Annotated in this window: 103 protein-coding genes and 3 pseudogenes; 53 read left to right on the top strand and 53 right to left on the bottom strand. The window is 63.4% G+C overall.

The annotated features are described in order from the left end of the window. Window positions 1-253: 253 nt before the first annotated feature. Complete coding sequence (locus EN885_RS11810) at window positions 254-940, bottom strand: pseudouridine synthase (RefSeq protein ID WP_245493075.1); 687 nt, start codon at window positions 938-940, stop codon at window positions 254-256. 110 nt (window positions 941-1,050) lie between these two features. Then, window positions 1,051-1,725 (bottom strand): GntR family transcriptional regulator, encoded by a 675-nt coding sequence (locus EN885_RS11815; RefSeq protein WP_245493064.1) that lies wholly within the window; start codon window positions 1,723-1,725, stop codon window positions 1,051-1,053. A gap of 110 nt (window positions 1,726-1,835) precedes the next feature. On the opposite strand from EN885_RS11815, the pseudogene EN885_RS34180 reads away from it, so the two are divergent. The 3 genes and pseudogenes from EN885_RS34180 to EN885_RS11825 form a co-directional block, all read left to right on the top strand. After that, a pseudogene (locus tag EN885_RS34180) lies at window positions 1,836-2,276 on the top strand (FAD-dependent oxidoreductase); the annotation flags it as partial. 104 nt (window positions 2,277-2,380) lie between these two features. Further along, on the top strand, window positions 2,381-2,737 hold the full coding sequence (locus tag EN885_RS34185; RefSeq protein ID WP_245329735.1) for an FAD-dependent oxidoreductase: 357 nt from the start codon (window positions 2,381-2,383) through the stop codon (window positions 2,735-2,737). 187 nt (window positions 2,738-2,924) lie between these two features. After that, window positions 2,925-3,161, top strand: a complete 237-nt coding sequence (locus EN885_RS11825) for a hypothetical protein (protein WP_245493065.1) — start codon at window positions 2,925-2,927, stop codon at window positions 3,159-3,161. A 21-nt stretch (window positions 3,162-3,182) separates the two neighbouring features. Here EN885_RS11825 and EN885_RS11830 read toward each other — a convergent pair whose 3' ends face one another. After that, on the bottom strand, window positions 3,183-3,404 hold the full coding sequence (locus EN885_RS11830; protein ID WP_128243135.1) for a hypothetical protein: 222 nt from the start codon (window positions 3,402-3,404) through the stop codon (window positions 3,183-3,185). Window positions 3,405-3,703: 299 nt separating this feature from the next. On the opposite strand from EN885_RS11830, the gene EN885_RS11835 reads away from it, so the two are divergent. The 3 genes and pseudogenes from EN885_RS11835 (at window position 3,704) to EN885_RS11845 (ending at window position 5,766) form a co-directional block, all read left to right on the top strand. After that, the gene (locus tag EN885_RS11835) at window positions 3,704-3,982 is read left to right on the top strand and encodes a metal-sensing transcriptional repressor (protein WP_128243134.1); all 279 of its coding nucleotides are present in this window, start codon (window positions 3,704-3,706) and stop codon (window positions 3,980-3,982) included. A gap of 35 nt (window positions 3,983-4,017) precedes the next feature. After that, window positions 4,018-4,956 (top strand): annotated as a pseudogene (locus EN885_RS11840) (cation diffusion facilitator family transporter); the annotation flags it as partial. 99 nt (window positions 4,957-5,055) lie between these two features. After that, window positions 5,056-5,766, top strand: coding sequence for a sulfite exporter TauE/SafE family protein (locus EN885_RS11845; RefSeq protein WP_128243133.1), 711 nt, complete (start codon window positions 5,056-5,058; stop codon window positions 5,764-5,766). 187 nt (window positions 5,767-5,953) lie between these two features. Here the strand turns inward: EN885_RS11845 and gcvA are convergent, their stop codons facing one another. Continuing rightward, window positions 5,954-6,895 carry a transcriptional regulator GcvA gene (gcvA, locus tag EN885_RS11850; protein ID WP_128243132.1) on the bottom strand — a complete coding sequence of 314 codons (942 nt, stop codon included), beginning with the start codon at window positions 6,893-6,895 and terminating at the stop codon, window positions 5,954-5,956. A 127-nt stretch (window positions 6,896-7,022) separates the two neighbouring features. On the opposite strand from gcvA, the gene EN885_RS11855 reads away from it, so the two are divergent. Next, complete coding sequence (locus EN885_RS11855) at window positions 7,023-7,727, top strand: SDR family oxidoreductase (RefSeq protein ID WP_128243131.1); 705 nt, start codon at window positions 7,023-7,025, stop codon at window positions 7,725-7,727. A 69-nt stretch (window positions 7,728-7,796) separates the two neighbouring features. Here the strand turns inward: EN885_RS11855 and EN885_RS11860 are convergent, their stop codons facing one another. Next, the gene (locus EN885_RS11860) at window positions 7,797-8,222 is read right to left on the bottom strand and encodes a helix-turn-helix domain-containing protein (RefSeq protein WP_128243130.1); all 426 of its coding nucleotides are present in this window, start codon (window positions 8,220-8,222) and stop codon (window positions 7,797-7,799) included. A gap of 65 nt (window positions 8,223-8,287) precedes the next feature. Here EN885_RS11860 and EN885_RS11865 point away from each other — a divergent pair, with 65 nt between their 5' ends. Continuing rightward, window positions 8,288-9,025: a cation transporter gene (locus EN885_RS11865; protein ID WP_128243129.1), complete on the top strand. Its 738-nt coding sequence runs from the start codon at window positions 8,288-8,290 to the stop codon at window positions 9,023-9,025. Window positions 9,026-9,107: 82 nt separating this feature from the next. Here the strand turns inward: EN885_RS11865 and EN885_RS11870 are convergent, their stop codons facing one another. Beyond that, window positions 9,108-9,473 carry a VOC family protein gene (locus EN885_RS11870; RefSeq protein ID WP_127293740.1) on the bottom strand — a complete coding sequence of 122 codons (366 nt, stop codon included), beginning with the start codon at window positions 9,471-9,473 and terminating at the stop codon, window positions 9,108-9,110. Window positions 9,474-9,621: 148 nt separating this feature from the next. Between EN885_RS11870 and EN885_RS11875 the strand changes: the two genes are divergently transcribed. The 4 genes from EN885_RS11875 (at window position 9,622) to EN885_RS11890 (ending at window position 12,213) form a co-directional block, all read left to right on the top strand. Further along, window positions 9,622-9,933 carry a hypothetical protein gene (locus tag EN885_RS11875; protein ID WP_128243128.1) on the top strand — a complete coding sequence of 104 codons (312 nt, stop codon included), beginning with the start codon at window positions 9,622-9,624 and terminating at the stop codon, window positions 9,931-9,933. A gap of 10 nt (window positions 9,934-9,943) precedes the next feature. Beyond that, on the top strand, window positions 9,944-10,834 hold the full coding sequence (locus tag EN885_RS11880) for a sigma-70 family RNA polymerase sigma factor (protein ID WP_164897827.1): 891 nt from the start codon (window positions 9,944-9,946) through the stop codon (window positions 10,832-10,834). 247 nt (window positions 10,835-11,081) lie between these two features. Then, on the top strand, window positions 11,082-11,672 hold the full coding sequence (locus tag EN885_RS11885) for an ankyrin repeat domain-containing protein (RefSeq protein ID WP_126107406.1): 591 nt from the start codon (window positions 11,082-11,084) through the stop codon (window positions 11,670-11,672). Window positions 11,673-11,679: 7 nt separating this feature from the next. Further along, window positions 11,680-12,213, top strand: a complete 534-nt coding sequence (locus EN885_RS11890; protein ID WP_281035137.1) for a YHS domain-containing (seleno)protein — start codon at window positions 11,680-11,682, stop codon at window positions 12,211-12,213. Window positions 12,214-12,224: 11 nt separating this feature from the next. Here the strand turns inward: EN885_RS11890 and EN885_RS11895 are convergent, their stop codons facing one another. Further along, window positions 12,225-14,420 (bottom strand): tetratricopeptide repeat protein, encoded by a 2,196-nt coding sequence (locus tag EN885_RS11895; RefSeq protein ID WP_128243125.1) that lies wholly within the window; start codon window positions 14,418-14,420, stop codon window positions 12,225-12,227. Window positions 14,421-14,675: 255 nt separating this feature from the next. Between EN885_RS11895 and EN885_RS11900 the strand changes: the two genes are divergently transcribed. Next, entirely contained in the window at window positions 14,676-14,900 is a 225-nt protein-coding gene (locus EN885_RS11900) for a hypothetical protein (RefSeq protein WP_126105634.1), read from the top strand. A 242-nt stretch (window positions 14,901-15,142) separates the two neighbouring features. On the opposite strand, the gene EN885_RS11905 is transcribed toward EN885_RS11900, so the two are convergent. The 3 genes from EN885_RS11905 to EN885_RS11915 form a co-directional block, all read right to left on the bottom strand. Further along, window positions 15,143-16,300 carry a mandelate racemase/muconate lactonizing enzyme family protein gene (locus EN885_RS11905; RefSeq protein ID WP_126105635.1) on the bottom strand — a complete coding sequence of 386 codons (1,158 nt, stop codon included), beginning with the start codon at window positions 16,298-16,300 and terminating at the stop codon, window positions 15,143-15,145. A gap of 127 nt (window positions 16,301-16,427) precedes the next feature. Further along, window positions 16,428-17,363 (bottom strand): LysR family transcriptional regulator, encoded by a 936-nt coding sequence (locus EN885_RS11910; protein ID WP_128243124.1) that lies wholly within the window; start codon window positions 17,361-17,363, stop codon window positions 16,428-16,430. Between the two features lie 69 nt (window positions 17,364-17,432). Then, window positions 17,433-18,326, bottom strand: a complete 894-nt coding sequence (locus EN885_RS11915) for a LysR family transcriptional regulator (protein WP_126105637.1) — start codon at window positions 18,324-18,326, stop codon at window positions 17,433-17,435. A gap of 91 nt (window positions 18,327-18,417) precedes the next feature. On the opposite strand from EN885_RS11915, the gene EN885_RS11920 reads away from it, so the two are divergent. The 3 genes from EN885_RS11920 to EN885_RS11930 are packed head-to-tail and all read left to right on the top strand — an operon-like array spanning window position 18,418 to window position 20,841. Beyond that, a complete protein-coding gene (locus EN885_RS11920; protein ID WP_128243123.1) occupies window positions 18,418-19,203 on the top strand; it encodes an SDR family oxidoreductase in 786 nt (261 codons plus the stop codon). Between the two features lie 10 nt (window positions 19,204-19,213). Further along, on the top strand, window positions 19,214-19,918 hold the full coding sequence (locus EN885_RS11925) for a ribonuclease activity regulator RraA (protein WP_126105639.1): 705 nt from the start codon (window positions 19,214-19,216) through the stop codon (window positions 19,916-19,918). Further along, the gene (locus EN885_RS11930) at window positions 19,915-20,841 is read left to right on the top strand and encodes a dihydrodipicolinate synthase family protein (protein WP_128243122.1); all 927 of its coding nucleotides are present in this window, start codon (window positions 19,915-19,917) and stop codon (window positions 20,839-20,841) included. Before EN885_RS11925 ends, EN885_RS11930 begins: the two co-directional genes overlap by 4 nt. 61 nt (window positions 20,842-20,902) lie before the next feature. On the opposite strand, the gene lhgO is transcribed toward EN885_RS11930, so the two are convergent. From lhgO to EN885_RS11970, 8 genes are all read right to left on the bottom strand, one after another. Further along, window positions 20,903-22,102, bottom strand: a complete 1,200-nt coding sequence (lhgO, locus tag EN885_RS11935; RefSeq protein WP_128243121.1) for an L-2-hydroxyglutarate oxidase — start codon at window positions 22,100-22,102, stop codon at window positions 20,903-20,905. Between the two features lie 14 nt (window positions 22,103-22,116). Then, window positions 22,117-23,625, bottom strand: coding sequence for a tripartite tricarboxylate transporter permease (locus EN885_RS11940; RefSeq protein WP_127293720.1), 1,509 nt, complete (start codon window positions 23,623-23,625; stop codon window positions 22,117-22,119). Window positions 23,626-23,650: 25 nt separating this feature from the next. After that, the gene (locus tag EN885_RS11945; RefSeq protein WP_128243120.1) at window positions 23,651-24,118 is read right to left on the bottom strand and encodes a tripartite tricarboxylate transporter TctB family protein; all 468 of its coding nucleotides are present in this window, start codon (window positions 24,116-24,118) and stop codon (window positions 23,651-23,653) included. A 58-nt stretch (window positions 24,119-24,176) separates the two neighbouring features. Then, the gene (locus tag EN885_RS11950) at window positions 24,177-25,154 is read right to left on the bottom strand and encodes a tripartite tricarboxylate transporter substrate binding protein (RefSeq protein WP_128243119.1); all 978 of its coding nucleotides are present in this window, start codon (window positions 25,152-25,154) and stop codon (window positions 24,177-24,179) included. A 79-nt stretch (window positions 25,155-25,233) separates the two neighbouring features. Then, a complete protein-coding gene (locus EN885_RS11955) occupies window positions 25,234-26,406 on the bottom strand; it encodes a mandelate racemase/muconate lactonizing enzyme family protein (RefSeq protein WP_128243118.1) in 1,173 nt (390 codons plus the stop codon). Between the two features lie 25 nt (window positions 26,407-26,431). Then, window positions 26,432-27,109 carry a GntR family transcriptional regulator gene (locus tag EN885_RS11960; RefSeq protein ID WP_128243117.1) on the bottom strand — a complete coding sequence of 226 codons (678 nt, stop codon included), beginning with the start codon at window positions 27,107-27,109 and terminating at the stop codon, window positions 26,432-26,434. Next, a complete protein-coding gene (locus tag EN885_RS11965) occupies window positions 27,106-28,224 on the bottom strand; it encodes an Ldh family oxidoreductase (RefSeq protein WP_128243116.1) in 1,119 nt (372 codons plus the stop codon). Before EN885_RS11965 ends, EN885_RS11960 begins: the two co-directional genes overlap by 4 nt. An 843-nt stretch (window positions 28,225-29,067) precedes the next feature. After that, window positions 29,068-30,786: an adenylate/guanylate cyclase domain-containing protein gene (locus tag EN885_RS11970; protein ID WP_128243115.1), complete on the bottom strand. Its 1,719-nt coding sequence runs from the start codon at window positions 30,784-30,786 to the stop codon at window positions 29,068-29,070. Between the two features lie 362 nt (window positions 30,787-31,148). Here EN885_RS11970 and EN885_RS11975 point away from each other — a divergent pair, with 362 nt between their 5' ends. The 5 genes from EN885_RS11975 to EN885_RS11995 all read left to right on the top strand — a co-directional run bounded on the left by EN885_RS11975 (window position 31,149) and on the right by EN885_RS11995 (window position 37,608). Further along, on the top strand, window positions 31,149-31,808 hold the full coding sequence (locus EN885_RS11975) for a L,D-transpeptidase (protein WP_128243114.1): 660 nt from the start codon (window positions 31,149-31,151) through the stop codon (window positions 31,806-31,808). A gap of 10 nt (window positions 31,809-31,818) precedes the next feature. After that, entirely contained in the window at window positions 31,819-32,331 is a 513-nt protein-coding gene (locus tag EN885_RS11980; RefSeq protein ID WP_027155108.1) for an OmpA family protein, read from the top strand. Window positions 32,332-32,650: 319 nt separating this feature from the next. Next, the gene (locus EN885_RS11985) at window positions 32,651-33,748 is read left to right on the top strand and encodes a branched-chain amino acid ABC transporter substrate-binding protein (RefSeq protein WP_128243113.1); all 1,098 of its coding nucleotides are present in this window, start codon (window positions 32,651-32,653) and stop codon (window positions 33,746-33,748) included. 209 nt (window positions 33,749-33,957) lie between these two features. Then, window positions 33,958-35,055: a branched-chain amino acid ABC transporter substrate-binding protein gene (locus tag EN885_RS11990; RefSeq protein ID WP_245493076.1), complete on the top strand. Its 1,098-nt coding sequence runs from the start codon at window positions 33,958-33,960 to the stop codon at window positions 35,053-35,055. An 84-nt stretch (window positions 35,056-35,139) separates the two neighbouring features. Continuing rightward, window positions 35,140-37,608, top strand: coding sequence for an adenylate/guanylate cyclase domain-containing protein (locus EN885_RS11995; RefSeq protein WP_127204165.1), 2,469 nt, complete (start codon window positions 35,140-35,142; stop codon window positions 37,606-37,608). 726 nt (window positions 37,609-38,334) lie between these two features. Here EN885_RS11995 and EN885_RS12000 read toward each other — a convergent pair. Further along, on the bottom strand, window positions 38,335-39,492 hold the full coding sequence (locus tag EN885_RS12000) for a sulfite oxidase (RefSeq protein WP_128243112.1): 1,158 nt from the start codon (window positions 39,490-39,492) through the stop codon (window positions 38,335-38,337). 538 nt (window positions 39,493-40,030) lie between these two features. Between EN885_RS12000 and EN885_RS12005 the strand changes: the two genes are divergently transcribed. Both EN885_RS12005 and EN885_RS12010 read left to right on the top strand, forming a co-directional pair. Then, complete coding sequence (locus EN885_RS12005; RefSeq protein ID WP_126105651.1) at window positions 40,031-40,663, top strand: DUF1326 domain-containing protein; 633 nt, start codon at window positions 40,031-40,033, stop codon at window positions 40,661-40,663. A 9-nt stretch (window positions 40,664-40,672) separates the two neighbouring features. Continuing rightward, window positions 40,673-41,548 carry a DUF2182 domain-containing protein gene (locus EN885_RS12010; protein WP_128243111.1) on the top strand — a complete coding sequence of 292 codons (876 nt, stop codon included), beginning with the start codon at window positions 40,673-40,675 and terminating at the stop codon, window positions 41,546-41,548. Between the two features lie 83 nt (window positions 41,549-41,631). Here the strand turns inward: EN885_RS12010 and dinB are convergent, their stop codons facing one another. From dinB to EN885_RS12025, 3 genes are all read right to left on the bottom strand, one after another. Then, complete coding sequence (gene dinB / locus EN885_RS12015; RefSeq protein WP_128243110.1) at window positions 41,632-42,873, bottom strand: DNA polymerase IV; 1,242 nt, start codon at window positions 42,871-42,873, stop codon at window positions 41,632-41,634. A 395-nt stretch (window positions 42,874-43,268) separates the two neighbouring features. Next, the gene (locus tag EN885_RS12020; protein WP_128243109.1) at window positions 43,269-43,727 is read right to left on the bottom strand and encodes a GNAT family N-acetyltransferase; all 459 of its coding nucleotides are present in this window, start codon (window positions 43,725-43,727) and stop codon (window positions 43,269-43,271) included. A gap of 82 nt (window positions 43,728-43,809) precedes the next feature. After that, window positions 43,810-44,178, bottom strand: a complete 369-nt coding sequence (locus EN885_RS12025) for a hypothetical protein (RefSeq protein ID WP_128243108.1) — start codon at window positions 44,176-44,178, stop codon at window positions 43,810-43,812. Between the two features lie 218 nt (window positions 44,179-44,396). Here EN885_RS12025 and EN885_RS12030 point away from each other — a divergent pair, with 218 nt between their 5' ends. Continuing rightward, window positions 44,397-44,699 (top strand): hypothetical protein, encoded by a 303-nt coding sequence (locus tag EN885_RS12030; RefSeq protein WP_128243107.1) that lies wholly within the window; start codon window positions 44,397-44,399, stop codon window positions 44,697-44,699. 225 nt (window positions 44,700-44,924) lie between these two features. Here EN885_RS12030 and EN885_RS12035 read toward each other — a convergent pair whose 3' ends face one another. Beyond that, window positions 44,925-45,620, bottom strand: a complete 696-nt coding sequence (locus EN885_RS12035) for a helix-turn-helix transcriptional regulator (RefSeq protein ID WP_164547156.1) — start codon at window positions 45,618-45,620, stop codon at window positions 44,925-44,927. Between the two features lie 76 nt (window positions 45,621-45,696). On the opposite strand from EN885_RS12035, the gene EN885_RS12040 reads away from it, so the two are divergent. The 4 genes from EN885_RS12040 (at window position 45,697) to EN885_RS34190 (ending at window position 47,944) form a co-directional block, all read left to right on the top strand. Further along, window positions 45,697-46,005: a hypothetical protein gene (locus tag EN885_RS12040; protein ID WP_245493067.1), complete on the top strand. Its 309-nt coding sequence runs from the start codon at window positions 45,697-45,699 to the stop codon at window positions 46,003-46,005. 72 nt (window positions 46,006-46,077) lie between these two features. Then, window positions 46,078-46,770: a GcrA cell cycle regulator gene (locus tag EN885_RS12045; RefSeq protein ID WP_128243105.1), complete on the top strand. Its 693-nt coding sequence runs from the start codon at window positions 46,078-46,080 to the stop codon at window positions 46,768-46,770. Between the two features lie 100 nt (window positions 46,771-46,870). Continuing rightward, window positions 46,871-47,479 carry a DUF6456 domain-containing protein gene (locus tag EN885_RS12050; protein ID WP_128243104.1) on the top strand — a complete coding sequence of 203 codons (609 nt, stop codon included), beginning with the start codon at window positions 46,871-46,873 and terminating at the stop codon, window positions 47,477-47,479. Between the two features lie 198 nt (window positions 47,480-47,677). Next, window positions 47,678-47,944, top strand: coding sequence for a DUF2285 domain-containing protein (locus EN885_RS34190; RefSeq protein ID WP_126105658.1), 267 nt, complete (start codon window positions 47,678-47,680; stop codon window positions 47,942-47,944). A 327-nt stretch (window positions 47,945-48,271) separates the two neighbouring features. On the opposite strand, the gene EN885_RS34665 is transcribed toward EN885_RS34190, so the two are convergent. Then, window positions 48,272-48,868 (bottom strand): CatB-related O-acetyltransferase, encoded by a 597-nt coding sequence (locus EN885_RS34665; RefSeq protein WP_128243103.1) that lies wholly within the window; start codon window positions 48,866-48,868, stop codon window positions 48,272-48,274. Window positions 48,869-49,151: 283 nt separating this feature from the next. Further along, window positions 49,152-49,718, bottom strand: a complete 567-nt coding sequence (efp, locus tag EN885_RS12065; protein ID WP_095482799.1) for an elongation factor P — start codon at window positions 49,716-49,718, stop codon at window positions 49,152-49,154. A gap of 129 nt (window positions 49,719-49,847) precedes the next feature. On the opposite strand from efp, the gene epmA reads away from it, so the two are divergent. Next, complete coding sequence (gene epmA, locus EN885_RS12070) at window positions 49,848-50,891, top strand: EF-P lysine aminoacylase EpmA (protein ID WP_128243102.1); 1,044 nt, start codon at window positions 49,848-49,850, stop codon at window positions 50,889-50,891. Window positions 50,892-50,894: 3 nt separating this feature from the next. Here epmA and EN885_RS12075 read toward each other — a convergent pair whose 3' ends face one another. Then, complete coding sequence (locus EN885_RS12075) at window positions 50,895-51,263, bottom strand: DUF559 domain-containing protein (RefSeq protein ID WP_128243101.1); 369 nt, start codon at window positions 51,261-51,263, stop codon at window positions 50,895-50,897. Window positions 51,264-51,449: 186 nt separating this feature from the next. Next, window positions 51,450-52,046, bottom strand: coding sequence for a DUF922 domain-containing protein (locus tag EN885_RS12085; protein ID WP_128243100.1), 597 nt, complete (start codon window positions 52,044-52,046; stop codon window positions 51,450-51,452). A 238-nt stretch (window positions 52,047-52,284) separates the two neighbouring features. Here EN885_RS12085 and msuE point away from each other — a divergent pair, with 238 nt between their 5' ends. The 5 genes from msuE (at window position 52,285) to EN885_RS12110 (ending at window position 56,978) form a co-directional block, all read left to right on the top strand. After that, entirely contained in the window at window positions 52,285-52,842 is a 558-nt protein-coding gene (gene msuE / locus EN885_RS12090; RefSeq protein WP_128243099.1) for an FMN reductase, read from the top strand. A 48-nt stretch (window positions 52,843-52,890) separates the two neighbouring features. After that, on the top strand, window positions 52,891-54,255 hold the full coding sequence (locus EN885_RS12095; protein WP_128243098.1) for an LLM class flavin-dependent oxidoreductase: 1,365 nt from the start codon (window positions 52,891-52,893) through the stop codon (window positions 54,253-54,255). 25 nt (window positions 54,256-54,280) lie between these two features. Continuing rightward, a complete protein-coding gene (locus EN885_RS12100) occupies window positions 54,281-55,129 on the top strand; it encodes an ABC transporter permease (RefSeq protein ID WP_128243097.1) in 849 nt (282 codons plus the stop codon). Window positions 55,130-55,201: 72 nt separating this feature from the next. After that, complete coding sequence (locus EN885_RS12105) at window positions 55,202-56,200, top strand: ABC transporter substrate-binding protein (protein WP_128243096.1); 999 nt, start codon at window positions 55,202-55,204, stop codon at window positions 56,198-56,200. A 16-nt stretch (window positions 56,201-56,216) separates the two neighbouring features. After that, on the top strand, window positions 56,217-56,978 hold the full coding sequence (locus EN885_RS12110; RefSeq protein ID WP_128335181.1) for an ABC transporter ATP-binding protein: 762 nt from the start codon (window positions 56,217-56,219) through the stop codon (window positions 56,976-56,978). A 34-nt stretch (window positions 56,979-57,012) separates the two neighbouring features. On the opposite strand, the gene EN885_RS12115 is transcribed toward EN885_RS12110, so the two are convergent. The 3 genes from EN885_RS12115 to EN885_RS12125 form a co-directional block, all read right to left on the bottom strand. Further along, the gene (locus EN885_RS12115) at window positions 57,013-58,980 is read right to left on the bottom strand and encodes an acyltransferase family protein (RefSeq protein WP_128243094.1); all 1,968 of its coding nucleotides are present in this window, start codon (window positions 58,978-58,980) and stop codon (window positions 57,013-57,015) included. Between the two features lie 282 nt (window positions 58,981-59,262). Then, window positions 59,263-59,625: an SPW repeat protein gene (locus tag EN885_RS12120; RefSeq protein ID WP_095482788.1), complete on the bottom strand. Its 363-nt coding sequence runs from the start codon at window positions 59,623-59,625 to the stop codon at window positions 59,263-59,265. Between the two features lie 251 nt (window positions 59,626-59,876). Continuing rightward, a complete protein-coding gene (locus tag EN885_RS12125; protein ID WP_095482787.1) occupies window positions 59,877-60,098 on the bottom strand; it encodes an alkylphosphonate utilization protein in 222 nt (73 codons plus the stop codon). A gap of 144 nt (window positions 60,099-60,242) precedes the next feature. Between EN885_RS12125 and EN885_RS12130 the strand changes: the two genes are divergently transcribed. Then, entirely contained in the window at window positions 60,243-60,596 is a 354-nt protein-coding gene (locus EN885_RS12130; RefSeq protein WP_128243093.1) for a cupin domain-containing protein, read from the top strand. A gap of 156 nt (window positions 60,597-60,752) precedes the next feature. On the opposite strand, the gene EN885_RS12135 is transcribed toward EN885_RS12130, so the two are convergent. After that, window positions 60,753-60,983, bottom strand: a complete 231-nt coding sequence (locus tag EN885_RS12135) for a hypothetical protein (protein WP_128243092.1) — start codon at window positions 60,981-60,983, stop codon at window positions 60,753-60,755. Window positions 60,984-61,242: 259 nt separating this feature from the next. After that, window positions 61,243-61,500: a hypothetical protein gene (locus tag EN885_RS12140; RefSeq protein ID WP_095482785.1), complete on the bottom strand. Its 258-nt coding sequence runs from the start codon at window positions 61,498-61,500 to the stop codon at window positions 61,243-61,245. A 313-nt stretch (window positions 61,501-61,813) separates the two neighbouring features. Here EN885_RS12140 and EN885_RS12145 point away from each other — a divergent pair, with 313 nt between their 5' ends. After that, window positions 61,814-62,779, top strand: a complete 966-nt coding sequence (locus EN885_RS12145; RefSeq protein WP_128243091.1) for a hypothetical protein — start codon at window positions 61,814-61,816, stop codon at window positions 62,777-62,779. Here the strand turns inward: EN885_RS12145 and EN885_RS12150 are convergent. The 8 genes from EN885_RS12150 to EN885_RS34200 all read right to left on the bottom strand — a co-directional run bounded on the left by EN885_RS12150 (window position 62,764) and on the right by EN885_RS34200 (window position 71,437). Next, complete coding sequence (locus EN885_RS12150) at window positions 62,764-63,693, bottom strand: phosphatidate cytidylyltransferase (protein WP_095482782.1); 930 nt, start codon at window positions 63,691-63,693, stop codon at window positions 62,764-62,766. The genes EN885_RS12145 and EN885_RS12150 overlap by 16 nt on opposite strands. 22 nt (window positions 63,694-63,715) lie before the next feature. After that, window positions 63,716-64,423 carry a lysophospholipid acyltransferase family protein gene (locus tag EN885_RS12155; RefSeq protein ID WP_128243090.1) on the bottom strand — a complete coding sequence of 236 codons (708 nt, stop codon included), beginning with the start codon at window positions 64,421-64,423 and terminating at the stop codon, window positions 63,716-63,718. Between the two features lie 8 nt (window positions 64,424-64,431). After that, window positions 64,432-64,866 carry a hypothetical protein gene (locus EN885_RS12160; protein ID WP_128243089.1) on the bottom strand — a complete coding sequence of 145 codons (435 nt, stop codon included), beginning with the start codon at window positions 64,864-64,866 and terminating at the stop codon, window positions 64,432-64,434. Then, window positions 64,863-66,203 carry a phosphatase PAP2/dual specificity phosphatase family protein gene (locus tag EN885_RS12165; RefSeq protein ID WP_128243088.1) on the bottom strand — a complete coding sequence of 447 codons (1,341 nt, stop codon included), beginning with the start codon at window positions 66,201-66,203 and terminating at the stop codon, window positions 64,863-64,865. The genes EN885_RS12160 and EN885_RS12165 overlap by 4 nt, the downstream gene beginning before the upstream one ends. Window positions 66,204-66,205: 2 nt before the next feature. After that, window positions 66,206-67,996, bottom strand: coding sequence for a bifunctional alpha/beta hydrolase/class I SAM-dependent methyltransferase (locus EN885_RS12170; protein WP_128243087.1), 1,791 nt, complete (start codon window positions 67,994-67,996; stop codon window positions 66,206-66,208). A 29-nt stretch (window positions 67,997-68,025) separates the two neighbouring features. After that, on the bottom strand, window positions 68,026-68,628 hold the full coding sequence (locus EN885_RS12175; protein ID WP_128243086.1) for a CDP-alcohol phosphatidyltransferase family protein: 603 nt from the start codon (window positions 68,626-68,628) through the stop codon (window positions 68,026-68,028). A 268-nt stretch (window positions 68,629-68,896) separates the two neighbouring features. Then, window positions 68,897-69,730 (bottom strand): alpha/beta hydrolase, encoded by an 834-nt coding sequence (locus EN885_RS12180; RefSeq protein ID WP_128243085.1) that lies wholly within the window; start codon window positions 69,728-69,730, stop codon window positions 68,897-68,899. Window positions 69,731-69,880: 150 nt separating this feature from the next. Continuing rightward, entirely contained in the window at window positions 69,881-71,437 is a 1,557-nt protein-coding gene (locus tag EN885_RS34200; protein WP_245493068.1) for an alpha/beta hydrolase, read from the bottom strand. 247 nt (window positions 71,438-71,684) lie between these two features. Here EN885_RS34200 and EN885_RS12190 point away from each other — a divergent pair, with 247 nt between their 5' ends. The 8 genes from EN885_RS12190 (at window position 71,685) to EN885_RS12225 (ending at window position 79,748) form a co-directional block, all read left to right on the top strand. Then, window positions 71,685-72,674 (top strand): sugar phosphate isomerase/epimerase family protein, encoded by a 990-nt coding sequence (locus EN885_RS12190; protein WP_128243084.1) that lies wholly within the window; start codon window positions 71,685-71,687, stop codon window positions 72,672-72,674. Window positions 72,675-72,718: 44 nt separating this feature from the next. Next, window positions 72,719-73,777 carry a substrate-binding domain-containing protein gene (locus tag EN885_RS12195; protein WP_128243083.1) on the top strand — a complete coding sequence of 353 codons (1,059 nt, stop codon included), beginning with the start codon at window positions 72,719-72,721 and terminating at the stop codon, window positions 73,775-73,777. Between the two features lie 69 nt (window positions 73,778-73,846). Next, window positions 73,847-75,373 carry a sugar ABC transporter ATP-binding protein gene (locus EN885_RS12200; RefSeq protein WP_128243082.1) on the top strand — a complete coding sequence of 509 codons (1,527 nt, stop codon included), beginning with the start codon at window positions 73,847-73,849 and terminating at the stop codon, window positions 75,371-75,373. Window positions 75,374-75,389: 16 nt separating this feature from the next. Beyond that, on the top strand, window positions 75,390-76,367 hold the full coding sequence (locus tag EN885_RS12205) for an ABC transporter permease (protein ID WP_164897828.1): 978 nt from the start codon (window positions 75,390-75,392) through the stop codon (window positions 76,365-76,367). After that, window positions 76,364-77,239, top strand: coding sequence for a MurR/RpiR family transcriptional regulator (locus EN885_RS12210; protein WP_127204189.1), 876 nt, complete (start codon window positions 76,364-76,366; stop codon window positions 77,237-77,239). The genes EN885_RS12205 and EN885_RS12210 overlap by 4 nt, the downstream gene beginning before the upstream one ends. Then, window positions 77,236-78,132, top strand: coding sequence for a ribokinase (locus tag EN885_RS12215; protein ID WP_128243081.1), 897 nt, complete (start codon window positions 77,236-77,238; stop codon window positions 78,130-78,132). The genes EN885_RS12210 and EN885_RS12215 overlap by 4 nt, the downstream gene beginning before the upstream one ends. Before the next feature lie 255 nt (window positions 78,133-78,387). Further along, complete coding sequence (locus tag EN885_RS12220; protein ID WP_095482771.1) at window positions 78,388-78,705, top strand: hypothetical protein; 318 nt, start codon at window positions 78,388-78,390, stop codon at window positions 78,703-78,705. Between the two features lie 821 nt (window positions 78,706-79,526). Then, on the top strand, window positions 79,527-79,748 hold the full coding sequence (locus tag EN885_RS12225) for an EF-hand domain-containing protein (protein WP_245465630.1): 222 nt from the start codon (window positions 79,527-79,529) through the stop codon (window positions 79,746-79,748). A gap of 38 nt (window positions 79,749-79,786) precedes the next feature. Here the strand turns inward: EN885_RS12225 and EN885_RS12230 are convergent, their stop codons facing one another. After that, complete coding sequence (locus EN885_RS12230; RefSeq protein ID WP_095482770.1) at window positions 79,787-80,323, bottom strand: Hsp20/alpha crystallin family protein; 537 nt, start codon at window positions 80,321-80,323, stop codon at window positions 79,787-79,789. A 55-nt stretch (window positions 80,324-80,378) separates the two neighbouring features. Then, the gene (locus tag EN885_RS12235) at window positions 80,379-80,840 is read right to left on the bottom strand and encodes an Hsp20 family protein (RefSeq protein WP_128243080.1); all 462 of its coding nucleotides are present in this window, start codon (window positions 80,838-80,840) and stop codon (window positions 80,379-80,381) included. A 231-nt stretch (window positions 80,841-81,071) separates the two neighbouring features. Here EN885_RS12235 and EN885_RS12240 point away from each other — a divergent pair, with 231 nt between their 5' ends. The 3 genes from EN885_RS12240 to EN885_RS12250 all read left to right on the top strand — a co-directional run bounded on the left by EN885_RS12240 (window position 81,072) and on the right by EN885_RS12250 (window position 82,929). Further along, window positions 81,072-81,290, top strand: coding sequence for a hypothetical protein (locus EN885_RS12240; protein WP_164759062.1), 219 nt, complete (start codon window positions 81,072-81,074; stop codon window positions 81,288-81,290). A 155-nt stretch (window positions 81,291-81,445) separates the two neighbouring features. Then, complete coding sequence (locus EN885_RS12245; RefSeq protein ID WP_095482768.1) at window positions 81,446-81,703, top strand: DUF982 domain-containing protein; 258 nt, start codon at window positions 81,446-81,448, stop codon at window positions 81,701-81,703. Between the two features lie 548 nt (window positions 81,704-82,251). Then, window positions 82,252-82,929 (top strand): outer membrane protein, encoded by a 678-nt coding sequence (locus EN885_RS12250; RefSeq protein WP_158302496.1) that lies wholly within the window; start codon window positions 82,252-82,254, stop codon window positions 82,927-82,929. Window positions 82,930-83,122: 193 nt separating this feature from the next. Here EN885_RS12250 and EN885_RS12255 read toward each other — a convergent pair. Beyond that, a pseudogene (locus tag EN885_RS12255) lies at window positions 83,123-83,360 on the bottom strand (protein usg). Window positions 83,361-83,715: 355 nt separating this feature from the next. On the opposite strand from EN885_RS12255, the gene EN885_RS12260 reads away from it, so the two are divergent. The 5 genes from EN885_RS12260 (at window position 83,716) to EN885_RS12280 (ending at window position 86,799) form a co-directional block, all read left to right on the top strand. Further along, entirely contained in the window at window positions 83,716-84,030 is a 315-nt protein-coding gene (locus EN885_RS12260) for a co-chaperone GroES (RefSeq protein WP_095482859.1), read from the top strand. 58 nt (window positions 84,031-84,088) lie between these two features. Continuing rightward, complete coding sequence (gene groL / locus EN885_RS12265; RefSeq protein WP_127293650.1) at window positions 84,089-85,720, top strand: chaperonin GroEL; 1,632 nt, start codon at window positions 84,089-84,091, stop codon at window positions 85,718-85,720. Window positions 85,721-85,746: 26 nt separating this feature from the next. After that, entirely contained in the window at window positions 85,747-86,037 is a 291-nt protein-coding gene (locus EN885_RS12270) for a hypothetical protein (RefSeq protein WP_127293648.1), read from the top strand. Further along, window positions 86,015-86,389, top strand: a complete 375-nt coding sequence (locus tag EN885_RS12275; RefSeq protein ID WP_128243079.1) for a hypothetical protein — start codon at window positions 86,015-86,017, stop codon at window positions 86,387-86,389. Before EN885_RS12270 ends, EN885_RS12275 begins: the two co-directional genes overlap by 23 nt. A 110-nt stretch (window positions 86,390-86,499) precedes the next feature. After that, window positions 86,500-86,799, top strand: a complete 300-nt coding sequence (locus tag EN885_RS12280; protein ID WP_245493069.1) for a DUF982 domain-containing protein — start codon at window positions 86,500-86,502, stop codon at window positions 86,797-86,799. On the opposite strand, the gene EN885_RS12285 is transcribed toward EN885_RS12280, so the two are convergent. From EN885_RS12285 to EN885_RS12320, 7 genes are all read right to left on the bottom strand, one after another. Further along, window positions 86,796-87,293, bottom strand: coding sequence for an N-acetyltransferase (locus tag EN885_RS12285; protein WP_128243078.1), 498 nt, complete (start codon window positions 87,291-87,293; stop codon window positions 86,796-86,798). The genes EN885_RS12280 and EN885_RS12285 overlap by 4 nt on opposite strands. Window positions 87,294-87,340: 47 nt before the next feature. Further along, entirely contained in the window at window positions 87,341-88,357 is a 1,017-nt protein-coding gene (locus tag EN885_RS12290; protein WP_126105693.1) for an ABC transporter permease, read from the bottom strand. Beyond that, window positions 88,354-89,946 carry a sugar ABC transporter ATP-binding protein gene (locus EN885_RS12295; protein ID WP_128243077.1) on the bottom strand — a complete coding sequence of 531 codons (1,593 nt, stop codon included), beginning with the start codon at window positions 89,944-89,946 and terminating at the stop codon, window positions 88,354-88,356. The genes EN885_RS12290 and EN885_RS12295 overlap by 4 nt, the downstream gene beginning before the upstream one ends. Before the next feature lie 246 nt (window positions 89,947-90,192). Then, window positions 90,193-91,143, bottom strand: a complete 951-nt coding sequence (locus EN885_RS12305; protein WP_126105695.1) for a substrate-binding domain-containing protein — start codon at window positions 91,141-91,143, stop codon at window positions 90,193-90,195. 238 nt (window positions 91,144-91,381) lie between these two features. Beyond that, window positions 91,382-92,941: a winged helix-turn-helix domain-containing protein gene (locus tag EN885_RS12310; RefSeq protein WP_164897829.1), complete on the bottom strand. Its 1,560-nt coding sequence runs from the start codon at window positions 92,939-92,941 to the stop codon at window positions 91,382-91,384. A gap of 64 nt (window positions 92,942-93,005) precedes the next feature. Further along, window positions 93,006-93,236 carry a hypothetical protein gene (locus EN885_RS12315; RefSeq protein ID WP_095482758.1) on the bottom strand — a complete coding sequence of 77 codons (231 nt, stop codon included), beginning with the start codon at window positions 93,234-93,236 and terminating at the stop codon, window positions 93,006-93,008. After that, the gene (locus tag EN885_RS12320; protein WP_095482757.1) at window positions 93,220-93,948 is read right to left on the bottom strand and encodes a gamma-glutamylcyclotransferase; all 729 of its coding nucleotides are present in this window, start codon (window positions 93,946-93,948) and stop codon (window positions 93,220-93,222) included. Before EN885_RS12320 ends, EN885_RS12315 begins: the two co-directional genes overlap by 17 nt. A gap of 249 nt (window positions 93,949-94,197) precedes the next feature. On the opposite strand from EN885_RS12320, the gene EN885_RS12325 reads away from it, so the two are divergent. Next, complete coding sequence (locus tag EN885_RS12325; protein WP_095482756.1) at window positions 94,198-95,619, top strand: LuxR C-terminal-related transcriptional regulator; 1,422 nt, start codon at window positions 94,198-94,200, stop codon at window positions 95,617-95,619. Between the two features lie 45 nt (window positions 95,620-95,664). On the opposite strand, the gene EN885_RS12330 is transcribed toward EN885_RS12325, so the two are convergent. The 3 genes from EN885_RS12330 to EN885_RS33855 form a co-directional block, all read right to left on the bottom strand. After that, the gene (locus EN885_RS12330) at window positions 95,665-96,552 is read right to left on the bottom strand and encodes a DMT family transporter (protein WP_126105698.1); all 888 of its coding nucleotides are present in this window, start codon (window positions 96,550-96,552) and stop codon (window positions 95,665-95,667) included. 72 nt (window positions 96,553-96,624) lie between these two features. Next, a complete protein-coding gene (locus tag EN885_RS12335; RefSeq protein WP_245493070.1) occupies window positions 96,625-97,509 on the bottom strand; it encodes a hypothetical protein in 885 nt (294 codons plus the stop codon). 225 nt (window positions 97,510-97,734) lie between these two features. Further along, window positions 97,735-98,241, bottom strand: a 507-nt coding sequence (locus EN885_RS33855; protein ID WP_206616821.1) for a hypothetical protein, incomplete at its 5' end; no start/stop codon positions are given.

Consider the following 98,241-nt stretch of genomic DNA (forward strand, 5'->3'; position numbering starts at 1 on the left):
GCATACTGGCCGCCTGCGCTTACAATCTGCGCACCATGATTGGCGTCCTCTATCCACCCGATGAGAGGCGGACATGAGGGAGGAGTGCGTCCACAATCCGGCAGGATGGCTGCCTAAACCGACAAAGGCCTCGCAAGGGCCGCGGAAAACCGCTCTGCCGGCCTTCAAAAAGGCCCCCACTGACCACCGAAATCCACTTCGCTCCCCGTGCAAAGCCCTCACAAGGGGAGAAGGAAGAGCGAGGCGTCTTCGCTCAGCCCTGAAACAGCGCCAGCTCTTCGGCGGTAAGGTGGCGGGCCTTGCCCTTGGCAAGCTCGCCGAGCTGCAAGGGGCCGATCGCCACCCGCACGAGGTGGAGCACCTCCACGTCATGCGCCCCGAGCAGCCGGCGGATATGGCGGTTGCGGCCCTCGTCAAGGGTGATTTCCAGCCAGGCGGTGCTGGTGCCGCTGCGCAGAACATCGATCGACCGCGCCGTCAAAAGCTCGCCATCGACCGTCGCGCCGGCACGCAACCGCGCCAGCATGGCCTCGTCGGGCAGGGCGCCGATCTGCACGTGATAGATCTTGGCGACGTGCGAGGCGGGGTCGAGCAGGCGCTGCGCGAAACGCGTGTCGTTGGTCATCAAAAGCAGGCCTTCGCTGGCCTTGTCGAGGCGGCCGACCGGCGACACGAAGGGCAGGTCGAGTTCTGCCAGGCAGTCATAGACGGTGCCGCGGTCCTGCGGGTCGTCGCGGGTGGTGACCAGGCCGCGCGGCTTGTTGATCATCAGATAGACCTTGCGCTCGGCGACGACGCGGCTGCCGTCGACCTCGATGCGGTCGCGGCCGGGATCGACGCGCATCGAGCCGTTGCGCACGATCTTGCCGGCGACCCGGACGCGGCCTTCGGCGACCAGGATCTCGGCCTGCTTGCGCGAGCACAGACCGAGTTTCGACAGCGCGCGGCAAAGGCTGACGCCGGGGGGATTTGCTCGGGGACGACTGGCGCCAGGCGAGGGGCGTGGCCGGCCGGTACTCGGTTGTGGCGGCTTACGTCGTTCCGGCAAGGTCAGGACTTTCCCGCTAGCCCATCTCCAGCCTTGGCAAGCGTTTCCATGCCTTCGCTGAGGTGCTTTCGCAAGACGCGGACGGCCGCCTCGGCATCGCGGTGGCGGCAGGTGGTCAACAGGTCGCGGTGCTCCGCCTGCGAGCGGCTGCGATAGTTGAGGTTGGACAGGAGAACGCGAACGTAGCGATCGGCCGCATTGTGGTGGGCTTCGATGAGGCCAAGAAGACGGGCGTTGCCGCAGGCGCTGTAAAGGGCGAGGTGAAAGGCACGGTTCAGCGTTCCCCAGCGGCCGACATTCGGCTCGGCGTCGATCTGGTTGAGCACATAGCCGGCCTCGTCGAGCTTCTCCTTGCCGAGGTTCGGCACCGAGAGCCGCAGCGCTTCGCTTTCGAGCAGTGCGCGGACCGCAAAGATCTCCCGGATCTCGGCAGCGTCCATCCTGGCGACATGCGCCCCCTTGGTCGGATGGATCGAAACGATGCCTTCGGCTTCGAGCTGGCGAAGCGCATCGCGAACCGGCATGCGGCTGAAGCCGAAGCGCTCGGCAAGATCGTCCTGACGCAGTGGCGTGCCGGCCGTCAGACTGCCGTCGGCGATCGATTCGCGCAGCACATTCGCCACCTGCTCGGCCACCGTCAGCGGTTTCTGCATCAAGCCCTCGCCAAGTCCGCTCACTCGATTCTCCTTGTCACTTGGACCCTGCCTAACAGAAAGCAGCTTGTCTGGATATCTGGATACTCGTATACGAGTATCCAGATATCCATATATCCGCCGGGGGAAACTCCATGTCGCTCGCATCGGGCCGCTCAGCCAAGCAACCGGGCTCCTACAACAGACCGGTCGACGCCGTCGTCATCGGCGGTGGCATCGCCGGTTGCACGCTGGCCTGGGAGCTGGCGTCCAGAGGCGTCAAAACGGTCGTTCTCGAACAGGCGGTGATTGCCACCGAATCGTCGGGACGCAATACCGGCACCTTGCTCAGCGGCCCGCAGACGCAAGTGGTCGAGATGCTCGACGCCTGCGCGGCGATCTATGAGGAGCTTTCGCAAGGAGCGGTGCCCTTCGAGTTCTCGGCGATAGGTCACCTGCTCATCTCGGAAGACGAGGCCAGCTTCGAGGCGGCCGGCACTGTCGCCGATCGCTACCGGGCCGCCGGTGTCGCCATGGAGAAGGTCACCGGCGCGGAGCTCGCGCGGGACCATCCGCGCATCGGCTTCAAGGTGGCGGGCGGCTATCACGTCGGCCGCGCCTGGACGCTGGAGCCGATGGGGGCGACGCATGCCTTCAGCGGGACGACCAGCCGGCCGTCGAGGCCATCTGCCTCAATCCGATGCGTGGCGGCGATGCGCGGCTCGGCGCATCGGTCCAGCCGGCTTTTCGCGACTTGGTTCGCAACACCGATATGGCGAGCCGGATCGCCAGCCGCACGCTGCGCATGCTGCCCGGTCTTGGCTCGCCGCGGGTGAGCAACGTCTATCCCGGCAACCGGCCGATGCTCTCCGACGGTCTGCCGGTTGCCGGCAAGACTGCCATCGAAGGCCTGTTCGTGCATGGCGGCATGGGTTCGATCGGCATGCATGCCGCGCCGGCGACGGCGCGCTGGCTGGTGGACGCGGTGCTTTCCGGCGATGGCAACCCGACGCAGCAATGGCTGCGCCCAGACCGCTTTCCCGGCTGGGGGCGATGAGTGCCTGCCGTCATTGCGACGGCACCTCTTCAATAGATTCACCTGTGACTTTCATCCCCTTGAGAAGAAACAGGATTTCAATGCCGGCATTGCGGGACCGCGCCCCCTCTGTCCGGCAGGACAGAGGGGGCGTCGTAGAGCATCAGCCTTAGCGAGCAGGCCTTGACGCGACTGATGGTGTTCCGTCTTGACCACATGCGGCGCGACGCCGCTGATGTCGTGGATCATGGGACAGCCAGGCCGGCGCACCTTGCTGCGCGGCTTCCGCTCCGTCTGCCATCCGCTGTGCTCGACCAAATTCCTGGCGCTCTATCGCATGGACACTCTCTCCGTGGCCGAGCGCCAGGCGCATTTGCAACGCGTCACGAAAGCGGCCGCCAGTCTCGGACGCGCCGCTTTCCTGGCCTCCGACGTGCCTGGCTGATCGCCAGGGGTGCCACGATCGTCAATTCGCCCTGGGGTCGTCCAGCATCTCGACAACGAAAGACGCGGCAATCAGGTCGTCGGCATCGAGGCGTAGGGAGCCTTCACTTCCTCCCATGACGGCGGCGACCTTCTGAAAGGTTTTCATCTCGTGCTCGGTGATCCGGGCGCTCCGCATCCTGGCTTTGAGATCAGCGACGCGCAGCCCCAATGTGTGGGACGTTCCAATTTCTCGGTTCGACATGACAACATGCTCCTCCCCAACCCATGCTCTTGCCTCCCCACCGATATTCGCCCGTCGCCAAGTTTGCCTAAATATGAGGCACGGCGAATACAGCGCCCCGAACGCGTGGTGCGAGGGAAGGTTCCAGCGCGACATGGTCACGAAATAATACGGGCCGGCCGGTCCGACAGGCTAACCGCAAGAGGGTGGCAGGTCGCTGGACGGGCCGGTGGTTTTCTTCGATCAGTGGGAAGCCTCACCGGCAAGGTGGGCTCAAAAAAGATTGACCGTATCCCCCTGGGGAGGATAGGAACGCAGGCATGTCCGAAGGCATCCACCGTTCGCATCCCGATATCGTGAAGCGTCTGAAGCGCGCGCAAGGCCACCTTTCGGCGGTGCTGGCCATGTTCGAGGCGCATCGTCCTTGCGTTGATCTGGCGCAGCAGCTTCATGCCGTGGAAAGCGCCATCAGCAGCGCAAAGCGCGAACTGATCCACGATCATATCGAGCATTGCCTGAGCGATACTGCGGAAACGGGCACCGCGGAAGCGGGCGGCAACTCGCTGGCGGAACTCAAGCAACTGGCGAAATACCTGTGAGCAGTCAAATACCCGTGAGCAGTCTCGGCGCGCGCATTCTCGACTGGTTCGGGTTCGGGGCGCGCGATCACGCGGCGCATGGTCATGGCGGCCACGGCTCGCACGGTCACACCCACGGGGTCATCGATGCGACCATCACGACGACGGACCGGGGCATCTGGGCGATAAAATGGTCGTTCGTCATCCTGGCAATCACGGCGGCGATGCAGATGGTCGTGGTGGTGCTGTCGGGCAGCGTAGCGCTGCTGGCCGACACGATCCACAACATCGGCGACGCCACCACCGCCATTCCGCTGTGGATCGCGTTCATACTGGCCCGGCGCAAGCCGTCGCCGACCTTCCCCTACGGCCTTGGCCGGGTCGAGGACCTGGCCGGGATCATCATCGTCGGGATCATCCTGTTCAGCGCCATCGTCGCTGGTTATCAGGCCATCGATCGTTTGATAAATCCACGCGTGGTGACGCATCTTGGGTGGCTGACGGCGGCAGGCATTGTCGGCTTTCTCGGCAATGAGGCCGTTGCGGTGTTCCGCATCCGCGTCGGCCGGGAAATCAACAGCGCCGCGCTGATCGCCGACGGCTATCATGCCCGCACCGACGGCCTGACCAGCCTTGCCGTGGTGTTCGGGGCGCTCGGCGTCTGGCTCGGTTTTCCGCTGGCCGACCCGATCGTCGGCCTGCTGATCACACTTGCGATCTTCGGTATCGTCTGGCAGTCGGCCCGCTCGGTGCTGACCCGCATGCTCGACGGCATAGAGCCTGATGTCATCAGCGAAATCCACCATGCTGCCGCGCACGTGCCGGGAGTGCGCATCGTCGACGCCAGGGCGCGATGGATCGGTCATAAGCTGCACGCCGACATTGCCATCGCCGTCGACGAAAGCCTGCCGGTCTCCGAAGCGAGAAAGATCACGACGGCGCTGGAAGACGAGCTGTTCGAGCACATGCCGGCGCTTGCGGCGGCCAACATAAGATTGGCGAGAGCGGATGCGGATCATCCCCATGAGCATGGTCACAGCGAACACAGGCACTAACGGTCGCTCCGACCGGCTCGTTTCTGTTACCCTCGGCTGATGTTCCAAATCCTTGTCGAGTTCCAGCGCACGATTTACCTGACGCTCGGCGAGCAGATCAAACTGCTCTCAGTGGGAGGCGACTGGCTGGCGTTCATGGGCTTCCTGCCGATGGGCGTTGTCTTCGGCGCCGCCCATGCGCTGACGCCGGGTCATAGCAAGGCCGTGCTGGCGACATATCTTGCGGGTTCGGATGCAAAGGTTCCGCGCGGCCTTCTCGTATCGATCACGCTGTCTTTCACGCATGTGATGATTGCCGTTCTGATTGCGGTCCTCTCGCTGCCGCTGGTTTCCATCGCCTTGGGCAGCGTCGGCCGCGCTCCGCTTTTGGAGGATATCAGTCGTGGGCTGCTCGGCCTGATCGGTGTCTGGATGCTCTGGCGCGCTTTGAGCCGCGGCCGTCACCACAAGCACGAGGGCGAGGCGGTCGGCGTTATGGCAGGTCTGATCCCGTGCCCGCTGACGCTTTTCGTGATGACCTTCGCGATGTCCAGGGGCATTCCAGGCGCCGGCATTCTCTTCGCGATTACCATGATGGTCGGTGTGGCGCTGACGCTATCCTGCGTCGCGGTGCTGGCGATCCTGTTTCGGGAACGCCTGATGGATTTCTTCGCCGGCAAGCCACTCGAAACCATTTCCCGAACCATCGAAGGCGCTGCTGGGCTAGCGCTTGCGGGCGTTGCCTTCTGGCAGATCATGTCCGGTTCCTGATCGTGCTCAGGTGTCAGGCGCTTGATCCGCACAATAGGATCAAGATAGGTCTCTATCTCCTTGTTTGATGTAACTTTTCCGGATCATGTGATGTCTCCGCGCCACGATGTCGGGCGCGCAGCCGCTTCGACGCAGGATTGTCGGCGCCTTGACGTTTTGACCTGAGGTTCGGCATGGGCGAGCCGCGTCAGGCGCGTCTCTCGAACATCGGGGCCTGATGTTCACACAGCAACAGCCGTGCCTCGTCCCCCTCGTTCAGCAGCCATTGCCGAACGGCTTGCGTCGGCTCGGGGTGCCGCTGCTTGCGTGGAACCACGACGTAGAAATCCTGCGTGCCGCGCATCTCCACGCCGAGAGGCTGGACCAGCCGGCCGGCGGCTAGATCAGCCGCGACAAGAAAGCGGCTGGCAAGCGCGATGCCCTGGCCCGCGACAGCCGCCTCTATCGCAAGGACGGTCTGATTGAAGCGAATGCGTCTTAGCTCCGTCGTCATCTTGAGACCGACGGCCTTTTCCATGAATTCCGGCCACAGATTGTGCGCATCGTGGAGCAGCACATGATTCTTGATTTCTGCTGGCGCGATTTCGCTCGCGCCAGCAGGCAGCAAGGAGGGGCAGCACACGGCGATGATCTGTTGCGGAAACAAGAGATCGACGAGAAGGCCGGCGCCGAAGGGCGGGCGACCTTGCCTGACCGCGATGTCGACGCCGTCGGCCTGGAAGCTCGACAGGCTTTCGCTGGCCAGGATTCGCAGGTCGACAAGCGGGTTGTGCGCCACGAACTCCGGCAGTTTCGGGATCAGCCACTTGGTGGCAAAGCTCGGGGTCACACTGATCGTCAGCCGGGCCGGCTCGGGGCGCAGCAGCAGGGTTGCCTCCGAGATCAGGTCGAAGGCACGGCGAATGTTCGGCACATAGGCGCGACCCTCACTCGTGAGCGCGAGGCCGCGCGGCAGTCGCTCGAACAGCTTTACCCCCAGATCGGCCTCCAGCCCGCGGATATGCTGCGCCACAGCACCCTGCGTCACGCTCAGCTCTTCGGCTGCGATGCGGAAGTTGAGATGGCGCGCGGACGCTTCGAAGGCGCGAAGCGCATTGAGCGCCGGCAAGCTATGGAAGGCTTCGGGCATCCAGGAGTTTTTCTACAGGTTGATTTCAGACTTTCTGGTTCGAACCAGCCGGGAGAACCGGTTATATCACTACTTCAGCCTCGAAGACATCGCTTTCGGATTCCTGTCACCCGAGAAGGAAGATACGATGAGTGTAGAAAAAGTAGCTGTTGTCGTTGCCGGTGGCAGCGGCATGGGCGCTGCGGCCGCAAAGCGTCTGGCGGGGGATGGCTTCAAGGTCGCCATCCTGTCCTCATCCGGCAAGGGCGAGGCGTTGGCCACGGAGCTTGGCGGGCTTGGCGTGACCGGCTCCAACCAGTCGAACGACGATCTGCAACGTCTCGTGGATCTCATGCTCGATCGCTGGGGTCGCATCGATGTCCTGGTCAATAGCGGAGGTCATGGGCCACGTGCGCCGATCCTCGAAATCACCGACGACCAATGGCACACCGGCCTCGACGTCTATCTGATGAACGTCATCCGGCCGACGCGCATCGTCGCGCCGCACATGGTCAAGCAGAAAGCCGGCGCCATCATCAACATCTCGACGGCATGGATTGTCGAACCGAGCCCGATGTTCCCGACCTCGGCCGTGTTCCGGGCGGGGCTTGCCGCTTACGCCAAGATCTTCGCCAACACATACGCCGCCGACAACGTTCGCATGAACAACGTCCTTCCCGGCTGGATCGACAGCCTTCCCGCCACCGAGGAGCGCCGCGACAGCGTGCCGATGCAGCGTTATGGCACCAGCGATGAAATCGCCGCGACGATTGCCTTCCTCGCTTCCGAAGGGGCCGGATACATCACCGGCCAGAACATTCGCGTCGATGGTGGCATCATCCGCGCGATCTGACGCCGCCTCGACGCCCTGGCTGGGGCATCTACCGGCCGGAATCGACCCTTTGCAGACTGCACTACTCAATCAGGTCTCAACTAAGCGGCCATGCCCGTGACTACTGTCGGCCAAAGTCTCGATGACGCGGCATTCAGCCACCCGGCCAGAGGCGCATTCCTCGACCATCCGCTGCAATTCCGTTCGTAGAGCGTTGAGGCTGGCAATGCGTTCCTCGACTTCAGCAAGGCGTGCTTTTGCGATCCTGTCGGCAACACTGCAAGATTGATCTGGGTTGTCCTGCAGCGACAGAAGCGCGCGGATTGCCTCGATATCGAAGCCAAGTTCACGCGCATGCTTGATGAAGGCGAGTCGCGCCATGCCGTTTTTGTCATAGCGCCTTTGCTGTCCTTCGGTGCGAGGCGGCGGCGGCAACAGGCCGATCTGTTCATAGTAGCGTATGGTCGGCACCTTCACTTCGGTGCGCCGCGCGAGTTCGCCAATCGAAAAATCCATGAAAAAGCCTCTTGAACCTCTAGTCACTATAGGGACTACGGTGCCTGCACAAAAGGAGGCGCCGCATGGCTGACCATTGCTGCAATCACGAAACGAACGCTTCCTGCGCCCCGACGCCGTTGGTCTTTCCAGTGAGCACGACGGCCGCTCGCAACGAGGTCGAAGAGGCTTGCTGCTCTGGGGGCGTGCCAATCTTTGACGGTATGGACCCGCGCTACAAGCGCATGCTCTGGACAGTCATCGGCATCAATGGGGCGATGTTCCTGACGGAGATGGTGGCCGGTCAGCTTGCGGGCTCGCAGGCGTTGAAGGCGGATGCATTAGATTTTTTCGCCGATACCATCACCTACGGGTTGAGTCTCGCCGTGATCGGGGCAAGCCTCCGCACACGAGCGACGGCCGCCCTGTTCAAGGGCCTCTCGCTTTCCGTTATGGCTGTCTGGGTCTTTGGCTCCACCGTCTATCAGACACTTGTCCTTGGACTTCCGAGCGCTGAAGTAATGGGTGCGATCGGCTTTCTTGCGCTAGCGGCAAACCTTGGTTCCGTGCTCCTGCTCCGACCCTACAAGGACGGCGACGCGAATGTGCGATCGGTCTGGCTTTGCTCCCGCAATGATGCGATCGGAAACGTTGTGGTTATGGCAGCTGCATTGGGTGTGTGGGGCACATCGACGGCATGGCCCGATCTGGCGGTGGCGGCGCTGATGGCAGGCATCTTCCTCACGTCTTCAGTGCAAATCCTGCGACAGGCGTGGCGCGAGTATCACGAAGGACAGCGCCCTGGTCGGGTTGCTGCAGAATGACAGGCCATCGTCCACTCACCACCCTCTCCAGTCGTCCAAATGGCCGCGTCAGAATTCAGAGGCTCGCTCTCCGGCCGGTCCATTATTGGCTGGCGACCACCATGCGGTTGCCCTCGCTGTCGCGAAATTCCGCCACCGTGCGGCCTGGCTGCCAGGGCGCCTCCTGCGGTTCGGTGATGATCTCGACGCCGCCAGCCTTCAAAGCGGCGATCGTGGCCTCGACATTCTCGTCGACCAGCACCAGCACGGGCTCCGCGCCTGCCGTGTCGTCGGCGCGCCTCACGAAATGCAGGTTGGTGACAGCGCCGGGAAATGTCAGCTCGATCCAGCGCCAGCCGCTATCGCCCATCTTCTCGTCGGCCGCGACCTGGCAGGCGAGATGCCTGATGTAGAACGCCTTGGCGCGGTCCTGGTCGAACACCGGCAGTTCAGCAAACTGGATGTGCATGGTCGTCTCTCCTGCTCCTTGATGGTGCTGCGTAGCGGTTCACAGGTGGAAGACGATCCGGGCGGCCGAAAAGATTCATGCCGAGCCGAGAATCTTTTCGGGAACGCGAAACGTCTTCTGCTCAGGTCAACCAATCAGGAGACGAACCATGGGCTACAAACTCATTCGCTACAGCGTGAAAGACACCGGGCTGGAAGAGAACCGCGCGCTGGTGGCAAAGGTATTCGAGGCGCTGGATGAGACGGCGCCGCAGAGCGTGCGCTATCTCGTGCTCGAACTGGACGACGGCGAGTTCATCCACGTCGTCGGCGAGGGAAATGACACATCCGCGCTGACCGGGCTTGCGGCTTTCGAGGCGTTCACGCAAAACCATGCGGAGCGGCGTTCGACGCCGGTCAAGCGATCGCCGGCCAAAATCATCGGCAACTATCATGTGCTCGAGGGCGGCAAAGCCGGATAGAATGGACGCCATGATCCCACAAAAACTCGATCGGCCGGCGCTAGAGGCGATGCTCTCCGAGCTCCGGCCGAGGCTGCATCGCTATTGCGCCCGCATGGCCGGCTCGGTGATCGACGGCGAGGACATCGTGCAGGAGACGCTGCTGAAGGCGCTGCAGGCGGTCGACGGCAGCATGACGGTCGAACGGCCCGAGCAATGGCTGTTTCGCATCGCCCACAATGCCGCGCAGGACCATTTGCGCCGGCGCCATCGGGAAAGATCGCGCATGGCCGAGACCGACATGACCACGATCGAGGATCCCTCCGGCAGCGCCGACGCGCGGCTCGCCGCGGCGGCCGGCCTGCGCAGCTTCATGCAGCTTTCGGTGGCGCAGCGCGGCGCCGTGATCCTGGTCGACGTGCTTGGCCTTTCGCTGCACGAGACCTGCGAGGTGACCGGCGCGACGCTGGCCGCGACCAAGGCGGCGCTGCATCGCGGGCGGGCGCAGCTGCGCTTGCTTGCAGCCGAGCCGGAGCAGGTCGCCGCGCCCAGGCTCGACGCCGATGACGAGCGGCGGCTGCGCCGCTATGTCGATCTGTTCAACGCACGTGACTTCGATGCGGTCAGGGCGCTGATCGCCGAGGATATCCAGCTCGAAGTCGTCAACCGCACCCGCCTGCGCGGCAAGGCCGAAGTGTCGACCTATTTCGGCAATTACGACCGCGCGACCGACTGGGCGCTCTCGCTGGGCTTCGTCGACGGCAAGCCGGCAATCCTGATCCGCAACCCGCAGGAGCCGGATGGCGCCGTGCGCGGCTTCATGCTGGTCGAATGGCGGGACGAGCGGGTCGTCCAGATCCGCGACTTCCGCTACGCAACTTGGTGCCTGGTCGATGCGGAGATCAGCGCGGTGGAGGGGTGAGGGGAGGGCTGGAATAGCGGGATATGGCGCGAAGGCGACATGGCCAAGGTTGCGCCACCGGCTGCCCTATTTATCGAGGTGGCATTTGACACAGCCTGCGGTCGCGGGTGGAACCTTCCGCCGTGACCCGGAGGCGACTTCCCTGGTGGAGCTTAAAGCGGACATCCGGCCGCGCTGTCCGCCGGCATCTGCCCCGATGAGCCCAATGCAGCTTGTATGACTCGAAGCTAATATGCTATTCTACACGATGCGTGGACTGCTGGCACTTACTATGCTGGTCTTGGCGGCTACAAGAGTAGTCGCAGGTGAGCCGTTGTTCGACTCCATCGCTGCCGGCGACAAGAGTGCTGTGGAGCAAGCCTTGGCAGGCGGTGCCGACGTCGACAGCCGGGCACGCGACCAGGCAACGCTCCTCATCGCTGCTGCTCTCGACGATCAGCTTCCCATTGCGGAATTCCTGCTGAGCAAGGGCGCCGACGTCATGGCGCGCAATTCGGGCGGCTTCACGCCGCTCCACGCGGCAGCTTTTTCGGGCAGCCTTCCGATTGCCAAGCTTTTGCTCGAGAAGGGGGCGGTGCTTGAAGACTCGGCCAACAAGTCAGGGGTCACGCCGTTGACCGTCGCGGGTGAGGAAAACCACCTCGAACTCGCAGAATTTCTCATTGGGCAGGGCGCGGATGTGAAACACCCTGAGGGTCATGGCTACTGGCCGATCACCCGCGCGTTCTGGAAGGGCAATGCGGAGATGATAAAACTCTTCAAACGCCACGGGGCCACCTGTCAGACGAAGGTCCTCGGCGAAGCGAATGCAGCGAAATGCGAAGCCATCCACGATTGAATGGAGAATGCAGATGAGCACAGCGATCACATCGAAACTGGTTCGCTATTCAGTGTCGGCGGCCGCATTTGCGCTTGCCGCGGTTGCTGGCGCGGGATCTGCCTTCGCCGACGACTCGGTGAACACCGGGTATTTCGGCGGCGTGGCGCTCATGGGCTACGACACAGTCGCCTACTTCACCGAAGGAAAGGCTGTGAAGGGCTCAGACGAGTTCTCATATGAATGGCTTGGTACACCGTGGCATTTTGCCAGCAAGGAACACCAAGAAATGTTCATGAGCGAGCCGGCCAAATACGCTCCTCAGTACGGTGGCTACTGTGCCGGCGAGGTCGCGGGCTCCGGATCGGTTACGGTCAACATAGATCCGGAAGCATTCAAGATCATCGATGAAAAGCTCTACTTGATCTATGACCAAGGCAACGCGGACGCCTTCGCCGACAATGCTACCGATCAAATCCCGACAGCCGATGTTAATTGGCCGGTCGTCGAAGCGAAGTTGGCGGTTGATCAGCCGGATTGGGACTCGATCAATAGCCCTTGAAAGTCACGAGCTCAATTCACCGTCACGAAGTGAAACACCTTACCTGAATTGACGTAGGAATATTCCTCACCGGGAACATCGCTGCGTTTGTAAACGGGACCACACTCGGGGCGTCCAAACGAATTCTCGCTCTGCTCACATAAGACGTCATGATCGACGTAGACTCTTAGCGTGAGCATTCGCGTCATCGTGCGGAAGCCCGCTGTGCCATCCTGTGCGACCTGCATGATGGCAGGTTGACGATCGGGCTCGAGCTGACCCTGCAGTGTATGGCCCAGGACGAGAGAAGCGATCTCTGCGCCGTTCAACCGGTTCTGTTCGTCGGCGGTGAAGTTGAAAGGCCACTCGGGCAAGCCTGCTTGGCGCATGGCGTCGAGGATCAGAGCTAAATCCTCAGCGTTGCGCAAATTGGCATAAAAATGTCGCCATGCAGCTAAGGAGCGCCGCCTAGCAGGGGATTCGGACGTCGAAGTCACGCGGAGGCCCTCGGCGATCGCCGCTTTTGCATCCTGCAAACGGCCGGCGCGAGCGTATGCCGCTGCGAGCAGAATCCGAAAACCACCATCCGCCGGGGCATCGTCGCGGGTACGCTCGAGAGTCTCGATGGCCTTCGCGGTGTCGCCATGAAGGAGAAAGACGAGACCAGCGATTTCCCGGTCCATGGGGGGCAGATTGGGATCGAGCTTCAATGCCGTCTCGACGGCATTGGCCGCCTCAGCGTGATTGCCAGCGAACAACTGCACGTATCCGAGGGCTATATGAGACCCAGCGTCTCCCGGGCCGATTGCAACGGCCCGCTTCGCCGAGGCGATCGCTTCGTCGTAATGGCGATCGATGACCTGCATGATGCCTAGAAGGGCATAGGGCGATGAAAGGTCCGGATCGAGTTCCAATGCCTTGCCTGCCTTTTCATAAGCTCTCTTTCTCGCAAGCGCGCTCTGGGTGATGTCATCGAAGCCAGCCCGCCAAACATAGACACTCGTGCGTGCGTCGGCCGCGAAGGCTTCAGCGAAAGCGGTGTCGATTTCCTCCGCCTTTTCATAGAGCGCAAGTGCTTTCCTCAGACCTGAGCCTCCACCGGAGCGAGCCGCCTGCTCAGCGCGCAGGTAGTTATCGTAGGCTTCAAGATTGGAAGTCGGCGGGCGTGCCATTCGCTCGCTCTCGGCTGCCGAAGCTTGGACGCCGAGCGCCTTGGCGATTTCCCGGCCCATCTCGTCCTGGACTGCAAACACGTCCGCGATGCCGCGATCGAACCGATTAGCCCATAGATTGTTGCCAGTGGCGATATCGATGAGCTGCGCGTTGAGGCGGATTTGATCGCCGGTCCGCCTCACGCTGCCGTCAACGACAAATTGCACGCCAAGGTCACGCCCAACATCTGCCAAAACGAGGGGTTTTCCTTTGTAGGCAAAGACGGAGTTACGGGCGATCACATCGAGCCCGGAAAGCTTCGCAAGGTCGGTGATCAAATCTTCGGTGATGCCGTCGGCAAAATAGTCCTGGCCAGGATCGCCGCTCAGGTTCGTAAACGGCAGTACTGCAATGGATGGCTTTTCGAGCGCGGAGGGCTTTTGCCATTGCCATGCAAAAATGCCTGCAAGCAAGACGATGAGCAGCGCTGCTACTCCTGCCAAAACCATGATGCGCGAACCTGGCCGGCGTGGCGCCGCTAAGATCTTCCCCGCGTCTCCGGGATCGAGCAGAACCCGATAGGCGCGAACCGGATCGGCGATATTCTTGAGGCGCTGCCCTCCGATATCCGCAAAGCCGACATCCACTTTGTGCACCGCGTGATCGAACGCCGTCCCGGAGATGCAAATTCCGCCGGGCTCTGCGATCGCCTGCAGACGGGCTGCGATGTTTACCCCGTCGCCGTAGATATCGTCACCCTCAACGATGATATCACCGAGATTGACACCAATGCGAAACCGGATTTGCCGGGCTTCGGCGGTGCCCTTGTTGCGGTCGGCCATCCGGCGCTGGATTACAGCAGCACACTGGACGGCATCGACGACGCTGGCGAACTCGACGAGCGCGCCGTCGCCCATGAGCTTGATCATGCGGCCGTGGTGCTTCTTGATCTCGGGGTTGATCAGTTCGCGACGGCAGCTCTTGAGTCCCTCGAGCGTGCCTACCTCGTCCTCGCCCATGAGGCGGCTGTAGCCAACCACGTCGGCAGCAAGTATTGCCGTAAGCCGTCGGTCCATACGTGCCGTGCACCTTCCCTGGTCGGTCGTAGCGGCTTTACCTTTCACCCTATTCTAGTCCTGCTTCGGACGCGAGCGTGCTTTAGCTATAGCTAGCGGATGGCGGGGTTACTCGGCATACGCAACGCGCCGGTCCTTCCATCCACGAGAGTTCTGAACGGAAAGCTCTCTCGACAAGATGTCTGCTTAGGTCATCAGCGCCGGCTTGGCTGAGTGTCCGCTTGGAGACGCCGAAATGCTCTGGGAATGACCGGAATGGGTCAGATCGCGTCGATGCACGCAGAGTGCCTGAAGGTCCGCTTCCGACTAAGTCGAGCCTCCAAACCTGTCTGTCAGCTTACGGCCCAAATTGAGACGTTCCTCGCCCCGCTGCGTCCGAACCTTGTCTGGACCCGGCACGGCTTCGGCGATGTCGATGTCTGGGCCGTTGAGATGGATGCGGGCAAAAACCCATCGAGGCTCACGGCGCTGAACATCTAGCCGCATCAAGAAGCCGGATATACGTCAGCAGTTGTGACCATCAACCGGATTCAGCTAACCTGTTGCAATCGGGCGGGGTCCTATACGTTCCCACATATGAGTCAGAGCCCGTTTTGCGCGAAAGGCTGGGATTCCCATTCCATGGTAATTGACAGGGAAGGGCAGATGGCGGGACAGGCAGCAAACTTCGCTCGCCGGCCGCGTTGGGCCAATCTACCTTACTAAGCCGACGCCTGGCCGCGCTACATTTGCACCGCGAACTCCTTGATCAGGCCATCCTTCGGCTCAAGCCCCAGCCCCGGCTCCTGCGACACACGCAGATAGCCATCCTCGGGTTGTGGGACGCTCTTGAAGATTGCGTTGTAGGCCATCCACTTGTGGAAATGGTATTCGACCAGTCCGCCGTTCGAAATCCCGGCATGCAACGCGATGTTGTGCGGACCATTGCCGTTGCCGTGCGAGAGCGGGATGTGGAACATCTTGGCAAGGGCGGCGGTGCGGATGGCTGCCGAGTAGCCGCCGTCATTGTTGACGTTGGGCTGAATGTAGTCGACCGCGTCGGCCAGGATCAGGTCGCGCGCGGAGAACTTCTCATTCTCTGCGGCAGCGACCGGGATGGTCGTTTTCGAACGCAGCTCGCGCAGCAGCCTCGGGTCGTTGTAGTAGAGCGGCTCCTCGACGAAGCTGATGTCGAGTTCCTCGCATCGCTTGCACAGTTCCGCTGCCTGGGCCAGATTCATGCGCAGATTGCCGTCCATCGCGAGCTTGACATTCGGGCCGACAGCCTCGCGCATCGCCTTCATGCGGATGTAGTCATCCTTGGGATCGGGAATGGGCTGGCGGCCGACAGTGTTCTTGAGATGGTTGTTGCCGAGTTTGACGAGGTGGGCCGCCTCCGCGGCGAGTTCCTCCGGCGAATAAACGGGGGCGTTATCATAGGCCGCGCCATGCGTGACATAGACCGGCACCTTGTCGCGCGCGCCGCCCAGCAGGTGATGCACCGGCTGGCCGAGCATCTTGCCCTTGATGTCCCATAGCGCGATGTCGATCATCGCCAGCGCCGAGATCAGCGTCCTGCCGAGCGGCCGCTCGAAGCTGGCGCGATCGAACAGCAGGGGAATGCGTTCGGTGCGCATCGGGCTCTCTCCGATGATCGTCGGCGCGATGTATTTGTTGATCAGGTCGATGGCGACGTGGTGGGTGTAGCCGCTGGTCGCCCAACCGATGAGGCCGTCGTTGGTCTCGACCTGGAGAAGCAGTGCGCCTTCCTTGTTCGGCTTGTCGCGATAGGGCGGCGGCGTGATCGGAATGTTGGCGAGCTTGTGCGCTTGGATACGAGCGATCTTGCTCCTGGTCTCGACGACATTGTTGTCCTGTTGGACATAAACATCCTGAAGCACGACTTCCCTCCTTTCCCGACGTTCCGTGCCGGGAAGCCACTGTCTAGCGGAAGCCGAACTTCAGAAAAAATTCAAAAATCCTATCGATTATTCCGAAAATCCGAAGTCGCCTTGATGGCGCCGGCCTTCAGGCCTGGCGCAGCGACATCCGGATCAATTGCGCGAGCCGTTCGGCGGCCGGCGAAAGTTCCTTGCCGCGCTTGCGCACGATGCCGTAGCGGTGAATGAGCTCGGGCTCGACGATCTGGTAGACGCGCGACTGGTTCGGCTCCGCGAAACGGACGATCGACTGGGTGAGGATTGCCGCACCGATGCCGGCCTCGGCCATCGCGACGAGTGTCTCCGCCTGGATGCAGCGGTGCCGCACGTTCAGCGCGATGCCGCGGGCGGAAGCCTCGCGCTCGAACATCGCACCCATCAGCGTGGTGGTGTGGTAGTGTAGCAAGGGCAGGTTGGACAGTTCCGCCAGCGTGATGGTGCGACGATTGTGCGGACACATCCGCGTGGGGATCAGCGCGTGCAGCGGATCGTCGAGCAGCGGCTCGAAATCGAGGTCCGGATCGCCGCAGATCGGGCCTATGCCGAAATCGACGGCCTCGGCCTGTATCACCCGGTAAAGGTCGGCGGACTTAAGTTCCGACAAAAGCATCTTGATTCCCGGATAGTCGCGTTCGAACTCGGCGAGTATGCGCGGCAGATGGGTCGAGGCGATGGTGGGCGCGCAGGCCAGCGCGACCTGGCCGCGCCGGATGGCCAGTGCCTCCTGGACGTTGCGCAAGCCGATGCCGACCTCTTGCAGGCCGCGCTGCGTGCTGGCAAACAATTTGCTTCCTTCAGGCGTGAGCTTGACGTCGCGCGTGGTGCGGTTGAACAGCCTGGCGCCGAGTTGGTCCTCGAGCTGCTTTATCTGCATGCTGATGGCGGACTGCGAACGACGTGCCCGGTCGGCGGCCTCCTTGAAGCTGCGGTTTTCGGCGACCAGCATAAAAGTTTGCAGCAGCTTGAGGTTGACCCGCGCCAAAGCGGCCGCATTCGCGTCCGGCGGTGGTTTCAGTTCGCTCATTGGTGTCGCACCCTAGGATCCTCCTTGGCCACGCCAGCGCGGCCGGAGTCATGGTCGCAGCCAGGCTGATCAAGCATCGTCGGCCCTCTTCCCGCCTGACGAGACTGCCTCGAAGGCGTCTAGAAGGACGCGCACCAGCCGTCCTGAAGGCGCGCTGCGCGGCCACAACATGCCGATCTCGCGCACCAGCGGCGGGCCGGGCAGCGGCAGGCGCGCGACCGACAGCCCCTCCGGCCATGGCGGCGCCCAGTCGGGCAGAACGGAAACACCGAGACCGTTGCTGACCATCACGGCTATGGCTTCCAACGAATCCAACTCCAGCCACTCCCGGGGCCGAAGCTTCTGGCGGCGCAGCCACTCGTCGGCCAGCCGGCCACCCCAGTTGTTGCGGTCATACCGGATGAAAGGCAGCGTTGCGAGCAACTGTTCCGGATCGCCAGTGGCGAGGGCGCTCGGCGCAAGCAGGATCATAGGCTCGGTCCGAAGCACGCTCCAATGCAGCGATTTTGGGATCGGAAAGGGCGGTCGCACCAATATGGCCGCGTCGATGCTTCCGTCGCCGAGCGCCTGATAGAGATCAGTGGAAGTGCCGGGGAGAACGAAGACCTCGACCGAAGGAACCGTGTCGACAAGGTGCCGCAGGGCGGGCGCAAGGATGCCGGTCAGCGCGGTCGACACGGCGCCGAGCCTCATCTCACCTGATGGCGAATCGGTCTGTGCAAGCGTTTTCAGGTGGCGGATGTCGCCGAGGATTCTACGACTTTGTTCCAGAATCGCATGGCCGGCATCGGTGGGCTGCACCACGCGGCCCGCGCGTACCAGCAGCCGTTTGCCGAATTCGTCCTCCAGCGCCTGCATGCGTTGGGCCACGGCGGCCGGCGTGATTGCCAGGCGGCGGGCCGCCTCGGCCAGCGAGCCAAGTTCGGCCACGAGCAGGAAGGTTTCGAGAAAGCGTGATTCCATCGATAGAAAAACTATCATCAAATTATACGGCAAGCCATGTTTTCTTCTGTGCACCGTTGATGATAATCCGCCTTGAATTGGAGGGTTTTCTGTGGATCTCGAACTGAAGGGTAAGGTCGCGCTCGTCTTTGGAGCCGGCGGCGGATTGGGCGGGGCGATCGCGCGGTCGCTGGCCGATGAAGGGGTGCGTGTGGCCGTCGCCGACATCGATGAAGCGGCTGCGGAAAACACCACCTCGGCCATCAAGGGCGCCGGCAACGAGGCGCTGACAATGGGCTGGGATATCGGCGACCTGTCGTCGATCGAGGGACGCCTGGCCTCGATCGAGAAGGCCTTCGGCTCGGTCGACATTCTGGTGAACAATACGGGCGGCCCGCCGCCGACGCCGGCAGCCGGCCAGTCTTCGCAGGACTGGTCGAAATTCTTCGACAGCATGGTGCGCTCGGTGATCGCCGTTTCCGACGCGGTGCTGCCCGGCATGCGCCAGCGCAAATGGGGCCGCATCATCACCTCGACGTCCTCCGGCGTGGTCGCGCCGATCCCTAATCTCGGCATGTCGAACGCGCTCAGAATGGCATTGGTCGGGTGGTCCAAGACGCTGGCCGCCGAAGTCGGCCGCGACGGCATCACCGCCAACATCGTGCTGCCCGGGCGCATCGCCACGGGACGCATCACCTTTCTCGACGAACAGAAAGCCAAGCGCGAGGGGCGCCCGGTCGAGGAAGTAGCCGCTCAAAGCACCGCGTCCATTCCGGTCGGGCGCTATGGCCGGCCGCAGGAATATGGTGACGCGGTCACCTTCCTGGCAAGCCCGCGCGCATCCTATATCACCGGCTCCGTCATTCGCATCGACGGCGGCTTGATCCCCAGCATCTAAGGAGACCCCGATGACCCTCGACCCGAAAGTCGTAGAGACCCTGCAGGGCGTCTCCACCGCGACCCTCACCACGGTCCTCCTGAAGAAGGGCCTGCGCAACGTTTGGATGCGTGGAACCAAGCCTATCCGTCCAGGCCAGCCGCGCGTGGTGGGGCCGGCCTTCACTTTGCGCTTCGTGCCGGCGCGTGAAGACCTCGCCACCCCGGCAAGCTGGGCCTCGCCTATTTCGACCCGTGCGGCGATCGAGGCGATGCCCGAAGGTTGCGTGGCGGTGGCTGACGCAATGGGCGTGCTCGACGCCGGTATTTTCGGTGATATCCTCTGCGCGCGCATGGCCAAACGCAATGTCGCCGCATTGATCACCGACGGCGCGATGCGCGACGCCGCGGGCGTGCTCGGTACCGGCCTCAACGTATGGTGCAACGGCATTTCCGCGCCGCCTTCAGTGGCCGGTCTAACCTTCGTCGGCTGGCAGGAGCCGATCGCATGCGGCGGCGTGGCGATCTTTCCCGACGATATCGTGGTGGTGGACGATGACGGCGCGGTGTTGATCCCCGCGGCATTTCTCGAGCAGGTGCTGGCCGAAGCGCCGGAGCAGGAGACGATGGAAGCGTGGATCATGACCGAGGTCGACCGCGGCGTGCCGCTGCCCGGTCTTTATCCGATGAACGAGGAGACGAAGGCGCGCTATGCCGCTTTCGCGAAGAAGACATGACCTTCGGCGTCGATGCCAAAGGCGTCTACCCGATCGCGGCGACGCCGTTCAATGCGGACATGTCGGTCGACTACGACTCCGTCGACCGGCTGACGGAGTTCTACCAGGATGCCGGCGCCGCCGGCATGACAATCCTCGGCATTCTGGGCGAAGCCCAGAAACTGGAGCCCGAGGAATCGCTGACAATCGCAAGGCGCGTGATCGCGCGCTCGCGTGTGCCTGTCGTGGTTGGAGTGTCCAATCCGAGCTTTGCCGCCATGCGCAGGCTGGCGCGCGAGGTGACGGATGCCGGCGCAGCCGGCGTGATGCTGGCTCCGGCCTCGCACCTGCGCAGCGACGAGCAGATCGCCGCCTATTTCCATCACTGCGTGGAAGCAATCGGTCCGGACGTACCCTGGGCCCTGCAGGATTATCCGCTGACGCTATCGGTGGTCCTGTCGGTGCCGATGATCTCGCGCATAATGAAGGAACATCCGTCCTGCGTCATGCTGAAGGCAGAGGACTGGCCGGGACTTGAGAAAATCTCGGTGATCCGCAAGCTCCAAGCCGCGGGCGACCTGCGGAAATTCTCGATCCTGACGGCCAATGGCGGACTGTTCCTCGACTTCGAGCCGGAACGCGGTTCGGATGGCGCGATGACGGGCTATGCCTTTCCGGACATGCTGGTCGAACTCGATCGGCTGCACCGCGAAGGCCAGCGCGACGCAGCGCACGACCTTTTCGATGCCCACCTGCCGTTGATCCGTTTCGAGCAGCAACAGGGGATTGGCCTCGCGGTGCGCAAATACGTGCTGATGCGGCGCGGCGCCATAACATCGGACGTGCAGCGCAGCCCGCGCTCGTCGCTGACGCCGGCCGGTCGATCCGAAGTCGACTACCTACTGGAACGGTTGGCTCGAAAGGACCCACGCGCAAGGCTGTGACGATGCATGCCGAGCGCCTGCCGCGGGATACGCGTGGGGCAATGATTGTATCGGGCCCGGATCATTGTGACCGCTCCTCGATCCGATCGACGATCATCTTCGCGATGGGCATGGCGGACGTCGCCGCGGGCGACGGCGCGTTGCAGACATGCAACTGGCGCGGGCTGTCGAGGAAGAGGAAATCGTGCACCAGCGTGCCATCGGCCAGAACCGCCTGCGCACGGATGCCGGCGCCTGGTTGGCCAAGGTCCGGGAGTTCGAGCGAAGGGCAGTATTTACGGCACTGCTCCAGGTAGCCGCGGCGGAAAATCGAGTTGCGGAACTCGTCGATCCCTGACGTGAGGTTCTTGCGGGCCATTTTCCAGAAGCCGCCGAAGGTGAGCATCTGGGTGACATCGCCCAGGTCGATGCTGCCCTTCTTGTAGCCTTCGCGATGGAAGCCCAGCACGGCGTTGGGCCCGACTGTCACCCGTCCGTCAATCATGCGCGTCAGGTGGATGCCGAGGAACGGCAGATCCGGATCAGGGATCGGATAGATCAAGTGCTTGACGATCGTCGATTTCGCGTCGGGCAATGTGTAATATTCGCCACGGAACGGCACGATCTGGTGGGTGGGATTGAGCCCGGCAAGCCTCGCAAGCCGATCCGACTGCAGCCCGGCGCAGGCAACAAGCTGCTCGGCGCGGATCGTTTCGCCACGATCGGTGGTCACCACCACGCCAGTGTCGTCTTCAGAGATGCCTTTGACGCGGGTGCCGGTCATCAGCTTGGCGCCATTCGCCTTGAGACCCTCGGCCAGAGCGTCGCAAATCAGCTTATAGTTGATAATGCCGGTCGACGGCACGAGCAACGCGCCCAGGCCAGCGATGTTTGGCTCGATCTCATGCAGACGTGCCGCGCTGACCTCCTCGAAGCCAATGCCATTCTCCAAAGCGCGATGCTTCAGCGCTTCCATGCGCTCCATCTCGACCGGGCTGGTGCCGACAAGCAGCTTGCCGCACACCTCGAACGGAATGTTGTTGTCTCGCGCGAAGGCTTTCGTCGCCTTCGCCCCCTCGCGGCAGAGCTTCGCCTTCAAGGAGCCGGGGGCGTAGTAGATGCCGGCATGGATGACGCCGCTGTTGTGGCCGGTCTGGTGCTCGCCGAAACCGGCCTCCTTTTCGATGACCAGGATGCGAGCCGCCGGATCGCGAGCCAGGATATCGGAGGCGGTGGCAAGCCCGACGATGCCGCCGCCAACGATGCAATATTGAAATGTCATATACCGCAGTCCTGTCAGACCTCAGCCTCGTCCGCGGCGATCTTCTTGCGCCCGGTCAGCTTGAGGAAAAGTGGGATCGAGAGCACGAGGACCGTGGCGATGAACAGCCCCAGCGCAATGGGCCGTTCAACGAAGACGAGCAAGTCGCCCTGTGATTGGATCAGCGTGCGGCGGATGTTGCGCTCCAGCAGCGGTCCCAACACCAGGCCGAGGATCAGCGGTACGGCTGGATAATCGAGCCTGGCAAGGATGATCCCGGCACCGCCTGCCAGGATGGTCAGCATCACATTGAACGTCGAATTGTCGATGGCGAAGACACCGTAAACGACGATCGCAATGACGATTGGATAGAGATAGGCTGTCGGAACGAAAAGCGCCGCCGCCAGCAGCGGAGTCAGCAACAGCGTCAAGAACACAAGTGCAAGGTTGCCGATGGCGAAAGAGCCAAACACCGACCAGACAAACTGCGGATTCTCGGTGAACAGCAGCGGGCCCGGCTGCAGGCCGATCATGATCAACCCGCCCATCATCACCGCCGTGGTCGCCGAGCCCGGGATGCCAAGCGTGAACAGCGGAATCATCGCGCCGTAGGACGCTGAATTGTTGGCCGCCTCCGGCGCTGCCACGCCCTCGACGATGCCGGTGCCATATTTTTCGGGCGTCGGCGACAGGCGCTTGGCGAGTGCGTAAGAGAGCATGGTCGCTGCCGAGGCACCGACGCCGGGGAGGACGCCCACGAAGAAGCCGAGCACCGACCCTTGCAGCAGTTGCCAGCGTGTCTGAACGGCATCGCTCATCCTCGGCAACAGCGAGGCGAAAGTGTATTTGGCAACCGGCTTGTCCACATTCGCCTCCAGGGAGGTGAAGATCGCGGTAAGCCCGAACAGGCCGACAGCGACGATGGAGAAGTCGAGCCCATCGAACAGGTTCATCGACCCGCCGGTATAGCGCGGCAAGGCGGAAATGGGATCGAGTCCCACCATGCCCAGCCACAAGCCCAGCGCCAACGCGACGAAACCCTTGAAGGCGTTGCGGCCGCCCAACACGCTGAGCAGCGAAAGCGCAAAACACATCATCGCCGTCATCTCGGTCGGGCCAAAGGCGAGTGCATAGCGAGATACCGGAACCGAAAGAGCCACCAGCCCGGCTATGCCGAGAAGGCCGCCGACGAAGGAGGCGAAGACGCTCGTCCCCAGCGCCCGCCCGGCCTCGCCTTTCTGGGCCATCGGATAGCCATCGATGACCGTCATCACGGAAGGTGCGTCGCCGGGAATGCCGAGCAGGATCGACGTGATGGCGCCGCCGAACATCGAGCCATAGTAGACACCACCGAGGCACGCGATTGCCGCGACGCCGCCAAAGCCTGCCGCCACCGGCAGCATGATCGCAACGCCGGCGGTCGGTCCGAGGCCAGGGAGCGCACCGATCAGCAAGCCGACCACAGCGCCCAGTATGGTGCAGGCGAAGATTGCCGGATCGGTGGCGGCGAGAATTCCGTCCCACAACAGCGCAAGTGTTTCCATCGCGGTACCTCTCTTGGGTGGCCGATTAGAAGCCGAGCAGTCCCCTGGGGGTCGGCACGCCCAGGAGATTTTCGAACAGCAGCAGAAGGATGATCGGCGTGATCACCGACACCGCCGCAAGCTTTACAAAGAAAACCGGGCCCGGTTCGGTCCGCAGAGCCAGGCCGATCGCCGCCATAGCCAGCATGGTGGCGATCATCATGCCGAGATACGGGGTCAGCCAGACGGCGATGAGCAGCGCCGCGATCACGACCCCGGCTTTTGCCGCCTCGCGGCCCGATATGCCCGGGCCAAGCTTCTCAACCCCGCCAAGCGCCCGGAATAGATTTATTGCGCTGAGCAGTGCGATCGACGAGCCGATGATGATGGGGAAGAGACCGGCCCCGGGCGTGGTGCCCTGCATCAGGCCATAACCGATGCCTGTGTAGATCAGCCAAAGACCGAAGATTATCAGCAGTGCGGCGACCAGTAGGTCGAGCCGTTGAACGCTCATCGCTTTCCTCCTCGCGACGGATGGGAGCCACCATTTCGGGTGGCTCCCAGCAACGTCACTATTTGATGATGCCGAGTTGCTTCATCATCGTCTCGTAGCGCGCGTTGGTGCGCTCGAGCACTTGCTTGAAGCCTTCCGCGTCAACATAGTCCGGGATGTCGTGGAAGCGGTCGATATACTGCTTCTTCCACTGCTCGCTGGTCGCAACCTTTTGCAGGATGCCCTCCCAGTAGGTTACGACTTCCGGCGGAACGTCCGCGGGCATGACCAGTCCGCGAAGCTGGGTGTGCAAAATGTCGCCGTAGCCGAGTTCCTTGAAGGTCGGGATGTCGGGGAAGGCCGGCGAACGCTCGGCCGATGTGATCGCGAGTGGCCGCAGCTTGCCGGCCTTCATCTGCGCCATCGCCTCGGATGGGTTGAGAAAGCCGACGTTTACATGTCCGCCAAGCAGCGCCGCCATCACCTCGCCCTCACCGTCGAACGGCACGGAGTCAATCTGGATGCCGAGCGCGTTGGACGTCATCTTGGCCAGCAGTGCCGCGTCGGAGACGACGCCCGTCGTACCGGTGGTGAAGCGCGGCGTCTTCTTCAGGTCGTCAAGCTTCTGGTATTCGCTAGAGGTAGGAACAACCATGATGTATGGCGACTGCGCGATCGCAGCGAGTGGAGTGAAGTCCTTGTAGCTCACCGGCGAGCCACCCAGCAGTGGCGTTGTGAAAAAGCTGACGCTGACGGTCGCCAGATGATAGGGATCACCCTTTTCCTTGGCGACTGCACTGTAGCCGACCGCGCCCGAGCCGCCTGTACGGTTCTCAGGCAGGATCTTCACAGGGATCAGCTTCATCTCCTCGATCACGCCGGCGATGGTGCGGGCGAGCGTATCGCTGCCGCCGCCGGCGCCGAACGGGATTATCATTTTGATGTTCTTGTCCGGGTACTCCGCTGCCGCGGCGCTGACCGCGATGGCCGCAGCTGTGAGCAAACCGAGGCCGACGACGCGGCCATGGTTGACGAAGTTCGAGAGTCCGTAGGTCATAGTCATTTCCTCCCAGTTAGAACTTGGAACAGCACCGGAACCGATCGAACCATTTTTGGCGGTCCCGGGGCTGCGATTGTCAGGCGTTCTTCTTTTCGATGGTTTCACGCAGCAGGTAGCCGTGCGCATCACGACCGGTGAACTGGCTACCTTTGGGATCCTTGACCCGGCCATCCTTCAGCGCTTCGTAATTCGGCGTGAAGCCAAGGCCCGGCGCGTCCGGGATTGTCATCTTGCCGTTCACGGGGTCGGGCGTGCCGTTGAAGAAATGTTTTCCGGTCATCCACATGCCGTAGTGGAATTCGACCGGCCCGCCATTCATCACGCCCGCCAGAATGTGCATGTTGAAGATCGGCCAGCCGCCGCCATTGGCCATCGGCAGATTGAAGGCCTGGGCGAGGTGCGCCACTTTGAGCGCCTCGGTGTAGCCGCCATTGTAGAGGACGTTCGGCTGCAGCACGTCCACCGCGTGGTGGACGACGAGTTCGCGGAAGCGCCAGCGGTTGCCTTCCATTTGGCCGGCGGCGATTGGAATCTTGACGCGACTGCGCAGGTCGGCAAGCGCACGCGCGTCGTTCTGCTGGATCGGTTCCTCGAACCATTTTAGGTTCGCGTCTTCCACAGCCTTCGCCAGCATGAAGGCGTCATGCGGGTTGAAGTAGCAGTTGGCGTCGATCATGAGGTCGACGTCGGGGCCGATTGCCTCGCGTGCGGCATAGACGCGACGCACGTCGTCCTTCCAGGTACGCGTCGGTTCGCCGCCGACGACCATCTTCAGCATGGTGTGCCCGTCGGCCAGAAACTTCTTGGCGTAGTCGGCGATCTGCTGCTCGTCGAAGAACGGGTAGCCAAACGTCGCATATGTGTAGGCCTCGCGGGAATAGCCGCCCAGCAGCTCCGAGACCGACTTGCCGACAATCTTGCCCTGGAGGTCCCACAGCGCGATGTCGATCGCCGAGAGAGCGTTGGAAATGACACCGGTATAGGCGCGGTTGTTGAGCTGCTTCCATATTTTGGAATGGATAGCCTCGGTGTGGAAGACATCCATGCCCTTGATCAACGGAAAGATATGATCCTCGATGCAGGGCATGGTCGACCAGGGCAGGAACTGGCCGGTGCAGCCGAGCCCCTTGAGGCCCGTGTCGGTCTCGACCTCGACAAAGACGAACATGCGAGATTCGATGGATTCGCCGATACCAGGCAAATCGATCTCGTGGCGATGCAGGCTGGCGGTGATGTTTGCAATTTTCAAGTGAGATCTCCTTGGGACAAATGGGTCATATGGCGGCCACGGCGGCCACCGCATTTTCGATGGATGCCTTCCAGCGTGCCTTGCCGTTGAGGACGTGCTCGAGCCCACGCTGCCGAGCGAGCTCGACGTCGCCGCGCTCGATCGCCTCGGCGATGCTGTGATGCTCCAGATTGGTCTGCTCCGGCGATGATAGCGAGCGCCGCAGGACATGAGTTTCCCGGATCAGGTCGTTGTAGACGCGGCGCGCACAGGAATGATCGGCGATACGGCCGATCAGTTCGTGGAACGCAAGGTTGATCTCGTAGTAGCGCACGATCCTGCCGGCGGCGATCGCCGTATCCATGTCGGTTATCAGCCGCTTGAGCTTTGCCGCTTCGGCTTCGGTACGCCGTTCCGCTGCCCGCGCGCACATCAGCCCGGTGAGCAACGAGCGCACGTCGTAGTTTTCGGCAATCTCGCGGTGGGACATTTCGCGCACGAAGACGCCGCGCGCCGGAATAGAGATGAGAAGGCCCGCCTCGACAAGTGCCCGCGTCGCCTCGCGCACCGGCGCTCGGCTCACGGCCATCTGCCCGGCAAGCACCGCCTCGTTGATCCTGCTGCCGGGCAGTATGTCCCCCGTGAGGATCATTCGTTCTATTTCGCTGTAGACGCGAGCGCTCAGGCTTTCAGATCGTTCGATCGGTCTTGCTGCAAATGTCACGCCTTCGCCCTCGGTTTACTGTCGCCAGTCAACTGTAAACTGTCGACAGAAGCAGGCGCAAGTACCCAGTCAGCGCCGGATTCCTGGGCTATCCGATGAAGACGGCGATGCAGGCCGGGCCCGATGGGAATGCCTGTCTTCTCACGCTCGGCGCGGACCTTGCGCTCCGGGTCGCCGGCCACCTGGACAGGTTTTAGCGGGTCCACGGGGGGTGTTGCGCGCAGATCGTCGCAGAAGCGGGCAACGTCGGCGCGGAAGTCTGCAATCGGACGGAACAAGGTGGGGTTGATGGCCATGAAGAAGTGACCGACATCGAGGCCCCATGGCTGTTTCGAATGGTTGGGATCGGTGATCAGTGTGGAGCCGGACAGGCACGAGGCGAGGATATTGACCATCGCAGCCAGCCCGTAACCCTTGTAGCCGGCGCTCTCCGCCGCGCCGCCCAGCGGCGACAGGAAGCCTCCCTCCATCACCGCTTTCGGGTCGAGCGTCGGCACGCCCTTCCCGTCCATGCCCCAGCCCGACGGCATGAGTTGGCCTTCGACGATCTTGTTCCGGACCTTGCCGGACGCCACGGTCGTCGTGGCCATGTCGAGCACGAAGGGCCGGCCGGGCTCGGCGGGGGCGGCGAAGGACCACGGGTCGGTGCCGAAGCGCGCCGCCGCGCCGCCGGTCGGCGGAACCCGAATGCCGAATACGCTGGTGGCGGCGATGCCAATCAGATCGTGATCGGTGGCCTTGGTGGTGAAGTAGCCCAGCGCGCCGAAATGACCGGAATTGCGGACCGACACCACGCCGACGCCGGCTGCCCTTGCCTTGGCGATCGCGGTTTCCATCGCCCGTATGGCGGGATCGTGGCCGAGGCCGCCGTCCCCGTCGAGCAGGGCGCTGACCGCCGTCTCCTGCACGATTGCGGGCTTCGACTGAAAGTTGATCGGCCGTGTCTGCCGTCGTTCGTTGTATTCGACCAACAGCGCGATGCCGTGGCTTTCGAGGCCATGGAGATCGGCCCAGGCCAGCACGTCCGCCGATTTCTCCGCCTTCTCCGCAGGCATGCCCCAGGCGCGGAAAATGCTCATCGCCTGACGGCGGTGCGTCTCGAAATCATGCCTCATCCTGACCTCCCGGGGAAGGCTGCGCCATGATCGACAGCCGTCCGACGATCAAGAATAAGGATTCGACCGATCGAAAAACAATGTCAGCTTCAATTGATTCAAACGATAGTTTTTCTTGGTTCCAGAAGGGTCCATACGCCGAAATTTGTTCGCGCCTCCGAACTGTTTGGGCGTCTACCCTCCGTGTGATAGGCGGAAAGGACCCTTTTGAGATTGACCAATTGTCGGCTGCATCCGTTCGAAGATGGCCCCAAGGATCGGAGAAGAACGCGATGCGGCTGCTGATCGCCGGAACACATGCACAAATGTCACGATACGGCGTTTCAACTCGGCAACGCCTCGTCGACGTTGTCCACGCGAAGGCAACGGTGATGCCACCCCGACAGGCCGAGGTTGGCGGCCAGGTCCGCGTATGCGGGACGCTCGGCAGCGCGACTTCAGGGTCGGGTGGACCCGAAAAACGGCCAGATGTTCTCGGTCTGTGCTCGAAAAGTTGCATAAGAGTGCAGGGCGGAACTCAACGGCGACCCTGTGACGGGTCGCCTCATCACAACGTCTGAACCTTTCACTACTCTTTCCTTCGCGGCCGCCCAACGGCAGGCCATGACTCGAAGGCGATGTTCACATTTCAGATTCTGAACGGCAGCTCTGCGCCCCAAGTCGGTCACAAAAACTGCTTTTCCGGCTTTTCGAAAGCGGACATTGCAGGATCCATCACCAACGTCGTACTCGCGCGCCATCAACGGACATTGATCGATGGAACCCACGGGCATTGCCCTCACAGCCAAAAGACGAGCGTATGTCCTGACGAGAGCAAGTCGGCGATCCAAAGCGATGCGCTCCTTAGTCGGGAAGGCCAGCCTTGCGGTAACCTTCGACGAAGCGCTGGAGCACTTCTTCGTCGTCGAATGGCTGCGATGTTGCCCAGTGCCTGATGCTGAAATAGGGATCGCTCAGCAGGAAGAATTCCGCCTCTTGACGGGCTTCGTCAAGGCGCCCGAGCTGCGCGAGGGCTGCCGCTAGGATGCGCCGCGACGTGGTGCGGTAGGTTTCCGGCTTGCGTAAGGCATCGACCGCAGATTGATAGTCGCCGAGCGCATAATAGGCTTGGCCCGCCATCCAATAGTACCACCCTGGAGGGTGCGGATTGAGCCGCAACGCCCGCGTCACGAATTCGATGCCCTTGACCGCGTCGCCCCTTAAGGTGATGAGATCCGAGCGCATCGCCCAGGCATCGGCATGATTGGGATCGAGCTTGAAGGTCGCCTCGAACTCGGCATCCGATTCCGGGAAGCGCCGTTCGTGACCAAGTATGATGCCCAGCCCCCAGCGGTTTCCCGCATCGTTAGGGTCGAGCGCCACAGCCCGCTGCGCTTCCGCCAGCGCGCGAGGCTGGTTGATTTGCTTCGGCTCGTTCCAGAACAGCCAGCCGAGCCAAAGATTGAGGGCCAGCAAGCTATGTGCCTCGGCATAGTCGGGATCGAGTCCGATCGCCTTTTCCAGGAGCATGCGCGCTTCCCGCGCGCCTAACCCGGTCTGAAAACTGACGCCGCGGGCTCGCACGCAAAGATCATAGGCTTCGAGACTCGTCGGCCGTTTACGCGCCGGCTGTCCGGCCAATCGGCCGACAAGGGCTTCGACGATCTTGGCCGTGACCTCGTCCTGCACTGCAAAGATGTCCTCGAGGCTGCTGTCGTAGCGCTCGGCCCAGATATGATCGCCGCCGATCGCGTCGATCAGCTGCGCATTGATGCGCACGCGCGCCGCGGCGCGCCGGGCGCTGCCTTCAACCACATAGCGCACCCCAAGATCACGCGCGGTCAAACGCACATCGACCGACCGCCCCTTGTAAGCAAAGGTTGAGTTGCGCGCGATGACGAAGAGGCCGGCTGAGCGAGACAGGTCGGTGATCAGGTCTTCGGTCAAGCCGTCGACAAAGGTTTCCTGCTCCGGATCGTTGCTCATGTTGGTGAAAGGCAAGACCGCGATCGAGGGCTTGTCGGGCAATTCGAGCGATGCCAGTCGGCCGACCGGAGCGGCTCTCGGAACGTGCAGGTTCACGCGATAGCAGTATATCGGCTCGGCTATATTCTTCACCCGCTGCTCGCCCATGGGCTCGAACGCAAACGCCAGCTTCTGCCTGACCTCCTTGGACACCTTCTCCGAAACGCAGATGCCACCGGGCTCGGCGAGTTGTTGGAGACGCGACGCCACGTTCACGCCCTCGCCATAGCGATCGTCCCCTTCGACGATCACTTCTCCAAGGTTGATTCCGATCCGGACTTCGAAGCGCTGGTCTTCGGCGACGCTCGCGTTACGCTCCGCCATGCCGCGCTGAAGCGTGACCGCGCATTCGACCGCATCCACCACGCTGCCGAACTCCGCCAGCAGGCCGTCTCCCATCAGCTTGAAGATTCGCCCGTGTCGCGTCGCGATTTCCGGCTCGAACAGCTCTTTGCGGCCACGTTTCAGCCGGTCGAAGGTGCCCGCTTCATCCGCCTCCATGAGCGCCGAGTACCCGACAACATCGATGGCAAGGATGGCAGCGAGCTTCCGCTCCATGTTGAGCCTCAGTAAAGATTCACGACTCGCAAGCCGCAGGCCAGAGGCAGGCAGGACCGGCGCCTCCGGTCTTACCGGCCTATGATACCACAGATCACGCCTCTTGAGACTATGGCTCGCGCGACGCCCCAGCTCTCCTGCCGCAGGGCCACTGACGCGCGTCCGACCCATCCCGCTGCTTCTGGCGCAATGCGGTCGGCACCACCCTGGATGAAAAGGTCGGCTTTTCCAGCCCCATCATCCCGAAAGCGGACGTTCCGCTTCCGGCACGGCAGACTGAAGCAACGCAGCATTTTCCACTTTGAGGCGAAGTAATTCTCAACTATGGTCCGCCAGGCTTTTGGCATGGGGGGATATTGCCGGTGGTTTTATCACGCAGGGGTGTCGTGCTCGGCGGCCTGGCGCTGGTCGCGGTGGGTGCAACCAGCAATATTGCTCAAGCCGCGGCGGCAAAATCCTTTTTCGCCGGTACCGCCAACGACAACAATTTTGTCTATCGCAAGACCAACTTCGCCAAGATCGACAAGAGATGGCATCGCCAGATCGTCAAGTATTTCAGCAGCGAGCCGGTCGGCACCGTCGTGGTCGATACCCGCCACCATTTCCTCTACGTCATCATGGAAAACAAGACCGCCATCCGCTACGGCGTCGGCGTCGGCAAGGACGGCTTCAAATGGTACGGCCGCGCGACGATCGACCGCCGCGCGCTGTGGCCGCAATGGGTCCCACCCCCCGAAATGCGTAAGCGCAAGCCGGACCTACCGCACATGGTCGCAGGCGGCGCGTCCAACAATCCGCTCGGGCCGCGCGCGCTCTATCTGCACCGCAACGGCGCCGACACCGGCTACCGCCTGCATGGCACGCTGGAGCCATGGAGCATCGGCACCGACGCTTCCAGCGGCTGCATCCGCATGTTCCCGGAAGACATCATCGACCTTTACCAGCGCTGCCCGATCGGCACCGCGGTGCAGGTCCTGCCGCACATCGCCGACCAGGCGCCCGCTTCCACCACTGTCGAATGATTGGCGCCTCATGAACCGCATGATTGAAAACACGCGCCGGCTGCTCGCCGCCGGCCTGCTGGTGCTGGCCGCATCCTGCTCGACCAGCAACACGCTGGCCCCTTCCACGCCCGACATCACCAACACCGAGGTTGCCGGCTTCCAGAACGTGCAGCCGGGCAGCGAGGAGGATTTTATCCTCAATGTCGGCCGCCGCACCTATTTCACGCAAGGTTCGGCCGCGCTCGATTCTGTCGCCAAGGCCACCCTCGACACCCAGATCGCCTGGTTAGCAAAGCATCCGCGCTGGCTGCTCAAGCTGCAGGGTTTCGCCGACGATCCCGGCGCAAGTGAAACGGCGCTGTCGCAGCAGCGCGCCGATGCGGTGATGGACTACCTCGCCGCCGGCGGCATAGACCGCAACCGTATGTGGGCCAAGGGCTACGGTAAGGACAGGCTCGTCCGCGACTGCCCCGACACCGCCTGCAGGTCGCAGAACCGCCGCGTTGTGTCTAATTTGCGCGATGAGAGGGACGAGCCGTAGGGGGCTGCTGTTCTGCTTGTGACCCGTTGGCGACCTCCATAGGTCAAGCCGGAAGGTCTGCAAACGGGGCAATTCGGCTCGTCGCGAGAGGCCGGAACTACCGCTCAGTCACCGATTTTGTTGAGAGCTCAGCAATCCAGCGCTTCAGCCAGTCATCAGGAATTTCGTACCGCAGAAGGCCACATGGCGATCCTGGTCCCTGGTCGCTCGTTCAGAAAAGAGCCGGATGCGCCGCAGAACCAGCCGAGGTATCCGCGCTTGCGGAAAGGACTGTCGGCGCCGGCTGGATTAGCGTAAGCTAAAGTTTGGGGGTGCAGTCATGCACCACGCGGTCACCATTGCTGTCGCCGCACTCGCGGCGTTGTTCATCTGCCCTGCGGGGGCGGAGGTGTTGATCGGTGTCGCCGGCCCGATGACGGGAAAGCTCGAGTGGACCGGCACACAATTGAAACGCGGCGCCGAGGCGGCCGTGGCCGACATCAATGCGACGGGTGGGGTGCTCGGCCAGCAGTTGCGGCTCATCACGGTCGACGACTTCTGCGATCCCGAGCAGGCGGTAGCGGCAGCCCAGAAGCTGGTCGCCGACGGCGTGGTATTTGTGGTCGGGCACTACTGCTCCGGAGCCTCGATCCCGGCCTCGAAGGTCTACGAGGCGGCGCGCGTTGTGCAGATATCGCCATCCTCGACCAACCCGGTGCTGACCGAGCACGGCCGCGCCACCGTCTTCCGCGTCTGTAGTCGCGACGATGCGCAGGGCCTCGAGGCCGGCGACTTCCTGGCTGATCAATGGGGCGACAGGAAGATCGCGATCCTCCACGACAACACGACCTACGGGAAAGGCCTCGCCGACGAGACCCGGAAGCAATTGAACAGGCGGGGCGTGACCGAAGCGATCTACCAGGCCTACGTTCCCGGGAAAGACGACTACTCCGCTGAGATCGTCGCGCTGCAGGCGGCGGATATCGCGGTGCTCTATGTGGGCGGGTACCATACCGAGGCCGCGCTCATGGTCCGCGCGGCGCGCGACCGGGGCTACCCGGTTCAGGTGATCTCGGGTGACGATACGGCGACCGAGGCGTTTGCGCTCATTGCCGGCCCTGCCGCCGAGGGCACGCTCTTCACCTTTGTCCCCGACCCGCGTCGAAATCCGGAAGCGGCTGATGTCGTTGAGCGGTTCCGCGCCGAGAACTTCGAACCCGATTCCTGGACGCTGCACAGCTACGGCGCCGCCCAGACCTGGGCGCAGGCGGTCGAGAAGGCAGGCTCGCTGGAGCCGAAGGCCGTGATTGCGTCGCTGCACAACAATCAATTCGACACGGTGTTGGGCCGTATCGACTTTGACGACAAGGGCGATCTCACGACCCAAAGCTGGGTATGGTACGTCTGGCGGAGTGGAGAGTACGTGCCGGTCGAGTAAGGGTCCGGCGCACGCTGAAACAAATGATGCAGACCGGGTTAGCACGATCGTTCGGATCAAGCATCGGCGCGATATTTGAGCGCCTCCGTATACGCGGCTGCCTCTTGCGTCTGCCGCTGGCGGGATCGCGGCTCCCAAGGACGCTGCGCCTGCGGAAAGGGCTGTCGCGCCGACCGGATTGGCGTAAGCGGCGGTTTGGGGGTGCATCCATCCACCGCATCATCACCGTAGCTATCGTCGCGCTTGCAGCCGCGTTCAGCCTCCCCGCGGGGGCCGAGGTCCTGATCGGGGCGGCGGGCCCGGTCACGGGGCAGCTCGCCTGGGTCGGCGGGCAGATGGAGCGCGGTGCCGAAATGGCCGTGGCCGAAGTCAATGAAGCGGGCGGCGTACTCGGGCAGCAGGTGCGGCTCATCACAGTCGACGACTTCTGCGATCCCGAGCAAGCTATGGCGGCCGCCCAAAAGCTGGTGGCTGACGGCGTCGTGTTCGTCGTCGGGCACATGTGCTCCGAGTCGTCGATCCCGGCATCGAAGGTCTATGAGGCTGCGGGGATCTTGCAGATTTCGCCGTCGTCCACCAACCCGATGCTGACCGAGCAGGGCCGTGCCAATGTGTTTCGAGTCATTGGCCGCGACGACGCGCAGGGCACCGTGGCCGGCAACTACCTGGCCGATCATTGGGCCGACAAGAAGATCGCAATACTTCACGACCGTACGACCTATGGGAAGGGTCTTGCCGATGAGACAAGAAAGCAGTTGAACCAGCGGGGCGTGACCGAAGCGATCTATGAAGCCTACGACCCCGGGAAGACCGACTATTCGTCTGAAATCGCTGCTCTCGAGGCAACAGATATTGCGGTGTTGTACCTCGGCGGCCGTTATGACGCAGCCGCCCTCATGCTCCGCGCGGCACATGATCGCGGATACGCACTTCAACTCGTCTCGGGCGATGCCATGTCGACCGAGGAGTTCGGCCTCATCGCCGGCCCCGCGGCCGAGGGCACGCTCTTCACCTTTGTCCCCGACCCGCGTCGAAATCCAGAAGCGGCGCTAGTCGTCGAGCAGTTCCGCTCCGAGAACTTCGAGCCCGAAGGCTATACCCTGCTGAGCTATGGCGCCGTCCAGGTATGGGCGCGGGCGGTCGAGAAGGCGGGCTCGCTGGAGCCCCAGGCCGTGGTTGCGTCGCTGCGGAACAATCAATTCGAGACTGTGTTGGGCCGTATCGACTTTGACGACAAGGGCGATCTTACGACCCAGAGCTGGGTTTGGTACGTCTGGCGGAGTGGAGCGTACGTGCCGGCAGAATAAGAATCCGCCAATCGCCGGCGCGCTGGTCGAGGCATCTGATGCAGGGCAAGTTAGAGCGATCGTTCAGATCAATGCGTCGCTGTGATGGTTGAACGCCTCGGCATACGTGGCCGCCTGTTGCTGGCCTTTTTCGGTATCAGCACCTTCGCGGTGTTCGCCACGGCGGCCGCTCTTTACGCCTTCCTCCAGGTGGGAGAGGTCGTCGACAGCATCACCAGGGATCGGGTGCCGTCGGCGCTGGCGTCCCTCCAGCTGTCGCGCCAGGCCGAGCGGGTCGCCGCCACTGCGCCCGCCATACTTACCTCGACCAGCGAGGCTCGGCACAACGAGGTCTCGGCTGCGATCGGGGCAGAGATGACGCGCCTCGAGGAGCTGCTTGCTGCGCTCAAAGGTGCGGCGCTCGACGTCGCGGCCGTGGCCGAGATCGAGGCGGCAGTGCTTGGTCTCAGGCGCAATCTCGACGCTCTCGACGATCTTGTCGCCGCCCGCCTCAGCGTGGTCGCGCGCAAGGAGGACCTGTTGCGCCGCTTGTCCGCCACCACAAATGCAGGTCAGCGTCTTGTGGCGCCCGGCATCCTTGTTCTGAACTCCAAGCTCCCGCAATGGCAGGCGGTCACGGCCGACACGTCGCGCGCCGCGGATCCAGGCGCGGCGACGGCGGCCGACGTGGTCCAGGCGATTGCGGCCTACCTCCCGCAGCAGAAGGCGCATCAGGAGATCTCGGCTGTCAATGACGCGCTGGTCAAGACGGCAGACGCGCCGACACCGGGCGATCTGACGTTGATCCTGTTCCCGCTGCGCCGGTCGCTCGCCGTTCTCGACACGATTTCAACCGAGATCGACGAGAGGCTGCGGGTCCGCTTCCGGCAGCGGGTGGACGAGTTGAAGGCGCTTGTCGATGGTGAGAACAGCATCCCGAAGGCGCGGGAGGACGAGTTTGCTGTCCTGGCCGATGGCGAAAAGCTTCTGGCCGAGAATAGCAGGCTGTCGCGCAGTCTCACCGCTGCCGTCGATCGCCTTGTCTCAGCGGCAGACAGCGAGATCACAGCGTCCGGTCTCGAGGCCGCGCTCGTCCAGCGCTACGGCACCGGAGTTGTCCTCGGCTCCGCCTTTCTCAGCCTCCTGAGCTCGGTTCTGATTGTCTGGCTCTATGTCGACCGCAGCCTCCTTGCCCGTCTGGGAAGCGTGAGCCAGGGCATGCTCGCGATCGCCGGCGGCAATCTTCGTGCGCCGCTGCCTGCCGCCGGCCGCGACGAAATCGGGCGCATGGCCGACGCGCTCAGGCTGTTCCGGGACACCGCGGTCGAGATCGAGGAAAAGAACCTGCGCGAGGTCGCCGAGGCGCGCCAGCGGCTCGTCGATGCCATCGAGAGCATCTCCGAAGGGTTCGCTCTCTACGACGGGGAGGACCGGCTTGTCCTCAGCAACAGCCGCTATCGCGAGCTGCTCTACAGCGACCTTGCGATCGAACTGGCGCCCGGCACGACGTTCGAGCAGATCATCCGCCGATCCGCCGAGCGCGGCTACATCAAGGATGCCGAGGGGCGGTTCGAGGAATGGGTCGCCGAGCGGCTCTCCCGGCACCGCAACCCTGGCGAGCCCTGGGTGCAGCGGCGCGCCGATGGACGATGGATCATGATAGGCGAGCGGCGCATCACGGGCGGCGGCACGGTCGCCGTCTACTCGGACATCACGGAGCTGAAAAAACGCGAGGAGAACCTCGCCGAGAAATCCGCAGCGCTCGAGGCGCTCTCAGCCAAGCTGGCCAAGTATCTGGCGCCGCAAGTGTACAACTCGATATTCACCGGCCGTCAGGATGTCAGGATCGCCAGCCAGCGGAAGAAGCTGACAATATGCTTCTCGGATATCGCCGGCTTTACCGAGACCACCGACAAGATGGAGTCGGAGGACCTCACCCAGCTCCTCAACCACTATCTGACGGAAATGTCGAAAATTGCTTCGGATCACGGCGCGACAATCGATAAGTATGTCGGTGACGCGATCTTGATGTTTTTCGGCGATCCGGAGACTCGCGGTGTCAAGGAGGACGCGCTCGCCTGCGTCGAGATGGCCCTCGCCATGCAGAAGCGGATGACCGACCTTGCCGAAATCTGGCGTGACATCGGCATCGAAACGCCGCTGCGCTGCCGCATCGGCATCCATACCGACTACTGCACCGTCGGCAACTTTGGCAGCGAAGACCGGATGGACTACACGATCATCGGCGGCGCCGTGAATCTCGCCTCACGCCTCGAGCAGGAGGCGCCACCGGGTGCCGTGCTCATTTCCTATGAGACGTTTGCGCAGGTGAAGGACACGATCGACTGCGTGGAACTAGGACACGTTCAGGTCAGGGGCATCGCCTATCCCGTCGCCACCTATCGCGTCCTCGATCTGAAGGCCAATCTGGTCGCCGCCGGCAGCGCCGTTCGAACCGAGCTGCCGCATCTCAGACTAGAGGCTGAACCCGAGTTGATGTCTGCTGGGGAGCGAGAGGAAGCCGCGACTGCGCTTCGCGACGTGCTCGATCGACTTTGTCACAAGCCCGGGTAGCAGGCTTCGCGCCCGCACCCGGATCGTCGCCTTCTACAGCGCTCACCTTGTCGACCAATGCAGGGATGGCTCCTTCGCCAGCGCCTCTTTTGGGGCCGTGACTTGACCTTCCCGGCGTCGCTGGCAGGTCCGCTTCTGGCGCAATGTGGGCTTCGGCATTGCACCGCCCGGCCAAGCCGGCTCACGATTCCGGTTCCTTTTCGGTCAGTTCGAAAATCGGAATTTTTTGTTGCGAAGGCTGCGGGACGGCGCCCCTCTCTGTCCTGCCGGACATCTCCCCCAACAAGGAGGGAGATTGGCAGCTCCACCGGCAGCGTTTTTTAATCCAGCCTTGGAGACTGGCGAACGCGATGGCGATATCCGATCAAGTGGGCCGGCAAGGGGGCGACGTAGAGCATCGGCTTCAATACTCCCTCGCCAGCCACCGCGCCCCGCGCAGTCTCAGGGCGTGGTGGTGTGCGCACAGATTTCGGGCAGGCGTCCGGCAACGTATTCGCCGGCGGCGGATATTTGGCCGCCGGTTTTCGCCGCTGCAGCTCGGCAGCAGAAACGCGTCGTAATTGGTGTCGAAGAAGAAGGGAATCGAAGCCGTGGTCAAAGTCGCCCGGCGGTGTGCCCGCCATACCACAGCCCTTTTGATCGAGCTTGCGAAGGGGCGCGCCAGCCCTCTCCGCAAGCTTTCGGATCAGGCAGATCCAAACGCAATTGCCACATGACGGCAAGGTATTAGTCGACACGCACGCGGCGCGTCACCTGGCCATTGCTTTCCCAATATGTGTGTTTCTTGGCAATCAAGGGATCGTCCATTGCCGGTTGAATTTGTCCCGTGGTGCTGACCGCGCGCGAGGTCACCGTGTGTTCTCCAGGGGCGGGATTTGCCCAAGCCAGGGACCAGATCTTCCAGGCGTGCTCGGCCTCCTCACTATGGTCGATGGTCGCTGGTGCCCAAGGCCCTTGATCGATTTGCACTTCCACCCGGTCGATCGGCGCCCCCCAGGCTGCTCCAATGATGGAGTAATCTGAGTCTTTCCGGGTGACCTTCGCAGGCGCGGACTTTATCAGCGCTCGCCCGACCGAAGTCTCGACCCATACGGTCTCGCCGTTGTGGTCTTCCTCCCGGATGGTGACATAGTCACGGGCCATCAGAAGGCTCATGAACCGCGTATCGCGGACCTCGATGCGCTTCAGCCACTTGACGTTGGCGATCCCGTACCAGCCTGGAGCGATGAGCCGCACCGGGAAGCCGTTGGGCGCCGGCAAGGCGGCTCCGTTCATTTCATAGCAGAGGAGATTGTCGGGGTTCATCGCGTCGGCGAGTGACATGCTGCGAGCGAAGTTCTGCTGCATCTTGACGTCGCGTATCGCGACCTCGCCTGTGTCAGTACCGAAAAAGACGACCTCGATGCCCTTCTCCAGAACGCCGGCTTCCTCGAGGATCGGGGCGAGCGGCGTCCCTGCCCAGCGGGCATTGCCGATGCCGCCGGTGAAAAAGGGAAACCCGTGATTGCCCGAGCATTCCACGGTGAAAACGACCTCCTGCCGCGGTCGTGCCCTGATGTCGGCGAGCGTCAATTTCAAGGGCTTCTTGACCAGGCCTCCGATCTCCATGGACCATGTCTTCTCGTCGATCGTTGGTCGATTGAAATGCGAGATGCTGAAGAACTTGTCGTTTGGAGTTATCCAGCTATCCAAATCCTCCCAGACAAGCTGCTTCTGGATACCTACCGGATCGGGATTTTCGGTCGGCTGATCCAGCCACGGAATAACTTCCTCGCTCGGCCGTTTTGGAAAAGCGTAAGCCCGACGCGAGGTATAGACAGCAGCAATTGCGGCAAGAGCCGCGCTTCCTTGAACGAGAAGTTCTCTGCGCTGAAAATCAGGCATGTTGTTTACCTCCCAGTTGATCCGGAACGGGCTGCAACGTGCCTTAGGCCGTAGCCTGATCACGGATAGGCGACACAATGTGAGGTCTGCCCACCCGGAAGTATCCGGACAGGTCAGACAATCACCGACGCAAGTCAAGCATGTGAAGCATTGGACGAAACACTAGCTCGCGTTTCGCACGCTAAGAGTGCGCCTTTGAGAAGGACGTGTCCACAACCTGGACGGGACATGATGATGATTGCAGCATTCGAGACCGATTTCCTGCCAAAATCGTTGCTGCTCGGATCGCAGCCGAACGCCCGCTTCCGGGTCATTTCCGGACCTTCGCGGGTGCGGTCGGAAAGGCCCGTTCCGACCCGATTTCTGCCGTTCCGATACCGGCCGCGCCATCTCCAGGGCGGATGTTCACCCAGTTTCGGCGAGAAAACGCGTTGGCCTGCCGTCTCTTGTCGCTATCACTCTTAGCGCGACAGGATGGCGGCGCGGCCGGCGCAGGTGTATGATGATGGTCTAATATTTCGAGATGAGGGAGGACAGCATGACGTCTTGGGAAATCAAGGGACGTGAACTCGTCAATTGCACCTGCGAATATGGCTGCAACTGTCAATTCAATGCGCTGCCCGATAAGGGCCATTGCCATGCGGTGGCGGGCATCCAGATCGATGAAGGCCATCATGGCGAGACCGCTCTCGACGGCCTCCGGATCGCTGCGATCTTCAAATGGCCTGGCGCCATCCACGAAGGCAATGGCGAAGCCATCGCTTTCGTCGACGAGAGCGCAACCGACCGGCAGCGTAACGCGCTGCTGCGCATCATGACCGGCCAGGACACCGACCCGTTCGCGACGATGTTCGCCGTCTACGCCTCAACCGTGACAAAAATGAATGAGCCGGTTTTCACGAAGATCGATCTTGAACTCGATATCGACGGCCGCAGGGGCCGCATCTTCGTCAAGGACTATATCGATACGGTCGGCGAACCGATCCGCAACAAGGTGACGGGCGCGGACTCGCGGGCTCAGATCGTGTTGCCGAACGGCTTCGAATATGCGGTCGCCGAGATCGGCAGTGCCTCGAGCACAACCAGCGGACCGGTTCAGGTGAGCACGAAGGACAGTTACGGCCAGTTCGCGCGGCTGCATCTCAACAATCACGGGGTGGTGCGAGCCTGACGCGCCCGCATGGACGGCGCGTCGCCACTGGAACGCCTGCTTAGGCGCGACCGCGTCATCACGATTGCGGGAGTGGTGGCGCTGTGCCTGCTGGCCTGGCTTTATATCGTCGCCGGTGCAGGGCTCGGCATGAATGCGTGGGAGATGACGAGGCTCGCGCTTTTCCCCCACCAGCAAACCGCCGAAGTGATCTCCGATATGCCCTCGGACATGTCCGGCATGGACATGAGTGGGATGGCGATGGCGACGGAACCGCGGGTCTGGGGGGCCGCGATCTGGACGCTGATGATTGCGATGTGGTGGGTCATGATGGTCGCCATGATGTCCCCGAGTGCGGCGCCGACTATCCTGCTCTATGCGCGCGTGCATCGCCATGCGCTCGCACAGGGTCAGATCCAGGACAAGCTCGCGCCCACCGGCGTATTCATGGCAGGCTACCTCCTGGTCTGGCTGGGGTTCTCCGTCGCGGCAGCCGCGTTGCATTGGCTGCTCGAACGTGAGGCATTCGTTTCAGCAGCGATGATGAGTTCGCAGAGCCGCTGGCTTTCGGGCATCGTCCTGATCGCCGCGGGCCTGTATCAGCTCTCGCCGCTCAAGAACGCCTGCCTGTCGCATTGCCGGACGCCGACGGCGTTCCTTTCCCGACACTGGCGTCCCCACGCACTTGGCGCGCTGCGTTTGGGCGCCCTGCACGGGGCGTTCTGTGTCGGATGCTGCTGGATGCTGATGGCGTTGTTGTTCGTGGGTGGCGTAATGAACCTGGTGTGGGTTGCCGCACTCGCCATTCTGGTGCTGGTCGAAAAGGTGTTTCCTGCCGGCCAGTGGGTCGGCCGGGTGGCCGGCATCGCCCTGATCGCCTGGGGCAGCGCAACGCTTTTGGTCTGACGACCAGCGCCTCGGATGTCGCATTTGCAGGAAACCCGATCGCTTCTGATGCAATGCGCATCGCACCGCCCGGCCAAGCCGGCTCACAATTCCTTTTCGGCCAGCTCGCGAAACGCGTCGGGAACCGACCGCTGCGGGCCGAGCGCGACCGAGGCATAGCCGACCGCTTCCCAGCCGAAGCGGTCGCGGATTTTGTCGATGGCGCGGTCGGCGGTCCAGCGCGCGGCACCCCTTCTGGTGCCGGGGCGGCGGCGGTCGTCGTCGAGGCCGAGTGGCAGTTCCAGCTGCAGGGCCGATTGCTTCTCAAGATGCGAGACGGCGATCGCCAGCAGCGAGATGGTCTTTTCGTGCGGATGATCGACAAGCACCTTGCGCACCAGCGCCTCGGCGATCTCGGCCAGCATGGCGGTTGCCAAAATCGGCTGGTCGAGCGTGATCGAGCGCGTCACCGAGCGCAGATCGGCAAAGCGTACGCGGACCGTCACCGTGCGGCCGGGCCGCGATTTTGCCCGCAGCCTGGTGGCGACCCTGTCGGCCAGGTGCAGCAACGCGGGCACGAAGATTTCTGCCTCGGCCGGCTTCCTGCCGAGCGCCGATTGCGCGCCGGCCGATCGCGCCCGGCGCTGCGTCTCAAGCTTGCGCGGATCGCGGTTCCAGGCCAGCGCATTGAGCTTTTCGCCTGCTGCCGGACCGAGCAGGCGCTCCAGCGACCCACCGATGGTTTTCGCCAGCTCGCCGATGGTGTTGACGCCGATGCCGGCCAGCCGCTCCCTGGTCACCGGCCCGACGCCCCACATCAGCTCGACCGGCAGATCGTGCAGGAACTCCAGCTCGTGGTGAGGATCGACCACCACCAGCCCGTCGGGCTTGGCCACTTGCGAGGCGATCTTGGCCAGATGCTTGGTGCGCGCCACGCCGACCGAGATCGGCAGGCCGAGCTCGGCGCGCACGCGGCGGCGGATCGTGCCGGCGATCTCGGCCGGCGGGCCGAACAGATGGGTGCAGCCGGTGACGTCGGCAAAGGCCTCGTCGATGGAAATCCGCTCGACCACAGGCGTGAAATCGCCGAGCACTTGAATAGCCGCATCGCCCAGCCGCTGGTAGTCCTTGAAATGGCCGCCGACGAAAATCAGCCCGGGGCAGAGCTCACGCGCGCGCCGCCCCGGCATGCCGCCACGCACGCCGAAAGCCTTGGCCTCGTAGGACGCGGCCAGCACGACGCCGCCGCCGACGGCGATCGGCTTGCCGCGCAGGGCCGGATCGAGCAACTGCTCGACCGAGGCATAGAAGGCGTCGAGATCCGCGTGGAGGATGTTGGCTTCCATCCGGCCCGTTCGCCCGCTTGAGGTGGCTTTGTGGAACATAAAGAGAACATAGCGGGCGGATTGTCAAGCAGCGCGGATGACAGGCAGGGCAATCGCTTCAGGTTTGCGCTGCCGCTTGTCTGCCTGCGTTCCAGCGTTGGTGGTTGGCGAAAGCCGAAGCGACATCCAATCTCCCCCCCTGCGGGGGAGATGTCCGGCAGGACAGAGGGGTGGGAAGGATCGCCGACTCTCGATTTGACCCGTTCCCAACCGGAAATCAGCCTGAGGGCGTGGCTGTAATTGGTCGACAGGTCGGAGGGACAGCACCCCCCTCTGCCCTGCCGGGCATCTCCCCCGCAAGGGGGGAGATCGGCAGCTTCGCCGACGGCGCCTACTCTGGAATGTTCAAGGTGCCCCTACAGCGCCACCTTGTAGCCGAGATGGCTGGCGGTGAAGCCGAGGCGCTCGTAGAAAGCGTGCGCCTCCCGTCGGCTCTTGTCCGTGGTGAGTTGAACGAAGGTGCAGTTGCGCGAGCGGCACGCTTCAATCGCCCATTCGATCATCAGCTTGCCGATGCCGCCGGACCGCCGGTGGCGGGCGACGCGAACGCCTTCGATCTGGCCGCGCCAGGCGCCTTTTCTCGAAATGCCTGGAATGAAGCTGAGCTGCAGCGTTCCGACGACTTGCCCGGCTTCGATGGCCACCGCCAGCAGCTGGTTGGGATCGGCATCGATTGCCCTGAAGGCATCGAGGTAGGACGGCGCGAGCGGCGTCGACGGGTCCTCCCGGCTCTCACCGAGCTCATCGTCGGCAAGCAATGCGACAATCGCCGGCAGATCGGGCGCTTGCGCGCGACGGAACTCAATCTCACTCATCGAGGCGATGACATACGGCGCGGGCTTGGCGACGGCAAGAGCGGTCCAGCCATTCGCGGCCGATGGCCCCGGGAGGTCCAGCTTACGCCGCCTGCTGTGCCCAGAGGCGATGGCCAAAACGGCGGAAGAAGCGCGCCAGGAGCCGCTGCTGCCTGGCGCGGGCGAGATCGGCGCCGCGTCTTTCCTGGCGCCAGCGCGGCATGTTGCGATAACAGGCAATGAAACGGGCGGCATCCTCGAGCGCCTCCTCGGCCGACTGCGCCGGGCGGATCGCCGCCAGGAACAAGGCCTCGCCGTGCTTCAGCCGGTCGACCACCGCCTTGCGCTGGTCGTGGCCTAGGCGAGCCTTGCCTATGCCGTCGAGGCGGATGGCCGTGAAGGCGGCCAGCATGGCCGGGCTGTCGCCGGTATAGCCGCAATCGCGGGCGAATTGAGCGGAGAGGGCGTCCATCCTGGTTTCCTCAACTGGCGGCGGTCGCGACGGATGCCCGGACCTGCTGCCCATCCGTGTCGTCCGCGGCGCTATTATCCGTCGGCACGAGTGATATAAGCATAACTCAAAAATTGGCACAAGTTAAACTTTTGCTTGGGTTTGAGTGGAACCGACTCGACTCTTCGGTAAAAACCCATAATGTTGTGAACAAAACAGGAACGGAGGCACTAGGGGCGATGGCATTGCCGGGCAAGGAAGCGACGATCGCCGAGGTCGTCTCGATTGCGGTCGAGTGTATCGATTGCGGCCGCAGCAGATGGTGGAAGCCGGCTGAGCTGAGGCGCTTCGGGATAACCGGGCAGACGCCGCTGGCGTCCCTTTCGGGGCGGCTTCGCTGCTCGGCCTGCCGCGCTGACGGGCTGCCGGGCGCCACGGTCATGATCCAGGCGGCGTTCATCGACGAGCAGGGGCGACGCCGCGCCGAGGCGCGGATGCTCAGCGATCGCGAGGTTCCGCTGGAGAGATCCAGGCGGGCTTGATGGAGTGACGCTCCCTTCTCCCCTTGTGGGAGAAGGTGGCCTCGCGAAGCGAGGTCGGATGAGGGGTGTTGGACGGATCGCCAACGCCTGCCCTTGCTCCGGGGAAGTGATGAGGGCGGACGGATTGCCAATGCCTCATTCCGCCCAGCACCCCTCATCCGGCTCGGCACTGGCGCGCCGATCCACCTTCTCCCACAGGGGGAGAAGGGAGCGCGCCCCGCCGCCCTAATACCCCAGCAGCTCCTTGAGCGGGATGACGCGGAAGACGGCCTTGATCGCGTAGCGGTTGAAGGTCAGCGTCTTCGGCGGATTGTACTGCTCGACGACCAGCTCGGCTGCGGTGCGCTTGACCAGCTTCTTGATGAAGGCCTTGCCGTTGCGCTCGTTCTCCTCGGGGAACATCTCGATCACCACATGGTCGCCGGGCACGGCGTCGCGGCCGCCGCAATAGAGCATCTCGCCGGGCTCGTAGCGCGGCACCATCGAGTCGGAGAGCACATGCAGCGCGAACACTTTGCGCAAATGGGCGATGCCGGGCGGGCGCTGGACATAGCCGGCGACCTCGCCGTTGAAGGTGAAGTCGCCGTCGTCGCCGCCGACCGCAGCGCCCAGAAGCTCGATGTCCATCGGGCCGGCGGGCAGGGGAGCGGCGTCGGTGACGATCTCTGCGTCGGAGACATTGTCGGCGTCGTCGAGGAAGACGACCTCGCCCTTGCCGAGCGCCACTGGGTCGACGCGCAGGAAGGCGGCGGTCTTCAAGAGGTTCTCGGTCTTGGGCAGGTTGCGGCCGGTTTCCCAATTGCCGACGGCGGCGACGTCGGTGTCGTTGTGCTCGGCAATGTGGCGCATCACCAAGCCGCGCTGCTTGCGCGCCTTGCGGATCGCCGCCCCGACCTTGATCGACAATGAGGTTTTCGCCATGGCGCCATCTGAAACATAAGAATCGGTTTCGTCCATGAAAGAATAGCTTGCATAATCTTTTGAGTTATGCTTATGTATGGCCATGCACAAGCCACGTCGCCTCATCTCGCTTTCCCATCCGTCCCGGCTGTCCTCCTCCCCGGCCGGGACGAAGCCCGAGGCTCGTGCCTCGGATCCGGTCGCCCTGCCGTCACCGGCGGCGACCGGAACGGCCGGAGCCGTTTCCCTCACGGCTCCGGCCACGAATTTCGGCGCGAGCCATGCCGGCGTTTCGTGCATCCGCACCGAGGACGGCACGGTCATCGTCTTCGACCGGCAGACGGGCAGGGCGGTTTCCGCTGCCACCCGCGAGGCGGCCGAGGCGAAGCTCGGCCGCCGGAGGTGACCTTTCTTCTCCCCGTGAACGGGAGAGGGACGCAGCTTCGGCATCTACGCAACCTTTCGATGGATCAACACCATGCCCGCCTATACCGACACAGAATTGCAAAGCATCGCCCGCTGGCTGAAGGACGGATTGTCCGCCGCCAGGATCGCCGACCGGCTGAGCGCGCTGCGCGGCGGCCCGGCGTCGCGCAACGCGATCATCGGCGTCGTCCACCGCAACGCCGACTTGCGCGCCATCGGCTTTGCCAATCCCCAGGGCAGGTCCGGCGGCCGGCCTAGAAAAAACCCGGCAAAGCTTGTCAGGCCGGACAAATCCGCAGAGCCGGCCGGATCGCCTGGGCAAGCAAAGCTGCCTGGGCAAGCAAAGCTACCTGGGCAAGCAAAGCTGGTTAAGCAGAGCGGGCCTGCGAGGCATATGACGCCGGCCAGGCTGGCGCCGCCGGTCTGGTTGCCGCAGCGCCAGTTCGTGCACGAGATCCACGGGCCCGATAGCGAGGCCGTCAAGGTGCCGGCGCCGCACCCCACTGCCGTAGGGCGCCAGCCGCATGTCGCGGCCATGCGCTTCATCGACTGCCTGTTCAACCGCTGCCGCGCGCCGATCGACCTGACGCTGGAGGAAGACCCCGAGAACGACGCGCCCGGCAGCCGGCCGGGACTGGACATGCTGTGCTGCGGCCTGCGCACGCGGCCGCTGAAAAGCTACTGCGCCTATCACGCGGCGCGCTTCTGCGACCACCGCCGCACGGTTCTGGCGGATGCGGCGTGAGCTGATCGCCGAACGGACGGCAATCTGAGTTCCTCGCCCTACGAAGTGAGGAGAGGAACCCAGGTTCTGCGAAGACAGCAAATGAAACGAGGAGCCACCGATGAGCAGGAAGACCGCCCAGAAGGCCAAACCCAAGCCGCCCAAACTAGCCAAGGGCGAGGCCGAGCAGGTGCGCATTCGCAAGGAGGTCGGCCATGATTTCGCGCTGAAGGACGACGCCTTCGGCCGCAAACGGCTCGCAGTCGGCACGCTGGAGGCGAGGCGTGTCTATGAGGTTTCCAACGACGGCCACACCGCGACCGGCGGCATTGTGCGGGTGCGCAATGTCGACCCGCTGACCGGCATCACCTCGCTGTCGCGCCAGCAGCGCGAGGCGGGCATGCGCTACCGCGAGGATTTTCGCGTCTCGGCACAGGACGGCGTCAAGCCGACGGCGCTGACCGAGCGCGTCGATGGCGGGCGCATCGGCGGCGGCGTTGCCGACCGCATCCTGTCCGCCGGCCGCGCCTATGCCGACGCCACCAGGGCGCTTTCGCATTGGGAGGTTTCGGGCGTGGTGCAAAAAGTCTGCTGCCATGGCGAAACGGTGAAGAGCCTGGCCGAACAGAACGCCGAGCCGCGGGATGTTGTGGCGAAGCTGCTCAAGGTCGGGCTGGATTTGTTGGCGGTGCATTACGGGATGATGCTGATGCGGAGGCCGCGTGGGTAGCAGGCAACTGGCGTGATGCCCGCGTCGGTCGACCAAGGCGCCGTTGATCACCGGGGAGCGGCCTGAACTTCGCCGCCCGAGAGGGCGCGGAGTGCGGAGGGCGGCGACGCAGCGAACCTCGATCGGCCCGCGTCCTCCAATTGAAGGGCGCAGGCTTCCCCATGGCCTGTTACGGTGCGCTATTGCTGGTAGATCGCAATGTTAAAGCCGCTGCTAGACCCTCATTTCGCAGACGTCGCGCCGACGTCTTCGGTGCTGACCGGCTATGACGAGGACCATATGCTTACCTATATCCGGTTGCTCGATGCTTCGGCGGACGGAGCCGATTGGCGTGAGGTCGCCCACACCGTTCTGCATATTGATCCAAACCAGGAGCCAGAGAGGGCATTCCGGGCTTGGGCGACGCATCTGGCGCGTGCCCGCTGGATAACTCGGAATGCGGCTTCGCGCCAATCAGCACGATAGCGGCGCGAATGACGCCCTGACATTTTCCATGGAACTGCCGTGCCGGTCTGCCCGTTTAGATAGGAAACCAACATGGGAAAGCGCCCGATGAACTCTTGGCAAATCAACACTTTAGAGGCGTGCTGCCTGCTTGCTGTTCCGGTGTCGCTTATCCTTACGGTTCTGGTGGCGGGTCTCATCCTGGGCTGAATGCCGCGCATCCAGCCGGCTTCCATTTGAAGGCAAATCAGCTCAGCTGTTGCAGAAATCTACCTAGCGCTCCAAACCATACGCAGCACCCGCACAACCTCAGGGCTTTGGCGGAGCGTCTAGCCTTCGCAGTCAAGTTTACACCCGCCTTGAATTTTGGCGGGCCGCATAGTGCTTGGTGAAAACCTCTGCAGACAGGTCGAAGGCGGCGCGCTCCTTTTTGAGCCGCGCCATGGGCCACTTCCACCACTGGATTTCAAGCAGTGCAGCAATCGTCTCGTCGGAGAACCGGCGCTTGATCACCTTGGCTGGATTGCCGCCGACAAGCGTATATGGCGCAACGTCCCTGGTCACGACGCTGCCGGCCGCAATAACTGCTCCGTCGCCGATGGTCACGCCTGAAAGGATGATCGCGCGGGCTCCGATCCAGACGTCATTGCCGACGAGGATCGGGCCTTTCGAAACAAGGTACTCCAGGTTCTTTTTTTGCCGGAAAATCCGCGACTGAAAAGGAAAAGTTGAAGCCGTATCCGTTGGGTGATCAGTCTGGCACAGAAAGAGTGTCCCGGGCCCGATAGAGCAAAATGCGCCTATCTCGACTGGCGATTCCGCCGTGCAATTGAGGAATGTCCTGCCGTGGACACCATAGGTTTCGCGTCCGATTTTCGCGTGGCGCGGGATCGCTGCGGGATCGTCTTTCAGTCCCAGCCAAATCCGCAGTTTCTTGAAGGCCATCCCGGTTTATCGCCTGGATTCGGTGAGCCTGCAATCGACACCACCGTGTTGATCCGCGCGACTGCCTTAAATGTCATTCCTCAAGCCCCTGCTAAGGGGTGGAGCATTGCTCAAGAGAGGGCATTTCGCAAGCGCTATGGCCGCGCGACGGATCGGGCACCCCGCTAGAGCGAGGATTTCCGTATCTGGCAGCAGGACGGCGCCAGGCCGACGGCGCTGACCGAGCGCGTCGAGCACGATCCATCCTTCAATTGTTGAAGCCGATGTGGGGTGCTGAGTGCCCCTAATCCTTGGCGCGCTCCACATACGCGCCATCCGCCGTCATCACCACCACGCGGGTGCCGGCGCTGATATGCGGCGGCACCAGCGTGCGCACGCCGTTGGAGAGCGTTGCCGGCTTGTAAGACGAGGACGCCGTCTGGCCCTTGGTCACCGGCTCGGTCTCGACCACCTCGAAAGTGGCGCGCTGCGGCAGCACCAGCGAGATGGCGATGCCATTATACTGCGAGACCTGCACCGCCATGCCTTCCGTGAGATAGGGCGCCATCTCGCCAACCACGCTTTCCGACACCGCGACCTGGTCGTAGCTTTCCGGGTTCATGAAGTGGAAGCCTTCCCCGTCGCGGTAGAGGAAGGTGTGCTCGCGCTCCTCGACATAGGCGCGCTCGACCTGCTCGGTGGTGCGGTAGCGCTCCGAGACTTTCACCCCATCGGAGATGCGGCGCATGTCGAGCTGGGTCACCGGTGTGCCCTTGCCCGGGTGGATGTTTTCGGCAAAGAGGATCACATAGAGCTTGCCGTCCTTTTCGACGACATTGCCTTTGCGTAGGGAACTGGCGATGACCTTCACGGGCTTTATTCCTAAGAGCGTTGACTGGCCTGGAAGCGCCGACCGGCGCAAATCGGCTGCGGGAGCCGTCCGGTGCGGACTAGCGCATCTTGGCTGCAATCGCCAGTCCTCGATGCAAATCCGCCTGTCATGACCGCCGCCTCGCCCTGGTGGACGTCCGATGTCCACACCGACCGCCGGCCGCGGCTGCTCCTGCGCAATGCCATCACTGCGGCCCTGCGCGACTGGTTTGCCCATCGCGATTTCATCGAGGTCGAGACAGCGGCGCTGCAGGTCTCGCCAGGCAACGAGGCGCATCTGTCGGCCTTCGCCACCGAGGCGATCGGCCCGAACGGGCAGCGCCAGCCGCTCTATTTGCACACATCGCCGGAATTCGCCTGCAAGAAGCTGCTCGCCGCCGGCGAGAAGCGCATCTTCAGCCTGAGTGCCGTCTATCGCAACCGCGAGCGCGGCCCGCTACACCATCCGTCCTTCACCATGCTCGAATGGTACCGGGTTGATGAGACCTATGAGAGCCTGATGGAGGATTGTGCCGGGCTTGTCGCGCTGGCCGCCGAGCGCGCCGGCGCAAAACGCTTCTCCTTTCGCGGCCGCGAGGCCGATCCGTTCGCCGAGCCGGAACGGTTAAGCGTCGCCGAGGCTTTTTCGCGCCATGCCGGCATCGACCTGCTAGCCACGGTCGCCGCCGACGGCAGCACCGATCGCGAAGCGCTGCACGCGGCTCTGGTCCAGGCGGGCTTGCGCACCGCGTCCGACGACAATTGGGCCGATCTGTTCAGCCGGGTGATGGTGGAAAAGATCGAGCCGACGCTGGGGCAGGGGCGCGCCACCATCCTTTACGGCTATCCGATTTCGGAGGCGGCACTCGCCCGGCCGAGCGCGGATGATGCGAGGACCGCCGAGCGCTTCGAGCTCTATTGCTGCGGCGTCGAGCTGGCCAACGCGTTCGGCGAGCTGACCGACGCCGCCGAGCAGCGCCGGCGCTTCACCATCGAGATGGACGAGAAGGAGCGCGTTTATGGTGAACGCTATCCGATCGACGAGGATTTCCTCGCGGCGCTTGATATCATGCCGCAGGCAAGCGGCGCCGCGCTCGGCTTCGACCGGCTGGTGATGCTGGCAACTGGGGCGCTGCGGGTCGAGGATGTGATGTGGACGCCGGTGGCGGAGTGAGAGTCAGCGCCTGTCCGCGCCGGCCTCGATGACTATGTGCTGGCAGACATTATCGAGGTCACGAATGACGTCGTCGTTCCAGAAGCGCAGGATGGTCCAGCCCAGCGCTTCAAGCTTTGCCGTTCTCGCGGCATCCGGCGCCGAGGCCTCGGCCTGGGCATGCTGGGAACCATCTAGTTCGACGATCAGCTTTCTGCCCGGGCAAGCAAAATCGACGATGTAGCCAGCGATGGGCATTTGGCGCCGAAACGCCAGTCCCATGAGGCGATGCGCTCTGATCTCGTTCCAGAGTTTCAGTTCGGCATCCGTCATGACTTTACGCATCTTGCGCGCATTGCGGCGGTTGATTGGCGGCACAGGATAGTGGCTCATCGCCGCCGACCCCCCTTCTGCCCTGCCGGGCATCTCCCCCTCAAGGGGGGAGATTACGCCTTCGCATCGCTCCGGCCTCAATCGCGGATGTTGAAGGACGAGGTGCGGCGTTGCGGTCAGCCGATCTCCCCCCTTGAGGGGGAGATGCCCGGCAGGGCAGAGGGGGGTGCTTCGCTCCATCCTCTCCTACCGCCCCATCAGCAAATTCACGATGAGCTGCTGCAGATTGCCGCGCGGGGCGAATTCTACCCGGTCGAAATCGCGGCTTGCCTGCCGCTGCGCCTGGGAGAGTTCGGCAAGCCGCCGGGTCATTTCGGTCCTGATCTTTTTGCAGCCGGGATCGTCGGGGACGGACAGGCCGATGGTGGCCGTCTCGATCTTGCGGACCATGTCGACGATGATGTCGCCATGCACCTTTTCGTGGGCGGCGAGGCCAGCGGCAAAAACGTCCCAGCTCTTCTGCACGGCGGCCGGCACCGGCCCGGACGTTTTGGGCAAGGTGTAGGTTATGATGAGCTTCGGCCGCGCCGATACCAGCACGCAGGCATTGCCTTGTCGCTGATAATCCCTGACCCAGGTCAGCTTGAAATTGGTGTAGGCCATGGCACGGACCTTGCCTTTGCCGATCATCGGCCCCCGCTCGCCCATCGAGGCATGGAGCTGGGGACCGGTCTGTCCTGAAACGGCGTAGGTCTCGACCGTCTCAATCGGCTTCCATCCCGCCTGCGCCGGCGATGCCAACAAACAGGCCAGGAGCAGAGACGTCAGAACGGCTGTTTTCATGCGAATCCCCCGGGGCGATGCCTTTGGTGCGCTTGATCATCAACGCGTGGCCGGAATGCGGTCAAGGCGCCCTTGCCCTAAACCTCGGCGTCCGCATTGCGCGTCGAATGAACCAATCAACGGCGATGTGCCGCAAACTCAATCCGCTTGGCGGGCTCGTTTTGAAATCTTCTCGCTCATTTAATTCTATAAACTCAGTAGAGTTACTACACACAAGCCGTTTTGCGAGGAGACCGAAATGCCGAAGAAACTGGTGGTGGGGCTGTCGGGCAACCTGACCCGTCCGTCGAAGACCAAGGCATTCATCAGCCACATCGTCGCGGAAGTGTCGAGCAGCACCGGTGCAGCCTCGACCGTTTTCGACATCGAGGATCTCGGCCAATCCTTCCCGCTGGCAAGGCGCATCGGCGATCTGGATCCGCTGGCCAGGAGCATCGTCGAGCGATTGCTGGGCGCCGATGTCCTGGTGGTTGGCTCGCCGACTTTCAAAGGCAGCTACACCGGGCTTTTCAAGCATTTCTTCGACCTGCTCGACCCGTCGTCCCTGAGGGGAAAACCGGTCATCCTCGCTGCAACTGGCGGCGGCGATCGTCATTCGCTGGTTGTCGAACATCAGCTGCGGCCGCTGTTCGGTTTCTTCGAGGCACTGACCCTGCCGACCGCGATCTACGCCTCCGACAAGGACTTCGCCGACGGCGTGCTGGTCTCCGAAGCCATCCATTCTCGCGTCAGGCAAGCGGTCGCCGAAGCATACCGGGTGGCCGGAACGCCACGCAGCGTCGGTCTTGCCGCCTGAACGCCGGTCAGCCGATTCCCTTTCCGCACAGCACAGAAGGAACCCGCAATGACCAGACCCAGCAAGTCCAGACAGATCAAGCTTGGTGCCTTCCTGCCCGGTGGCGGACAGCATATCGCAGCCTGGCGCCATCCTGAGGCGCCGGCCGACGGCGCGACGAATTTCGAGTTCCACAGGCAGCTCGCGCTGACCGCCGAACGCGGCCTGTTCGACGCCTATTTCCTCGCCGACAATCTGACCGTTGGCCTCGGCGCCCGCGAAGGCGGCAATGCCAAGATCGCCGGGTTCGAGCCGGTGACGCTGTTCGCCGCATTGGCGCCGCTCACCACGCATCTGGGCTTCATCGCCACCGCCTCCACCACCTATGAGGAGCCTTATACGCTCGCCCGCAAGTTCGCGTCGCTCGATCTTCTGTCGAATGGCCGGGCCGGCTGGAACGTCGTGACCTCGGCAGGCGACGACACCGCGCGCAATTTCAACCGCGACGTCCAGCCGAACCACGCCGAACGCTATGCCCGCGCGCATGAGCATGTCGAGACGGTCAAGGCGCTGTGGGACAGCTGGGAAGACGACGCCTTCATCCGCGACAAGAAGTCGGGCCGCTTCTACGACAAGGACAAGCTTCACGACATCGACCACAAGGGCCAGCATTTCAGCGTCAAAGGCCCGCTCAATGTGCCGCGCCCGGTGCAAGGGCACCCGGTGGTGGTGCAGGCCGGGCAGTCGGAGGACGGCCGCAAGCTCGCCGCCCAATCGGCTGAGGTCATCTTCACGGCCCATCAGAATCTGGCCTCGGCGCAAGAGTTCTATCGCGACATCAAAGCACGCGTGAAGGCGGCCGGCCGCGATCCCGGACAGGTGCTGATCATGCCGGGCGTGGCACCGTTCGTCGGTCGCACCGAAGACGAAGCCCGCGCCAAGTACCAGCGGCTGAACGACCTGATCCTGCCCGAGGACGGCGTGGCCCTGCTCAACGGGCTGGCGGGCCAAACGCTCGACATCAGCGGTTACCCGCTCGACGGACCGCTGCCGCCGAGCAAGGAAACCGAAGGCATGAAGAGCCGCCAGGCGCTGATCCGCCAGATTGCCGACGAGCACAACTTCACCATCCGCCAGCTCTACCAGTGGGTGGCAACGGCCCGCGGCCACTACACCGTTATCGGCAGCGCGGTGCAGGTCGCCGATCAGCTGGAGGAATGGTTCGGCAACGAGGCTGCCGACGGCTTCAATATCCTGCCGCCATGGCTGCCTGGCGCGCTCGACGACTTTGTCGACCTGGTGATCCCCGAGCTGCAGCGCCGCGGCCTGTTCCGCACCGCCTATGAAGGCAGGACGCTGCGCGAGAATCTCGGCCTCAGGCGGCCGGAAAACCCCTGGACCGCAGCCCGCTCGAAGGTGCTGGCCGCCGAATAAATTCTTTTAAGCAAAGGGCAAGACGATGAGTTTGCAACACATCGAGCAGCCGGTCACGATCGCTGCACATGACGGCAGAACCAGCGTTGGCGCCGATTTCCCGCGCCTGGCCAACCGGACTGTCGCACGATTCCTGTCCCGTTACGGCATCCTGATCGCCTTTCTCGCGATCTGGCAGGTCTCGAGCAGCGCGGGATGGGTCAACGCCGCTGTGCTGCCGCCGATCGACACGATCGTCACCGCATTGTGGAACGGTCTGGCCGGCGGCACCTTGCTTGGCGACATCGCCATCAGCCTGCAGCGCGCCGGCCTCGCCTTCGCGGCGGCCGTGGCGGTCGCTATCCCGCTCGGCCTGTTCATGGGCCAGGTGCGTGCCGTCGAAACCGCGCTTGATCCGATCCTGCAGGTTTTCCGGCAGACCTCGGCGCTGGCGCTCTACCCGGTGTTCATCCTGCTGCTCGGGCTGGGGGAGGCATCAAAGGTCTTCGTCATCTTCTGGGCGACGCTGTTTCCGCTGCTGCTCAACACCATCAGCGGCGTCAAGCAAGTCGATCCGAAACTGCTCGAGATGGCCCGGGTCTATGGCGCCACGCGGCTCACCGTGTTTCGCCGTGTCGTGCTTCCAGGGGCTGTCCCGTCGATCTTCGTGGGCTTAAGGCTGAGTGCGACCACGGCACTCTTGTTGCTGATCGCCTCCGAAATGATCGGCGCCAACAAGGGCATCGGCTTCCAGGTGATGAACGCGCAGTACAACTTCCAGATCCCGCTGATGTTTGCGGCGATCGTCATCCTCGCCGGGCTTGGCCTGATCGCCAACCAGGCCCTGGTCAGCCTGCAGCGGCGGCTCTGCCGCTGGAGCGATCCCATCGACTGACCAGCTCTCACCATCTCTCCAACAGGCCATCCTCTCCAACAGGCCAACCTCTCCAACAAGAAAGACCGGACCATGCCAATCACTCGCCGTTCCCTGCTTGCCGGCGCTCCCTTTGCCGCCGGCATCATCGCCGCCGGCCTGCCTCGCTTTGCCGCTGCGCGAGCCGCGCCGGTCACGTTGCGCTACCTTGCCAGCCGCGGCAGCATCTCGCCGCATGAGCTGGCGGACGAGCTCGGCTATTTCAACGATTTCGGCGTCAAGCTGGAGAATGTCGGCTACTCCGGCGGCGGCCCGGAATCGCTGTTCGCGCTCGCCTCCGGCAGCGTCGATCTCGGCTCGGCCGCGACCGCTGCGGTGATCAATTCGATCTCCGGCGGCAACGACTTCGTCGCCGCCTATCCAAGCAACGGCATCAACAGCCAAGTGCGCAGCGTCTTCTACGTGCTGGAAGACAGTCCGATCAAATCGATTGCCGACATCACCGGCAAGACCATTGCGGTCAACACGCTCGGCGCCCATCTCGACTATACCGTGCGCGAGGCGCTGCACGGAGCCGGCCTGCCGCCGGATGCCGCCAACCTCGTCGTGGTGCCCGGGCCGCAGCTTGAACAGACCTTGCGGTCGCGCCAGGTCGATATCGCGGCACTTGGCTATTGGCAGGCGACGTTTGCCGGCGCCCTTGTCGACAATGGCGGCGTGCGCGGCGTGTTCAACGACACCGATGTGCTGGGCGAACTGGCCGGCGGCTTCATCGTCCTGCGGCGCGACTTCATCACGGCGCATCCGGATGGCGCGCGCAATTTCATCGAGCAGTCGGCGCGCGCCGCCGACTGGTCGCGCCAGAACCCGGACGAGGCGCGCAAGGTGCTTGCGGACATCCTCGACAAGCGCGGCGAAAATGGCGCGCTGGCGCGCTACTGGACCGGCTTCGGCCTGCGCGAAGGGGCGAAGGCTGACGATCGCGACATCGACTTCTGGGTCAGCGTGCTCGAACGCGACGGCCGCCTGCCCAAGGGCAAGCTGAAAGCCGCTGACATCCTTTACCGGCGCGGCGAAACGAAGACCAACTGACCGGGAGACGGGTGCCATGGCCAGCAAAAGCGGCGGCGAGGTCACCATACGCGACCTCTCCAAATCCTTCACCCTCAGTGGGCGCCCTCTTGCCGTGCTGAGGGCGCTCAACCTTGATATCCGCTCCGGCGAATGTCTCGTCATCGTCGGCGCCAGCGGCTCGGGCAAGACCACGCTGCTGCGCATTCTTGCCGGGCTGGAAGCCGCCGACAGCGGCGGGGGCGCGATCGACGGCAAGCCGGTCCGTGGCGTCGGCGCCGAGCGCGCGGTCATCTTCCAGGAACCGCGCCTGCTGCCCTGGCTGACAGTGCTCGGCAACGTCGCCTTTGGCCTCGAAGTGCGGGGCGTGCCCAAGGCGGAGGCCGAGGACAAGGCCCGCTTCTATATCGCGCTCGTCGGCCTGGCCGAATTCAGCGATGCCTATCCCCGGCAGCTTTCGGGCGGCATGGCGCAGCGCGTCGGCATCGCCCGGGCCTTGACCGTGCAGCCTGAAATCCTGCTGCTCGACGAGCCGCTGGGCGCGCTCGACGCCATGACCAAGATCGGCATGCAAGAGGAGCTGGCGCGCATCTGGAGCGAGGAGAGCGTCACCATGGTCATGGTCACCCATGACCTGGAGGAAGCGATCTATCTTGCGGACAGGGTGCTGATCCTGCCTAGGGAGAAAGGCGGCACGGCACGGCTGGTCGAGGTTGAGCTGCCGCGCCCCCGCGATCGCAGCGAAAGCCGGTTCGTGCGCTATCGCGAAGAACTGCTGCGTGAGTTTGGCTTGCACTGAGACGAGGGGGTGAAAGGCGCGTCTTGCGCCGCCCTTATTTCTCCGCCGCCACCTTCGAGAACAGCGCGCGCTCGACCGGCGGCTCCAGCGTTTGCGCAAAGGGCGTCGCCATGTGGTGGCGATCGCGGTAGGCCAGCTTGCCGTCGATGAAGACATGGCAGGTTTTGGCGTCGCAGAACCGGTCGGTCATATCGATATAGGTCGCGTTGGGAATGGCGCGCACGATATCGCGCTCCACCGCGGCCACGGCGTCGTTGGCGGCGTCGCTTCGCGGCGCATCACATACCGATGGCGCCTGTCCGCGCCACAGCGCGCGGGCCACGCAGGTGTCGACGAACATGCCGTTGAACGGCACATCGCGGATGAAGGCGACCTTCAGCCCGGCTTGGCTGAAGGCCTCCAGCGTTGAGCGCAGACCGGCCTGCCAGTCCTGATCCTGGGTGTCGGGCACCTTCGCGTCGGGCGACAGTTTGCGCGAGCTCGTCAGCGATATCTCCGAGATCACCACCAGGCTCGGGCGCAGGGCTATGATCTCCTTGATCGATTGCTCGCGCCATTGATCGCACTCGGTGTAGTCGCGCTTCAGCTTCGAGCTCCAGACCGTCAGCCGCGAGGCCCGGCAGGCGGATTTGAGCCAGGTGACGACCTTGTAGTTGTTCTTCTTCGCCGCCTCGATCAGCGGCGTCGACCAGTGGTCGGCATGCGAATCGCCGAACAGCGCGATCGAGTGCTCGGCGTTCTTGGCGCCGAACTCGCAGGCCTTCGGCGTGACGGTCTCGTAGTCGAGAATGCAGCCCACCTTGGCGCGCGCAGTGGAAGGCTGTGCGGCAGTTTCGGCAATGATGCGTTGTGAGGGGTCGAGATCGTGCACGGCAAGGCGCGCATTGGCATAGGTCGCCACCACGCTGGCGCCGGTCAGCATTGCTGCGGGGACAAGCGCGCGCGCCGCATTCGCCATCAGCCAGCCGTTGCGGCGGATCGGGTTCTCGATGAAATTATAGGTGAAGATCGAGAGCGCCAGCGTCAATGCTGCGCAGGCAAGCCGCCCGGGCCAGGAAAGATCGGGAACCATCATCGTCGCATAGACGATGACCGGCCAGTGCCAGAGATAGAGCGAGTAGGAAAGTTTCCCCACCCATTGCAAGGGCGGCAGCGCCAGCATGGCGCTGGGTCCGCTTTGGACATTGCCGGAACCGCTGAGCAGCAGGAGCACGGCGCCGGCCACCGGCACCACCGCCGCGACGCCGGGGAAGGGGGTGTCCTGCTCGCTGAAGGTCAGATAGGCGCCGGTGATCAGCGCCAAGCCAAGCCATGCCAATGCTGCGCCCAGTTGCGGGCGCTCCCGCCAGAATTTTGCCGGCGCCATCGTCGCCAGGCCGCCGGCGGCAAATTCCCAGGCCCTGAGCGGCGAGAAATAGAAGGCCCAGGGCTGTGCCACGGTGGTGAGCCAGGCGCAGACGGCGAACGATACCACGCCGGCGAGGCCGATCACCAGGATCGCCGCGCGCTTGCCCGGGCGCAGCCATGCGGCCAGCAGAAGCAGCCCCGGCCATACGAGATAGAACTGCTCCTCGACCGAGAGCGACCAGAAGTGGATGAAGGGGTTGTTCGCCGCATCGGGGGCGAAATAGTCGAACGCCCAGCGGATCAGCCAGAAATTGATCGCATAGGCCGAGGCGAACATGGCGCCTTTCGAATAGAGTGCCTGTTCGTCCGGCGACAGGATGAAGTAACCTGCGACCAGCGTGACGAGGATCACGAACAGCGAGGCCGGCAGCAGGCGCCGGGCGCGCCTTGCATAGAACCGCCACAGGTTCAGCCTGCCGTCCTCGGCGATTTCCCGCAGCAATTGGCCGGTGATCAGATAGCCGGAGATGACGAAGAAGATGTCGACGCCGGTGAAGCCGCCCGGCAGGTCCGACAGACCGAAATGGAACGCGACGACGCCTGACACCGCCAGCGCACGCAGCCCTTCGATATCAGGCCGAAACGATGCTGACACGGCGATACCTCGCGTAGGTCGTTGAAAAGCCCACCCGTTGCGAAGACTCGACGCGATGCGCGGATATTGCAATGCAACAAATCTAACGCAGTGCAACATAAGTGGAGGTTCGCGGCGTGCTCGTCGGCGTGCGCATCAGCGCCGCCGTCTGCATCCGCCGCGGCGGCCGATTTTTGAGCACAAATAGAATAACTAGCCCGGCTAGCGGGCCTGCGTACCGATCTCAGGCTTTAGAGGAGCCCGGCGCGCGAGCGGCGGGCTCCTCCCCTTGGTCGTCACCGATCACGCATGCGCCGGCGGATGATGACGCGAGTCCCAGACCGCCCAGGCCGATGCCGCAACCACCAGCACGCCGAGGACAATATGGGTCGCCATCGCGTTGGCGTTCGCCATGAAGCCGAGCAGCCAGGGCGAAACGATCAGCCAGAGCCCGACAACAAGATTTACCCACTCTTCCCACTCGGCGAATACCGAAAGCGCCGTGATAGCCAAAGCACCGAGCACAACGCCGGCGATCCAGGCGTTCCACGCAGGATTGGTTTCAGCAGCGAAGCCGAGTACCCAGGGTGAGACGAACAGGCAGACCGCAAGGATCAGGTTGATCCAGTCCTGGGCCTTCTTTCCTTCCATCACATTGTTTGCCATGACAACCTCCACAGATGAAGTTTGACCAAAGCACCACGTCGCGTGCAACGCACGCTTAGTCATTGATATATTGCGCTTTCGACGGCCTTCAAGGAGCGGCCCTGCGCGGCCATGGCGTCGTCATTTCGCACCGCAGCGATGCCGTGTCTGCCATCTGCCTGCGCGGTTCAGAAGCGCCGATTTCCAGAGGCTTCCGCTTGCAAGGTCGAGGAGCCCGCGCAGATCATGGGGCAGGCGGCGTTCTCAGCCGATCACGCCTTCTTCAGGAACTCGGTTTTCAGCACCAGGCCCTTCACCTGCTTGGTATTGCACTCGATCTCGCCCGGATTGCCGGTGAGGCGAATGTTCTTCACCAGCGTGCCGCGCTTGATCGTTTCCGACGTGCCCTTGACCTTCAAATCCTTGATCAGGGTCACGGAATCGCCCTCGTTCAGCTGGGCGCCGTTGCTGTCTTTTACGATCGCGTCTGTCATGTCGGTTCTTTCATGGGGCCGGTCCACGGACTATCCGGCGGATGGCGGCCAGGTCAAGCATGCCGGGCACCCACGTTGCCCATATCAGGTGCTTCGGCTATTGACCGACAGCCAATGCCGGCACAGGTCAAACGGAGCCCGACCATGACAGAGAAGACCATCCTCAAATTCGGCGCGATCAAAAACGGGGAGGCGGGCGATCTCGTGGGCTGGATCGTTGTCGACGGCAACCCGACCATGAAGACTGCCGTCCAGCACACTACCGAGGACGGCAAGGTCATGTCGGGAACATGGCAGGCTACCCCCGGCACCTACCACGCGACCTACAGCGACTATGAATTCGTGCACATGATATCAGGCCGCATCGTCATCACCCCTGATGGCGGCGCGCCCGTCGAAGTCGGTCCCGGCGATGCCTTCGTGGTCGAGGCCGATTTCAAGGGAACGTGGAAGATCATCGAGCCGGTCACGAAGCATTTCGTCGTCAGGATCGGCTGAGGCAGGAGGCGAGCCTGGCAATCCTGTCATGGCCCGACACGCCGCCGCCAAGCCTGTCGATCCCAGGGTCTGTTGATCCCCGGGGCCTGTCGGGCGCCGCAAGTGGCACGGTCGAATAAAAAGATAGAGTCCCATCCATTAGGGATGCATGAGACTCTAGAAATTGAAATAGATCGCCGGCGGATACGGACTGGACACATCCTTGCCGGCCGGCGCCGCCATCGCACCGGACGACGCGGTAATCCCACCGGTGGCCTTATTGTCGAGCACCGGCCGGCTTTTCTCGGCTGTGGCCGCTTTGGCATCGGTGACAACGGCTTTCGTCTTAGCCTCCACGGTTTGCGACAATGCGAGCACGGCGAGCAGTGCAGATAGGGCAAGTTTCATGATGGGTCCCTCTATGGTTAACGTAAGGTTAACCCCAGCCGCCGGCTCGAACACCGCCGCTGTGTGGAAGGGCGTGGAATTCTGTGGAATTCCTGGAATATCGGCTTGTGGAAAAGTGCGGCCCGTGGGGAACGGAGCAGGTGCCGGCGCGTATTAGGCTCGCAGCCGCATCAGGCGGCCGAAGCCCGGAACGGCGCGGCCGAACACGGACATCCAGTCGCGCTTGGCCGCCGATGTCGCGGCCAGCGCCGGTGTGAGATCAATCCTTGAAGCCGGTGGAGTCGAGCAGGGCGACCTGCTTGCCGTCGATGTAAAAGCGTATCACGTGCGCGCCACCGTCGACTTCGATGCGCGTCGGCTCGATGGCCGGCTTAGCCTGCTTGCCATATGTCGCTGCAGCGCGCGAGCCGGCAGCGGCTCGCGACGGTCCGTCCGGCCCGAAGGTCAGCAGCAGCAGTGCGGCGGATCCAGCCGCAATCGCGGTGAAGGAGATTTTGGGAGATGCAGTCCAGGACATCGAATTATTCCTTCCTTGTTGAGGCGGCATCTTGCGCTGGTTGCGAGAACTCGGCTTCGCCGTCGTTCAAATGACTGAGGAAGGGTGTTGGTATTCAAGCCTACATTAGCGTGAGTTCTATACGGTTTTGCCCTTGCCCTCCGCGACCTTAGCGCCGCCTGCCGGGGCGAAAAGGGCAGGCGCGTGGAACGGCATGGATTTCTGCGGATTTCCTGGAATATCGACTTTAGGAGAGGCCCGGCCCGCGATGAATGCGGTGGGAGCAAGTGCTGGCACATGTTAAGCCTTGCGGTGGCATAAAGGGGCAGGTGGGATGGCACAGCATATCGCGCAGAAGTTACGGCTGACTGTGGCCCTGCTGGGAACCATCAGCCGCAAGGACCTTGCGGCGGCGTTCCGGAACGTCAACCCGAACACGGCGTTCGATCTCGGCCGCGCCGACAAATGGCTGCAGGGCCGCGCCCAGCCACGCCAGCTCAGCGTCTACGACGATTGGTCGAAGGTTCTCAAGCTGGAGCAGCCAGGCGCCTGGATCGCCGAGAGCGACCTGCCAGGCTTCACCGCGGCGATCTGCGCCCGCCACGGCATCGAGAGGGCCGAACTGGAACGCCGCGTCGGCGCGCAGTTCGAGGCATCGTCTGGGCATGAGGAGCGAAGCCTCGGATTGGCCCTTGCCGGAACCTATGCGTGCTATTCGCATGCTTTGTCGCCCTATTATCGCGGCCAGTTGATCAGGGGCAGCCTGTCGATTGAGACTGGGCCGGGTGCGCGCGGCCTGACTGCCGCCTATCGAGAGGTGTTGCCGACCGGACAACTGCTGGTCGGCGGTCCGGTGAGCCCGGCAAAACGCGGCCTTTATGCGTTTCTGAAGGAAACCGGCGGCGATGCCCATTTCTTCCTCTGCCTGTTCCCACAGTCGCGGCCGGGAAGCGTGCTTGGCGGCTATATGTGCGGCACCACAATCATCAGCCCGGAGCCGCAGCCATCCTTGACCAGAATCCTGATCGTCCGCTTGCGCGACCCGGCGCCCGAGGCATGGGGCGGATATCTGCCGCCCGACGGGTCGATCGCTAGGGATTTGGCATCGCTAGGCGTGACCGTCGAGCAGCCGGAAGCGGTCGACCGGCAGCTGGCGCAATTCCTCGCCGGAGACAGCGACGGTAGCGCCAGCCAGATCCCGCCGGCCGAATTCCGTGCCATTCTCGACGTGTTCGACCGTCATTGGCTGAGCCATCCCCCGCTAGGTCCGACGACCCCCGCGCCTCACGTCCAGAAATAGCGAACCGTGTGGAAGAAAACCGGGGCGGCGAAGACCAGGCTGTCGGCGCGGTCCATCATGCCCCCATGGCCCTCGATCAGATGGCCCCAGTCCTTCACCCCCTGATCGCGCTTGATGGCGGAGGCGACCAGTCCGCCGAGAAATCCCATCAGGCAGGCGATGAAGGCGACACCCGCTGCCTGGAGCGGCGAGAACGGCGTCAGGAACGACAGCAGCGCGCCGAGCAGGCTCGATGCCACCAGCCCGCCGATCAGGCCCTCCCAAGTCTTCGACGGCGATACCTTGGGCGACATCAGATGCCTGCCGAACAGCTTGCCGAAAATGTATTGCAGCACGTCGCTGCCTTGCACGGCGATGATCAGGAAAGCGATCAGCAGCAAATTGCGACCTTCGAAGCCGGGCACCTCGAGCGTCAGCAGCGCCGGCACGTGGCTGACGCAGTAGACCGAGATCATGACGGCCCATTGCTGCGCCGAGACGCGCTCGAGAAATCGTTCGGTATCGCCGTGGAGCGCGGTGATCGCCGGCATAAGCAGAAAGCAGTAGACCGGGATGAATATGGTGAAGAGGCCGTACCAGGCGGTCCACACCAGCCAATACTGGAACGGGATGATGATGCCGAACATGCCGAGCAGCACCCAGTGGTCGCTGCGGCGGGTGTGCGTCAAAGTCACGAATTCGCGCAGCGCCGCAAACGAGATCAGCGCGAACAGGATGGTCATGCCGTGGCGACCGAAGAAGAAGGCGACGGTGATCGCCAGGACCATCACCCACCAGGCATTGATGCGCTGGTTGAGGTTGATCAGCGTCGAGGGCAGCGGCTTCGGCGCGCGCCACGACAGAATGCCGGCGACCAGGCTCGCCGTTATCAGCACCGCAGTGAGTCCGACAATCAGAATGAGGATCTCGCGCATTGGCATGTTGTCTGGTCGTCTCTTAGGGGTCGCAGGATGTTTTTCGGAAAGCCGGATTCCACTTTTCCGCATCATGCGCTGGCGGGCGGGGGTTCAGCGCAAGCAGCGTCTCGCGGGCGCGGTCGAGGAAGGCGCGGCGTTCCTCGCCAGGCGCAATCGCGATCGGCGCGCCGAAGACGACGCGGCAAAGCAGCGGCACGGGCACGAACTGACCCTTGGGCAGCACACGCGACATATTCTCGATCCAGCACGGGATGAGCTCGACCTCGGGCCGCGCCATCGACAGATTGTAAAGCCCGGAACGGAACGGCAGCAGCGGCTGGTCGGTCATGTTGCGCGTGCCTTCGGGAAAGACGATCAGCGAATGGCCCTCGTCGAGCACCGACAGCATGATCGAAATCGGATTCTGCGCCTCATCGGTCCACTGCCGGTGAATGAGCACGGAGGACAGCATGTCCTGCGCGATGAACCGGCGCAGCCGCGATTTTCCCCAATAGTCGGCGGCAGCGACCGCATGGGTGCGGGCGCGCTCCTTCTCGCTGAGGCAGGCCGACAGCAGGATGAAGTCGCCGTGGCTGGCATGGTTGGCGAAGTAGATGCGCTGCCGGTCAGACGGTTGGCTGCCGTTCCAGATCGGCCGCACGCCGGTCACCGCCCAGGCCAGCGCCGACAGGCCGACCGAGGTCACGGTCTGCAGCATGGTGAAGGTGCGAGTGCCGAGCTTGCTCATCGGCTGGCTCAGACAAAGGCCGCGGCGAGGGACGCCGCCCCGAACAGGCCGATCGCGATGCGCTGCCTGGCCAGCAGGCGGTGCGTGCCCGCCATGCGCCGGTCGAGCGAGCGGCCGCCGGCAGAGGGAGGTTTCAGCCGCATGCGCGCCAGCACCTCGTCGACCGCGGCACCAGCTGCGGCCTCGCTGGCGTGGCTGGCCATCAGCCGGAACAGCAGCGCGTCGAAGACAAGCAAAGCAGAGTAGGCGAGGATGGCCGCCGCGCTCGCTGCCGCGATCAGCCAGGCCGCGGCCGATATGGGCGTTGCCTGCGGCCCGGCCACCGCGCCAATGATCGGCGCGGCCATCAAGGCGGCCGCCAGCAGCAGAATCGGCCACGCCGCCTGCACCATCAGCCCGGCTGCGAACGCCTCGGCCCTGTCCTGATAGGCGTCGCTTTTCATGCCGGCTCGTCCACCCTGATCTGAAGATGCACCGGCCGGCCCGATGCTGCGAGCCGCTTGTGCGCCTGCGCCGGCGTCGGCGAGCGGCCAGTGGCAACCAGCCATTCAGCAACGACGCCGGCGCTGCGCTGGAAACCGAGCGCGCAGCAGACCAGCACGGTGCCGTGGCTGCGAGCCGCTTCGATCGCCGCCACCGCTTGCGCTCGCGCCTCTGGCGACGGCGGCAAAAGATCGAGCATGGCGATACCTGTCCAGCGACAGGTCACGCCGCGCGGCCTTTCTAGCTCGCCGGCAAGGTCGATCACCGTGCCGAAAGTGTCGGCCTCAGCAGCTGTCGGAAAGCGGCCGAGGAAGACGCCGTCGGCGACCACGATCTGCGCCGGCAGCGTGCGCGTCCACGCCCAGACATTGATCCTTGCGCCAAGCCGGTAAGGCAGCAGCAAAATACGGCTGGCCAGCGAGGCGCTGCCGTCGGCCGCTTTCTGGAACACCTTGGCGCCGGCCCCGGCATAGGCGAAGGCGACGATGGCCAGCGCCAGCGCGGGCCACAAAAGGATGAGCCACAGCGCCGAGACAAAGGCGCCGGCAACGGTGCCGGCCAGCGCCAGCGCTGCGCCAAGCGCATAGAACCGAGCCAACCGCCGGGCCTTGGCATCGGCGGCTAGGTGGAAGCCGGCGAACGGCAATTCTCCCTCGCGCGGGAACAGCCACAGGGCAAAGAAGCCGAGCAGCGCGCCTGTCGGGATATCGATGACATGGTGCTGCCATGTCGTCAGCACCGAGGCGCCGATCAGCAGACACCAGGCATGCCAGACGATGCTGGTCGTGCCTTTGAGCCGATAACGCCAGTGATCCCAGATGATGACCAGCAGCGCGATGTGCAGCGACGGCGCCTGGTTGAACGGCTTGTCGAAGCCGCCGAGCACAGCGAACATGAAGCCCGGCAGGCCGGATGTTTGCGGCCGCATGAAGGTCGCGGTCAGCGGGAAGACGATGAAGCAGGCGACGGCGACGATCTGGGCGGTGAGATAGCGGCCGGCGAGACGGTCGACGCCGCTTTTGGTATCGTTCAACAGCAGCGACAGGCCGTAGAACAGGTTGATCGACCAGTAGGGCACGATCGTCCAGGCGATGAACGGGACGGCGCGCTCCCAGGCGAAGACGATGCTGCCGACATCGTTGCGCTGCGACGCCAGCCAGTTGGCGAAACCGTAGGTCGCGTAGAAGAACGGCGCCAGAAACGCCAGCCACAATGCCGCCCGCAGCACGATCCCGGCGTACGGCTCGCGCGCAGGAGCAGAAAGGGCAGGGTCAGCGCCAAGGATAGGCACGACCATGCTCAGACGCGCCGCGCGACGGAAACGGTGAAGATGCCCCACTGGTCGATGCGCTGGTCGAGTTTCTCGAAGCCGGCCGCCGCCACCAACTGGTCCATCTCGCCTTGCGTGCGCCGGCGCATCACCCAGGCCTGGCCGCCGCGATGCGAGGTAAGGCTGCGCGCGATCATTTCGAGCTGCGGATGCCAGGGCTGGTTGGTATAGAGAAGCAGGCTGCCGGGCTGCATCGCCTTGGCCAGCCCGTCCAGCGAGCGGGCAATCATGGTGTTGTCGGAAAACAACTCGTAGAGCCCGGAGACGATGGCGAGGTCCGGCGCCGGCTTCAGCCCGGCAAGCATTTTGGGGTCGAAGGCGTCGGCCTGATGAAACGAGACGCTGGTCGGCAGGTGCCGCTCGGCGATCAGCTTGCAGCCGCGCGAAACGTTGAGGTCGGAGAAATCCCGTAGCCGCACGCTGGCCGGCGGCACAGCGCATTTGGCGACGGCGTCGAGCACGTAGCGGCCGTGGCCGGCGGCGATATCGACGATATGGACCGGGCGGCCCGCGGCCTGCAGCGTCTCGGTGGCCGAGCCGATCAGCTCTTCCAGATTGAGCTTGCGCTGCCGGATGCCGCGCCAGCCGATGGCGTCGAGAAAGGTGCGGTCGATCATGCGGCCGAGCGGGCTGCTGCCCCGCGCCTCGTTCTCGTAGACATAGTCGAGCGTCGAGCCGGAATCGAAGCCGGTGGCAATGCCTGTCTGCAGGCCTGATGACAGCCATGCGCCCATGCGGATCGAGGCACGGCTCATTGCCCAATAGAGGCCCTTGGGCGATAGCAGCGGCAGCGGCGAGGCGAGCCGGTCGGCCTCGTCGCGCGTGTAGCCGGCGCGGTCGGCCGCGGTCAGATCGACCGGCTTCGCTGACGTCGCGAAATGTCTTTCGAGGAACGGCTTGATCAGGTCGAGCGCTTGGCTGCGGTCGCGTTCGCCCAGCGTGTCGTGGAAGAAGCCGGGCAGCACATGCCGTTCCTTGGCCGGGCTGGCGAGATTGACGAAGAACTCGTGCTGCGGTGCGTGCCGCACCACCCAGTCGCTGCCCGAGATCAGCAATTGCGTCGGCACGGTGATGGCGCGGGCATCCGAGACGACGCGCGCAGCATGGTCGTAGAGCTCGACCAGGATGTTGGAAGCGATCGGCCGCGTGATCAGCTGATCGGCCTCGAAGGAGGCAATGCGCTCGGCATCATGTGTCAGGAACTTGGCCTTGACGTAGGAATTGACGAAGAAGCGCCCCTTGATCTTTTGCCACAGCGCGATGCCTTGCTTGGCGAAAGGCACGTAGAGCTTGACCGAGAAGGCCGGCGAGGCCAGCACCAAAGCGCGAATCTGCGGCGCATAATCATGCACCCAGGCGGCGGCGAGCACGGCGCCGAAGGATTGCGCGATCAGCGCGATGTCACGCTGGCCAAAACCGTCGCTGCCGATCTCACGCACGAAACAATCGATGTCGCGCACCAACGCGGCAAAGGACGGCGCGTAGCCGCGCTCGCCGGCCGAGCGGCCATTGCCGCGCGCGTCCCAGGCGTAGAAGGCATGGTCGGGCATGTCGAGTTCGTCGACCAGATGCGCCATGCGGCCGCCATGCTCGTGGCCGCGGTGAAACAGCAGAACCGCGCCCTTGGCAGGTTGCCCGACAGCCGGCCAGTAGCGGTAGAAGATCTCGGTGCCGTCATGGCTCTTGAAGACGCGCTCCTGCGCCACCCGCTTGAGGTTTGCTAAAGCCGCGGCGGCGGCAATCGTCTGTTCGTGAAGCATGTTTTCCCCTAGCGGTCGCGACCGGAATTTCAATCGTCGCTCCCGTTAAGGCCGCTGCGTATCCGGTTGATGGCGGTCACCAGCGAGAGTGTAGCCATTGCCGGAAACACAAACGCTGCGATCGCCGCGATCCACAGGCCACAGGCGACGAGGAAGGCGATGATGCCGAGCGCCAGCGCCCGGTCGCTCTTGCCGAACGGCCCGGCATAGTTGCGCCCCGTTCCCGCCGCTATGCCGAGCACGCCGGTGAACTCCACGACGATCGCCGCGATCGCGAAAGCGACGACGCCCCAGGCTGGGAAGATGACGGCAAAGGCCAGGATCAGCGCGAGGTCCGAAACGACGTCGCAGAGCTCGTTGAGGTACATGCCAAGCTTCGAGGCCTGACCATGCTCCCGCGCCAGCATGCCGTCGATGGCGTTCAACGCCATGCGCGCAAACAGCACAACCGGCATCAGCAGGAAGACCGCGCGATGGCCGGCAAGGGCCGCGACCAGTATGCCGGTGGCGACCGATAATGCGGCGGCCAGCAGCGTGATCTGGTTGGCGGTGACGCCGGCCACGGCCAGCCTGTCGGCGAGCGGCCGCAGCTTGGCCTGAAAGGCCGGTTTCAGCGCATAGAGCGTCGGCATGTGCGAACCCCCCGGCCGCGGTGCAACTAACGTCGGCGAGGATGGTCAATTGGCGCGCAAGAAGCAAGGGCGGCGAGCGTAACCAAGCTGTTGACGGCGGGCTCGACATCCTGGTGGGAGGCGTGGCGCTGATACGCAGGCCGCGTTCATAACCCGGAGGGAAATTCGCCGCGTCGAGCCTTACGTCCGCAATGCGCCGCCAATAGCAGACATGACGGCCCGGTCCGATCGAGCTGACGCCCCGGCGCGAAAGGGCCTCTAACGTCGGCTATGGTGTCCTCGCTTTGCGCACGAAGTCGGCGAGTTCGCGGTTGAAACGAGGAGAGTCCTCGATGAAGGGTGCGTGTCCGGTCTCGGGGTACCAGGAAGCGGTGCTCGTCGGACACGTCTTGAGGATGTGATCGCCCATTGCCGGAAGGATCACCGTGTCGCTGCGGCCCTGAGTCATAAGGACAGGCCTCTCTAATATGGCCAGAACGTCGTCGGAGTTGATCGCGCGCGTGACGAGCGCAGCCCGGACTCTTGGGGCCACAACGATGTTCCAGCACAGTGCCACCTCGTATTCGTTTCTCGGTAGCGGTCGCGCGGTGCAGCCCTGCACGAAGTCGCGAATGGCCTGGACGTTGGAGGGAAAGTCGCCTGCGGTCGCGCCCGGCATGTGATCGAGAAAGCCGGGGCCGATCAAAACGCCGAACGCCGCCCTGTCGAGCGTGACGGCCCCACCGACGAAGTTGATCCCGGCAATCGCATCCTGACCGTAAACGCGAACATAGTCACAGATGATGAAGCCCGCATAAGACCACCCAACGAGAACGGGCCGGTCGAGGCCGAGCTGGCCGACGATGGCGGCAATATCGTCCGCCCATGGCTTGGGTTCGGTATACTGCTCCTGTGCCTCGGGCGCTTCCGACATGCCGTGGCCGCGAAGATCGAAGGCGACGAGGCGAAACGCTTCCGCAAGTTCACTCTCATACTGTTTGTGCCAGCAGAGGTGGTTCTGCGACCACCCGTGGATGAAGAGGATGGCTGGAGCATCGGCTTTGCCCCATTCGCGCACATGCAGCTTCACGCCGCCGCCGCCGATCACAGAATGAATCTTCATCTCGGTACTCCATTTGCTGACCACGGATGATCGCTGGTTTGCGTTGGAAGGAGTGTTGTTGCGGGCGTTAGAAAAGGGCGGCCGAACCGTTGAAACTTTCCGGCTGGACAAAGGAACCATGCGCGGCGAACACGCCGCCGGGCTGATCCGTCACTCGGGTCCGGCGATGAACGACCGGACTTCGCGCAGGAAATCGGCAAAGGCAGGCTCGTCGCCGAGCAGGATATGGTTTGCGCTGTTGAGGTCGACGAAGCGCGCGCCCGGTATGCCGGCCGCGAGCACCTTGCCTTCCTCAAAGGGAACCACGGCATCGTTCCTTGCATGCAGCACCAGCGTCGGAACGCTGACCTCTCCCAGCATCGCCGAGACGTCTATGTCGCCGAAAGTGGAGTGAAGCAGGCTGGCGTTGAGCGGCGATGTGGTCTGCCTCTGGAGATCGTTGAACCAGGCCATCTGCTCGCGGCTGGCACCCGGAATGAACGCCTCGGTGAACAGCTGGCGGAACGCGGCATTGTCCTTGCCCCATCCTTCACGGATTAGGGTGGTCATGGCTTCATGGGTATCGAGCTGGTGGATGTCGCCGCGCTTTCGCCGACCCCTTGCATAGCCGCCATAGAGGATGAGGCGTGACACGCGCTTGGGGTGGCGGATGACATAGGCGACCGATACCGCACAACTTTGCGAGACGCCGAGCAGCGGGAAACGGTCCAGGCCGCTTGCGTCGGCAACGCTTTCCAGATCCGTGACCATGGCGTCGAAGGAGAAGTCGCCGATATTCCAGTCGGATAGGCCGTTGCCGCGCTCATCGTATCGGATCAACGTATTCTCGCTCGAAAGCCGATCGATCCAGTGTCGCCACACCGGGCTTTCCCATTCATATTGCAGATGCGACATCCAGTGCGCCGCGCGAAGCAGCGGCGGGCCGTCGCCCGAAACCGCGTAGGCGATCCGGACGCCGTCGGGGCTGCTGCAATAGTGTATCTGCTGGGAACGCCTGTGCTCATTTTGGCGTCCACCCGGAGCCGGACCTTCACCCGATGCGTGTCCCCCGGCTTCCTCGCTCGCCGACTGCAGTTGTGTTGCGCGCTGTCGCGCCGAAGCGGTGAGCGATCTCATCTCCAATGAAACCTGCTTGTTGGTCGGGTCCAGAGACTGCAGCGTTTCGGCATAGGAAAGGGCCTGTTCAGGGTCGCTGCCCAGCCGCTCGACAAGCGCCTGCAGGATCATCGATCTGGTGCGATCCAATGCGTCACCGTGGAATGTGCGCCAAGCCTCGAACACAGGGCAACGAGGCAGTTCGAGGTCCTCGATGAACCGCCCTCGGAACATTGCGGCCAACGTTTCCAGGCGTGAGATGTCGAGCAAGCGCACCTCGTTCGCCGTCATGTGGGCGACTTGCAGCAAATCGACATCAAGCTTGGCGGTGTCGAAAAACACGCTCTCTCGATCAGCCTTCAGGCAGTCCTCATCACCGTCCTGGTTGATGATCTGCCTCAGCTTCGAGAGGCTCCATCGCAGCGAAGCCCTTGGATCGTCCGGGACCTCCCAGAACATCTGGCACAGATGGTCGCGTCGCTGGCGCCGGTTGGTCGCCACCAGGTAGGCGAGCAGAGCGCGCGTTTTCTTCGACGGCGGCAGCGCGATCTCCTCGGCGCCCCGCAGGACCACCAGTTCGCCGAGCACCTTGATCTTCAGTGGGCCCATCATTTGGGACGCCGATCGCTTGCAGGCAGTTTTACCCGCGATGCCGCTCTGTGTAAATTTGCGTGATGGTCGGCGCCTGCTGACGCGATGGATCGGCTGCTTCGCCAGCGGTTAGTCTGCGAAGATCGGGCCGGCCATGAAAATCCGCTTTCGGTTGCGTTCAGTCCGGCTAAGGCCGAGGGTTTATGTTAAATAGGAACTTTACAAATATCCTAAAACATGTGAAGTTATGTCAATCGAAGGGTCACCCATGACAACCAATCGTTTCGCCACGCGCCTGAATTCCTTTGCCTCGCGGCCGCAGGCCGAATGGCCGGATCTTGTCGGCAAGCCGTCGATGCTGCAGATGGCGGCGCGTGCGGCGAAGGTTGCGGGGCTGACCGACCTCGACTTGAATTTTCCCGACCATGTCGGCGAAAAACCTGCAGAAGTGGCGCGAAAGCTCGGCGATCTCGGGCTTTCGATCAATGGTTTCGCCATGCGTTATTACTCCAACCCGGCCTTCAAGCTCGGTGCCTTCACCAATCCTGATCCCGCGGTTCGCCGCGAAGCCATCGACCTGACCAAGGCCGGCATTGACGCAGCGCGCGAAGCGGGCGCCAGTCTGATGACGCTGTGGCTAGGGCAGGATGGCTTCGATTATGCTTTCCAGGCCGATTACGCGACGCTGTGGCAACACGAAATCGATGGAATCCGTGAAGTTGCGGTGCATGATCCCGATTGCGAGATCAGCCTCGAATACAAGCCCAACGAGCCGCGTTCCTACAGCCTGATGCCCGACGCGGCGACGACATTGTTGGCGATCCGCGAGATCGGCCTGCCCAATCTCGGCGTGACGCTCGATTTCGCTCATGTGCTCTATGCCGACGAGCAGCCGGCCTTTGCCGCAGCACTCGTGGCGCGCCATAGCAAGCTGCTCGGGGTGCATCTCAACGATGGCTACGCCAAGCGCGACGACGGCCTGATGGTCGGCGCGGTGCACACGCTGCAGACGATCGAGCTGCTCAGGCAGATCCGCCGCGACGGCTACGCCGGCGCCATCTACTTCGACACGTTCCCCGACATGACCGGGCTCGATCCGGTCCACGAATGCGAAGTCAACATCGCCACCGTCAAGCGCATGCTGCGCGTCGTCGATCGGCTGAAAAAGGACCACCGCCTGTCCGCCGCCGTCGACCGTCAGGACGCGGTCGCGTCGCAGGCCATCATCCAGGAAGCCATGCTCGGACCGGACAGCTGAGGCTCCGGCGGCATAGACCGTTTTTCAACAAGGGAGGAAAGACCATGAAATTTCTGCTTGCCACCGCCACCGCTGCACTGATGGCGCTGTCCATCGGCTCGGCTTTTTCCGCGGACCTCGCGCCGCTCAATTCCGACACCGAGAAGGATCGCATCGACTGGTCGCAGCTCGAGGCCAAGTTCGGTGCGTTCCCCAAGCTGCCCGACGGCACCAAGGCGGGCGCCGTCTCCAAGACGCTGACCAACGAATACTGGCGCTCGCTAGGTGAGGGCTACAAGTCGTTCGGCGACCGCGTCGCTGTCCCGGTCGTCTACCAGGCGGCGCAGAGCGAGGGCGACCAGCTCGGCCAGCTCACCATCGCCGAAGGCCTGGTCACGCAAGGCTACAACGTGCTGCTCGTCTCGCCGCAGACCGACTCCAACCTGCAGCCGATCATGGAACAGGCCAAAGCCGCTAACGTGCCCGTGGTCAACGTCAACGACGCCGTCATCCCGCAGGCCGAGCACTATGTCGGCAATGTCCAGCGCGACAATGGCGTGCGCGTCGCCAAATGGTTCATCAAGAACCGGCCGGACGGCGGCAAGGTCGCCATCGTCGAAGGCCAGGCCGGCGTCTATGCGGCCGTCCAGCGCACCGACGGCTTCAAGACCACGATCAGCGAGGCCGGCAAGTTCGAGGTCGTCGCCAGCGTCCCCGGCAACTGGGATCGCCAGACCTCCTACGACGCGGCCACCAACATCCTGCAGCAGCACCCCGACCTGATCGGCTTCTATGCCAACAATGACGGCATGGCGCTGGGCATCGTCGAAGCGGTCAAGGCCGCCGGCCTGCAAGACAAGGTTGCCGTCTTCGGCACCGACGGCATCTCCGACGCCTATGCCTCGATCCGCGCCGGCGAGCTGACCGGCACCGTCGACAGTTTCCCGGTGCTGACCGGCGAGGTGGCGCTGGAATCGGCGTTGCGACTGGTGGCCGGGCAGAAGCTGCCGCGCGTCGTCGCCACGCCGCAGGCGCTGATCACCAAGGACAATGCCGACCGTTACTCCGGCGCCGGCGACGCCGTGCGCAAGGCGCTGCTCGAGGACGCGGCAGCGGGCAATTAAGGGCACAAGGGCGGGTGCCGGCAAGAGCATCTCGCTCACGGCTGGCACCCTTGCCCGGAGAACGAACCAATGTCACCCCGGCTGCAATTCGAGGGCATTTCCAAGACGTTTCCGGCCGTGCGGGCGCTGAGCGATGTGTCCTTTTCGGTCGGCGGCGGCGAAATTCATGGCCTGCTCGGTGAGAACGGCGCCGGCAAATCGACGCTGCTGCGCATCCTTTCGGGGGTCTACAGGCCGACGGCGGGAAGCGTGCTGATCGACGGCAAGCCGGTGACGCTGAGCAATCCGGTCGCCGCACGCGCCGCGGGCGTCGCCATGATCCATCAGGAATTGCAGCAGGTGCCGCACCTCAGCGTCGCCCAGAACATGTTCCTCGGCCATCCGCTGACGCGTGGCGGCATCTTCGTCGCACGGCGCGAGCAGGAACGCCGCGCTGCGGAAGCCCTTGCGGCCATCGACCCGACGATCGATCCGGCAGCGCCGCTCGGCAGCCTGAAGGTCGCGCAGCGGCAGATCGTCGAGATCGCCCGGGCGCTACTCGATCGCGCGCGCATCGTGGCGATGGACGAGCCGACATCGAGCCTGACGCCGAAAGAATTCGAGCGCCTGGCCGAAGTCATTGCCGGCCTCGCCCGCGACGGTGTCGCGGTCGTCTATGTCTCGCACAAATTGGACGAGGTGTTCGGCATCTGCCAGCGCGCCACCATCATGCGCGACGGCGTCGTGGTCGGATCCGTCGATCTTGCGCAGGTGTCGGAAAAGGCCGTCGTTTCGATGATGGTCGGCCGCGAGCTTGCCCAGGAACAGCACCGCTCGCACACCTCCAGCGAGGTCAGGTTGAGCGTTCGCGGCCTCGCCTCGCCGACCAAGGTCCATGACGTCTCGTTCGACCTGCATCGCGGCGAGGTGCTGGGCATTGCCGGCCTGGTCGGCTCGGGCCGCACCGAACTGCTGCGGCTGCTGGCCGGCGCCGACCGCGCCTCATCAGGCGCGGTCGAGATCGACGGCAAGGCGGTAAAACTTTCCAGTCCGCGCGATGCCATCGCCGCCGGTATCGGCTTAGTGCCGGAGGAGCGCAAGCGCGAAGGCATCGTGCCGCTGCGCTCGATCTCCAGCAATATGGCGCTGGCATCGATGGGCGTGTTCGCGCCGCGCGGCGTCATCGATCACACCAGGCTGAAACGGGTCGCGGCCGAGAAGATGAAGCGGGTCAATCTCAGGCCGTTCCTGCTCGACCGGCCGATCCGGCTGTTCAGCGGCGGCAACCAGCAGAAGGCGATCATCGGCCGCTGGCTGGCGGCGGGAACGCGCATCCTTTTGTTCGACGAGCCGACGCGCGGCATCGATGTCGGCGCCAAGGCGGAGATCTACCACTTGATCGAGGAGCTCGCCGCCGAAGGCCATTCGGTAATCGTCGTGTCGTCCGAGCTTCCCGAGGTGATCCGGCTCGCCGACCGCGTGCTGGTCATGCGCGACGGGATGGTCGCCGCCGAACTCGGTCGGGCTGATCTCAGCGAACAGGCGATCGCGGCCCACGCGATACCGCAAACGGAAGCGAAGGCCGGCACGGCGCAAGGCCATCGGGCCGGTGCATAACGGACAGGACCAGCGGATGACTGATATAACCGAACGCACAGCAGCGCGCCCACGGGCGGATTTCCTGCACCGGTTTTCCGTGCGCGACGCCGGCACGCTGATCGGCCTGGTGGTGATCCTCGCCGTCTTCGGTGCGCTGGTCCCGGGCTTCTTTGCCGAGCGCAACCTGATCAACATCCTGCAGCAATCGAGCATCAACGCCTGCCTGGCGCTGGGCATGACGCTGGTGATCATCTCGGGCGGCATCGATCTGTCCGTCGGGCCGACGGCAGCCCTTTCGGCCGTCATCTCTGCCTCGATGCTGGTCGCCGGCGTGCCGTTTCCGCTGGCCATCGCCGCCGGTTTCGCCATCGGCCTCGTCTGCGGCCTGCTCAACGGCGTGCTGGTCGCTTATGTCGGGCTACAGCCTTTCATCGTCACGCTGGGAACGCTGAGCACCTACCGGGCGCTGGCGCTGATCTATACCGGCGGCAATCCGGTGCTCGGCCTGCCTGCCGGCTTCCGCGCCATCTTCAACGGCTCGCTGTTTGGATTGCCATTGGCGGTCATCATCGTGGCCGTGGTCGCGCTGATCGCCTGGATCATCCTCAAGAAGACGCCGTTCGGCGAATATCTGCTCGCCGTCGGCGGCAATGAGGAGGCCGCCTACATAGCCGGCGTGCCGATCGCCCGCACCAAGATCGCCGCGTATATGATCTCGGGCCTGCTTGCCGCCCTTGCTGCGCAGATCCTGATCGGCCGGCTGGGTGCTGCCGAGCCCATTCTTGGCAACCTCTGGGAGCTCGATGCGATTGCCGCGGCGGCCATCGGCGGCGCCTCGCTGATGGGCGGCAAGGGCAGCGTGGTCGGCACCATCCTGGGCGCCGTCATCCTCGGCACCATGCGCAACGGCCTGACATTGATGAATGTCCAGTCCTTCTATCAGCTGCTGGCAACTGGCCTTATAATCCTCGCCGCGATGCTTATCGATCGCGTGACGAGGGGACGTGGATGACCTTGACCAGCCTGGATCTGAAAGCAGTAGGACCGCGGATCCGCATGATGATGCCGCATCTGACGCCGCTCGAGGCCAAGGTGGTGGAAACCGTCTTCGGGAGGCGCGGCTTCGACGAGACCATTCCGCTCAAGCAGATCGCCGAAGAAGCCGGCGTGTCGGAGGCGATGGTCGTCAAGATCGCCAAGAAGCTGGGCTTTTCCGGCTATCGCGACTTCCGCACCGCCGTCTACGAATACAGTCGTCTGCCGACCGCCGAAATGCACCAGGAGCTGTCGGTCGACGACAGCTCGGCCGAGATCGTCCAAAAAGTGTTCCGCACCTCCATCCAGGCACTGGAGGAGACGCTGGCCATCCTCGACATGGACGATTTCGACCGCGCCGCCGATCTTCTCTATCGCGCCAAGAACCGGGATTTCTACGGCGTCGGCGGCTCGGCGCAGATCGCGCGCGACGTCTCGCATAAATTCCTGCGCATCGGCATCCGCGCGTCCGTCTACGACGATTCGCACATGATGCTGATGTCGGCCTCGCTGCTCGGCGCCGACGACATCGCCGTCGGCTTCTCGCATTCCGGCAACACCAGCGCTGTCATCGATGCCATCCAGCTCGCCCGCAAGAGCGGCGCGCGGACGCTGGCGATCACCAACTACGACAACTCGCCGCTGGCTGATATCGCCGACATCGTGCTGTGCTCGACCGCGCAAGGCTCGCCGCTGATGGGCGAGAACGCGGCGGCGCGTATCGCTCAGCTCAACATTCTCGACGCGCTGTTCGTGGCGGTGGCCCAGCGCGATTACCAGGCGGCGGAGCGCAATCTCGGCCGCACGATGTCGGCGGTGACGTCGAAGCGCCGGGACAGGGGCACATGACGCCACCGAGACCGCTGGTCACCGTGTTCGGCAGCCTGCATTACGACATCATGGTCGAAGCGCCTGACCGCCCGCGCAAGGGTGAAACCGTGACCGGCCATGCCTGGCAGCCGAAATGCGGCGGCAAGGGCGGCAACCAGGCTGTCTCGGCGGCACGGGCCGGCGTGCGCGCAGCGATGATCGGCGCGGTCGGCGATGACGATTTCGGCCGCGCGCTTCTCGACAATCTCGGTCGCTGCCGCGTCGACAGCCGCTTCGTGCGGGTCGCGCCTGGCGCCGGCTCGGGCATGAGCGTGGCGATCTTCGACGACGGCGGCGACTATGGCGCGGTGATCGTCTCAGGCAGTAATCTCACCTTGGGTGAGAAGGACATCGCGGCCGCGACCGAAATGGTTGCGCAAACTGCGGTGCTGCTGCTGCAGAATGAGGTCCCGGAACCCGCCAACATCGCCGCAGCGCGGGCGGTGAAGGCGCATGGCGGCCGCGTCGTGCTCAATGCCGCACCCGCCCGGAAACTGTCGGACGAATTGGTCGCGTTGGTTGATGTCGTGATCGTCAACGCCATCGAGGCGGGATTTCTGGCCGGCGTTCCGGTCGTCGATGCGCTCGAGGGTGCTGCCGAGGCGGCACGCATGCTGATCGATTTCTGCCCGGCCGCGATCGTCACGGCCGGCGGGGAGGGCGTTGCCTATTGCGACCGTGACGGTCACGCGTTCGCGCTGCCCGCCATCCCGGTGGAGGTCGTCAGCACCCATGGAGCCGGCGACGAGTTCGTTGGCGCGTTCGCGGCAGGCCTTGCCCGCGGGCATCAGGTCGAGGCCGCCATCGCCGCCGCCAATGCCGCCGCGGCCTTGCTGGTCGCTACGCCGGAACGGGAGCGCGAGGCGATCTGAGGCAAGGGCGCTGAGAAGGGGGCGCGCGCCTCCCGCCTGGCCCCGGTGACTTCGACATCGCCGGGGAACTCTTTTGCGGTGCCTTGTCGGGCACGCGGCAGATGCGTAACAGCCCATAGGGAGCCATTTAATTGGAGGACGCGGGGCAGGGGTTCGCGGCCTAGGATTGTTGACGCCCGGTTATGTGACGACCGGCTCGGTCGCAGACATCTGTATTTTAGTGGAACCTAATTTAAATGACGCGGTTAAGCGTGCATGAGAGAGCATGAAATCCAGACTGTTACTGAATACCGGATAGCGGGCAATCAGCTGGCCGATGATCCGGTGATCGCTCTCGATATCGCGGAACGGATATTGCAGGCAGCCGAGAACGACAGGATTGGCTATGTCGTCGTCAGAGCGGGGCACCCCGAAGCCGACCTCATCGAGAAAAGAGAGCCGCAACAGATCAAGGCTACCACAGCCTTGTTCCGCGATTTTGAAGTGTTGCTGCTTGTTCTTTATGCGGCCTATGCCCTTGTCGTGCTGGGTGTCACCGCTTTCGTGATGCTGGAATTGGCTCCTGTTCTGTAGACTTGCTCCAGCAGCGTCATGCCAGGATTGCTCATGTGGGCTAGCGTTTCTGCATCGTATCGGATGCGAGCGGATGGCGAGGCTGTTCGCTCAGCTCCGACAAGCCGATAAAGTTCGACAATTGAAACGAAAGCCCGCCGCCCTGTCGGACGACGGGCTCCGTTGCCTGGGCGCCAGGAACGCCACGGTAGCGACCTCTGCTACTAATGCTCCCGCAGACTTCCAATGTGCGGCCAGCGTGTGGCCTGGCGCATCGGCCGAACAAATGAAAGCCCGCGCCTCTGGCGGAGAGCGCGGGCCGATCAGGTTGCAGCCCGATCTGCAGTGGGAGCCCGAAGGCTCCACTGCTCAAATACAACTATTAGAAATTGCTAATGTTCCGCATCGGCCGGATGAATGATGTAACCGCCCTCGCGAACGAGCACCCTGGCAGGAGATTCTTTTTGCCTGAAGCAGTCACGTTTGCTCCCTCCGCCGGCCTCAAGCAAACTTTATGAGACAAACGTTCGTATGGTGGGCAGGGGATGTGCGTTGGGGGAAAGCCGTGAGCAGAAAGCAACGCTCCGTTTTTTGGATCGCTATCTTTGCATCCGTCCTTGGCTTTGTGTTGTTGGTCCTGGTCCTGCAAATAGTGAGTTTGCTTGACTAGATATCGATCACGGCCCGCATGATATTGCTTGATCGTCTGTCGGCGCGGGCCGGTTGCTTGGCGAGAATTTTTCGCCGGCGAGCGTAGGGGCAGGGTCCTTCCTGCGTATCGGTCAGCAGTCGCCGCCAAAACCCACGACGGCGCGACCAATGACAGCGAAAGGACCATCACCATGCAACGTTCAGCACTCATTGCGGCCCTGCTTATGGGGCTCGTGCCGCTTTCCGCAGCGCACGGCCAGGGAAACGACACGCCGGGAAAGCGCATCCTGCAACGGCTCGACACCAATGGCGACGGCGCGATTTCCAGGGATGAGATGCTTGCGGCGCGCGAGCGCATGTTCACGAAGCTCGATCGCAAGCGCGGCGAGTCGGGTGGCGTATGCACCGACTGAGCGCAGCCGGGCGCGTGCGCGTCCGGCTGCCGATGTTGTCAGTGCTTGCTCTTGCCGGGACTGACGGCACTGCCGCTGATGGCGATGCGCCTGGCCTTCGTCTGCGCGCGCTGGGTCTTGGGCAGCGTCACGCTGAGCACGCCGTTATGGAAGGCAGCATTCACCTTGTCCTCCTCGACCTCGTAGCCGAGCGGGATGCGGCGCTCGAAGCGGCCGTAGAACCGCTCGGAGAAGTGCCTGTCCTTGTCCTCGGTCTCGGAGCGCTTCTCGCCGCGCAGCGTCAGCACGCCGTCGTCGAGCAGCACCTCGATGTCCTTCTCGTCCATGCCGGGGATTTCGGCGGTCACGCGGACCTCTTTCTCGCCGTCGGAGATCTCAACGCTCGGCCAGTTGGCGCGCGCCGACGAAAATCCGCTGAACGAGGGCATGCGCGTTTCGAAACCGCGGAATGCGTCGTCGATCATGCGGTTCATCTCGCGATGCAACGCCATGAACGGATCCCGGTCATCGTCACGATAGAAGCTGGGAACCGGACTATTCTCCCGGCCCCAGGGAATGAGATCACGAATAGCCATTGGTGTTCTCCTTTCTCGACTGGTTGTGCCAGGCGGCGCCAGAGTTCACCCTCGCTCAGGCGGCCTGCTTCGGCTTCTCAACCTGCCCGGCCTTCGGCGCGCCGTCTTCCCTAGTGATCGTGATGCGACGCGGCTTCATCTCCTCGGGCACTTCGCGCACGAGGTCGATCGTCAGCAGGCCGTTGTTGAGCGAGGCGCCGGTGACCGTCATGTGATCGGCAAGCTCGAAGCGCCGTGTGAACGGTCGCACCGGCAGGCCGCGATGCAGATATTCAACCTTGTCCTGTTCCTTGCGCTCGCCAGAGACGATCAGAAGGTTGGGCTCGTGGCTGATGTCGAGATCGTCTTCGGAAAAGCCGGCGACCGCGATTGTCACGCGATAGGTGTTTTCGTCGCTTCGCTCGATGTCATAAGGCGGCCAGCTGTCAGTCTGAGGCGCGTTTTCCAGAAGGTCGAAGATGCGGTCGAAACCGATGCTCGACCGATAGAGCGGGGAAAAATCGGATGCGGTTCTCATAGCTACATCCTCCATAGAGCAATATAGTACGAAGAACGCCAAAGAGCTGGCGCTCCCTGGGTTCTGCCGGCCCCATTCAGCAACCGGCAATTTTGATTTGGTTATTGTCAGCCCGAAATCAAGACCCAGATTCTGTCGCGCTGCCAGATTTTTTGTTGCCAGATTGTGGCTGGCAATGCCGGTTTCAACCTTCATTTGTGGGTCGCGCCGGCACGCCGCATGGAGGATATCATGACCATGACACGCGACGACATCATATCGGTGCTGGGCCCGGTGGACGACGCCGTCATCGCCGACATCGCCTCGACCGGCGCGACGATCGAGGAGTTGCGCGAGGCCTTTGCCTGGGTCGGCGCCGATGAGGCGCTGGTGAACGAGGGCCGCCCTCTGCCGTCGGCAAGGGTGGCGACGCTGATCGGGCTTCTCGAGCCGCCGGACGACGACTTATAGCCGGCCGTTGCGTCGGGCAGGGGACAGGGGTTTGGGCAGGGAGGTCTTGAAGCGCGCAGGCAGACGAACCATCTCGTTCACCGGCGCCGATCGGGCCGCCTTCCTGCTTATTCGAGGATGCTACTTGCTCTAAAAACAGAATGAAGGAGAAAGTGATGAAGGACGTCCCGTTTTCCGAGCCGATCACACTCAAGCTCCAATCCGTCGGAGAGCGCAAGGTCGCCAGCAGTTGGGAAGCCATCGAATGCATGCAGCAGTGGCCGGACCGGGCGCGGGGCCGGAGCTGGCGCGCAGCCTATCGCGCCTGCCGCGACGCGCTCGACGGTTGGCGCACCGCCCGCGAGGCTCGCACGGCCTTCGTCAAGGCGGCTCGCACGGCCGGACTGCTTGTCACGGGACGTAAATCCACCTGAACGTCAACTACCTGAACGTCAACTACCTGAAGTCAACTACCTGAACGTCAGGGCTCCGACGATCTTCTGCCCGGCCGGTTTATGTAGCTCGGGAACGTCATTTCAGGTCTCTCCTTCGCTTGCATTCGGCGCAACATTCCTTCCAGCGCAGGAGGACGTCCGGGCGGCTGCGCCGGGTCACAGTCCTTTTGGGGGTTGCTCCAAGGAAGAAGGCCCAGGGCTTTCACCATGGGCCTAGATCGTTGTCGCGGGTTCTGTTGATGCCGAGGATCGAGATCGCTCGATCCCACGCCATGGGTGGTTCAGTCATTGATGGCTCGACGGATGGTCGCGATGGGTGCGTTCTCTTCACCCTCGCAGTTGCTGATCTCCGGCCGTTCCACGGCCACTTCAGAGCCTTTCTTCGGCTCCATGTGCCAAGTATCCTGCGATCGAACTCATGCGCGCCCCTCTGTTGCGCGTATACTACTATCCGTTGCGCTTATGCCACAGTGCCGGCCGTCAGGTTGTGTTAACGACAGCACACATCAATGAGGGGGAAGCCACCAATGAAGAAGCTGTTTCTCGGTCTATCGCTATCGTTCCTCGCGTCGACCGCTTTCGCTGCCGACGCGGTCGTCGAGGAGGTCCGTGTCGCCGAGTCGGCCTACAGCTGGTCAGGGCTCTATGTCGGCGGCCAGGTCGGCTATGTCTTCGAAGGCCGCGCCGACTATATCTATATCAACCCCGCCTACAACTACCGCCATGACCTCGACGGGTTCATCGGCGGGGTCTACGTCGGCTACAATTATCAATTCACCAACGGTATCGTGTTGGGCGCCGAAGCCGACATCGCCTGGGGCGATGTCGGAGGTTCGGATGTAGCGCCGGGCGACGACATTTTCTCGAGCACGACCGAGATCGACTGGACCGGCTCGGTTCGGATGCGCCTGGGTTATGCCATTGACCGCTTCCTGCCCTATGTGACGGGCGGCGTCGCCTTTGGTCGCTTCGGTTTCGAGGAATTCGCCGCGGGCGCTCCCTACGGCTCCGCCGACGACAACCTTGTCGGGTGGACCTTGGGCGCGGGCGGCGAATATGCGCTGACCGACAACTGGCTCCTGCGTGGCGAGTACCGCTACACGGAATTCGACAAGAAGGATTTCGTTTCCCAACCGGTAGACGAGGACCTTTCCGTCGATATCCACACACACGATTTCCGCATCGGAGCGGCCTACAAGTTCTGATCTCCCTAGCGGCTCATGATCTTGGTGTCCGAGTAGTTGGCCAAGGGACGGCTCAGGTTGACCTTGTCGCCGGCCGCTCTACAGGCCCGTAGGCGTCGGTCGCGACGTGGGACGATGTGCGACGCCACCGGCAGCGTCGACGCGCTGTGTTGCAAACGCGGCGACTTTCATGAAGGCGCCGCCTCTTGCTGTGTCATTGCAGGGTGATGACGCCGCCCACCGCTCGCCACTCGGAGGGCTGGATCAGACGATGATGGGCGACGCGCACGGAATGCAGCGGGCCTTCGATCTCACGTTCCCAATAGTCGAGGAAATGCTTCAGCGTCGGGAAATCCGGGGTGATGTCGTATTCCTGCCAGATTGAGAGCTGCAGCAGGTCCTGATAGTCGGGAATAATGGATCTCTGCCGTTGTCGGGCCAAAACCCTGCATCTGGAGCCAGAACTCGTTACTGTCCTCCGCATGGAAAAATGCCTCCGCTTACTCATCGGTTCCGGCCGCCGGCAGGCGTGCCGGGACCGACGAGGATGTCGGAAAGGCTGCGCCGCGATTTCAAGCCGCATCCGTCAGTTCAAATTCTGGAATAGCGCCACAATTACAGTGTGTTGGCACTCGACCATGGCGAGTGCTAAAATTTTTTCGGCGTCCTCTTGAAAGCCTGGATCGGCAGACTAATTCGATATGCGCGATGCCTGAGCAAGGGTCGCGCACCGTCGCATCGGCCGTTGTACCGGCCGGCTGCGAAGGGAGGTCCAAGAAAATCTGTTTGTCCTATGAGGAGAACGACATGGCGTTCCGTCCATTGCATGACCGTATCCTGGTCCGCCGCATCGAGGTCGACGAGAAGACCGCGGGCGGCATCATCATTCCCGACACCGCCAAGGAAAAGCCGCAGGAAGGCGAAGTGATTGCCGCCGGTCCCGGGGCGCGTGACGATAGCGGCCAGTTGCAGCCGCTGGACGTCAAGGTCGGCGATCGCATCCTGTTCGGCAAGTGGTCCGGTACCGAGATCAAGCTCAATGGCGAAGACCTGCTCATCATGAAGGAGAGCGACGTGTTGGGGGTGATCGAATTGACCGGCGAAGTGAAGAAGGCCGCCTGAGCGGGGCCGCAACAAGCAATCAGTCAACGAAAAGCTGCCTATTTGAAGGAGTTATCCAATGGCTGCCAAGGATGTGAAATTCCATACCGAAGCCCGCGAGAAGATGTTGCGCGGCGTCGATATTCTCGCCAATGCGGTGAAGGTGACGCTCGGTCCCAAGGGCCGCAACGTTGTCTTCGACAAGTCGTTCGGCGCCCCGCGCATCACCAAGGACGGCGTGACGGTGGCGAAAGAGATCGAGCTTGAGGACAAGTTCGAGAACATGGGCGCGCAGATGGTGCGCGAGGTCGCCTCGAAGACCAGCGACACCGCCGGCGATGGCACCACGACCGCGACGATTCTTGCTCAGGCCATTGTCAGGGAAGGGGCCAAGGCGGTCGCTGCCGGCATGAACCCGATGGACCTGAAGCGCGGCATCGACAAGGCGGTCGACGCCGTCGTCGCCGACCTGAAATCCAATGCCCGCAAGGTGACCAGGAACGACGAAATCGCCCAAGTCGGCGCCATCTCTGCCAATGGCGATGCCGAGATCGGCCGTTTCCTCGCAGAGGCGATGGAAAGGGTCGGCAATGAGGGCGTCATCACTGTCGAGGAGGCCAAGACCGCTGAGACGGAGTTGGAAGTGGTCGAAGGCATGCAGTTCGACCGTGGCTACCTCTCGCCCTATTTCATCACCAACCAGGACAAGATGCGGGTCGAACTTGAAGAACCCTATGTGCTGATCCACGAGAAGAAGCTCTCCAACCTGCAGGCCATCCTTCCCGTGCTCGAGGCCGCCGTGCAATCCGGCAAGCCGCTGCTGATCATCGCCGAGGACGTCGAGGGCGAGGCGCTGGCGACGCTGGTCGTCAACAAGTTGCGCGGCGGCCTGAAGGTTGCAGCCGTCAAGGCGCCGGGCTTCGGTGACCGCCGCAAGGCCATGCTGGAAGACATCGCCATCCTGACCGGCGGCACGGCGATCTCGGAAGACCTCGGCATCAAGCTTGAGAACGTCACGCTGGAGATGCTTGGCCGCGCCAAGAAGGTGCTGATCGAGAAGGAGAACACCACCATCGTCGACGGTGCCGGCCGCAAGGATGAAATCCAGGCGCGCATCAGCCAGATCAAGGCGCAGATCGAGGAAACCACCTCCGACTACGACCGCGAGAAGCTACAGGAGCGGCTGGCCAAGCTCGCCGGCGGTGTCGCCGTCATCCGCGTCGGCGGCTCGACAGAGATCGAGGTCAGGGAGCGCAAGGATCGCGTCGACGATGCCATGCACGCCACACGCGCGGCGGTCGAGGAAGGCATCCTGCCCGGCGGCGGCGTGGCGCTGCTCAGGGCGGCGAAGGCGCTCGACAACGTCGCCGTCGACAATCCCGACCAGAAGACCGGTGTCGACATCGTGCGTCGCGCCATCGAAGCGCCGGTGCGCCAGATCGCCGAGAACGCCGGTGCGGAAGGTTCGATCATCGTCGGCAAGCTGCGCGAGACGACCGACTTCGGCTATGGCTGGAACGCGCAGACCAACGAGTTCGGCGACCTCTACGCACAGGGCGTCATCGATCCGGCCAAGGTCGTGCGCACTGCGCTGCAGGGCGCCGCCTCTGTCGCCGGCCTGCTCGTCACCACCGAGGCGATGGTGGCCGAGAAGCCGAAGAAGGAAGGGGCCACGCCGGCGATGCCTGCCGGTGCCGGCATGGATTACTGACGCCAGGCCTCTGAGGACAAACGACCGTGCCCGCCGATGCGAAGGCGCGCACGGTCGTGCCCGGACCATATGCAGGTGTTGCCATGGACATGATGAACAGTTTTGGAAAGATCGCCGCGCCGACCCTTCCCAGGACCGATTTCAACTATGAAACGGAGTGCAAGAAAGCGCTGGCGCCGCTTGTCGACGGACTGCTTGACGCAGTCGAGTCGGCCGGCTGGGATCGCCGCAAGGCGGCCTATACGCTGATGTTCCTGTCGGCTCAGCGATTGGGAGCCGGCAAGGGGGGCAGAGATGATTGCGGCGCGGATGCGTGAGTGCCTGCGCCTGCTGAGATGGTCGGAAACCGATTTCGCCGAAGAGGCGGGCTATGCGGTCTCCAGAGCAAGGAACTGGCTCTGCGGGCGCGAGCATCCGCCTCTCGGCGTGGTGGCCTGGCTGGAGGCGCTGGTCAAGGCGCATCGGTCGCTACCACGGCCGAGCACGCCGGCCGTGCCGGCTTGCCGGCTCGCCGGCGCCACGTCTTCTATCCTGATGTCAGCTGCGCCCGAAATTCGCGCGGAACCCGGCCAGATTCTTGAACCCAGAATGGAGACAGCTGAGCCCCGAAAGGAGAATGTCATGGATCGTTCTTCTTTTGAAAAGCCGGTCACCATCCTTACCGGCTAGAGCGGTTCATCGTTTCACGGAAACGCCGAACCGCTCTATCTCTTTGTTTTTGCACAATTCCGGACGGAAAACCGTTTCACACTTTTCCTGGAATTGCTCTAGGCACGCCGTTGAAGATAGAAAGCGCGGCCGAAGCCTATGCGCTGCTTGCCGACTGGCCGGCGGCGAGTCGGACGGCCGCGCATGACATCGCCGCCAAGGCTTGCCGGGCCGCGATGGACGGCGAGATCGACGCCGAGACGGCGCGGGCGACATTCGTGGCTTTGCCCGCCGCAACAATCTCCTCGCGCCGCAGACGAGCTCTACGGTCGCGGGTGGGACGATTGCCGATTGGGCGAGGCGTTCGCCGTGCGTCAATGCGCCGGCCTGAGCGGAAGACGGGTCGCCGACCGCGGGGAAGCATGAACTAAGCCCGTGGCAGCAGCCTGCGCATGATGAACGATGCATGGCCTTCCACGCCGTGGGACGCAGGCCTGCGCTCGACCACTTCGAACCCGTGCTTGAGATAGAAGGCCATCGCCCGGTCATTCCCCTCGATCACTTCGAGGCGGATGCTGGGAATGCCCGAATGAGCGGCAAAGACAGCGTGCAGCAGATCGGTGGCCAGCCCTGTGCCGAACTCGCTCTTGTCGATGTGGAGCCGGTCGAGCATGACGTCGCCGGTTTCGTCCATTTCGGCCATCGCGTAGCCAGCAATCGAGCCGTCCGGCCGTTCCGCGACGAACGACATCTTGTTGTCGTCGGCCAGTTCCGCCGCGATCTTTTGCGGCGCGTGACGGCCGTCCGAGATGCGTGCCGTGGTCTCGGCGCCGATGATCCGCGAATAGGTGCGGCGCCAGGACTCGCCAAGGAGCTGCGATACCGACGGCACGTCCTGTTCGGTCATGGTTCTGATCTGGGTCATCGCTACCTCCCCGGCAGTTTATTGCATCGCAGCCTTCGCTCCTCGGATCACCGCCTCACTCGCGATTTCAGCCAGCGGTCGAAGGCTACCGCGAGGATGAGGATAAGGCCGATGACGATGCTTTGGGTGTAGGACGAGACGTTGTTGAACTGCAGCCCGTTCTGCAGCACGCCGATCAGTGCCGCGCCCACCACCGTGCCGCCGACCGAGCCAATGCCGCCGAACAGCGAGGTGCCGCCGATGACGACGGCCGAGATCACCGTCAGCTCGTAGCCGATGCCGGCGACGGCTTCCGAGGAATTGAGCCTCGCCGACAACACGAAGGCGGCCAGGCCGGCGAAGAAGCCGACGATGACATAGACCGAGATCAGGATGCGGTCGACGCGCAGGCCTGACAGCCTTGCCGCTTCGGCATTGCCGCCGACGGCGTAGACCGCGCGGCCGTAGCGCGTGTAGCGCAGCACAATGTGGCACAGGATCGCCGCCACCGCGAAGATGATCGCGGGCACCGGAACCGGTCCGATCAGGCCGGTGCCGAACCAGCGCATCGAGGCATCGAAGCCGGAGATCGGGCCACCATTGGAGATCGTCAGCGTCAGGCCGCGAAACACGGTGAGACCGCCGAGCGTGACGACGAAGGGCGGCACCTTCAGCCTGGTGATGGCAAAGCCCTGGACGCCGCCGGCCAGCGCACCGACGACGACGGCGGCCAGAAGTGCGGCGAACCAGCCAAAACCTTGGGTGCCAGACGTCGACAGCGACAGCGTGTTGGCGGTGCCGCCCTTGGCCACCACCGCCGCGACCATGCCGCAGAAGGCCAGCAGCGAGCCGACGGAAAGGTCGATGCCGGCGGTGAGGATGACGAAGGTCATGCCGAGCGCGATCAGCCCGGTGATCGAGATCTGCCGCATGATGTTGAAGATGTTGATGGGGTCGATGAAGCTCGGCTTCAGGACGGTGAAGACGACGATCAGCAGCGCCAGGAACATCAGCGGGCCGAAGCTCATCAGCAGGCGCGCGACATTGATGCCGCCGCGCTGGCTCTGTTCGGTCGTGCTGGTCATTGCATTGCTTCCTGATTCTGGGCTTCCTGCGTTTGGTCGAGCGCCATCAGTTCCATCAGTTTTTCCTCTGTCGCCTCGATGCCGGGCATCTCGCCGGTGATGCGTCCGCGCCGCATGGTGACGATCCTGTCCGACACCGCAAGCACTTCGGGCAATTCGGACGAGATCATCATGATGGCGATGCCGCGCGCCGCGAGTTGCACCAGGATCTGATGCACCTCGGCCTTGGCGCCGACGTCGACGCCGCGCGTTGGTTCGTCCACGATCAGCACCTTGGGATCGCGCGCCAGCCAGCGAGCGAGGATGACCTTCTGCTGATTGCCGCCGGACAGCCCTTCTATGGGCTGCTCGGGCGAGGCCATGCGGATCGACAGCGTCTTGCGGTAGCTTGCCAGCGCTTCGCGCTCGCGCCGCTCGGTCATGAAGCCGGCGGCGTTGGAGTAGCGGCCGAGTGCGGCGATGGAAAAGTTGGTGAGGATGCCGAGCGCGGCGAAGATCGCCTGATGCTTGCGGTCTTCCGGCACCAGGCCGATGCCGAGCGCGATGGCGTCGGCGGGAGATGCGGGTGCGATCGGCTTGCCGTCGAGCGTGATGGTGCCGGCGGCAATGCGGTCGGCGCCGAAGATGGCGCGGGCGAGCTCGGTGCGGCCGGAGCCGACGAGGCCGGCGACGCCGAGGATCTCGCCAGCCTTGAGATCGAGGTCGACGCCTTCGAGCACGATGGCATGCGGCGCCTGCGGATCGCGCACCGTGCGCAGTCCGCGCACGGAAAGCCTGACGTCGCCGGCGACATCGCGCAGCGTCGGCCTGGCATAAAGCTCGGATGCGGCGCGGCCGACCATCTTCTCGATGATTTTCGGCAACTTGATTGGCCCGCCCTCGCGATCGAGATGGCCGGCCAACCTGCCGTCGCGCAGCACTGTCATGCGATCGCAGATGGCAGAGGCCTCTTCCAGCCGGTGGGTGACGAACATGATGGCGACGCCGTCCTTGCGCAGCCGGCCCATGATCGACATCAGTTTCTGCACTTCGGTTTCGGTCAGCGCCGAGGTCGGCTCGTCCATGATGATGAGGCGGCTCTTCAGCGACAGCGCGCGGGCGATCTCAACCAGCTGCTGCTCGGCTACCGACAGTGCCGACACCGGCGTCGCCGGGTCGAGATCCAGACCGACGCGGGCGATGATGCCGCGGGAGGCTTCCTCCATCTTCCGCCAGCTCACCAGGCCGAGCGGCCCGAGCGGCGCGCGGCCGATGAAGATGTTCTCCGCCACCGTCAGCGTCGGGATCAGGCTCAGTTCCTGGTAGATGGTGACGATGCCGAGGCGCTTGGCGTCCTGCGGATTGTGCGGAGCGAATTCGACGCCGTCGAAGACGATGCGGCCGCTGGTGGGCGGCATCACGCCGGACAGGATCTTGAGCAGCGTCGACTTGCCGGCGCCGTTCTCGCCGAGCAGGCCGAGGATTTCGCCGGGCCGAACCTCGAGCGAGACATCGCTGAGCGCGGTCACGCCGGCAAAGCGCTTGGTCACGCCCTCGACGGCGAGGAGGGCCGGGGATAGCGACGGCGCTGCGGCTTCTGCTGGAGACAAGCGATCCTCCTTGAATTCCGATTCCCACGCAGGCTGGCGGGACAGCGCCCCCCTCTGTCCTGCCGGACATCTCCCCCACGAGGGGGGAGATTGGATGTCGCCTTGGCTTTCGCCAATCTCCTGCGTTGCAAAAAAGGCGCTATCGGTGAAGCTGCCGATCTCCCCCCAAGTGGGGGAGATGCCCGGCAGGGCAGAGGGGGGCGCGACAGAACGCTACTTTTGCTGCTGTGCGCCCCTTTTGTGCTCCTACTTCGTCTCGCCAAGCCTTTCAGCCTTATCGAGATTGTCCTTGCCGATGACGATCGGCGTCAGCAGCACGAGCTTTTCCTTGGGCTCGGTCTTGTCCTTGGCATAGGCGACGGCGATCTGCACCGCGGTGCGCGACTGCTCGCCGGGGAACTGTTCGACCGTGCCGGCCAGCTTGCCGTCGCGCACGGCGACCAGCGCTTCGGGGAGCGCATCGAAGCCGTAGATCTTGACGTCGGTGAAGTTGCGCGCCGCACAGGCTTCAACCGCGCCAAGCGCCATGTCGTCGTTGGCGCAGATGATCGCGTCGGGCTTGCCGTTGGCGGCAAGGCCGGCTTCGGTGACGGAGAGCGCCTCGGCGCGGGCGAAGTTGGCGGTCTGCTCGAAGATGATCTGGTATTTGTCCTTCAGCGGATCGAGAACATTGTGCACGCCCTTGTTGCGGTCGATCGCAGGCCCAGCACCTGGCTGGCCCTGCAGATGGAAGATTTTGGCGCCGTTCGGGAACGCCGCCACCATGGCCTGCGCCTCGGCCTCGCCGCCCTTGACATTGTCGGCGCCGACATGGGCGAGGATGCCTTCGACGCCGTCGACGCGGCGGTCGATGGTGACGACGGGAATGCCGGCCTGCACCGCCTGCTCGATGGCCGGGGCCAGCGCGTTGACGTCGAGCGGCGAGATGACGATGGCGTCGACCTTCTGCACAAGCGCCGCCTCGATATCGGCAGTCTGCTTGGGTGCCGAATTCTGGCCATCGCTCTCGGTCAGATTGACGCCTTGTGCCTGCGCCTCCGCCTTGATCTGGTTCAGCATGTGAACGAAGAACGGAAAGCCGAGGCTCGGCACCGAACCAAGAATGGTCAGTTTGTCCTGGGCGAATGCCGGTTGCGGAGCGGCCAGCGCCAATGTGCTCATCGCCACGGACGACAGCAGGAATTCACGTCTGTTCATCAATTTAGTCTCCTCCACCATGAGCGCACGACCCCGAAAACCGGAATGGGTCTCCGGCAGGTTCATGCGTCGATCTAGAAATGGAGTGTCCTTTGAGCGCCCAAGGGGACGCAACGGCGCTCCAGCCGGTCCACCGCGACGTTCTCCTCCGCTCGGTGCCTGCGGGCGGATGCTAGCCAAGGCCGTAGGTTTGCGCAAGAACAGTAGGAGTCGCGTCATGCGCCAATGCCGGTGCCGCTCATGGTGTTGTCGGCATTTGCGCATCCGGCATTTGCGCGTCATCCCATCCAGCCAACTCGAGACCGGACCGTATCCGCTCCCGATCTTCCGAGCGCATCATGTGAAGGTCCGCCATGATTGCCTGTTCGGTCAGGCCGGGATTTAGGCGGCGGCCTTCCCTGGTGCAGGCCCTTGCCTTGTCGATATTGCCGTCAAGCGCGTGACAGGCAGCCAGCCGCGCCCATTGCCAGGCACTCTTTCGCGGAAGGCAGGAAAAAGACGCCGCCGCTTCCGGGTAGCGACCAAGGACAAGCAGGGCCTCACCCCGGTCGTAATAATACCAGGCGGGATGCATCGGATTGAGTTGGATCGCCTGGTCCAGCAGCATCAGGCCGGTCTCGCCATGACCGCGTATGACCTCGAAAAAGCCCGTCTGGGCCAACGTGTCGGCGTCGTAGGGATTAAGATCCAATGCGCGCGCGAAATGGCGTGCGGCGGCGTCGAATTCGGCCAGGTAGATAAGGATCAAGGCCAGGATGCGGTGGCAACGTGCCTCGTCCGGGCTGAGTGCCGTGGCGTGCAGGGCACGGTCCCGCGCCTGATCAAGCAAGGCGCGAGGCGCGCCGCCATAGCCGCCTATGATCATGTCCGCTAAGGCGAGATAGGCGTGAGCGAGCCCCGAATCCGGATCGCGTTCGAGCGCCTTCAGCAAATGTTCGCGGGCCTGCTGGTTGACGCCCTCGCCATAGCTGCGCAGAAGCGCCATGCCGCGCAGGATGTGGACATAGGCTTCGACGTTGGCGGCGGGCGCCGGGGATGTGCGCCGCATGGCAGCGCTCTCGATATTAGCGACCAGCGCGGTCGCAATCCGTTGCGCCACCATCCTTTGAAAGACGAAGATATCGCTGGTCCTGAACGAAAACGTCTGCGCCCATATGCGCCGGCCGGACGCTGTCTCGGACAGGACGACGTGCGTGCTGTAGCCGCCGTCGGCGCTCTCGACGCTGCCTTCCGCAACATAGTCGGCGCCGAGGCGCTCGGCGGTCGCCCAGATGTCCTGGTCGGAATGTTCGGCAAGCGCGAAGGCCGAATGGCGTGCCAGCACCGCGATGGTCTTGAAGTAGGAAAGCGCGTTGATGATCTCCTCGACCGCGCCGTCGAAGAGCGGCTTTGCCGTCGCATCGTCCAGGTTGACGCGAAACGGCAGGATGGCGACCATCGGCTCGGGCGCGCGTTCAATCTGAACCGCAGCCGTGGCCGGCGGCAGCGAAGCGGACAGACCGTCGTCGGCAGCCTGGAACATGTAGCCGCGCCGGGGCACGGTGCGAACCAGCGACTGCGTCTCGTCGCCTATGCATTTGCGCACATCGCGAATGCATTGCGTGAGCGAATCTTCTGTCACGATGGTGCTGGGCCAGACCGCCTGTAACAGTTCGTCCTTGCTCAGCACTCGGCCGGGATTGCGCACCAGGAAGGCCAGCAGGTCGAAGGTCTTTGGCCGCACCGGCACGATCTCGCCGTCACGCCGCAATGTGCCGCGGTCGAGATCGAGAACCGAGCTGCCGACCTGGTGTGCCAAGCTCCTGCACCACCGCTGCGCCTGATTGCGCAGCGATCATCGGAGCCGCATAAGCCTGTAAAGGTCAAGCCCGAAAGATGCCGGAAAGGCGCTGCCACAGGCGCGGCCTCGTTTCTGCAGGAATCGTTTTGGCAGGGATCATGGCTGTCTCACTCGGCGTCAGCAGGTCGAGATAGTGCAGCATCTGAGCCGTTTCGCCGCCACAGAATTCAACGTTGCCCGTCGACAGGATCCGGTGCACCGCTTCCCGTGCCAGAGCCGACGGGAGGAATGGTTCCTCAACCTTCGCATGCATGTTCGATCTCCAGGGTTGGTGCCGGCAAGGGCGTGCCGGATTGCAGTGATCCGAGGTAGGCGGCGACCTTGCCCTGCAGCCGCCATAGCGTGGCGTCGCGGATGTTGCGGGCTTCGAGCTGAACGACGGTGCGGCGCAGATAGTCGGCGCAGCTTCCGATGTGGCCGGCGGCGAGCGACAGGATTTCCACCGTGGTCTGCTCGTTAAGGCCTGCGGCATAGGCGGGGCCATTCCGGTCGGCGACGAAGGCGATGGCCCGAAAATTCCCAGCCGCGCCTCGAACCGAGATCCAGCGCGGAATGTTGGTCGGCGGGTTGGCGCTCATCTCACGGCGCAGCAGCCGGTCGATTGCCGCGTCGATATCAAGGTCGGGGAGACGGTAGACGACACCGCGGCAGCTGCCGCCACGGTCGAGCGCAAGCATCAGCCCGGGCCGCTCGCGCGTGCCGCGCCAGCGGGTCAGCCACAGCGAAAATCGCCGATGCCAGCCATGCACGGTCGCCGGTCGCTCCTCGACGAATTCGAAGCATGGGTTCCACAGCAGCGAGCCATAGGCGAACACCCAAACGTCACGCGGGCGTCCCGCAAGCAGCTGCGTGCGAATGTCGGCATAGTCGCGATCCTCCAGATTGCGCAGTCCGGGCGCCGAGCCGGCGTCTTCGATCTTGCGATCGATCCTGGCGAGGAGGTCTTCTGTCAGGGCGATTGTCATGGCCGCTCATCGGGTTTGTCTCCCGAGAGAGCATCGCCGCGACATGGCCTCCGCGTCCTGAACGGATGCTGATATTGTGCTGAAATCGAATGGAGCGCAGCGGCTGGTCGGAGCGGCGTGCGAGAAGCTTTCGGCTTCGAAGCGCGACATCACAATCGGCCAGATGCGGTGTTTAGGGTTCTCCATTTGTAGTATCCTGCGTCGGCAGCAGTTGAACCCGTCTCTCCGTCCGGTGGCAGGAAATTTGCCATGAACCGCATCGCGACGTCTTCGCCGGCTCTATCCGACCGCGAGCGCGCGGTCGCGGAGAAGTTTGCCGCCGGCCTGACCTATCGCGAGATCGGCGAGGCGCTGTTCATCGCCCCCTCGACCGTCCGCACCCATCTCGCCTCGATCTATGAAAAACTTGGCGTCCGCAACAAAGTTGCTCTCGCATCGTATTTTGCCGGCGCCACCAGCGCGCAGCCGGCTCCGTCCTTGTCCGACGCCTCGCCGGTGCTCGCCATATTCCCGATCGAATGTCTGAATTCCGAAGAGCGCTGGCAGCGCTTTGCCGACGGTCTGTCGTCGGACATCACCATCGACCTGGCGCGATACGCGGGCTTGCCGGTCATCGCTTTCCACACGATGAAATCGCTGGGCAGCAAGCCGGCCGACTTCGCGGCGGACGGCAAGGCGCTGGGCGCCACCTATCTCGTGTCGGGCCAGTTGCGCGCCGAAGAGCGGCGGGTTCGGTTGACGATAGAGCTTGCCGATGCGGAGAACGGCGTCAGCCTTTGGAGCGAGCGCTACGACCGTCCGGTCGAGGACGTTTTCAAGCTGCAGGACAGCCTGACGGAAGGCGTCATCAATGTCCTTGCTGGCTGTTTTGGGGCGATCGCCACGGTGGGCCGCAATGCGGTCCGCCGCAAGCCGCCGGCCAGCCTGCGGGCCTACGACTTTTATCTGCTTGGCGTCGAACAGCACAACATGTTCAGCCGCGCCGGCAATGTCGAGGCAATCCGCCTGCTTTCACGAGCGCTGGAGCTTGACCCAACTCTGGTCAGGGCCTGGACCGAGCTTGCCTATGCCTATTCCATCGAGGCCTGCAACGGCTTTGGCGACGATGTGCCGGGCTCAATCGAGAACTGGCGGGCGGCGGTCGAAAACGCCTTGCGGCTCGACCCGACGGACAGCGCCGCCCACACCTGCCTTGGCGATCTCAAGGGATGTCTCGGCGACTTTGAGGGGGCAGAGCGCGCGTATCAGCGTGGCTTCGAATACGGCTCCAATCATGCCGACACGCTGGCGCTGCTGGCCGGCAGCAAGGCCCTGGTCGCCGGCGATCCGGCCGAGGCGATCCCGCTCATCGAGCGCGCCATGCGCCTCAATCCACTGGCCCCGCCCTGGTATTTCGGTATGCAAGGCCGCATCCTGTTCGTCGCCGGCAGGCATCGCGAAGCCATCGCAGCGCTCCGCAGGAGTTCGCCGGATTCTCCGAACGTGCTGATGTTTTTGGCGCTGGCGCACGCAGCCGTGAGCGAGACCGGCGAGGCGGCCAGGATTGCAGCCCGCTTGAAAGCTGAATTCCCGGACTTTTCGGTCGAACGCTTCATCGCAGCCTATCCCGTGACAAACCCGCATGCCGTGCAAGCCATACGCGACGCCGCAAAGCTGGCAAGGCTCGGTTGAGGCCTTGCCGAGGAGTCCGCGACTACGCATTGCCCCGATAATCTCTCAATCTGCGACCGCCGGCCTACTGATTTCGGATTTGTCGGTCGTCAGCGACAGCAAGGTGATTGATGCAAATACGACCGCAGCGCCGACTGCTCCGACCGGCGACAGCCGCTCGCCCAGAAATATTGCCGCACCAATCGCTCCAAATACGCTCTCCGCGCTGACGATCACGGCGGCATGGCTGGCCGACGTGAAGCGTTGAGCGATCGTCTGGATGCCGAAGGCGGCACCGGTCGAGAAGATGCCGAGCACGGCGAGTTCCGGACCTGCATCGCTGACGGCGGCCAGCGACAAATTACCCTGAAGAGCGCCGAACGGCAGAGTGATCACGGCGGCGCCCAGGAATTGCGCGGCAGCCGTCGCGACCGGCGCGCCGTGGGTCTGCATGTGGCGGCCAAGCTCCACCATCCAAAGCGCGTAGCACGCGGCCGAAAGTATCGCAGCGAGATCGCCCTGGCTGAAGCTGGCGGTCAAGCCTCCGGACAGCAGCAGGACACCGACCAATGTCATGGCAGCCGCAAGCCCGCCGACAGCATTCGGACGCTCGCCAATCAGGAACCAGGCCGCGAGCGGTGTCATCACCGTTGCCGTGCTCACCAGGAAGCTGGCATTGGTAACCGAGGTGTCGAGATAGGAGATCTGCTGGACGATGATGGAAATCGAAAACAGAACGCTGACTTTGGTGAGGCTCATCCAATAGCCAGGCCCGAATTTCCTTCCCCATTCGAGCATCGTCAGCGGCGCGACCATGAGCCCCGCGATCAGGCAGCGCATGCCCACGGCGCTGAGCGGATCGAGATGATCCAGCACAGTCTTCTGCGCAACATTGCCGAAGCCCCAAAAGGCAGCAGCAAGCAGAAGCAGACAGTTGGCCTGCGCCCTCGACATATCAATGTCTCGACAAAGCTTGCGCCGCAAAGGGCGGATCGCAAGTCGGTTGATGGAAAGCCGATGCGAGCGTCACACTGCGTCTCGGCGGTTCCCGGCGTGCGAAGCCAGCGCGCGCTCGGCTCGCCCGTCCTGGAGCAGCAGCAGGTCGGCCTTTGCCCATAGCAGGTAGCAGACGAGCAATGTCAGCGGCGCAGCAACGAGCGTCGAGGAAGCGCCCGACCACACCGGCGGCAAGGCACCGCCGATCCCCGCCGCTGCCGCTACCATCGCCGGCAGGCGGCTGGCCAGAACGGCGCTGCGGAACGGGTCGGGCCAGGTGGCTTGCCAGCCGGGCAACGGCCTGCCGGCAGCGAAAGCGCTGCCAAACTTGCCGAGTGCATGCAGCAGGCCCGAGGTCGCCGCAAGCACAGGCTCACCGAACAGGAACAGGGCGATGCCAAGCCCGATCGCCCCGACCCCCGACAGCACGTCGCCAAGGCGGTTCAGGGACGCGTCGGGGCTCGGCTTTCCAGCCCAGGCGCGGCAGTAGATTTCGCCGCTGTAGAAGAAGACCAGCGTGGCCAGTGTCAGTGCCATGGCGGCGATGCTGCCGGCGAAATAATCGAGGAGCGCGGCAGAGCCACTCAGGCCGGGACCTCGCGGCACGGCGACGATCTGGACCGTGACACCCGTCACCAGCCCGAGCGCATTGCCGAGATTGTAATATCCGCCGGGACCGGCCATGCGTGAGCGGATTGCCGCGGTAAGCCGCGGCAGAGCCCGCACCGTCCGATACCAATCGAGGATAGCGCTTTTCGGCCGCAGCTTCGGTAACGGTTTTTCGTCGAGTATCGACGGTTCGAAGGACAGGACATCGGCCAGCGCCGAGGCGTTGCGCCGGCAGGCTGGCGTGCCGTCCAAATGGTACAGCGCATGGTCCAGGCGGAGTGGCGCATGGTCGTCTTCGAGCCTCATCAAATCCCCCTCATGAGTTACGACGTCCAGTGGGTGGTGGGATGGTTTGCTGCCCGCCCGACGCGTTTTGCCTGAGGTGTCGCCTGGGCTGTCCGGCGGCAGCATCGGGAAGGTTCATGGACGCTCGTTGACAGCCCACGGCGCTGAGCGGATCGTGATGATCCGGCACGGTCTTCTGCTCAACATTGCCGAAAGCTTGCGCCGCAAAGGGCGGATCGCTGGTTGCTAGCGGGCGGCGAGCTTATCCAACCGTTTGCAATACGGGCGGGCGCCGACGGGGACGATCTCATAGCCGGCGTCGTTCAACTGGAGCTTCATCTCCTCGAAATGCCGCTTTGAGCCGCTGACGATCGATTCAGGCGTGTAGTCCCAGCCGTTGCGGGCGGCATTGGCCAGGATGTCGGCATAGAGGCGCATGCTCGTGATTTTCACATCCGATTCCAGCACCTGCCTGCATCCTCTTGCGAACGACGGCGACTGGGCGGCGGAAAGACTCAAGATCGTGCATGCCAGCACTATGGAAACAGGACGCATGGAAACCTCCCCTGATTGCAGCTTGTTGCTGCAAGCGATCGTGCAATTTGTGCGCCTGCGGCGGGATCGGGCAGATGCAGTATTCGACCTCCTGCATTTGTAGTATTCTGTCCTGGGGCGGTTTCCATCATGACGGTCAATGACGCTTCGAAAGCGCAGACGCTCGATGCCTTGTCGGGCCGCGAGCGCGCGGTCGCG

This window comes from Mesorhizobium sp. M6A.T.Cr.TU.014.01.1.1 (genome assembly GCF_004022765.1).
In the GTDB taxonomy this organism is placed as follows: Bacteria; Pseudomonadota; Alphaproteobacteria; order Rhizobiales; family Rhizobiaceae; genus Mesorhizobium; species Mesorhizobium mediterraneum.

Bases quoted from the DNA above. Each gene is read 5' to 3' on its own strand.
- EN885_RS34185 (WP_245329735.1), top strand. From the start codon at position 2,381: ATGCGTGGCGGCGATGCGCGGCTCGGCGCATCGGTCCAGCCGGCTTTT.
- EN885_RS11830 (WP_128243135.1), bottom strand. From the start codon at position 3,404: ATGTCGAACCGAGAAATTGGAACGTCCCACACATTGGGGCTGCGCGTC.
- EN885_RS11835 (WP_128243134.1), top strand. From the start codon at position 3,704: ATGTCCGAAGGCATCCACCGTTCGCATCCCGATATCGTGAAGCGTCTG.
- EN885_RS11845 (WP_128243133.1), top strand. From the start codon at position 5,056: ATGTTCCAAATCCTTGTCGAGTTCCAGCGCACGATTTACCTGACGCTC.
- gcvA (WP_128243132.1), bottom strand. From the start codon at position 6,895: ATGCCCGAAGCCTTCCATAGCTTGCCGGCGCTCAATGCGCTTCGCGCC.
- EN885_RS11855 (WP_128243131.1), top strand. From the start codon at position 7,023: ATGAGTGTAGAAAAAGTAGCTGTTGTCGTTGCCGGTGGCAGCGGCATG.
- EN885_RS11860 (WP_128243130.1), bottom strand. From the start codon at position 8,222: ATGGATTTTTCGATTGGCGAACTCGCGCGGCGCACCGAAGTGAAGGTG.
- EN885_RS11865 (WP_128243129.1), top strand. From the start codon at position 8,288: ATGGCTGACCATTGCTGCAATCACGAAACGAACGCTTCCTGCGCCCCG.
- EN885_RS11870 (WP_127293740.1), bottom strand. From the start codon at position 9,473: ATGCACATCCAGTTTGCTGAACTGCCGGTGTTCGACCAGGACCGCGCC.
- EN885_RS11875 (WP_128243128.1), top strand. From the start codon at position 9,622: ATGGGCTACAAACTCATTCGCTACAGCGTGAAAGACACCGGGCTGGAA.
- EN885_RS11880 (WP_164897827.1), top strand. From the start codon at position 9,944: ATGATCCCACAAAAACTCGATCGGCCGGCGCTAGAGGCGATGCTCTCC.
- EN885_RS11885 (WP_126107406.1), top strand. From the start codon at position 11,082: ATGCGTGGACTGCTGGCACTTACTATGCTGGTCTTGGCGGCTACAAGA.
- EN885_RS11890 (WP_281035137.1), top strand. From the start codon at position 11,680: ATGCAGATGAGCACAGCGATCACATCGAAACTGGTTCGCTATTCAGTG.
- EN885_RS11895 (WP_128243125.1), bottom strand. From the start codon at position 14,420: ATGGACCGACGGCTTACGGCAATACTTGCTGCCGACGTGGTTGGCTAC.
- EN885_RS11900 (WP_126105634.1), top strand. From the start codon at position 14,676: ATGGGTCAGATCGCGTCGATGCACGCAGAGTGCCTGAAGGTCCGCTTC.
- EN885_RS11910 (WP_128243124.1), bottom strand. From the start codon at position 17,363: ATGAGCGAACTGAAACCACCGCCGGACGCGAATGCGGCCGCTTTGGCG.
- EN885_RS11915 (WP_126105637.1), bottom strand. From the start codon at position 18,326: ATGGAATCACGCTTTCTCGAAACCTTCCTGCTCGTGGCCGAACTTGGC.
- EN885_RS11925 (WP_126105639.1), top strand. From the start codon at position 19,214: ATGACCCTCGACCCGAAAGTCGTAGAGACCCTGCAGGGCGTCTCCACC.
- EN885_RS11930 (WP_128243122.1), top strand. From the start codon at position 19,915: ATGACCTTCGGCGTCGATGCCAAAGGCGTCTACCCGATCGCGGCGACG.
- lhgO (WP_128243121.1), bottom strand. From the start codon at position 22,102: ATGACATTTCAATATTGCATCGTTGGCGGCGGCATCGTCGGGCTTGCC.
- EN885_RS11940 (WP_127293720.1), bottom strand. From the start codon at position 23,625: ATGGAAACACTTGCGCTGTTGTGGGACGGAATTCTCGCCGCCACCGAT.
- EN885_RS11945 (WP_128243120.1), bottom strand. From the start codon at position 24,118: ATGAGCGTTCAACGGCTCGACCTACTGGTCGCCGCACTGCTGATAATC.
- EN885_RS11950 (WP_128243119.1), bottom strand. From the start codon at position 25,154: ATGACCTACGGACTCTCGAACTTCGTCAACCATGGCCGCGTCGTCGGC.
- EN885_RS11965 (WP_128243116.1), bottom strand. From the start codon at position 28,224: ATGAGGCATGATTTCGAGACGCACCGCCGTCAGGCGATGAGCATTTTC.
- EN885_RS11970 (WP_128243115.1), bottom strand. From the start codon at position 30,786: ATGGAGCGGAAGCTCGCTGCCATCCTTGCCATCGATGTTGTCGGGTAC.
- EN885_RS11980 (WP_027155108.1), top strand. From the start codon at position 31,819: ATGAACCGCATGATTGAAAACACGCGCCGGCTGCTCGCCGCCGGCCTG.
- EN885_RS11985 (WP_128243113.1), top strand. From the start codon at position 32,651: ATGCACCACGCGGTCACCATTGCTGTCGCCGCACTCGCGGCGTTGTTC.
- EN885_RS11995 (WP_127204165.1), top strand. From the start codon at position 35,140: ATGGTTGAACGCCTCGGCATACGTGGCCGCCTGTTGCTGGCCTTTTTC.
- EN885_RS12000 (WP_128243112.1), bottom strand. From the start codon at position 39,492: ATGCCTGATTTTCAGCGCAGAGAACTTCTCGTTCAAGGAAGCGCGGCT.
- EN885_RS12005 (WP_126105651.1), top strand. From the start codon at position 40,031: ATGACGTCTTGGGAAATCAAGGGACGTGAACTCGTCAATTGCACCTGC.
- EN885_RS12010 (WP_128243111.1), top strand. From the start codon at position 40,673: ATGGACGGCGCGTCGCCACTGGAACGCCTGCTTAGGCGCGACCGCGTC.
- dinB (WP_128243110.1), bottom strand. From the start codon at position 42,873: ATGGAAGCCAACATCCTCCACGCGGATCTCGACGCCTTCTATGCCTCG.
- EN885_RS12020 (WP_128243109.1), bottom strand. From the start codon at position 43,727: ATGAGTGAGATTGAGTTCCGTCGCGCGCAAGCGCCCGATCTGCCGGCG.
- EN885_RS12025 (WP_128243108.1), bottom strand. From the start codon at position 44,178: ATGGACGCCCTCTCCGCTCAATTCGCCCGCGATTGCGGCTATACCGGC.
- EN885_RS12030 (WP_128243107.1), top strand. From the start codon at position 44,397: ATGGCATTGCCGGGCAAGGAAGCGACGATCGCCGAGGTCGTCTCGATT.
- EN885_RS12035 (WP_164547156.1), bottom strand. From the start codon at position 45,620: ATGGCGAAAACCTCATTGTCGATCAAGGTCGGGGCGGCGATCCGCAAG.
- EN885_RS12040 (WP_245493067.1), top strand. From the start codon at position 45,697: ATGGCCATGCACAAGCCACGTCGCCTCATCTCGCTTTCCCATCCGTCC.
- EN885_RS12045 (WP_128243105.1), top strand. From the start codon at position 46,078: ATGCCCGCCTATACCGACACAGAATTGCAAAGCATCGCCCGCTGGCTG.
- EN885_RS12050 (WP_128243104.1), top strand. From the start codon at position 46,871: ATGAGCAGGAAGACCGCCCAGAAGGCCAAACCCAAGCCGCCCAAACTA.
- EN885_RS34190 (WP_126105658.1), top strand. From the start codon at position 47,678: ATGTTAAAGCCGCTGCTAGACCCTCATTTCGCAGACGTCGCGCCGACG.
- EN885_RS34665 (WP_128243103.1), bottom strand. From the start codon at position 48,868: ATGGCCTTCAAGAAACTGCGGATTTGGCTGGGACTGAAAGACGATCCC.
- epmA (WP_128243102.1), top strand. From the start codon at position 49,848: ATGACCGCCGCCTCGCCCTGGTGGACGTCCGATGTCCACACCGACCGC.
- EN885_RS12075 (WP_128243101.1), bottom strand. From the start codon at position 51,263: ATGAGCCACTATCCTGTGCCGCCAATCAACCGCCGCAATGCGCGCAAG.
- EN885_RS12085 (WP_128243100.1), bottom strand. From the start codon at position 52,046: ATGAAAACAGCCGTTCTGACGTCTCTGCTCCTGGCCTGTTTGTTGGCA.
- msuE (WP_128243099.1), top strand. From the start codon at position 52,285: ATGCCGAAGAAACTGGTGGTGGGGCTGTCGGGCAACCTGACCCGTCCG.
- EN885_RS12095 (WP_128243098.1), top strand. From the start codon at position 52,891: ATGACCAGACCCAGCAAGTCCAGACAGATCAAGCTTGGTGCCTTCCTG.
- EN885_RS12100 (WP_128243097.1), top strand. From the start codon at position 54,281: ATGAGTTTGCAACACATCGAGCAGCCGGTCACGATCGCTGCACATGAC.
- EN885_RS12105 (WP_128243096.1), top strand. From the start codon at position 55,202: ATGCCAATCACTCGCCGTTCCCTGCTTGCCGGCGCTCCCTTTGCCGCC.
- EN885_RS12110 (WP_128335181.1), top strand. From the start codon at position 56,217: ATGGCCAGCAAAAGCGGCGGCGAGGTCACCATACGCGACCTCTCCAAA.
- EN885_RS12120 (WP_095482788.1), bottom strand. From the start codon at position 59,625: ATGGCAAACAATGTGATGGAAGGAAAGAAGGCCCAGGACTGGATCAAC.
- EN885_RS12125 (WP_095482787.1), bottom strand. From the start codon at position 60,098: ATGACAGACGCGATCGTAAAAGACAGCAACGGCGCCCAGCTGAACGAG.
- EN885_RS12130 (WP_128243093.1), top strand. From the start codon at position 60,243: ATGACAGAGAAGACCATCCTCAAATTCGGCGCGATCAAAAACGGGGAG.
- EN885_RS12135 (WP_128243092.1), bottom strand. From the start codon at position 60,983: ATGAAACTTGCCCTATCTGCACTGCTCGCCGTGCTCGCATTGTCGCAA.
- EN885_RS12140 (WP_095482785.1), bottom strand. From the start codon at position 61,500: ATGTCCTGGACTGCATCTCCCAAAATCTCCTTCACCGCGATTGCGGCT.
- EN885_RS12145 (WP_128243091.1), top strand. From the start codon at position 61,814: ATGGCACAGCATATCGCGCAGAAGTTACGGCTGACTGTGGCCCTGCTG.
- EN885_RS12150 (WP_095482782.1), bottom strand. From the start codon at position 63,693: ATGCGCGAGATCCTCATTCTGATTGTCGGACTCACTGCGGTGCTGATA.
- EN885_RS12155 (WP_128243090.1), bottom strand. From the start codon at position 64,423: ATGAGCAAGCTCGGCACTCGCACCTTCACCATGCTGCAGACCGTGACC.
- EN885_RS12160 (WP_128243089.1), bottom strand. From the start codon at position 64,866: ATGAAAAGCGACGCCTATCAGGACAGGGCCGAGGCGTTCGCAGCCGGG.
- EN885_RS12165 (WP_128243088.1), bottom strand. From the start codon at position 66,203: ATGGTCGTGCCTATCCTTGGCGCTGACCCTGCCCTTTCTGCTCCTGCG.
- EN885_RS12170 (WP_128243087.1), bottom strand. From the start codon at position 67,996: ATGCTTCACGAACAGACGATTGCCGCCGCCGCGGCTTTAGCAAACCTC.
- EN885_RS12175 (WP_128243086.1), bottom strand. From the start codon at position 68,628: ATGCCGACGCTCTATGCGCTGAAACCGGCCTTTCAGGCCAAGCTGCGG.
- EN885_RS12180 (WP_128243085.1), bottom strand. From the start codon at position 69,730: ATGAAGATTCATTCTGTGATCGGCGGCGGCGGCGTGAAGCTGCATGTG.
- EN885_RS34200 (WP_245493068.1), bottom strand. From the start codon at position 71,437: ATGATGGGCCCACTGAAGATCAAGGTGCTCGGCGAACTGGTGGTCCTG.
- EN885_RS12190 (WP_128243084.1), top strand. From the start codon at position 71,685: ATGACAACCAATCGTTTCGCCACGCGCCTGAATTCCTTTGCCTCGCGG.
- EN885_RS12195 (WP_128243083.1), top strand. From the start codon at position 72,719: ATGAAATTTCTGCTTGCCACCGCCACCGCTGCACTGATGGCGCTGTCC.
- EN885_RS12200 (WP_128243082.1), top strand. From the start codon at position 73,847: ATGTCACCCCGGCTGCAATTCGAGGGCATTTCCAAGACGTTTCCGGCC.
- EN885_RS12205 (WP_164897828.1), top strand. From the start codon at position 75,390: ATGACTGATATAACCGAACGCACAGCAGCGCGCCCACGGGCGGATTTC.
- EN885_RS12210 (WP_127204189.1), top strand. From the start codon at position 76,364: ATGACCTTGACCAGCCTGGATCTGAAAGCAGTAGGACCGCGGATCCGC.
- EN885_RS12215 (WP_128243081.1), top strand. From the start codon at position 77,236: ATGACGCCACCGAGACCGCTGGTCACCGTGTTCGGCAGCCTGCATTAC.
- EN885_RS12220 (WP_095482771.1), top strand. From the start codon at position 78,388: ATGAGAGAGCATGAAATCCAGACTGTTACTGAATACCGGATAGCGGGC.
- EN885_RS12225 (WP_245465630.1), top strand. From the start codon at position 79,527: ATGCAACGTTCAGCACTCATTGCGGCCCTGCTTATGGGGCTCGTGCCG.
- EN885_RS12230 (WP_095482770.1), bottom strand. From the start codon at position 80,323: ATGGCTATTCGTGATCTCATTCCCTGGGGCCGGGAGAATAGTCCGGTT.
- EN885_RS12235 (WP_128243080.1), bottom strand. From the start codon at position 80,840: ATGAGAACCGCATCCGATTTTTCCCCGCTCTATCGGTCGAGCATCGGT.
- EN885_RS12240 (WP_164759062.1), top strand. From the start codon at position 81,072: ATGACCATGACACGCGACGACATCATATCGGTGCTGGGCCCGGTGGAC.
- EN885_RS12245 (WP_095482768.1), top strand. From the start codon at position 81,446: ATGAAGGACGTCCCGTTTTCCGAGCCGATCACACTCAAGCTCCAATCC.
- EN885_RS12250 (WP_158302496.1), top strand. From the start codon at position 82,252: ATGAAGAAGCTGTTTCTCGGTCTATCGCTATCGTTCCTCGCGTCGACC.
- EN885_RS12260 (WP_095482859.1), top strand. From the start codon at position 83,716: ATGGCGTTCCGTCCATTGCATGACCGTATCCTGGTCCGCCGCATCGAG.
- groL (WP_127293650.1), top strand. From the start codon at position 84,089: ATGGCTGCCAAGGATGTGAAATTCCATACCGAAGCCCGCGAGAAGATG.
- EN885_RS12275 (WP_128243079.1), top strand. From the start codon at position 86,015: ATGATTGCGGCGCGGATGCGTGAGTGCCTGCGCCTGCTGAGATGGTCG.
- EN885_RS12285 (WP_128243078.1), bottom strand. From the start codon at position 87,293: ATGACCCAGATCAGAACCATGACCGAACAGGACGTGCCGTCGGTATCG.
- EN885_RS12290 (WP_126105693.1), bottom strand. From the start codon at position 88,357: ATGACCAGCACGACCGAACAGAGCCAGCGCGGCGGCATCAATGTCGCG.
- EN885_RS12305 (WP_126105695.1), bottom strand. From the start codon at position 91,143: ATGAACAGACGTGAATTCCTGCTGTCGTCCGTGGCGATGAGCACATTG.
- EN885_RS12315 (WP_095482758.1), bottom strand. From the start codon at position 93,236: ATGCATGCGAAGGTTGAGGAACCATTCCTCCCGTCGGCTCTGGCACGG.
- EN885_RS12320 (WP_095482757.1), bottom strand. From the start codon at position 93,948: ATGACAATCGCCCTGACAGAAGACCTCCTCGCCAGGATCGATCGCAAG.
- EN885_RS12325 (WP_095482756.1), top strand. From the start codon at position 94,198: ATGAACCGCATCGCGACGTCTTCGCCGGCTCTATCCGACCGCGAGCGC.
- EN885_RS12330 (WP_126105698.1), bottom strand. From the start codon at position 96,552: ATGTCGAGGGCGCAGGCCAACTGTCTGCTTCTGCTTGCTGCTGCCTTT.
- EN885_RS12335 (WP_245493070.1), bottom strand. From the start codon at position 97,509: ATGAGGCTCGAAGACGACCATGCGCCACTCCGCCTGGACCATGCGCTG.